General features: G+C 58.0%; 113 protein-coding genes and 3 tRNA genes (2 of these 116 running past the window's edge). 53 read left to right on the forward strand and 63 right to left on the reverse strand.

The genetic code is table 11. The annotated features are described in order from the left end of the window. From der to trmJ, 19 genes are all read right to left on the reverse strand, one after another. A protein-coding gene (gene der / locus BLT89_RS11775; RefSeq protein WP_090195475.1) for a ribosome biogenesis GTPase Der crosses the window boundary here: on the reverse strand, positions 1-658 show its beginning. The gene continues 821 nt to the left of window position 1, outside the view; only the first 658 of its 1479 coding nucleotides appear in the window; its start codon is at positions 656-658; its stop codon lies beyond the left edge, outside the window. A 94-nt stretch (positions 659-752) separates the two neighbouring features. Continuing rightward, positions 753-1904, reverse strand: coding sequence for an outer membrane protein assembly factor BamB (bamB, locus tag BLT89_RS11780; RefSeq protein ID WP_090195477.1), 1152 nt, complete (start codon positions 1902-1904; stop codon positions 753-755). After that, positions 1897-2541, reverse strand: a complete 645-nt coding sequence (locus tag BLT89_RS11785; RefSeq protein ID WP_090195480.1) for a YfgM family protein — start codon at positions 2539-2541, stop codon at positions 1897-1899. The genes bamB and BLT89_RS11785 overlap by 8 nt, the downstream gene beginning before the upstream one ends. Positions 2542-2629: 88 nt before the next feature. Continuing rightward, entirely contained in the window at positions 2630-3919 is a 1290-nt protein-coding gene (gene hisS, locus BLT89_RS11790; RefSeq protein WP_090195483.1) for a histidine--tRNA ligase, read from the reverse strand. A gap of 21 nt (positions 3920-3940) precedes the next feature. Further along, positions 3941-5053: a flavodoxin-dependent (E)-4-hydroxy-3-methylbut-2-enyl-diphosphate synthase gene (gene ispG, locus BLT89_RS11795; protein WP_090195486.1), complete on the reverse strand. Its 1113-nt coding sequence runs from the start codon at positions 5051-5053 to the stop codon at positions 3941-3943. An 81-nt stretch (positions 5054-5134) separates the two neighbouring features. Then, positions 5135-6142: a RodZ domain-containing protein gene (locus BLT89_RS11800; protein ID WP_090195489.1), complete on the reverse strand. Its 1008-nt coding sequence runs from the start codon at positions 6140-6142 to the stop codon at positions 5135-5137. Next, positions 6139-6900, reverse strand: a complete 762-nt coding sequence (pilW, locus tag BLT89_RS11805; RefSeq protein ID WP_090195492.1) for a type IV pilus biogenesis/stability protein PilW — start codon at positions 6898-6900, stop codon at positions 6139-6141. The genes BLT89_RS11800 and pilW overlap by 4 nt, the downstream gene beginning before the upstream one ends. Positions 6901-6911: 11 nt before the next feature. After that, a complete protein-coding gene (rlmN, locus tag BLT89_RS11810; RefSeq protein ID WP_090195495.1) occupies positions 6912-8057 on the reverse strand; it encodes a 23S rRNA (adenine(2503)-C(2))-methyltransferase RlmN in 1146 nt (381 codons plus the stop codon). 23 nt (positions 8058-8080) lie between these two features. Further along, a complete protein-coding gene (ndk, locus tag BLT89_RS11815) occupies positions 8081-8512 on the reverse strand; it encodes a nucleoside-diphosphate kinase (protein ID WP_090195499.1) in 432 nt (143 codons plus the stop codon). Positions 8513-8605: 93 nt separating this feature from the next. Beyond that, positions 8606-8806, reverse strand: coding sequence for a Fe-S cluster assembly protein IscX (gene iscX / locus BLT89_RS11820; protein ID WP_090195502.1), 201 nt, complete (start codon positions 8804-8806; stop codon positions 8606-8608). Positions 8807-8830: 24 nt separating this feature from the next. Next, positions 8831-9169 carry an ISC system 2Fe-2S type ferredoxin gene (fdx, locus tag BLT89_RS11825; protein ID WP_090195505.1) on the reverse strand — a complete coding sequence of 113 codons (339 nt, stop codon included), beginning with the start codon at positions 9167-9169 and terminating at the stop codon, positions 8831-8833. Positions 9170-9173: 4 nt separating this feature from the next. Beyond that, entirely contained in the window at positions 9174-11036 is a 1863-nt protein-coding gene (gene hscA / locus BLT89_RS11830; RefSeq protein WP_090195508.1) for a Fe-S protein assembly chaperone HscA, read from the reverse strand. Positions 11037-11078: 42 nt separating this feature from the next. Next, a complete protein-coding gene (gene hscB / locus BLT89_RS11835) occupies positions 11079-11600 on the reverse strand; it encodes a co-chaperone HscB (RefSeq protein WP_090198973.1) in 522 nt (173 codons plus the stop codon). A gap of 8 nt (positions 11601-11608) precedes the next feature. Next, on the reverse strand, positions 11609-11932 hold the full coding sequence (gene iscA / locus BLT89_RS11840; protein WP_090195511.1) for an iron-sulfur cluster assembly protein IscA: 324 nt from the start codon (positions 11930-11932) through the stop codon (positions 11609-11611). A gap of 9 nt (positions 11933-11941) precedes the next feature. Next, positions 11942-12328, reverse strand: coding sequence for a Fe-S cluster assembly scaffold IscU (gene iscU / locus BLT89_RS11845; protein ID WP_090195514.1), 387 nt, complete (start codon positions 12326-12328; stop codon positions 11942-11944). 49 nt (positions 12329-12377) lie between these two features. Further along, positions 12378-13592 carry an IscS subfamily cysteine desulfurase gene (locus BLT89_RS11850; RefSeq protein ID WP_090195517.1) on the reverse strand — a complete coding sequence of 405 codons (1215 nt, stop codon included), beginning with the start codon at positions 13590-13592 and terminating at the stop codon, positions 12378-12380. A gap of 30 nt (positions 13593-13622) precedes the next feature. Further along, positions 13623-14117 (reverse strand): Fe-S cluster assembly transcriptional regulator IscR, encoded by a 495-nt coding sequence (gene iscR / locus BLT89_RS11855; RefSeq protein WP_090195520.1) that lies wholly within the window; start codon positions 14115-14117, stop codon positions 13623-13625. A 136-nt stretch (positions 14118-14253) separates the two neighbouring features. Then, positions 14254-15030 carry a serine O-acetyltransferase gene (gene cysE / locus BLT89_RS11860; protein ID WP_090195523.1) on the reverse strand — a complete coding sequence of 259 codons (777 nt, stop codon included), beginning with the start codon at positions 15028-15030 and terminating at the stop codon, positions 14254-14256. Beyond that, positions 15030-15803: a tRNA (cytosine(32)/uridine(32)-2'-O)-methyltransferase TrmJ gene (gene trmJ, locus BLT89_RS11865; protein ID WP_090195528.1), complete on the reverse strand. Its 774-nt coding sequence runs from the start codon at positions 15801-15803 to the stop codon at positions 15030-15032. The genes cysE and trmJ overlap by 1 nt, the downstream gene beginning before the upstream one ends. A gap of 146 nt (positions 15804-15949) precedes the next feature. On the opposite strand from trmJ, the gene suhB reads away from it, so the two are divergent. Next, positions 15950-16765, forward strand: a complete 816-nt coding sequence (suhB, locus tag BLT89_RS11870) for a type III secretion system regulator SuhB (protein ID WP_090195530.1) — start codon at positions 15950-15952, stop codon at positions 16763-16765. 77 nt (positions 16766-16842) lie between these two features. Here suhB and BLT89_RS11875 read toward each other — a convergent pair whose 3' ends face one another. The 6 genes from BLT89_RS11875 to queA form a co-directional block, all read right to left on the reverse strand. Further along, positions 16843-17394 carry a glycine zipper 2TM domain-containing protein gene (locus BLT89_RS11875; RefSeq protein ID WP_090195533.1) on the reverse strand — a complete coding sequence of 184 codons (552 nt, stop codon included), beginning with the start codon at positions 17392-17394 and terminating at the stop codon, positions 16843-16845. Between the two features lie 122 nt (positions 17395-17516). Beyond that, positions 17517-18428: a protein translocase subunit SecF gene (secF, locus tag BLT89_RS11880; protein ID WP_090198980.1), complete on the reverse strand. Its 912-nt coding sequence runs from the start codon at positions 18426-18428 to the stop codon at positions 17517-17519. A 14-nt stretch (positions 18429-18442) separates the two neighbouring features. Beyond that, complete coding sequence (gene secD, locus BLT89_RS11885; RefSeq protein WP_090195535.1) at positions 18443-20305, reverse strand: protein translocase subunit SecD; 1863 nt, start codon at positions 20303-20305, stop codon at positions 18443-18445. A 61-nt stretch (positions 20306-20366) separates the two neighbouring features. After that, positions 20367-20702, reverse strand: coding sequence for a preprotein translocase subunit YajC (yajC, locus tag BLT89_RS11890; protein ID WP_090195538.1), 336 nt, complete (start codon positions 20700-20702; stop codon positions 20367-20369). A gap of 41 nt (positions 20703-20743) precedes the next feature. Continuing rightward, positions 20744-21859: a tRNA guanosine(34) transglycosylase Tgt gene (gene tgt, locus BLT89_RS11895; RefSeq protein WP_090198983.1), complete on the reverse strand. Its 1116-nt coding sequence runs from the start codon at positions 21857-21859 to the stop codon at positions 20744-20746. Positions 21860-21870: 11 nt separating this feature from the next. Next, positions 21871-22914, reverse strand: coding sequence for a tRNA preQ1(34) S-adenosylmethionine ribosyltransferase-isomerase QueA (queA, locus tag BLT89_RS11900; RefSeq protein WP_090195542.1), 1044 nt, complete (start codon positions 22912-22914; stop codon positions 21871-21873). Positions 22915-23022: 108 nt separating this feature from the next. Here queA and BLT89_RS11905 point away from each other — a divergent pair. From BLT89_RS11905 to BLT89_RS11960, 12 genes are all read left to right on the forward strand, one after another. Beyond that, positions 23023-23107: transfer RNA gene (locus BLT89_RS11905), tRNA-Leu, on the forward strand. A gap of 163 nt (positions 23108-23270) precedes the next feature. After that, complete coding sequence (locus BLT89_RS11910; RefSeq protein WP_090195544.1) at positions 23271-24548, forward strand: tyrosine-type recombinase/integrase; 1278 nt, start codon at positions 23271-23273, stop codon at positions 24546-24548. Positions 24549-24612: 64 nt separating this feature from the next. Continuing rightward, positions 24613-25434 carry a hypothetical protein gene (locus BLT89_RS11915; protein ID WP_090195547.1) on the forward strand — a complete coding sequence of 274 codons (822 nt, stop codon included), beginning with the start codon at positions 24613-24615 and terminating at the stop codon, positions 25432-25434. Between the two features lie 102 nt (positions 25435-25536). Further along, a complete protein-coding gene (locus BLT89_RS11920) occupies positions 25537-25770 on the forward strand; it encodes a helix-turn-helix transcriptional regulator (protein ID WP_231975015.1) in 234 nt (77 codons plus the stop codon). Between the two features lies 1 nt (position 25771). Continuing rightward, a complete protein-coding gene (locus tag BLT89_RS11925) occupies positions 25772-26434 on the forward strand; it encodes a Rha family transcriptional regulator (RefSeq protein WP_090195550.1) in 663 nt (220 codons plus the stop codon). Further along, positions 26434-26925, forward strand: a complete 492-nt coding sequence (locus tag BLT89_RS11930; protein ID WP_090195554.1) for a hypothetical protein — start codon at positions 26434-26436, stop codon at positions 26923-26925. Before BLT89_RS11925 ends, BLT89_RS11930 begins: the two co-directional genes overlap by 1 nt. A gap of 233 nt (positions 26926-27158) precedes the next feature. After that, positions 27159-27779, forward strand: coding sequence for a hypothetical protein (locus tag BLT89_RS11935; protein ID WP_197673505.1), 621 nt, complete (start codon positions 27159-27161; stop codon positions 27777-27779). Between the two features lie 112 nt (positions 27780-27891). Beyond that, the gene (locus BLT89_RS11940) at positions 27892-29511 is read left to right on the forward strand and encodes a type I restriction-modification system subunit M (protein WP_090195557.1); all 1620 of its coding nucleotides are present in this window, start codon (positions 27892-27894) and stop codon (positions 29509-29511) included. 2 nt (positions 29512-29513) lie between these two features. Then, complete coding sequence (locus tag BLT89_RS17685; RefSeq protein ID WP_157718858.1) at positions 29514-30749, forward strand: restriction endonuclease subunit S; 1236 nt, start codon at positions 29514-29516, stop codon at positions 30747-30749. Further along, entirely contained in the window at positions 30746-32836 is a 2091-nt protein-coding gene (locus tag BLT89_RS11950; RefSeq protein WP_090195559.1) for a DUF262 and DUF1524 domain-containing protein, read from the forward strand. The genes BLT89_RS17685 and BLT89_RS11950 overlap by 4 nt, the downstream gene beginning before the upstream one ends. Before the next feature lie 213 nt (positions 32837-33049). Beyond that, entirely contained in the window at positions 33050-34345 is a 1296-nt protein-coding gene (locus tag BLT89_RS11955; RefSeq protein ID WP_197673507.1) for a Fic family protein, read from the forward strand. Further along, a complete protein-coding gene (locus tag BLT89_RS11960) occupies positions 34342-37539 on the forward strand; it encodes a type I restriction endonuclease subunit R (RefSeq protein ID WP_090195565.1) in 3198 nt (1065 codons plus the stop codon). Before BLT89_RS11955 ends, BLT89_RS11960 begins: the two co-directional genes overlap by 4 nt. A 144-nt stretch (positions 37540-37683) precedes the next feature. On the opposite strand, the gene BLT89_RS11965 is transcribed toward BLT89_RS11960, so the two are convergent. Beyond that, the gene (locus BLT89_RS11965) at positions 37684-38169 is read right to left on the reverse strand and encodes a hypothetical protein (protein WP_090195568.1); all 486 of its coding nucleotides are present in this window, start codon (positions 38167-38169) and stop codon (positions 37684-37686) included. Between the two features lie 569 nt (positions 38170-38738). On the opposite strand from BLT89_RS11965, the gene BLT89_RS11970 reads away from it, so the two are divergent. From BLT89_RS11970 to BLT89_RS17695, 6 genes are all read left to right on the forward strand, one after another. Then, positions 38739-38930: a hypothetical protein gene (locus BLT89_RS11970; protein WP_090195571.1), complete on the forward strand. Its 192-nt coding sequence runs from the start codon at positions 38739-38741 to the stop codon at positions 38928-38930. Then, positions 38923-39201 carry a hypothetical protein gene (locus tag BLT89_RS11975; protein ID WP_090195574.1) on the forward strand — a complete coding sequence of 93 codons (279 nt, stop codon included), beginning with the start codon at positions 38923-38925 and terminating at the stop codon, positions 39199-39201. Before BLT89_RS11970 ends, BLT89_RS11975 begins: the two co-directional genes overlap by 8 nt. Before the next feature lie 107 nt (positions 39202-39308). Next, positions 39309-39926 carry a hypothetical protein gene (locus BLT89_RS11980; protein ID WP_157718859.1) on the forward strand — a complete coding sequence of 206 codons (618 nt, stop codon included), beginning with the start codon at positions 39309-39311 and terminating at the stop codon, positions 39924-39926. Between the two features lie 32 nt (positions 39927-39958). Beyond that, positions 39959-40378 (forward strand): nuclear transport factor 2-like protein, encoded by a 420-nt coding sequence (locus BLT89_RS11985; protein ID WP_090195579.1) that lies wholly within the window; start codon positions 39959-39961, stop codon positions 40376-40378. An 80-nt stretch (positions 40379-40458) separates the two neighbouring features. Next, positions 40459-40617 carry a hypothetical protein gene (locus BLT89_RS17690; protein WP_157718860.1) on the forward strand — a complete coding sequence of 53 codons (159 nt, stop codon included), beginning with the start codon at positions 40459-40461 and terminating at the stop codon, positions 40615-40617. Further along, positions 40614-40919 (forward strand): hypothetical protein, encoded by a 306-nt coding sequence (locus BLT89_RS17695; protein WP_157718861.1) that lies wholly within the window; start codon positions 40614-40616, stop codon positions 40917-40919. The genes BLT89_RS17690 and BLT89_RS17695 overlap by 4 nt, the downstream gene beginning before the upstream one ends. An 876-nt stretch (positions 40920-41795) precedes the next feature. Here the strand turns inward: BLT89_RS17695 and BLT89_RS11995 are convergent. Together BLT89_RS11995 and BLT89_RS12000 are read right to left on the reverse strand one after the other, a co-directional pair. Beyond that, positions 41796-42503 carry a TSCPD domain-containing protein gene (locus tag BLT89_RS11995; RefSeq protein ID WP_090195585.1) on the reverse strand — a complete coding sequence of 236 codons (708 nt, stop codon included), beginning with the start codon at positions 42501-42503 and terminating at the stop codon, positions 41796-41798. 62 nt (positions 42504-42565) lie between these two features. After that, complete coding sequence (locus tag BLT89_RS12000; protein ID WP_090195588.1) at positions 42566-44719, reverse strand: adenosylcobalamin-dependent ribonucleoside-diphosphate reductase; 2154 nt, start codon at positions 44717-44719, stop codon at positions 42566-42568. Between the two features lie 540 nt (positions 44720-45259). Here BLT89_RS12000 and BLT89_RS12005 point away from each other — a divergent pair. The 6 genes from BLT89_RS12005 (at position 45260) to BLT89_RS12030 (ending at position 51410) form a co-directional block, all read left to right on the forward strand. Continuing rightward, positions 45260-45655: an SDR family NAD(P)-dependent oxidoreductase gene (locus tag BLT89_RS12005; protein WP_157718862.1), complete on the forward strand. Its 396-nt coding sequence runs from the start codon at positions 45260-45262 to the stop codon at positions 45653-45655. A gap of 350 nt (positions 45656-46005) precedes the next feature. Continuing rightward, complete coding sequence (locus BLT89_RS12010) at positions 46006-46650, forward strand: histidine phosphatase family protein (RefSeq protein WP_090195595.1); 645 nt, start codon at positions 46006-46008, stop codon at positions 46648-46650. A 460-nt stretch (positions 46651-47110) separates the two neighbouring features. Further along, entirely contained in the window at positions 47111-48820 is a 1710-nt protein-coding gene (locus tag BLT89_RS12015) for a SulP family inorganic anion transporter (protein ID WP_197673508.1), read from the forward strand. A 413-nt stretch (positions 48821-49233) separates the two neighbouring features. Beyond that, positions 49234-49446, forward strand: coding sequence for a cold-shock protein (locus tag BLT89_RS12020; RefSeq protein ID WP_090195601.1), 213 nt, complete (start codon positions 49234-49236; stop codon positions 49444-49446). A gap of 105 nt (positions 49447-49551) precedes the next feature. Further along, positions 49552-50037, forward strand: coding sequence for an RDD family protein (locus BLT89_RS12025; protein ID WP_090195604.1), 486 nt, complete (start codon positions 49552-49554; stop codon positions 50035-50037). A 62-nt stretch (positions 50038-50099) separates the two neighbouring features. Next, entirely contained in the window at positions 50100-51410 is a 1311-nt protein-coding gene (locus tag BLT89_RS12030; protein WP_090195607.1) for a ClC family H(+)/Cl(-) exchange transporter, read from the forward strand. 9 nt (positions 51411-51419) lie between these two features. Here BLT89_RS12030 and lptG read toward each other — a convergent pair whose 3' ends face one another. Both lptG and lptF read right to left on the reverse strand, forming a co-directional pair. Next, positions 51420-52481, reverse strand: coding sequence for an LPS export ABC transporter permease LptG (lptG, locus tag BLT89_RS12035; protein ID WP_090195610.1), 1062 nt, complete (start codon positions 52479-52481; stop codon positions 51420-51422). Beyond that, positions 52474-53595: an LPS export ABC transporter permease LptF gene (gene lptF / locus BLT89_RS12040; RefSeq protein WP_090195613.1), complete on the reverse strand. Its 1122-nt coding sequence runs from the start codon at positions 53593-53595 to the stop codon at positions 52474-52476. Before lptF ends, lptG begins: the two co-directional genes overlap by 8 nt. Positions 53596-53735: 140 nt before the next feature. Here lptF and BLT89_RS12045 point away from each other — a divergent pair, with 140 nt between their 5' ends. From BLT89_RS12045 to BLT89_RS12075, 7 genes are all read left to right on the forward strand, one after another. Further along, on the forward strand, positions 53736-55217 hold the full coding sequence (locus tag BLT89_RS12045; protein WP_090195616.1) for a leucyl aminopeptidase: 1482 nt from the start codon (positions 53736-53738) through the stop codon (positions 55215-55217). A gap of 46 nt (positions 55218-55263) precedes the next feature. Then, positions 55264-55683, forward strand: a complete 420-nt coding sequence (locus tag BLT89_RS12050) for a DNA polymerase III subunit chi (protein WP_090195618.1) — start codon at positions 55264-55266, stop codon at positions 55681-55683. Between the two features lie 9 nt (positions 55684-55692). Next, positions 55693-56088: a hypothetical protein gene (locus tag BLT89_RS12055; protein WP_090195621.1), complete on the forward strand. Its 396-nt coding sequence runs from the start codon at positions 55693-55695 to the stop codon at positions 56086-56088. After that, positions 56085-56864, forward strand: a complete 780-nt coding sequence (locus BLT89_RS12060) for an MBL fold metallo-hydrolase (protein ID WP_090195624.1) — start codon at positions 56085-56087, stop codon at positions 56862-56864. The genes BLT89_RS12055 and BLT89_RS12060 overlap by 4 nt, the downstream gene beginning before the upstream one ends. A 103-nt stretch (positions 56865-56967) precedes the next feature. After that, the gene (locus BLT89_RS12065; protein ID WP_090195627.1) at positions 56968-59826 is read left to right on the forward strand and encodes a valine--tRNA ligase; all 2859 of its coding nucleotides are present in this window, start codon (positions 56968-56970) and stop codon (positions 59824-59826) included. Positions 59827-59987: 161 nt separating this feature from the next. Beyond that, a complete protein-coding gene (gene nhaD, locus BLT89_RS12070) occupies positions 59988-61343 on the forward strand; it encodes a sodium:proton antiporter NhaD (RefSeq protein ID WP_090195633.1) in 1356 nt (451 codons plus the stop codon). Between the two features lie 56 nt (positions 61344-61399). Then, positions 61400-61714 carry a winged helix-turn-helix domain-containing protein gene (locus BLT89_RS12075; RefSeq protein ID WP_090195636.1) on the forward strand — a complete coding sequence of 105 codons (315 nt, stop codon included), beginning with the start codon at positions 61400-61402 and terminating at the stop codon, positions 61712-61714. A gap of 29 nt (positions 61715-61743) precedes the next feature. Here BLT89_RS12075 and BLT89_RS12080 read toward each other — a convergent pair whose 3' ends face one another. From BLT89_RS12080 to BLT89_RS12090, 3 genes are read right to left on the reverse strand one after another with little or no spacing between them, the layout of a single operon-like run. Further along, a complete protein-coding gene (locus tag BLT89_RS12080) occupies positions 61744-64911 on the reverse strand; it encodes an efflux RND transporter permease subunit (RefSeq protein ID WP_090195638.1) in 3168 nt (1055 codons plus the stop codon). 1 nt (position 64912) lies between these two features. Beyond that, complete coding sequence (locus BLT89_RS12085; protein WP_090195641.1) at positions 64913-65995, reverse strand: efflux RND transporter periplasmic adaptor subunit; 1083 nt, start codon at positions 65993-65995, stop codon at positions 64913-64915. Between the two features lie 2 nt (positions 65996-65997). Beyond that, a complete protein-coding gene (locus BLT89_RS12090) occupies positions 65998-66657 on the reverse strand; it encodes a TetR/AcrR family transcriptional regulator (protein ID WP_090198990.1) in 660 nt (219 codons plus the stop codon). A gap of 195 nt (positions 66658-66852) precedes the next feature. Between BLT89_RS12090 and rlmF the strand changes: the two genes are divergently transcribed. After that, positions 66853-67863, forward strand: a complete 1011-nt coding sequence (rlmF, locus tag BLT89_RS12095) for a 23S rRNA (adenine(1618)-N(6))-methyltransferase RlmF (RefSeq protein WP_090195644.1) — start codon at positions 66853-66855, stop codon at positions 67861-67863. A gap of 7 nt (positions 67864-67870) precedes the next feature. On the opposite strand, the gene dinB is transcribed toward rlmF, so the two are convergent. After that, positions 67871-68920 (reverse strand): DNA polymerase IV, encoded by a 1050-nt coding sequence (gene dinB / locus BLT89_RS12100; protein WP_090195647.1) that lies wholly within the window; start codon positions 68918-68920, stop codon positions 67871-67873. A gap of 136 nt (positions 68921-69056) precedes the next feature. Here dinB and BLT89_RS12105 point away from each other — a divergent pair. The 3 genes from BLT89_RS12105 to BLT89_RS12115 all read left to right on the forward strand — a co-directional run bounded on the left by BLT89_RS12105 (position 69057) and on the right by BLT89_RS12115 (position 70113). After that, positions 69057-69133 (forward strand) — tRNA-Met (locus BLT89_RS12105). Between the two features lie 116 nt (positions 69134-69249). Then, positions 69250-69326: transfer RNA gene (locus BLT89_RS12110), tRNA-Met, on the forward strand. A gap of 238 nt (positions 69327-69564) precedes the next feature. After that, positions 69565-70113, forward strand: coding sequence for a cytochrome b (locus BLT89_RS12115; RefSeq protein WP_090195650.1), 549 nt, complete (start codon positions 69565-69567; stop codon positions 70111-70113). Positions 70114-70575: 462 nt separating this feature from the next. Here the strand turns inward: BLT89_RS12115 and BLT89_RS12120 are convergent, their stop codons facing one another. Together BLT89_RS12120 and BLT89_RS17700 are read right to left on the reverse strand one after the other, a co-directional pair. Beyond that, positions 70576-71019 carry a DUF6641 family protein gene (locus BLT89_RS12120; protein WP_090195652.1) on the reverse strand — a complete coding sequence of 148 codons (444 nt, stop codon included), beginning with the start codon at positions 71017-71019 and terminating at the stop codon, positions 70576-70578. A gap of 127 nt (positions 71020-71146) precedes the next feature. Beyond that, positions 71147-71632: a hypothetical protein gene (locus tag BLT89_RS17700; protein WP_157718863.1), complete on the reverse strand. Its 486-nt coding sequence runs from the start codon at positions 71630-71632 to the stop codon at positions 71147-71149. Between the two features lie 316 nt (positions 71633-71948). On the opposite strand from BLT89_RS17700, the gene BLT89_RS12125 reads away from it, so the two are divergent. Then, positions 71949-72191, forward strand: a complete 243-nt coding sequence (locus BLT89_RS12125; RefSeq protein ID WP_090195655.1) for a hypothetical protein — start codon at positions 71949-71951, stop codon at positions 72189-72191. 1097 nt (positions 72192-73288) lie between these two features. Here BLT89_RS12125 and BLT89_RS12135 read toward each other — a convergent pair. Both BLT89_RS12135 and BLT89_RS12140 read right to left on the reverse strand, forming a co-directional pair. After that, positions 73289-73858 (reverse strand): tyrosine-type recombinase/integrase, encoded by a 570-nt coding sequence (locus BLT89_RS12135; RefSeq protein WP_090195661.1) that lies wholly within the window; start codon positions 73856-73858, stop codon positions 73289-73291. 322 nt (positions 73859-74180) lie between these two features. Continuing rightward, positions 74181-74723, reverse strand: a complete 543-nt coding sequence (locus BLT89_RS12140) for a hypothetical protein (RefSeq protein WP_090195664.1) — start codon at positions 74721-74723, stop codon at positions 74181-74183. Positions 74724-74780: 57 nt separating this feature from the next. Here BLT89_RS12140 and BLT89_RS18090 point away from each other — a divergent pair, with 57 nt between their 5' ends. Further along, positions 74781-75083, forward strand: a complete 303-nt coding sequence (locus BLT89_RS18090) for a DUF6626 family protein (protein WP_090195667.1) — start codon at positions 74781-74783, stop codon at positions 75081-75083. Between the two features lie 464 nt (positions 75084-75547). Here the strand turns inward: BLT89_RS18090 and BLT89_RS17705 are convergent, their stop codons facing one another. After that, positions 75548-75934 (reverse strand): hypothetical protein, encoded by a 387-nt coding sequence (locus tag BLT89_RS17705; protein ID WP_157718864.1) that lies wholly within the window; start codon positions 75932-75934, stop codon positions 75548-75550. Between the two features lie 74 nt (positions 75935-76008). Further along, positions 76009-76821, reverse strand: coding sequence for a hypothetical protein (locus BLT89_RS17710; protein WP_157718865.1), 813 nt, complete (start codon positions 76819-76821; stop codon positions 76009-76011). Between the two features lie 115 nt (positions 76822-76936). Here BLT89_RS17710 and BLT89_RS12150 point away from each other — a divergent pair, with 115 nt between their 5' ends. Next, positions 76937-77731, forward strand: a complete 795-nt coding sequence (locus tag BLT89_RS12150) for a hypothetical protein (RefSeq protein ID WP_090195670.1) — start codon at positions 76937-76939, stop codon at positions 77729-77731. A 6-nt stretch (positions 77732-77737) separates the two neighbouring features. Here BLT89_RS12150 and BLT89_RS12155 read toward each other — a convergent pair whose 3' ends face one another. Then, the gene (locus BLT89_RS12155) at positions 77738-79723 is read right to left on the reverse strand and encodes a recombinase family protein (protein WP_090195673.1); all 1986 of its coding nucleotides are present in this window, start codon (positions 79721-79723) and stop codon (positions 77738-77740) included. A 252-nt stretch (positions 79724-79975) separates the two neighbouring features. Between BLT89_RS12155 and rimO the strand changes: the two genes are divergently transcribed. The 5 genes from rimO (at position 79976) to BLT89_RS12180 (ending at position 85722) form a co-directional block, all read left to right on the forward strand. Next, positions 79976-81307: a 30S ribosomal protein S12 methylthiotransferase RimO gene (gene rimO / locus BLT89_RS12160; protein WP_090195676.1), complete on the forward strand. Its 1332-nt coding sequence runs from the start codon at positions 79976-79978 to the stop codon at positions 81305-81307. Positions 81308-81422: 115 nt separating this feature from the next. After that, on the forward strand, positions 81423-83333 hold the full coding sequence (locus BLT89_RS12165; protein ID WP_090195680.1) for a DUF3604 domain-containing protein: 1911 nt from the start codon (positions 81423-81425) through the stop codon (positions 83331-83333). Between the two features lie 167 nt (positions 83334-83500). Next, positions 83501-83998 carry a hypothetical protein gene (locus BLT89_RS12170; protein WP_090195682.1) on the forward strand — a complete coding sequence of 166 codons (498 nt, stop codon included), beginning with the start codon at positions 83501-83503 and terminating at the stop codon, positions 83996-83998. Continuing rightward, positions 83991-84683, forward strand: a complete 693-nt coding sequence (gene tsaA / locus BLT89_RS12175; RefSeq protein ID WP_090195684.1) for a tRNA (N6-threonylcarbamoyladenosine(37)-N6)-methyltransferase TrmO — start codon at positions 83991-83993, stop codon at positions 84681-84683. Before BLT89_RS12170 ends, tsaA begins: the two co-directional genes overlap by 8 nt. Before the next feature lie 115 nt (positions 84684-84798). Next, positions 84799-85722 (forward strand): class I SAM-dependent methyltransferase, encoded by a 924-nt coding sequence (locus BLT89_RS12180; protein ID WP_090195685.1) that lies wholly within the window; start codon positions 84799-84801, stop codon positions 85720-85722. A gap of 94 nt (positions 85723-85816) precedes the next feature. Here BLT89_RS12180 and BLT89_RS12185 read toward each other — a convergent pair whose 3' ends face one another. Then, positions 85817-86188 carry a hypothetical protein gene (locus BLT89_RS12185; RefSeq protein ID WP_090195687.1) on the reverse strand — a complete coding sequence of 124 codons (372 nt, stop codon included), beginning with the start codon at positions 86186-86188 and terminating at the stop codon, positions 85817-85819. A 308-nt stretch (positions 86189-86496) separates the two neighbouring features. Continuing rightward, complete coding sequence (fpr, locus tag BLT89_RS12190; protein ID WP_090195697.1) at positions 86497-87276, reverse strand: ferredoxin-NADP reductase; 780 nt, start codon at positions 87274-87276, stop codon at positions 86497-86499. A 103-nt stretch (positions 87277-87379) separates the two neighbouring features. Between fpr and BLT89_RS12195 the strand changes: the two genes are divergently transcribed. Continuing rightward, on the forward strand, positions 87380-88306 hold the full coding sequence (locus tag BLT89_RS12195) for a LysR family transcriptional regulator (RefSeq protein ID WP_090195704.1): 927 nt from the start codon (positions 87380-87382) through the stop codon (positions 88304-88306). Positions 88307-88355: 49 nt separating this feature from the next. Here BLT89_RS12195 and BLT89_RS12200 read toward each other — a convergent pair whose 3' ends face one another. Together BLT89_RS12200 and erdR are read right to left on the reverse strand one after the other, a co-directional pair. After that, complete coding sequence (locus BLT89_RS12200; RefSeq protein ID WP_090195705.1) at positions 88356-88721, reverse strand: diacylglycerol kinase; 366 nt, start codon at positions 88719-88721, stop codon at positions 88356-88358. Between the two features lie 66 nt (positions 88722-88787). Next, the gene (erdR, locus tag BLT89_RS12205; RefSeq protein ID WP_090195706.1) at positions 88788-89438 is read right to left on the reverse strand and encodes a response regulator transcription factor ErdR; all 651 of its coding nucleotides are present in this window, start codon (positions 89436-89438) and stop codon (positions 88788-88790) included. A 118-nt stretch (positions 89439-89556) separates the two neighbouring features. Here erdR and BLT89_RS12210 point away from each other — a divergent pair, with 118 nt between their 5' ends. Further along, a complete protein-coding gene (locus BLT89_RS12210; protein ID WP_090195709.1) occupies positions 89557-90444 on the forward strand; it encodes a DMT family transporter in 888 nt (295 codons plus the stop codon). Between the two features lie 2 nt (positions 90445-90446). On the opposite strand, the gene BLT89_RS12215 is transcribed toward BLT89_RS12210, so the two are convergent. Next, positions 90447-91163: a tRNA-uridine aminocarboxypropyltransferase gene (locus BLT89_RS12215; RefSeq protein ID WP_090195712.1), complete on the reverse strand. Its 717-nt coding sequence runs from the start codon at positions 91161-91163 to the stop codon at positions 90447-90449. Positions 91164-91341: 178 nt separating this feature from the next. Between BLT89_RS12215 and BLT89_RS12220 the strand changes: the two genes are divergently transcribed. From BLT89_RS12220 to BLT89_RS12230, 3 genes are all read left to right on the forward strand, one after another. Continuing rightward, entirely contained in the window at positions 91342-92478 is a 1137-nt protein-coding gene (locus BLT89_RS12220) for an aminotransferase class V-fold PLP-dependent enzyme (protein WP_090195714.1), read from the forward strand. A 117-nt stretch (positions 92479-92595) separates the two neighbouring features. After that, on the forward strand, positions 92596-93999 hold the full coding sequence (locus BLT89_RS12225; protein ID WP_090195717.1) for an MBL fold metallo-hydrolase RNA specificity domain-containing protein: 1404 nt from the start codon (positions 92596-92598) through the stop codon (positions 93997-93999). Between the two features lie 115 nt (positions 94000-94114). Continuing rightward, positions 94115-95194 carry an LOG family protein gene (locus tag BLT89_RS12230; protein WP_090195726.1) on the forward strand — a complete coding sequence of 360 codons (1080 nt, stop codon included), beginning with the start codon at positions 94115-94117 and terminating at the stop codon, positions 95192-95194. 25 nt (positions 95195-95219) lie between these two features. Here the strand turns inward: BLT89_RS12230 and recX are convergent, their stop codons facing one another. Next, positions 95220-95684 carry a recombination regulator RecX gene (gene recX / locus BLT89_RS12235; RefSeq protein ID WP_090195728.1) on the reverse strand — a complete coding sequence of 155 codons (465 nt, stop codon included), beginning with the start codon at positions 95682-95684 and terminating at the stop codon, positions 95220-95222. An 8-nt stretch (positions 95685-95692) separates the two neighbouring features. Continuing rightward, on the reverse strand, positions 95693-96736 hold the full coding sequence (gene recA, locus BLT89_RS12240; protein WP_090195729.1) for a recombinase RecA: 1044 nt from the start codon (positions 96734-96736) through the stop codon (positions 95693-95695). Positions 96737-96964: 228 nt separating this feature from the next. On the opposite strand from recA, the gene BLT89_RS12245 reads away from it, so the two are divergent. Then, positions 96965-98017, forward strand: coding sequence for an alpha/beta hydrolase (locus tag BLT89_RS12245; RefSeq protein WP_090195732.1), 1053 nt, complete (start codon positions 96965-96967; stop codon positions 98015-98017). Here the strand turns inward: BLT89_RS12245 and BLT89_RS12250 are convergent. Then, positions 98014-98514, reverse strand: coding sequence for a CinA family protein (locus BLT89_RS12250; protein ID WP_090195736.1), 501 nt, complete (start codon positions 98512-98514; stop codon positions 98014-98016). The two genes, BLT89_RS12245 and BLT89_RS12250, sit on opposite strands and share 4 nt — an antisense overlap. Before the next feature lie 80 nt (positions 98515-98594). Here BLT89_RS12250 and mutS point away from each other — a divergent pair, with 80 nt between their 5' ends. Both mutS and fdxA read left to right on the forward strand, forming a co-directional pair. After that, positions 98595-101162 carry a DNA mismatch repair protein MutS gene (gene mutS / locus BLT89_RS12255; RefSeq protein WP_090195739.1) on the forward strand — a complete coding sequence of 856 codons (2568 nt, stop codon included), beginning with the start codon at positions 98595-98597 and terminating at the stop codon, positions 101160-101162. A gap of 137 nt (positions 101163-101299) precedes the next feature. Further along, the gene (gene fdxA / locus BLT89_RS12260) at positions 101300-101623 is read left to right on the forward strand and encodes a ferredoxin FdxA (RefSeq protein WP_090195742.1); all 324 of its coding nucleotides are present in this window, start codon (positions 101300-101302) and stop codon (positions 101621-101623) included. A 486-nt stretch (positions 101624-102109) separates the two neighbouring features. On the opposite strand, the gene rpoS is transcribed toward fdxA, so the two are convergent. From rpoS to BLT89_RS12305, 9 genes are all read right to left on the reverse strand, one after another. Further along, the gene (gene rpoS, locus BLT89_RS12265; protein ID WP_090195747.1) at positions 102110-103117 is read right to left on the reverse strand and encodes an RNA polymerase sigma factor RpoS; all 1008 of its coding nucleotides are present in this window, start codon (positions 103115-103117) and stop codon (positions 102110-102112) included. 103 nt (positions 103118-103220) lie between these two features. Continuing rightward, a complete protein-coding gene (locus BLT89_RS12270) occupies positions 103221-104051 on the reverse strand; it encodes a peptidoglycan DD-metalloendopeptidase family protein (RefSeq protein ID WP_231975108.1) in 831 nt (276 codons plus the stop codon). 113 nt (positions 104052-104164) lie between these two features. Beyond that, entirely contained in the window at positions 104165-105106 is a 942-nt protein-coding gene (locus BLT89_RS12275; protein ID WP_090195752.1) for a DUF368 domain-containing protein, read from the reverse strand. A 22-nt stretch (positions 105107-105128) separates the two neighbouring features. After that, positions 105129-105764 carry a protein-L-isoaspartate(D-aspartate) O-methyltransferase gene (locus BLT89_RS12280; RefSeq protein ID WP_090198993.1) on the reverse strand — a complete coding sequence of 212 codons (636 nt, stop codon included), beginning with the start codon at positions 105762-105764 and terminating at the stop codon, positions 105129-105131. A 38-nt stretch (positions 105765-105802) separates the two neighbouring features. Beyond that, positions 105803-106552: a 5'/3'-nucleotidase SurE gene (gene surE / locus BLT89_RS12285; RefSeq protein ID WP_090195760.1), complete on the reverse strand. Its 750-nt coding sequence runs from the start codon at positions 106550-106552 to the stop codon at positions 105803-105805. Then, positions 106540-107598 carry a tRNA pseudouridine(13) synthase TruD gene (truD, locus tag BLT89_RS12290; RefSeq protein WP_090195763.1) on the reverse strand — a complete coding sequence of 353 codons (1059 nt, stop codon included), beginning with the start codon at positions 107596-107598 and terminating at the stop codon, positions 106540-106542. Before truD ends, surE begins: the two co-directional genes overlap by 13 nt. After that, entirely contained in the window at positions 107595-108068 is a 474-nt protein-coding gene (gene ispF, locus BLT89_RS12295; protein ID WP_090195766.1) for a 2-C-methyl-D-erythritol 2,4-cyclodiphosphate synthase, read from the reverse strand. Before ispF ends, truD begins: the two co-directional genes overlap by 4 nt. Before the next feature lie 93 nt (positions 108069-108161). Beyond that, positions 108162-109007 (reverse strand): S-formylglutathione hydrolase, encoded by an 846-nt coding sequence (fghA, locus tag BLT89_RS12300; RefSeq protein ID WP_090195769.1) that lies wholly within the window; start codon positions 109005-109007, stop codon positions 108162-108164. Positions 109008-109098: 91 nt separating this feature from the next. Then, complete coding sequence (locus BLT89_RS12305) at positions 109099-110211, reverse strand: S-(hydroxymethyl)glutathione dehydrogenase/class III alcohol dehydrogenase (RefSeq protein ID WP_090195773.1); 1113 nt, start codon at positions 110209-110211, stop codon at positions 109099-109101. 157 nt (positions 110212-110368) lie between these two features. Between BLT89_RS12305 and BLT89_RS12310 the strand changes: the two genes are divergently transcribed. Further along, positions 110369-111265, forward strand: a complete 897-nt coding sequence (locus BLT89_RS12310; protein WP_090195775.1) for a LysR substrate-binding domain-containing protein — start codon at positions 110369-110371, stop codon at positions 111263-111265. Between the two features lie 11 nt (positions 111266-111276). On the opposite strand, the gene ispD is transcribed toward BLT89_RS12310, so the two are convergent. The 5 genes from ispD to BLT89_RS12335 all read right to left on the reverse strand — a co-directional run. Next, positions 111277-111990: a 2-C-methyl-D-erythritol 4-phosphate cytidylyltransferase gene (ispD, locus tag BLT89_RS12315; protein WP_090195778.1), complete on the reverse strand. Its 714-nt coding sequence runs from the start codon at positions 111988-111990 to the stop codon at positions 111277-111279. Beyond that, complete coding sequence (gene ftsB, locus BLT89_RS12320; protein WP_090195781.1) at positions 111987-112268, reverse strand: cell division protein FtsB; 282 nt, start codon at positions 112266-112268, stop codon at positions 111987-111989. The genes ispD and ftsB overlap by 4 nt, the downstream gene beginning before the upstream one ends. 93 nt (positions 112269-112361) lie before the next feature. After that, entirely contained in the window at positions 112362-113651 is a 1290-nt protein-coding gene (gene eno / locus BLT89_RS12325; RefSeq protein ID WP_090195784.1) for a phosphopyruvate hydratase, read from the reverse strand. Positions 113652-113696: 45 nt separating this feature from the next. Beyond that, positions 113697-114542: a 3-deoxy-8-phosphooctulonate synthase gene (kdsA, locus tag BLT89_RS12330; RefSeq protein WP_090195787.1), complete on the reverse strand. Its 846-nt coding sequence runs from the start codon at positions 114540-114542 to the stop codon at positions 113697-113699. Beyond that, on the reverse strand, positions 114539-115343 hold the 3' end of the coding sequence (locus BLT89_RS12335) for a CTP synthase (RefSeq protein ID WP_090195790.1). 827 nt of this gene lie beyond the right edge of the window; the window shows 805 of its 1632 coding nt (coding positions 828-1632); its start codon lies off the right edge, out of view; the stop codon is at positions 114539-114541. The genes kdsA and BLT89_RS12335 overlap by 4 nt, the downstream gene beginning before the upstream one ends.

Below are 115343 nucleotides of genomic sequence, written 5' to 3' on the forward strand. Positions count from 1 at the left end.
CACCCAGCATGCGATTGACCAGCGTCGACTTGCCGACATTCGGGCGGCCGATGATGGCGATCTTGATCCCGTCCTTTTCACTGGGCCCGGGGATGCGTCTGGCCTCTTCGCCTTCGGCAACGTCCTCCGCTTCCTCGCCTTCGACGAACGCCTCTTCGACCTCATCCTTGGGAAAGATACCCAGCGCCACTTCCAGCATGCTGCTGATGCCGCGACCATGGGCCGCCGCGATCGGAATGGCATCGCCCAGGCCGAGCGGGCTGAATTCGGCGCGGGCAATGTCCGGATCCACCGTATCGACCTTGTTGGCCACCACGAAGCAGCGCTTGTTGCGCTTGCGCAGGTGCTCGCCAATCATCTGGTCGGCGGCGGTCATGCCGGCCCGTGAATCGACCATGAACAGCACCGCATCGGCTTCTTCGATAGCCTGCAGGGACTGCTCGGCCATCTTCGCGTCGATACCTTCCTCGTCGCCGGAGATGCCCCCGGTATCAATGACGATATAGCTGCGCCCTTCCCACTGCGCCTCGCCATACTGACGATCGCGGGTCAGTCCGGCGAACTCGGCAACGATGGCGTCACGGGTTCGGGTCAGACGATTGAATAGCGTCGACTTGCCGACGTTGGGGCGGCCCACCAGGGCAATTACCGGAACCATGGGTTCCTCCAGCTGTAAATCAGAAAACGCAACGGCCGCTACCAGGGTAGCGGCCGGAACACAAAGGCAACCTGCAGACCACGAAGGTCAACAATTACTTGATGGTATAGGCAACCAGATCGCCACCGTTGGCGAACACATAAATCCAGTTATCCACCACCAGCGGGCGCACGCGCAGGCCATCACTATCGACCTTTTCGCGCCCGACATACTGGCCATCTGCCTGACTGAGCAGATGCACATAGCCTTCAAAATCACCGACCGCAACATAATTGGAAATAACCGCCGGCGCTGTCAGCTGCCTGCGCAACAATTGATCATTGCTCCATAAGGCCGACGAACTGTTCTTGTCGATACCTTCCACGACACCCGAGGCGAGACTCACATAAAGATTGCTGAAGTCCTCACCCAGCCCCACGTAGCTGGAAGAATCGCGCTCCCAGACTAACTGGCCACTATCCACATCCAGCCCGGCCATGCGTCCCTGGTAGGTCACTACATAGAGGATGCCGCCATCCAGCAGCAAGCCACCGTCGATATCGACAATCCGCTCCAGCTCGGAACGCCCCTTGGGCACGGTCACTTTTTGCTGCCAGACCGGCGAACCGTTCTGTACGTCCAGCGCTATCACCTTGCCCGTCGACAGGGCCGCAATGGCCAGAGTACCGGTTACCAAGGGTGCACTGGTACCACGCAAAGTCAGTACCGCCGGGGTGTTATCGGAAATCCACAAACGCTTGCCGGTATCGGCATCCAGACCGATAACCCGATCATCCTGGGTCTGCACCACCACCACATTGCCATTGCTGACTGGCGGGGCGAGGACTTCACTCGGCACCTTGGCGCTCCAGACCAGTTCGCCGGTATTCGCATCCAGCGCAACGACCTTACCTTTGAGGGTGCCGACGAACAGCAGATTGCCATTCACACTGATGGCGCCTGTAACCTGATGGTGCAGGTCCTTTTCCCAGATCTTGTCGCCAGTCAGGCGATCAATCGCCATCACTTCGCCATTCAGGTCGGAAGCGAAAATGCGGTTGCCATCGATCGCCGGGATCAGCTTGTTGTAGAACTCGCCCTGACCATCACCAACCGAGCGACTCCACTCCTGCTGCAGGCTGGCCTTTTCGGTGAAATCCGGCAGCGGGGCCGGTTCCAGTTCCTGTTCTTTGCTGCTGCTGCAGCCCACCACCACGGATGCGAGTGTCAGCACCGCTAATGTTTTCCAGCGCATGGCTTTACTCATCCTTTTGGGCCAGGTCATCAAGCTTCAATTGCACACTACCTGCAGCGGCATCTGCAGGCAGTGCCTGCTGGGCTTTTTCATAGGCAGCACGCGCTTCGTCGGTACGTCCCAACTGCACCAGCAAATCACCCTTGAGCTCTTCACGGCCTGCCTGAAATGCCGGCTCAGCCGGGCCATCAAGCAGCTTCAATGCCTCTTCCGCATTACCCTGCGAGGCCTGTACCCGCGCCAGACGCTGACGGGCCAGCTCTGCCAGGGTAGCGTCTGCCGGCTTCTCGAGTACGCCTTGCAACTGGATCACGGCATCTTCCGGCTTGCCGGCTTCGACAGCCACCTTGGCCACCAACAGACTGCCGTACTGGGCGTACTGGCTACCGGCAAAATCTTTCTGCAGATTGCCGGCAAGGGCGGCCACCTGTTGCAGATCGGCCTGGCCATTGTCGGTGATTACACTGTCCAGCAGTTGCTGATAGAGCATCGAAGCGGTCTGGGCCTGATTGGCCTGATAGTTCTGCCAGCCCTTCCAGCCAAAAATCAGCACCAGCGCCAGAACACAGCCGGTCAGCAGTGGCTTGCCGTTACGCTGCCACCAGTCGCGGATCATCGCCAGTTCTTCTTCTTCAGTACGCGAGGTCACCCCATTACTCCTATAAATTTCAGCCGGCCGGCTTATTCCGGAACGGATAATAACTCGCCAGCCATGCAAACGGCTGACCCGAATACATTCAATGCTGTTTTAAACAGCCGGCCAGATACCCCGGCAAGTCCTGCCAGCTGACTGTTTGCTGCTGACCTTCGTCACGCAATGGCTTGACCCCCACCACCTGCCGGGCCAGTTCATCTTCCCCCAGCACCAGCGCATAACTGGCGCCGCTTTTATCGGCTTTCTTCAGCTGGCTCTTGAAACTGCCGGCCCCGGCATTGACCGCCAGGCGCAGACCGGCAACCTCATCGCGGAGCGTTTCAGCCAGCGTCAGTGCAGCCAGCTCGGCCGCTTCGCCGAAAGCGGCCAGATACACGTCCACTTGCCGCGCCAACTCGGCCGGTACCTTGTCGAGCGTCTCGAGCAGCAGAACCAGGCGTTCGATGCCCATCGCAAAGCCAACACCGGTGGTCGGCTTGCCACCCATTTGCTCGACCAGGCCATCGTAACGACCGCCAGCACACACTGTGCCCTGCGCACCCAGCTGGTCGGTTACCCATTCGAATACCGTTTTGCCGTAGTAATCGAGGCCGCGCACCAGTTTCGGATTGATCACGTAGGGAATACCCGCCGCATCCAGCCGTGCCCGCAGGCCGGCAAAATGCTCGCGGGAATCGTCATCGAGAAAATCCTCAAGTCGTGGCGCATCGACCAGCAAGGCCTGGGTTTGCGGAACCTTGCTGTCCAGTACCCGGAGCGGATTGCTCAGCAGGCGCCGACGGCTGTCTTCATCCAGCTGCTCACGGCGCGCTTCCAGATAAGTCACCAGGGCATCGCGGTAGACGGCCCGCGCAGCAGAGCTGCCCAGGCTATTGAGTTCCAGCGTCACCGCGTCGCGCAAACCCAGCAGACCCCAGAGGCGCCAGGTCAGGACAATCAACTCGGCATCGATATCCGGGCCGGGCAGATTGAACACCTCTACGCCGATCTGGTGGAACTGCCGGTAACGCCCCTTCTGCGGCCGCTCATGACGAAACATCGGGCCTATATACCAGAGCTTCTGCACCTGCCCACCGCCGCTGAGACCATGCTCCAGCACGGCCCGCACGCAGCTGGCAGTGCCCTCGGGGCGCAAGGTCAGGGAGTCGCCATTGCGGTCTTCGAAGGTGTACATCTCCTTCTCGACAATATCCGTCACTTCGCCGATAGAGCGCTTGAACAACTCGGTAAACTCGACGATCGGCATGCGAATCTGGCGATAGCCATAACTATCCAGCAGACCGGCAACCGTAGCCTCGAAATAGCGCCACAACGGCGTCTGCTCGGGCAGAATGTCATTCATGCCACGAATGGCTTGCAGAGACTTGCTCACAACTCTTCCTTAAATATTTGTTCAGCTGCGAACAATCAACGCAGCATCGGCAGCAAGTTTCTCCGCGGCCTTTTGACGAATCAGTTTTTCCAGCTCGGCTGCCAGATTCTCGTTACCGAGCTTGAGTGCCGGCTTGCCATCCAGATAGATCAGGTTGCTTGGCGTACCGCCGGTCAGGCCGATATGGGCTTCCTTGGCTTCGCCAGGGCCATTGACCACACAACCGATAACAGCCACGTCGAGTGGCACCAGCAAGTCTTCCAGACGCCCTTCCAGCTCATTCATGGTCTTCACCACATCGAAGTTCTGCCGCGAACAGCTGGGGCAGGCGATGAAGTTGATGCCGCGCGAACGCAAGCGCAGGGACTTGAGAATGTCGTAACCGACCTTGATCTCTTCCACCGGGTCAGCGGCCAGCGAAATGCGGATGGTATCGCCGATGCCCTCGGCCAGCAGCATGCCCAGGCCTACGGCTGACTTCACCGTGCCCGAACGCAAGCCGCCAGCTTCGGTAATGCCCAGGTGCAGCGGCTGTTCAATCTGTGTGGCCAGCAGACGATAGGCAGCGACAGCCATAAATACGTCGGAGGCCTTCACACTGACCTTGAAGTCGGGAAAGTTCAGACGATCCAGATGCTCGACATGCCGCAGGGCCGACTCGACCAGTGCTTCCGGGGTCGGCTCGCCGTATTTTTTCTGCAGGTCCTTTTCCAGCGAACCGGCATTCACCCCGATACGAATGGGTATGCCACGGTCGCGCGCAGCTTCAACCACCGCCTTGACCCGATCTTCCCGACCGATATTGCCGGGATTGATACGCAAGCAGTCAACGCCCAGTTCAGCCACGCGCAAGGCTATCTGATAGTCGAAATGGATATCGGCAACCAGCGGCACCCGCACCTGCTGCTTGATCTTGCCGAAGGCCTCTGCAGCATCCATGTCCGGTACCGAAACCCTGACGATATCCGCACCGGCATCTTCCAGCCGGCGAATCTGTCCGACGGTTGCCGCCACATCACAGGTGTCGGTATTGGTCATGCTCTGCACCGCGATCGGTGCATCACCGCCCACAGGAACAGAACCAACCATGATCTGACGGGAAACACGGCGTTTTATCGGGGACTCGCAATGCATGGTTAGTCAGACTCGATGAAGGTTTTTACGTGATTGGCCAGCAGCAATCCGCATGCCAGCCCGATTGCCGGCAGGCGGCAGCTACTGACCCAGTTTCAGCCGGGCGGTTTCACCGGTGCTGAAGGGCCGGGTATCGACCGGCTTGCCGTTGAAACTTACCTCGGCGCCGGAAGCAAAGCCCAGACGCAGCTCCACAGGCAGCTTGGCTACCAACCGGACATCCTCACCCGCGCGCTTGAGCGAGCTGAGCAACACCTTGCCACTGGCATCGGTAACCTGGGTCCAGCAGTTGGCGGTAAAACGAATGGACAGCAGCCCCTCGCCGGGACCAACCGCAACCTCGCTTTGCGTTCCCGCAGGCACTTCAGGCGTCGCCGCGGCGACTTCCGGCGCAGCTGCGGGCGGCGCCTCGGCCGCTGGCGGTGGTGGCGCAGCAGGCGCAACGGCGGCAGTTGCAGTCACTTCCGGCGCGGCAGGAGCCTCGGCTAGCGCAGCCGGCACACTGTCAGTGCCGGTTGCAACCGCGGCCTGTTCGGGAGCCGGTGTCGCAATTTCTTCCTGGGCCACCTCGACAGCCTGATCCTCCGGCTCGAGTGGATGAATCTGTGTAGTTCCATCCGCGCTTTCGACTTCGACCTGCTGAATCCCGCGGACCGCTACCAGTTCGTCGTTATCTGCAGCGCGATCCTGCCACCACAGGAAACCGGCCAGAATCAGCAGTGTCAGCACAGCAAGGCTCAGCATGCGCAAGAGGCCATGGGAAACCCTTGCAGGCTCCTCGACCCGGCCAAGACTGTGCACGCTGCTGCCCAGGGCGTCGCTGCCGGTAGCCTGATCATATTCACGCACCAGCAATTCCTGGTCCATGCCCAGCAGCTTGGCGTAGGCACGAATATAGCCACGCGCAAAGGTATGCCCGGGCAGGCGATCAAATGCGCCCGACTCCAGGTTCTGCAAGACGCTGTTCGGCAGATGCAGCGCAGTAGCTACATCGCCAAGAGACATGTTGCGCAGCTCGCGAGCTTTACGCAGGGTTTCGCCTGGCTGGCCGTGTATCGCCTGCCCGGCTTCAGATTGCTCGGCTGTCATTTTTTCTCCAACAGATACTGCTGATACTCCGGTGATGCCGGGTATAGACGTTTTAGCTGCAGGGCATCGCTCGCGGCAACATCGCGCTGCTCGAAAATCACGGCCAGACGAATGCCCAGCAACAGGCTGCGTGCATTCGAATCACCTACTTTGGTGAAACGGGTGTAGAAATCACGCGCCGGGACGTACTCTTTGGCCTCATAGGCCAGAATGCCTGACTCAAGCAGGGAGGTCGGCTGGGTAGGATCCAGCCGCAGTGCCTTCTGGAAGTAATGCCTGGCTTTGTCGGGCTGATTCATTTTCAGCGCCGTCAGTCCGAGGTTTTCAAAAACCCGGGAGCGGCCCGGGTACATGGTGTCTTCCCCGGCCTTCTGAAAATACTCACTGGCTTCTTCATAGCGTTTCTGGTCGTACAGAAAACTGCCGTAGTTGTTCAGAATCCGCGTTGAGCCATCACTTTCCGATAATGCGCGCCGGTAATATTTTTCCGCCAGCTCGGGTTCCATTTCAATCTGGAACACCATTGCCAGAGCGGCATTGGCATCGGCATTGGAAGGGTCCAGATCAAGGGCGTTTTTCAGGGGTGTCTTGGCACGCTCGGTGGCGCCTTGCTGCAGATAGCCGACACCCAGCTGCACATAAGCATCAACGGCCTTGGCCCGCCCGTCCTTGGTGTCCAGTGGATTGGTGTCGCCGGTGGTCACACAACCCGACAGGAAACCGGCAAAGATCAGAAAAATTGCAGCACGCAAGCTCATTCATGCACTCCCTAGCTTCGGTTGGCGGCAAGTGGCTCTTCTGCATCATCGGACAATTGCCGAACAGCAATATAGCGCTCACTTCGGCGGGTACGATCAGCCACCTGCCCGACCAGCTGGCCGCAGGCTGCGTCTATATCCTCACCACGCGTAGTCCGTACCGTAACATTGTGGCCGGCCTTGTAGAGTAAATCCTGAAAACGCCGGATGGCGTTATTGCTCGGGCGCTCATAACCGGAAAAAGGAAACGGGTTGAACGGGATCAGGTTGATCTTGCACGGAAAATCCTTGAGCAAGGCAATCATCTCGAGGGCATGCTCCGGCTGATCATTGACATCCTTGAGCAGGGTGTATTCAACCGTAAGGTGGCGCTTCTCACCCAGCCCAGCGATATAACGCCGGCAGGCTTCCAGTACGACGGACAGCGGGTACTTCTTGTTGATCGGCACCAGCTGGCTGCGCAATGCATCATTCGGCGCATGCAGGGACAGCGCCAGCGACACATCGGTCACCTCGCCCAGGCGGTCGATCATCGGCGCCACGCCGGAAGTGGACAAGGTGACCTTGCGCTTGGAAATCCCATAGCCCAGGTCATCCATCATCAGATTCATGGCGGCAACCACATTGTCGAAATTCAGCAGCGGCTCACCCATGCCCATCATCACCACATTGGTGATGGCACGGTCGACTTTCGCCGGTACGCTGCCAAACGACTTGTTGGCGATCCACACCTGGCCAATGATTTCGGCACTGGTCAGATCGCTGTTGAAACCTTGCTTGCCGGTGGAGCAGAAACTGCAGTCCAGGGCACAGCCGGCTTGCGACGACACACACAAGGTGCCGCGCCCGCCTTGCGGAATGTACACGGTCTCGACGCAACTGCCAGACGCCACGCGCACCACCCACTTGCGGGTGCCGTCAGTGGAAATATCCTGACTGACAATCTCCGGACCGCGAATCTCGGCAGTGGCCTTGAGCTTTTCGCGCAGGGCCTTGCCGAGATTGCTCATGGCGTCGAAATCATCGACGCCAAAGTGGTGAATCCACTTCATTATCTGACCGGCACGAAAGCGCTTCTCGCCCAGGGACTCGAAGAAAGCTTCCATTTCTGTCTGGGTCAGACCCAGCAGATTGATCTTGCCGGCAGATGTACTCATGGACTCAACCGCGCTTATCCGTATTAGCGGATGCGCGCACAGACCTCGGTAGCAGCAAAGAAGTAGGCGATTTCACGGGCTGCAGAGGTTTCGGAGTCCGAACCGTGCACAGCGTTCTCGTCGATGGAAACAGCAAAGTCAGCACGAATGGTGCCGGCAGCAGCTTCTTTCGGATTGGTAGCGCCCATCAGTTCACGGTTTTTCAGAACCGCATCTTCGCCTTCCAGAACCTGAACAATGACCGGACCGGAAGTCATGAATGCCACCAGATCCTTGAAGAAACCACGCTCGCTGTGCTCTGCGTAGAAGCCGGCGGCCTCGCGCTCGGACAGTTGCAGCATTTTCGAAGCGACCACACGCAGGCCGGCCTTCTCGAAGCGGCTGGTGATCTCGCCAATCACATTTTTGGCAACTGCGTCAGGTTTGATGATGGAAAAAGTACGTTGAACGGCCATTTGAAACTCCAGAAACAAGAATTAAAGCGAAAGATTTAACCTGCGAATTGTACGTGAATAAGTCCGGGAAGCGTAGAGCCGGTGATCTGCAGATCAATCCAGCTCTTCGATCCAGGCCGCCTGAATGGCCTCGAGAACCTTTTCACCACCGCGCTGCGGATCGTCGGAAAATTCCGGCAACTCGAGCACCCAGCGATGCAAGTCGACAAAATTGACAAAGCGCGGATCAACCTGCGGATGACGCTCCACCAGTTCGATGGCTATATCCAGAACATCTGCCCACATGAGAGCCATGACAATTACTCCTCAAGCCGAAAGTCAGTGCCCTTCGGAAACCTGGTTGATGGTATAGCGTGGAATTTCCACGACCAGATCGGTATCTGCCACCGCGGCCTGACAGGACAGGCGCGAGTTGGGCTCCAGCCCCCAGGCCTTGTCCAGCATGTCATCCTCAAGCTCATCGGAAGCTTGCAGGGAAGCAAAGCCCTCGCGAATCACCACATGACAGGTGGTGCAGGCACAGGACTTCTCGCAGGCATGCTCGATATGGATGCCATTGCGCAGCGCGGCATCCAGAACCGTTTCACCCGGCTCGGCTTCAAACACCGCGCCCTCCGGACAATGCTCGGCATTGGGCAGAAAGATAATCTGCGGCATCAGTTTACTCCTCGATTTCGTTCAGCCGGCGACCCGACAAGGCCGCTTTGACAGTGGCATCCATACGCCGGGCGGCAAAAGCATCGGTGATCTGCGAAAGTCGCTTGATCTGCGCTTCAATCGCGGCAGTATCCGGACCCGTTGCCAGTTGCCGCAGATCATCCATTGCCGCAGCGATGGCGATACGCTCATCCTCGCCCAGCAGGTCTTCACCATCTGCATCCAGGGCCGACTGCACGGCCTCAAGCAAACGCTGCGCGTCCACCTGTTGCTCGCGCAGGGCGCGGGCCTGCATATCCCCACCGGCATGCTGGAAAGAGTCACGCAGCATGCGTGCAACCTCGCCATCGGTCAGACCATAGGAAGGCTTGACCTGAATACTGGCTTCCACGCCGGAAACCAGCTCCCGCGCAGCCACGCTGAGCAAGCCATCGGCATCCACCTGAAAAGTCACCCGCACCTTGGCCGACCCTGCCACCAGCGGCGGAATGCCACGCAACTCGAAGTGTGCCAGCGAGCGGCAATCGCTGATCAGCTCGCGCTCGCCCTGCAGCACATGAATTTTCATGGCGGTCTGGCCATCTTTATAGGTGGTGAATTCCTGCGCCCGGGCCACCGGAATGGTGGTGTTGCGCGGAATGATCTTCTCCATCAGGCCGCCCATGGTTTCCAGCCCCAGCGACAGCGGAATGACGTCCAGCAGCAACAGCTCTTCGCCGCCGCGCTGGTTGCCGGCCAGGGTATCGGCCTGAATCGCGGCACCGATGGCGACCACCTGGTCGGGGTCGATATCGGTCAAGGGTTCACGGCCGAACAGTTCGGCAACCGCAGCCCGCACCCGCGGCACCCGCGTGGAGCCACCAACCATCACCACTGCCTCGACCTCTTCCAGCTCGATCCCGGCATCGCGTACCGCCCTGCGGCAGGCCTTGAGGCTGCGGGCCAGCAATGGCTCTATCAGCGCCTCGAACGCAGCACGGGTCAGCACGCCGCTCCAGTCATTGTGTGAAACCGCTGCCTGTTCGGCCAGCGTCAGCGCTTCCTTGGCCATACAAGCAGTGTGCAACAGGCTGCGCTGGGTAGCCGGATCAAGGTCGGTCGACAGACCGGCCTGGGCAATGATCCAGCCGGCAATCGCATGGTCAAAATCATCGCCGCCCAGTGCGCTGTCACCGCCAGTGGCCATGACCTCAAACACGCCGCGACTCAGGCGCAGGATCGATACATCGAAGGTACCGCCACCCAGATCATAGATAGCCACCACGCCCTCGGCCTGCTGGTCCAGGCCATAGGCAACGGCCGCGGCCGTGGGCTCGTTAAGCAGACGCAGCACGTTCAAACCGGCGAGCCGTGCGGCATCCTTGGTGGCCTGACGCTGGGCATCATCAAAATAAGCCGGCACGGTAATCACCGCGCCCACCAGCTCGCCACCCAGAGCCTGCTCGGCGCGCAGGCGCAGGGTCTTGAGAATTTCCGCAGAGATTTCCACCGGACTCTTGGTGCCCTGTACCGTCTGGATAAACGGCATATGCGATTCGCCGGCAGCGAAGTGATACGGCAGCTGCTCGCCCAGTTGCTTGACGTCTTCCAGGCCGCGACCCATCAAGCGCTTGACGGAAAGCACGGTATTGAACGGATCAGCGGCGGCTGCGGCCTTGGCCGTGGCGCCCACTTCAACGCTGTCGCTGTGATAGCGCACCGCTGACGGCAGGATAACCTGCCCGGCGGCATCCGGCAGAGGCTCGGCAATCCCGCTGCGCACCGCCGCAACCAGTGAGTTGGTGGTGCCCAGATCGATACCTACCGCAAGGCGACGCTGATGGGGCTGGGGGCTGTGTCCGGGTTCGGCAATCTGTAATAGGGCCATGAAGTTCAACAGGTCAGGTGCACGGCAGCAGCCATGCGGAGGTTAATCGTCGAGGCGCTCTTCGAGACGGCGCACTTCCTGGGATAGCTTGTCGAGAAACTGCATGCGCCGGACCTGGCGCTCGCTTTCCTCTGCCAGCGCCGGATCGTTCCAGCTGGCAGCAAAGGCCTCTTCAAGGTCCTGCTGGGCTGCTTTCAATCGACGCTTGAACACTTCGACACCCGCCGAATCGGCATTGCACTGCAGGTCCTCCAGCTCCTCGCGCAGACTCATCTGCTGCAAGAGAAATTGTGGATCCTGTACCGTGGTTTCCAGCGACAGTTCGTGCCCGCGCAGCGCCAGCAGATATCGTGCTCGCAGCGGTGCACTGCGCAATACCTGATAGGCCTCGTTGAGCCGGGCCGAATGCTCCAGGGCAAGGCGCTGATCCTGTGCCGATGCGTCGGCAAAGCGATCGGGATGCGTGACTCTGGCCAGCTCGCGATAACGCGCCGACAGCAACTGCTGATCAATGCGGAAATCGGGCTGCAGATCAAACAGGGCGAAATGACAGGGTGTACCCACGGGCAGCCTCAAACGTTGAAGCTCTCGCCACAGCCACATTCGCCGCGCACGTTGGGATTATTGAACTTGAAACCTTCGTTCAGGCCTTCGCGTACAAAATCCAGCTCGGTGCCGTCGAGATAGACCAGACTTTTCGGGTCGATAATCAGCTTCACACCGTGGTTATCGAAGACCTGATCCTCTTCCGCCAGCTCATCGACAAACTCCAGTACGTAGGCAAGCCCCGAACAGCCCGTGGTGCGCACACCCAGACGAATGCCCGCGCCCTTGCCACGTCCTTCTATCGAGCGCTGCACGTGCTGTGCAGCTGCCTCGGTCATGGTTATAGCCATATCAGCTCCTTAAAGCAGACCTTTCTTCTGCTTGTAGTCGCGAACTGCTGCCTTGATGGCATCTTCCGCCAACACCGAGCAGTGAATCTTCACCGGCGGCAAGGCCAGCTCTTCAGCCAGCTGGGTATTCTTGATGGTTGCCGCCTCATCCAGCGTCTTGCCCTTCATCCACTCGGTGGCCAGGGAGCTGGAAGCGATCGCCGAACCGCAGCCGTAGGTCTTGAATTTGGCATCTTCGATGACGCCATCACCATTGACCTTGATCTGCAGGCGCATGACATCGCCACAGGCCGGAGCACCTACCATGCCGGTACCGACATCCGGATCTTCCGCGTCCATCTTGCCGACGTTGCGCGGATTCTCGTAGTGATCAATTACCTTTTCGCTGTAAGCCATGATGCAATTCCTCTCGATTCAGTTACTGACGGTGCGGCCTGACAGACACTCAGTGCGCAGCCCATTCGACCTTGGACAGATCGACACCTTCCTTGAACATGTCCCACAGTGGCGACAGCTCGCGTAGTTTTTCCACAGCTTCGCGACTCTTGGCCGCGGCGTAATCGACTTCCTCGTCGGTGGTGAAACGACCGAAAGTGAAGCGGATCGAACTGTGCGCCAGTTCATCATTGCGCCCCAGCGCGCGCAGCACATAGGACGGCTCCAGGGAGGCCGAAGTACAGGCCGACCCGGAAGATACGGCGAGGTCCTTGAGCGCCATGATCAGCGACTCGCCCTCTACATAGTTAAAGCTGACATTCAGGTTGTGCGGCACGCGCGCCGTGGCGCTGCCGTTGAGATACAGCTCTTCCATATCTTTCAGGCGATCCCAGAAACGCTCATGCAGTGCCTGGATACGTACGCGCTCGCTGGCCATTTCCTCGCGGGCGATACGGAAAGCCTCGCCCATACCGACGATCTGGTGGGTTGCCAGGGTGCCGGAGCGCATGCCGCGCTCATGCCCGCCACCGTGCATCTGTGCTTCCAGACGCACGCGCGGCTTGCGCCGCACGTAAAGCGCACCGATGCCTTTCGGGCCGTAGGTCTTGTGTGCCGAGAAGGACATCAGGTCGACCTTCATGGCTTCCAGATCAATTTCGACCTTGCCGGTCGACTGGGCAGCATCGACGTGAAACAGAATGCCTTTGCTGCGGGTCAGCTCACCGATTGCAGCAATATCGTTGATCGTGCCGATTTCATTGTTGACATGCATCACCGACACCAGAATGGTGTCTTCGCGCAGGGCCGCCTCAACCATGGCCGGCGTAATGATGCCGTCTTCACCCGGTTCTATATAAGTAACCTCGAAACCTTCACGCTCAAGCTGGCGGCAGGTATCCAGCACGGCTTTGTGCTCGATTTTGCTGGTGACCAGATGGCGGCCTTTCGACGCATAAAACTTGGCTACACCCTTGATGGCCAGGTTGTCCGACTCGGTGGCACCGGAAGTCCAGACGATTTCACGCGGATCCGCGTTGACCAGATCAGCCACCTGCCGGCGGGCGTTTTCCACAGCCTCTTCCGCTCTCCAGCCAAACACATGGGAGCGCGATGCCGGGTTGCCGAAGTTTCCATCGGCAAGCAGGCATTCGGACATCTTCTGCGCGACACGCGGATCGGCAGGCGTGGTCGCGGAATAATCCAGATAAATCGGCAACTTCATGAAACAACTCCTGTCAGGCTGGCGGCCTGTCTAATCAATGGCAGACGCTTGAATAATCGACCCAATGCCGGCAGAGGCTGATTTGCACAACCGCTGATCCTGGCGCATGGCAACTTCCTGGACGTCATTGCGAACAACCAGATCGAGCAGACTGATCCCGCTGAGAAACTCATGGATCTGCTTGCTGAGATCGAACCACAGATGGTGTGTCAGGCAGATATCGCCCGAATGACAATCACCCTGTCCGCCACAGCGAGTGGCGTCTACCGACTCATTGACGGCATCAATTACCTGGGCAACGTGTATGTCCTTGAGTTCCCGGGCGAGCTTGTAGCCACCACCGGGGCCGCGCACGCTGGAAACCAGATTGCTACGGCGCAACTTGGCAAACAGCTGCTCCAGATAGGACAACGAGATGGCTTGCCGTTCGGAAATATCCGCCAGAGAAACCGGACCCTGCTGTCCATGCAATGCCAGATCAAGCATCGCAGTAACGGCGTAACGGCCTTTGGTTGTGAGTCGCATGGGAAGTACCAGGGAATCGTCTAGGTACTGGTAGTATGCAATTCCCGACTATTCAAGTCAACTATAAGACCAAGCAAAATAGTAGGACTTATGGCGCTGCAGGGGCCGCTATCATAGCAGAGGCCCCACCCATGCGTCAGGAGGGGGTATTACCCTCTTCACATTTGACCTCTTCGAAGTCTTCAGTACGCAATTCAGGCAAAGCCTTGGCGCAATAGTCACTGCCCAGCGCGGTAAGGGCTTTGCACATGCCCTCCAGACGGACATCCACCGCCTGCAGATGATCAAGCAACTGGCCGATAGCCCGGGCGACCGGGTCCGGCATATCCTGACCCAGACCATAGGCATCAAAACCGTATTTTTCAGCGATTGCCTGACGCGCAGCTTCCTGATCAGCATCCGTACGCGCGATGACACGCCCGGGTATGCCCACCGCAGTCGCGCCAGCTGGCACTGCCTTGGTGACCACGGCGTTGGAGCCGATCTTGGCCCCCGCGCCCACGGTAAACGGGCCGAGCACCTTAGCACCGGCCCCCACCACCACGCCGTCTTCCAGCGTCGGATGGCGCTTGCCCTTGTTCCAGCTGGTACCACCGAGAGTTACGCCCTGATACAGCGTCACATCATCACCAATTTCGGCAGTCTCGCCGATGACAATACCCATGCCATGATCGATGAAGAAGCGCCGGCCGATGACGGCGCCCGGATGAATCTCAATACCGGTCAGCCAGCGGCCCAGGTTGGACAGCATACGGCCCAGCCATTTCCAGCCGGAAGACCATAATGCATGCGCCAGACGGTGAATCCAGATGGCGTGCAGGCCCGGATAGCAGGTCAGCACCTCCAGCGCATTGCGCGCTGCCGGATCACGATGGAAAACGCTCTGGATATCTTCTCGGACACGCTCGAACATCAAGGCTCTCTCCGCTTGTGCGGCTCGCCACGAGCCGTTTTCTGGGTTTCGGTAAGAATCCCGCGCAGGATATTCATTTCCAGTTTACTTATGCCGCTGCGCCCGTAAAGGCGCCGCAGGCGGGTCATCAGGTGTCGCGGTTTCAATGGGTCGAGAAAGCCGATGTCCACCAGCGTGGCTTCCAGCTGACCGTAGAACTTTTCCAGCTCGTCCATGGTGACCGGCTGCGTATTGAGCATGGAAGTTGTTTCCAGCTTGGCCATTTTGGTCGGCAAGCCCTCGGCAGCAAGCCAGGCCATGCGCACTTCGTAAGTCAGCACCTGCACGGCGGTAGCCAGATTGAGTGAGGAAAAATCCGGGTCTGCCGGGATGTGCACATGGAAATGGCAGCGCTGCAATTCCTCGTTGGTCAGACCGGCATACTCGCGACCAAACACCAGCGCCACCTCTGCACCGAGCTGGACCTGTTCAATACAGGCCTTGGCGGATTCGCGGGGATCCAGCAGCGGCCAGGGAATCCGGCGATCCCGCGCACTGGTGCCAAACACCTGACTGCAGCCAACCAGCGCCTCCTCCAGCGTTGCAACAATCTGCGCCGAATCCAGAATATCGCTGGCACCCGAGGCCCTGGCAACCGCCTCCGGACTCGGAAAATCCTGCGGCTCGACCAGCACCAGCCGCGACAAGCCCATGTTTTTCATGGCGCGTGCGGCCCCGCCGATATTGCCGGGATGGCTGGTATTGACCAGCACCACACGAATATTCTGCAGCAAAGCAAACTCCGGGAGCCAAGCGCGAGGGGGTGGGAATCTTACCGGACAGGCAAGGCAAACACCATGCAAGCTGCTAACGCCGCCTGTATTTGCAGATGCATTCTGCTAGAATCGCGCGCTCTCTTTAAAAGCCCCAGGTAATTTCCATGCAGCCCATGCTGAATATCGCGCTGCGCGCGGCCCGCAGTGCCGGCGAACTGATTTTTCGTGCGACCGAGCGTCTGGACATCATTTCCGTCAACGAGAAAGATGCAAAAGACTACGTAACTGAAGTCGACGTAGCCGCCGAGCAGAGCATCATTGCCGCCTTGCGCAAAGCCTATCCGAACCACGGCATTCTGGCCGAAGAAAGCGGCTTGAGTGAAGGCAGCGGCGACGGCGCGGATTACCTGTGGATTATCGATCCGCTCGACGGCACCACCAACTTCGTGCGCGGCATCCCCCATTACGCGGTAAGCATTGCCTGCAAATACCGTGGCCGCCTTGAACACGCGGTAGTGCTCGATCCGGTTCGTCAGGAAGAATTCACTGCCAGTCGCGGCCGCGGCGCCGCACTGAATGGCCGGCGCCTGCGGGTCAGCTCGCGAAAGAGCCTGGAAGGCGCCCTGCTCGGCACCGGCTTTCCATTCCGCGATAACCAGATCGACAGCCTCGACAACTACCTGGGCATGTTCCGCAGCCTGGTTGGCCAGACCGCCGGCATCCGCCGTGCAGGCGCAGCCAGCCTGGACCTGGCCTATGTGGCCGCCGGGCGCTTTGATGCCTATTGGGAGTTCGGCCTGTCCGAGTGGGACATGGCAGCCGGCGCACTGCTGGTACAGGAAGCCGGCGGGCTGATCAGTGACTTTACCGGCAATCACGAATTCCTTGAGAAAGGCCATGTCGTGGCGGGCAATACCAAGTGCTTCAAGGCCGTGCTGACGGCGATCCAGCCCCATGTGAGCGCGGACATGAAACGCTAGGCCTTCCGGTTGGCAAAACCTTTCAGCAAAAAAAACGCCCGAATCCGGGCGTTTTTTATTTCAACGTCGAGTCACCACTACTGCGCGATCCGGGTCTGCTCGGTAAGAACCAGACGACCCTGCTCATCCAGCGGAATCTTACTGCCGGGATCGTAATCCATACGCACCTGACTGACCTTGCCATCCAGCTTGTACTTCACGTCATAACCGACCAGTTTCTCGCTGGTATCGGTGACCGTATTGCAACGCGTTTCGGTAGTCTGGTAGGTATCGCTGTCCTGCATATTGCCCTGCACCTGATTGCCTGCATAACCACCAGCTGCAGCACCGGCAACGGTAGCGACTTTCTTGCCGGTACCACCACCAATCTGGTTGCCCAGCAAACCGCCGGCCAAGGCGCCGATTACCGTACCGGCTATCTTGTGTTCATCCTTCACCGGCGCTTTCTTGGTGACCACTACATCCTTGCAGACCTGCCGCGGTGTCTTGACGGTTTCATTGACCGGCTGTACCGCCACCACCTCAGCATACTTCTCGCCAGCACCCATCAGGGTGTAAGTTGCAACTGCACCACCGGCAGTAACGCCAACGGCTCCCAACACCGTTCCAATCAGCATCGATTTGTTCACGCTAACCTCCAGACACTACAAAGCTTGGCGCAAGGCCACGTTAATAGCTTAGACGACGGCGCCAAGTACTAGTTCAAACATCTCTACAACGATTGAAGCAAACGAGACCGGCATCACGAAGCTCAAGGCCGGTCATCAACGGCATCCGCTTCAACCGGCGGTATCAGGTCGTCTCGCGTCAGATCAAGCCAGACCAGGATAACGCTGGCGATGTACACCGAAGAGTAGGTACCCGCCGTGACACCGATAAACAGCGCCAGGGAAAATCCCCACAGGTTCTCGCCGCCAAAAAACATCAGCGCAGCAACCGCCAGCAAGGTTGATATTGAAGTGGCCAGGGTTCTGAGCAGGGTTTGCGTGGTCGAGATGTTGATGTTCTCGATCAGATCCGCCTTGCGCAGCAGGCGAAAGTTTTCGCGGATCCGGTCAAACACCACAATGGTGTCGTTCAGCGAATAACCGATGATCGCCAATACGGCAGCCAACACCGACAGATCAAAGGGAATCTGGAAGAAACTGAATACGCCCAGCGTGATGAACACGTCGTGGAACAGCGCCACGATAGCGCCCGCGCCAAACTTCCACTGGAAACGGAACGCCACATAGAGCATGACCCCGGCCATCGCCAGCAGCATGCCCAGACCGCCCTGATCACGCAGTTCCTCGCCAACCGCCGGGCCGACAAACTCGACGCGATTGATCGTCAGCTGATTGTCTCCGCCCTGCGACTCAAGAGCCTGGGCGATCTTGTTGCCGAGCATCGGATCATCCCCGGCCAGTCGCACAAGAATATCCGTGGTAGCACCAAAGCTTTGTACCTGGGCATCCCCGTAGCCGGTAGCGCGCAATTTCTCGCGGACTTCTGCCGGATCGATAGGCTTGGCGTAATTCAACTCGATCAGGGTGCCGCCGGTGAAGTCGAGGCCGAAATTGAGCCCCTTGAACACCAGACTACCCAGCGAAATAACCGTCAGCAGCAACGTGACCGCAAATGCGATGTTGCGGATACCCATGAAATTGATTGCAGGCTTCATCGCCATATGCCCCTTTAAATCCACAGCTTCTTGAGCTGACGGTTGCCGAAGATCAGATTAACCATCGCCCGCGTGACGAACACCGCAGTAAACATCGAGGTGATAATCCCCAGCGACAGGGTCACCGCAAAGCCCTTGATCGGCCCGGTACCCATGACGAACAGGATGCCACCGACCAGCAGCGTGGTCAGGTTGCCATCGATGATGGCGCTGAAAGCACGATCAAAACCCTCGTGAATGGCACGCTGCACCGACATGCCATTGCTGATTTCCTCGCGGATACGCGAGAAGATCAGCACGTTGGCGTCCACCGCCATACCCATGGTCAGTACGATACCGGCGATACCGGGCAGGGTCAGGGTTGCCCCCAGCATCGACATCAGTGCCAGTAGCAGCACCATATTGAAGCCCAGCGCCACAGTCGCCAGCGCGCCAAAGAACTTGTAGATAAACATGATGAACACGGCGACGAAGGCAAAGCCCCACAGCGAAGCCTTGATGCCCAGCGCGATGTTCTCGGCACCCAGACTCGGGCCTATGGTGCGTTCCTCGGCAAAATGCATGGGCGCCGCCAGACCACCGGCACGCAACAGCAACGCCAGTTCGGAGGACTCACCCGGACCATCGAGACCGGTAATGCGGAAACTGTTGCCCAGCGCCGACTGGATAGTCGCCAGGCTGATGATGCCGCTATCTTCCTTGAAGGCCGTAATCGGCACTTCCTTGACCACACCATCGACGGTCTGCTTGACGTAGCGAGTCACCGGCTTCTGCTCGATGAAAATCACCGCCATGCTGCGCCCGACGTTGTTGCGGGTGGCACGGTTCATCAGATCGCCACCATGACCATCCAGACGAATGTTGACCTGCGGACGACCGTTCTCGTCAAAGCTGGCCTGGGCGTCGGTCACCTTGTCACCGGTGATGATCAGCCCGCGCTCCAGTGCAACCGGGGCGCGGCCCTGGTCACGGAAGCCGAACGTTTCGGTCGAGGCCTTGGGCGCATCGCGATCCGCTTCCAGGCGAAACTCCAGGTTGGCCGTCTTGCCGAGAATACCCTTGGCGGTCGCCGTATCCTGCACACCCGGCAGCTCGACAACGATGCGATTGGCACCCTGACGCTGTACCAGCGGTTCGGAAACACCCAGCTCGTTGACCCGGTTGCGCACCGTGGTCAGGTTCTGCTTGATCGAGTACTCGCGGATTTCCGTCAGCTTGGCCGGTGTCAGCGCCAGGTTCAGTACCGGCTTGCCGTCCCGCTCTACTTCGGTCACCGCAAAATCGGTGAAATTCTTCAGAATCAGGTCACGGGCCTTTTCCGCCTGGGCCGGATCGGCGAAACCCAGCTGGATGACATTGCCTTGCTGGGGCAGCGAGCGATAACGCAAACGCTCCTTGCGCAGCTGGCTCTTGACTTCGCCCTCGTACACCTTGACGCGCGCCGATACGGCCTTGTCCATGTCCACTTCCAGCAGGAAGTGCACGCCACCGGAAAGGTCCAGACCCAGCTTCATCGGCCCCGCACCCAGGCTGCGCAGCCAGTCCGGGGTGGTTGGTGCCAGATTCAGCGCCACCACATAGTCATCGCCCAGCGCTCGGGCAACCAGATCACGTGCCGGCAGCTGATCAGCCTTGTCGGCCAGGCGCAGCATGCCGCCCTGGGAGCTGACTTCAACTGCTTTCACGGCAATTCCGCCAGCTTTCAGCGCATTTTCCGCACGCTGCACATCCGCGTCGGTGATCTTCAGCGCAACACTCTGGCCGCGGATCTGGATCGCCGGATCATCCGGATAGAGGTTGGGAGCGGAATAGATAAAACCTACCAGCAGGATCGAAGCGATCAGCAGGTACTTCCAGAGGGGAAATCTGTTGAGCATGATGGCGCCCGTTATGACGCGGGGCGCATTAAGCGCCCCGAGTGATGAAAGAAGACAGCTTTTAGATGGCTTTCAGCGTGCCCTTGGGCAGCGCTGCGATAACTGCAGCTTTCTGGATCTTCAGCTCAACGGTATCGGAGACATCCAGCACGATGAAATCATCGCTGACCTTGGCAATCTTGCCGGCGATCCCGCCTACGGTCACCACCTCATCACCCTTCTGCAGACTGCCGAGCAGGTTTTTCTTCTCTTTTGCCTGCTTGGCCTGTGGGCGCCAGATCATCAGATAGAAAATAACCAGAAAGCCGACCAGAAAGATCCACTCAAAGCCGGTACCGGCAGGACCGGCAGCGGCCGGGGCAGCGTCTGCATAGGCAGCAGAGATGAAAAAACTCATTGCATTACTCCAGTCAAATAGTAATTAAAAACAAGCAGTTGTCATTGAATCGGCGGTGTCGGCAAACCACGCTTGGCGTAGAAGGCATCAACGAAGCTGGCCAATGTACCCTGTTGAATTGCCTCACGCAAACCAGCCATCAGGCGCTGATAGTGGCGCAAGTTGTGGATGGTATTGAGCATGCTGCCGAGCATTTCGCCGCACTTGTCCAGATGGTGCAGATAGGCGCGGGAGAAGTTCTGGCAGGTATAACAGTCACAGCCGGAATCCAGCGGCGACTCATCCTTCTTGTGGGCGGCATTGCGGATTTTCAAGACCCCGCTTTCGACAAACAGGTGCCCGTTACGCGCGTTGCGGGTCGGCATCACGCAATCGAACATGTCGATGCCGCGCCGCACGCCTTCCACCAGGTCTTCCGGCTTGCCTACGCCCATCAGGTAACGCGGTTTGTCGGCCGGCAAGTGACCGGGCAGATAGTCGAGCACCTTGATCATCTCTTCCTTCGGCTCGCCAACCGACAGCCCGCCAATCGCCAGACCGTCGAAGCCGATCTCGTTCAATCCTTCCAGCGAGCGCAGGCGCAACTCTTCATGCATACCGCCCTGCACAATGCCGAACAGCGCCGACGGGTTGTCACCATGGGCAATCTTCGAGCGCCTGGCCCAGCGCAGCGACAGCTCCATCGAACGGCGCGCCGTTTCCAGATCCGCCGGATAGGGTGTGCACTCGTCAAAAATCATCACGATGTCCGAGCCCAGCGCACGCTGCACCGCCATCGACTCTTCCGGGCCCATGAACACCTTGGCACCGTCCACCGGCGAGGCAAAGGTCACGCCCGCCTCCTTGATCTTGCGCATGGCGCCGAGGCTGAACACCTGGAAGCCGCCGGAGTCGGTCAGGATCGGCCCCTTCCACTGCATGAAATCATGCAGATCGCCGTGCTGGCGAATCACCTCGGTGCCCGGGCGCAGCCACAGGTGAAAGGTATTGCCGAGAATGATCTGCGCGCCAATCGCCTCGATATCCCGCGGCAACATGCCCTTGACCGTGCCGTAAGTCCCCACGGGCATGAAAGCCGGGGTTTCCACCACGCCGCGCGGAAAACTCAGGCGGCCGCGCCGGGCCTTGCCATCGGTAGCCAGCAATTCGAAGTTCATGAAACTCATAATCAGTCCTGCGGCCCCGTGGCCTGTGGGTTACGGGTGAGAAACATCGCATCACCATAACTGAAGAAGCGGTATTGCTGTTCAACAGCCGCCGCATAAGCCGCCATGATCTGCGGATAGCCCGAAAATGCCGAGACCAGCATCAACAGGGTGGATTCCGGCAGATGGAAGTTGGTCACCAGAGCATCGACTACGCGGAAGCGGTAGCCGGGGAAAATAAAGATGTCGGTATCGCCGCAATACGCCTGCAACTCACCCGAGCGTGCCGCCGTCTCCAGCGAGCGCACGCTGGTGGTACCCACAGCTACCACGCGACCACCGCGCGCCTTGCAGGCCGCCACCGCATCCACCACCGCCTGACTGACTTCCAGCCACTCGGAATGCATGTGGTGATCCTCGATCCGCTCGACCCGCACCGGCTGGAAAGTGCCGGCGCCGACATGCAGGGTCACAAAGGCCGTCTCAACGCCCTTGGCGCGGAGGCTGTCGAGCATCGGCTGATCAAAATGCAGGCCTGCCGTCGGCGCCGCCACGGCGCCGGACTTCTCGGCATAGACCGTCTGGTAACGCTCGCGATCTGCCGCTTCATCAGGCCGGTCTATATAAGGGGGCAGAGGCATATGGCCGACGCGCTCCAGCAGCGGCAGCACCTCTTCGGCAAAGCGCAGTTCGAACAGCGCATCCTGCCGCGCCAGCATCTGCGCCTCTCCGCCACCCTCTATATGTATCAAAGTGCCCGGTTTGGGCGACTTGCTGGAGCGCACATGGGCCAGAACCCGGTGCTGATCCAGCACCCGCTCGACCAGAATTTCCAGCTTGCCGCCGGAAGCCTTGTGGCCGAACAGCCGCGCAGGAATCACCCGGGTATTGTTGAATACCAGCAAATCGCCCGGGTTCAGATAATCGGGCAGGTCGGCAAACGCCTTGTGCCTGGCTGCAGACGCCGGGTCATCCAGCACCAGCAAACGGCTGCCACGCCGTTCAGCCAGCGGATGGCTGGCTATCAACGATTCAGGTAAATCAAAATGGAAGTCGGAAACACGCATTTCGGAGGGTCGTCTTGCAGGGCCGGCGATATTACCGGAAATGCCGCCCGGAGGCCACGCGGCCCGTTGACCGAGGCACAAGCTCTCCCTATACTTCGCGCCCATTGTGCCCCGGTGGCGGAATCGGTAGACGCGGCGGATTCAAAATCCGTTTTCGAAAGGAGTGGGAGTTCGAGTCTCCCCCGGGGCACCATTTACAATCCAGCGCATGCTTCAACATGCAGCGGAAACCCAGACAAACCGGCCCATGTGGCCGGTTTTTTGTTTCTGGATGCCCAGCTATATTCCTGCATATACCTTGTATCCCTGTATCCCCGCTTGTATCCTTCGACTAATCGCTGATTTAGGGATACAAAATGAAGCGTGCCGATATTAAACGTCGCCCGATGACTGACACCACGCTGGCTGCGCTTGAGCCAGATTCCGTGGAGTATCGCGAGCGCGATGATGGCCAAGGGCTGTATTTCAGGGTCAAGCCAGACGGTAACAAGTCATGGCAGCTTCGATACAAGAACCGTGAAGGTAAATGGCTGTGGCACGGCCTGGGTGGTTACCCAGAGGTCAGCGGCACCATGGCCCGCGAGAAAGCCGCAGCTTGTCGCACGGAAATCAGCAAGGGCATCTCCCCTGCCGACAAGAAAGCCGCCACAAAGACAGCAACAGTAGCAGCCGAAACGAAAACCTTCCGGATCGTGGCAGAACAGTGGTTCGAATTCAAACAAAGCAAAGGCTTGGCGGAGAGCAGCCTGCACAAGATTCGGTCCTATCTGGACAAAGACATACTTCCTGCGCTCGGCGACAAGCAACTCGACCACATTACCCGCGAGGATTGCCGAGAGCTTCAGCAAAGCCTCGAAGCTCGATCCGCACACAATGTGGCTGAAAAGTGCAGGTCCTGGCTCAATCAGATATTTGGCTGGGCCATTGGATGCGGACTTACTGAAAACGATCCTGCCAGCCGGCTGACTGATATTGCCGCAGCGGCACCGCCTACGAAGCAATTCCCTCACCTGCTGGAGCATGAGTTACCTGACTTTCTTCGTGCGCTCCGGGTCAGCACCAGCAGGACGCCAACAAAAACTGCCGTATGGCTAATACTGTGGACAGCATCGAGACCAGGAAACATTCGCGAGGCTGAGTGGGCCGAGTTCGATCTAGAGGCGGGCCTGTGGACTATCCCCGGCCCAAAAATGAAAGTGAAGGGCCGCAGTGCGCATGTCGTGCCACTTCCCAGGCAAGCCGTTGACGCATTACAAAACCTGCACCGGATGACTGGGCGTGGACGCTATCTGTTCCCAGGGAATGGCTCAGTCAATCCGTTTATGAGCGATGGCGCGATAAACAAGGCGATAGCTCTTGTTGGCTTTAAAGGACGCCTGGTCGGGCATGGGTCACGCCATACAGCCCGGACGCTGTTAGCCGAACACGAATGGAAGGTGGACTTCCGCAAGGAGCAAACGGCACACGCCAAGCAGGGCATGGAAGGTGTATACGACAAAGCGCAATACCTGCCTCAGCGCCGAGCCATGATGCAGTGGTATGCCGACTACTTGGACTGCCTCGCCGATGGCATGACGCAAGCCCAGCGTGCTGAGTTTGACAGCAGGGTAAACGTGGTAGGTCCATCGAAATGAAGATCAACCACCCACTTGGTCACTCGAACTATTCAGGATAATTTCGCCCCTGGAGGGCGTTGTAATGGAAAAAATTTACCCGTTTCTAGATTGGCTGACCACCCGTGAAGCCTTGAACTGGCTTAAAAACCTGACCAATACACAAGTTACCGAGAGTCAACTTTTATCGTCTTGCATGGCAAAGCAATGCGACGTCTATATGTATGTAAGTGGCGTCCGAGGCTGGACGGAAGCTATCGGCGATGAACAAGAAGTTGTCGGGGATGGCTTCAATAAGGTTCTCAACGCTGATCAGGTTATCGACCACGACTTCCCTGAAGATCTGGATTTCTGTTTTGAAGGCCAAGTATATGTGGCTGACAGTTATGGCAATGGCCCATTTAATGTGGTCTGGAGAGGACTAGTGCCAGGAAGCTCAGTCCAGGGAAGATTTAAGCCTTCCGACATTCAAGCCCTTGCCGCGAAAATGAATGAAGCGCACAACCCGCTAAGCACCGCCGTTCTCAGCAAACCTGAAGAATTCAAAGCAGGGAAAAAATTTTCTGAAGCAGAGGTAGCAAGACTGTCGCAAGCACTGGATGACGAATGCTACTCAAGAGACATTGTTGAAGGCGGCGCAGCAAAAGAGGAACAAAAGCAGCAACCCGAAGCCTCTACCTGCGGCCTGACCTTCCCCTATGCCACAAGAGAGCTAGCAGTCATGCTCGCTGCGGCAAGAAAGTACTGGGCCGACTACACATCAGATAAGCGACAACCAACACAGAAGGAAATTGGTTTAGATATTGGTGAGAGTCTAGGACTACCCAGGCAATCAAGTGGCGACCCAGCCCGCAAAGCAATAATTCTTGCCGCTGCCATCAAGCCTGACACTATTCCTGACTCCTGACAGTTCTAGGTGACAGCTTCAGCGGTCACCATGTCACCCCTAGCGGTCACCCATATCAACCGGCTTAGCCTTGCTCCAACTTAACCGGGAGCATCAAACGCCATGAAAACTGAAACAGCCGCAACACTCGCCAATCCACTTGAACTAATCACCATCAGTGAGACATGCAGGGGACTGCGCCTGTCTCGCTCTGGCTTGGATAAGCTACGCGTAAAAGACCTCACCTTTCCAAAACCCTGGAAGGACGGAACTGACCGACAAGCCCGCGTGTACTTCGTGCGTGCCGAGGTTGAGGCATGGCTACTCGCCAAGCTCGACGCGAGAGCGGTGGTCTGACATGAAAAAACTAACCCCATCTGACAACCCACTTGTAGTGTCCACCAACGACGACCTGTTTGTTGATACCACCACAATCTCTCAACTCTTCGAGCGCCCGCACAAAAACGTACTGCGCTCGCTGGCCAATCTTGTCGAGGCTGGAGCAATCTCGCGGCTCACTATTGAGCCGCGAGATTACATTGACTCGCGAGGCAAGACGCAGCCCTGCTATCGGCTTTCAGAGCGTGATGCGCTGCTACTGATGCCATTCATTGGCGGTAACCGCTCAATAGAGGGCCAAGCCAAACTGGTCGATGCCTTTATGGAGCAACAGAAAGAACTTCTCCGTCTCGCCCGGCACAAGGCAGACCCCCTCCGACTACTGGAGCATCAGGACAAGTGCGCCGCCTCCCGGCTGATGTGTGAAGCATTACAGCAGGCACGAGCTGCTGCCGGGAAGTCAACCGAAGCACACCACTACCGCACGGAAGGATTGCTCTGTAATTGGCTGCTGACAGGAAGTTTCTCTCCAGTTGACGATAACGAACTAAGCACCATCGAACTGCGCAAGCTCAAGAAAATACGCCGCCAAAATACGACACTGATCATCGGCGGTTATACCTACCCACAACGCAAAGGTTTACTACGCCAGACCTTCCCGCCTGAGCGAGCGATAGACTAATGGCCGCGACCTATGTGAAGTCCAAAGGCCGTAAAGCGGCCGGTACCTTCTCGAGGTTTCTGCACGTTGTCGAAGATCACCCTGACTTTCTCAGCTTGTCCGGTAGCGCACTCAAGGTGATTCACTGGCTAGTACGGCAGTACAACGGCAAAAACAACGGCAACCTGTCCGCAACGATAACGCAGCTAAAACATCGCGGCATTGCATCGACTGCGACACTTACAAAAGCGCTTGATGAACTGCAAGCCAAGAACCTGATAGTCCGCACTCGCGAAGGGCGCTTCCTCAACCCTGGGGGGCGCTGCGCTCTTTATGCTGTCACTTGGTTCGCTATTGATGAGTGTCGCGGGGCTGACTTGGAGGTCAACGCTACTCGCGCGCCACTTCGCAGTTTCGCCGCTAAAAGAACAGAGCGCCCGCTTCAACTTGTGAAGTCGGTCGATTCACTTAATGAAGCAAGCGAGGCCGGAAATGATCTTAAATCGGCCTGAAACACCCCCGAAGCCCGCCCGCCTTGCTTCAACTATTGAACCGATACAGGGGGTACACCCGCTTCAGAAAGTGAAGTCCTTTATATATATACCAATGCTTGCCGCTGTTCCTGATGCACCAAGCAACTGGTCAGTCAGCCATAACTAGGCTCAAAAAATGACTTCGCAGCCACTTTGGTCGCAGCCGGCCCTTTCAAATTACCAAATGATTTCGATAAAACCTGGGGGCGCACATGGGCGGCTGGGGTAGCGGACGAAGAAGCAGCAACTACACCACTGAAGACATGCGTTCGTTGGATGTTCGCCGGCTTCAGCGCGATGGTTTATTGAAGCAGGGGCTGTCCTGCACATTGATCTGGTCGCGACATGGCCAAAAAACCGGCGCTATCCAGATACGCACGAATGGCAACAGCCTCTCGCTTACTTACCAAACCCAGCGTAGCGGCGGCGAAGCACGACAGATGGACTACCCCGTCGCGCTAGAGTGGACGCAATGCACCTATGGTGGCGAGCGCGTATGGTTTCGTTGTCCAGCTCAAGGGTGCGGACGACGTGTAGCCATTCTCTACGGCGGATCAGTCTTTGCCTGCAGGCATTGCCACCGGCTAGCCTACTCCAGCCAACGAGACCGCTTTCCTGACAGGCATGCGCTGCGAGCTGACAGAGTCCGTAAGAAGCTCGGCTGGGAGCTGGGGAAGTTCACTATCAGTCACGACAAACCCAAGGGTATGCACTGGAAAACCTTCAATCGCCTGACGGCAGAGCATCATCGGCATTCGGTTGCATCCCTGCTAGCCATGGAGGAGTTCTGTGAAATATTCGAGCAGAAACTGGCCAAAATCGAAGGTCGATGAAGCAATTTGGCAGCATTGAAAACCAGACTTACCAAGATGCTGCGCTTTAACCGACAATAAGGTCCTGCGCCGCCCAATTCATCGGGCATCACATGTTTGAGGAAGACTGACCATGCAATGGATCGCCCCCTCCGAGAAAGATACCGCCAACTCTGGCTTGGAAAAACGCCTGTGGGATGCTGCCGATCAGCTGCGTGCCAACTCCGGGTTGAAGGCCCAGGAGTATTCCGGCCCGATCCTTGGTCTGATCTTCCTGCGCTTTGCCGAGGTGCGTTTTGCCCTGCGCCGTGCCGAGCTGGAAAGCCTGCTGGTCTCGGCGCGCCGTGGCAGCCGGGTGGACGAGCCGGACGCCTACCACGCCGCCGGCACGCTGTACCTCAGCCCTGAAGCGCGCTTCGACTACCTGCTCAACCTGCCCGAGGCGGAGAACATCGGCGGCGAAGTCAACGCCGCCATGCGCCTGATCGAACAGCACAACCCAAAACTCGCAGGCGTGCTGCCAAAGACTTACAACCTGTTCACCAGCACCCTGCTCAAGGAGCTGCTGAAAAAGATTTCCGAGATACCCGCCACACTGGAGTACGACGCTTTCGGCCGCATCTACGAATACTTCCTTGGTGAGTTCGCCATGAGCGAAGGCCAGGGCGGCGGCGAGTTCTACACCCCGAGCAGCATCGTGCGCCTGCTGACGGAAGTGATTGAACCCTTCCATGGCCGCATTCTCGACCCGGCCTGTGGCTCCGGCGGCATGTTCGTGCAGTCGGCGCGATTTGTTGCCGAACACCAGCAGAACCCGGCTGCCGAACTGGCCATTTGCGGTGTGGAAAAGACCGATGAAACCGGCCGCTTGTGCCGTCTCAACCTAGCGGTACACGGCCTTGAAGGCCAGATAAGCCACGGCGGCAACGTCAACAGCTACTACGACGACCCGCACAACGCCGTCGGCCAGTTCGACTTTGTACTGGCCAATCCACCGTTCAACGTCAATGCGGTGGACAAGGGACGCTTGGGCGATATGGTTGGCCCCGGCCGCCGCTTCCCCTTCGGCATGCCGCGTACTGACAACGGCAACTACCTGTGGATTCAGCTGTTCTATTCGTCACTGAACAAACAAGGCCGTGCCGGCTTCGTTATGGCCAACTCGGCCTCCGATGCCCGCTCTTCCGAGCAGGAGCTGCGCCAGCAGCTGATTCAAGCGCGGGCAGTGGACGTGATGGTCGCCGTCGGTACCAATATGTTCTATACCGTCACCCTGCCCGTGACCCTGTGGTTCCTCGACAAGGGAAAGGCCAACACCCCGCGTGCCGATACCGTACTGTTTATCGACGCCCGCCATATCTACCGGCAGATCGACCGCGCCCACCGCGACTGGACGCCGGCGCAGATCGGCTTTATCGCAAATGTCGTGCGCCTGTATCGCGGCGAAGCTCTTGATCTTACCCATGGCGGTGCGGAGGCAGAAACCCAGCTCAAGGCCGTATTTGGTGAACAGCTCGCATATGCCGACGTGCTGGGCCTGTGCAAGACCGCCACGCTTGCCGAGATCGAAGCCCAGGGCTGGTCACTCAATCCCGGCCGATATGTCGGCGTAGCGCCCGGCGAGGATGTCAGCGACGAGGACTTCAAGGAACAGCTGGAAACCCTGAATGAGGAACTGGAAGTGCTGAATGCACAGGCGCGGGAACTGGAACAGACCATTGCTGCGAATGTGGCCGGGATTCTGGGGGCGTGAGGATGGAAACGTGGCCGTTAATGCGCATGGATTCACTATGCGAGATCACCTCAAGTAAGCGCATCTTCGCGGCAGACTATGTTTCCGAAGGTGTACCTTTTTTTCGTGGACGTGAAATCACTGAAAAGTACAAAGGCAACCTCGAAGTCTCAACGGAGCTTTTCATCACCGAAAATAAATTCCAAGAGATTGAGCGCAAGTTTGGCGCACCGAAGCAAGGAGACTTGTTACTGACATCTGTCGGAACCCTTGGCTCCGTTTATGTCGTAAAAGCAGGTGACCGTTTTTACTTCAAAGATGGAAATCTGACTTGGTTTCGCAACTTCAAGGGTCTCAATAGCCAATTTTTGTATTACTGGATAGGCTCGCCTCAAGGCAAAGCAGAGCTTCAGAAATGCACAATTGGGTCTTCACAATCAGCATTCACAATAGTGCTGTTGAAGGGCATGGAGATCGAACTCCCCCCACTCCCCATCCAGCAAAGCATCGCAGACATTCTGTCAGCCTACGACGAACTGATCGAAAACAGCCAGCGGCGCATCAAAATTCTGGAGTCGATGGCCCGAGCCCTCTACCGCGAATGGTTCGTCCACTTCCGCTTCCCCGGCCACGAGCTGCACCCCCGAGTTACTTCCTCCCTCGGCGAGATTCCGAAGGGATGGGAGGTGCGCGCGGTGAAGGACGTGTCTACCGTGACCTATGGTTTTCCGTTTCAGTCGAAGAAATTCACGACCGATCGAATTGGTACTCCCGTCATCCGCATACGTGACATCTTGGAAGGCTCCATTAACACGTTCACCGACGAAGATGCCGCACCGAAGTACCACATCAAGAACGGGAACATTCTCGTTGGTATGGATGGCGACTTTCACATGTGCATCTGGTCGAGCGGCCATGCTTTCCAAAACCAACGGGTGGCAAAGTTCGAATCAAATGGCGAAATTTCTAACTACCACCTCTTCCTCGCCTTGGAGTTGCCGATTCAGACTTGGAACAAATCAATCGTCGGAACGACAGTCGCGCATCTTGGCGACATGCACATCAAAACGATTCAGATTGTCTGGCCTCCTGAGAATATTTTGCTAAAAGCGCGAGAAATTCTTGAGCCTATGTCTGAGCAAGTAATCGTTTTGAAGCGGCAAATCCAAAACCTCCGCCACACCCGCGACCTGCTGCTGCCGCGCCTGCTTTCAGGCCAAATCGACGTTTCCAATCTGCCGGAACCGGATGCCTCATGAATGCTCAAGACCTGCCGCTTACTCAATTACTCGACGGTGCAAAGCAGTTCATTGTGCCGATCTTCCAGCGTGACTACTCCTGGGGTACCAAGCACTGCCAGCAGCTCTGGAAAGACATCCTGCGGGCTGGCGACGACCCCAATCTTCGGGCGCACTTCCTAGGCTCCGTCGTCTACATTGCGGCTGAAGACAACCAGGCTGCCATCCCCCGCTGGCTGGTAATAGACGGGCAGCAACGACTGACGACTGTCACGCTGTTGCTTACTGCCCTGCGTGACCACTTGAAAGCCGCGCCTGCTGACGACGAAGCCTTGCCGTCGCCGGAAGAAGTCGAGGACCGCTTTCTGCGCAATCGCCACGGCAAGGGTGAGCGCAAGAACAAACTCATGCTACGGCGTGCCGACAACGACGCTCTGACCACCCTTATGTCTGGACAGACGCTTGCCGGTGACGCCGCCGAGGCGGTACGAGAAAACTACGCATTCTTCCGTGAGCGCTTGACTGATACTGATGTGGGCCAGGTATACGCCGGCATTGCGAAGCTCGTCATCGTGGATGTCAGCCTCACGCGCGGACACGATGACCCTCAGATGATCTTCGAGAGCCTCAACTCGACGGGGCTGGACCTGACAGAAGCCGACCTGATCCGCAACTTCGTCCTGATGCGCCTGGACGACGAGCTGCAAACCCGGCTGTATGAAGAATACTGGCGCCCAATCGAGGTCTCATTCGGTAACAGGTATCGCAGCGAGTTCGACAAGTTCTGCCGCGACTTTCTGGTCATCAAGCTCAAACCGAGCAACCAGTTGCGGGCCGATGCGATCTACCACCACTTTCGCGATTACTTCCATGCTGAAACAGCCAGTCGATCGGTCGAAGACGTGCTGATCGAGTTGCGACGCTTCGCCAGTTACTACGTGCGGTTCAGCCTTAGCCATGAAACCGATCCCGTCTTCGTTCATGCCGCACACCGCCTGCGCACCCTGGTCGAGGTCGCTTCACCCCTGATGCTGCGCCTGTACGACTGCCACGACCGGACGGGGCAGTTCGACAGCAGCGCCTTCCGGGAAGCTATCGAACTGCTCGAAAGCTATGTGTTTCGTCGCTCTGCGTGTGACATGCAGACTCGTAGCCTTTACCAAATATTCGCCAGCATTGCCTACAAGGTCAAAGACAGTGAACCACTTCAGAGCCTGAAGGTAGCGCTGTACCGGAGCGGCAAGAAGCGCCGGTTCCCTTCCGATATCGAGTTTCGAGACGCATTGGAGACCCGCGACGCCTATGCGATGCGCTCCTGCGCCTACCTGCTTGATCGGCTCGAAAATGACAGCAAGGAAAAGATCGACACCGGCTCGTTCACGATCGAGCATGTACTGCCACAGAACGAACACCTTTCGTCCTCTTGGCGAGAGATGCTTGGTGACGATTGGAAACTTACTCAGGAAACCTGGCTGCACCGTTTAGGTAACCTCACGCTGACGGGGTATAACTCCGAATACAGTGATCGGCCCTTCCCCGAGAAGAAGACGATGCCGAAGGGCTTCAATGACAGCCCCTTGCGTCTCAACCGGTTCATCCGCGAGCAAGACCAATGGACCTCCGCTGAAATTGAAGCCCGAGGCAAGACGCTGGCAAAGCAGGCCGTTAGCGTCTGGCCAGGGTTGGTGGTCGATATGAATGCCGTGCGTCAGACCGAGATGGAAGAGCGTCGCGCTGCGGCGGCTCCATACAGCATCGATACGGTTGGCTTCGACCCGGAGAGCCGCGTACTGTTCGAAGACATCCGCCCGCGCATCCTCGCGCTGGGCGAAGACGTGATCGAGCTTTGTGGTGCCAAGAGCGTCGTTTATCGCGTCTACGACCACTTCTTGGAAGTGTTGCCCCGTGCGAAGTACATCCTGCTGCTGGCGAACATCAACTTTGACGAAACGGACGACCCATCTGGCCTCGCACGCGATGCCTCCGACTTCGCGTTCATTACCAATGCCAGCGAATCTGGTGACGTAACCTTCTCTCTCAAGGATGCCTCGCAGGTTCAGGTAGCGATGCACATCATCCAGCAAGCCTATGAGAGGGTGACGGAATAGCCATGTCCCTCCCTTCGGGACTGAGCAGGAAAGATGCAGGACTGAGCTAGTTTTCCGAGCATGTACTAATTTCTACTAATCTTGTTATTCTTTAGTAGAGTTTTGACTTGCCCGGCAGCTCCTGCCCTAGCCCAACATGCAGGTATTTGAACCAGAATGCGCCTCCCGGAATCCCCTCCTGATGTGTCTAATATCCTGCCTAGAGGAGGGCCGGTGCGGTTCTTGGAGTTGCTGAAAAACGCCAACCCACTACCGAACGGTCGCTACTTGCATTGGGATGAGTTGCGTCGTCGCCCAGCGCCAGCAGGGATGACCCACGAGGAGTGGTGGCTTACCGTGAGCATACCGCGCTCCAGCCTTCGACAAACACTGCCGCTGCTGGACAAGACCGGCCAGCCATTTGTATTTGCCTTACCCGCTCCGCTGCTGATCGACCTGCATCATATCGACCGCGATGCCGCCGGACGAATCCGCTCATCCAGCGCTACCCCGCCCACTGAGGACTCACAGCGCTACCTGATCGGTTCGCTGATCGAAGAAGCCATCACCTCCAGCCAGCTTGAGGGGGCCGCAACCACCCGCAAGGTCGCTGCCGCCATGCTGCGCAGCGGACGCAAGCCGCATGATCAGCATGAACAGATGATCTTCAACAACTTCCGCGCCATGGAGCATCTGCGTTCCATGCGCGATGTGCGGTTGACGCCGGAGCATGTGCTGGAACTGCACCGCATACTGACCGAGGACACCCTGGATGATCCACTGGACGCCGGGCGGCTTAGGCTCAGCGACGAAGTGCAAGTGATCGATACGCGCGACAATACTGTGCTGCATGACCCGCCCAGCCACACTGAACTGGCGGAGCGCCTGCAACGTCTGTGTGACTTCGCCAATGCCGATGAGGACTCCGAACCATTCGTTCACCCGGTACTGCGCGCCATCCTGCTGCACTTCATGATCGGCTACGACCACCCCTTCGCCGATGGCAACGGCCGCACCGCACGCGCGCTGTTCTACTGGTCGATGGCCCGCAGTGGCTATTGGTTGATGGAGTACACCTCGATCAGCCACATCCTGCGTAAAGCACCGGCGCGCTATATGAAGGCGTACCTGTACACAGAGACCGACAGCAACGACACCACCTACTTTCTGCTGCATCAGCTCAAGACCATGCGTAAGGCGATTGCTGCGCTGCATGAGTATGTCGAGCGTAAATCGCAGGAGCAAAAGGACACCGAACGCTTGCTGGCAGCCTCTTCAAGCCTGCGCGGGCGCTTCAATCACCGCCAGGTGGCGCTGCTGACACATGCCTTGCGCAATACCGGCGAAGCCTACCGGGTGGACGCCCATCAGCGCTCGCACAACGTGGTCTACCAAACCGCGCGCAATGACCTGCTCGATCTGGAAGGGCTGGGGCTGCTGGAAAAAACCAAGCAGGGCAATGCCTTCCTGTTCTTTGCGCCGGCTAACCTGCGTGAACGGCTACTCAATCTGTCCAGGACGACCCCATGAGTCCATCTGCCTACACGGAAGATCAACTGGTAGAACAACCCGCCATCGGGCTGTTTGATGATCTCGGCTGGCAGACGATGTCGGCAATGGAAGAAAGCTTCGGTGCGAGCGGCACTCTGGGACGCGAAACCAGGGGCGAAGTGGTTCTGTCGGTTCGCCTGCGCAACGCACTGTGCAAGCTCAACCCCAGCCTGCCAGCAGAAGCCATCACATCGGCCATTGATGAACTGATCCGCGACCGGTCGGCCATGCTTCTGGAAGCGGCCAACCGCGAGATTTATCAGCTGCTCAAGGAAGGCATCACTGTTTCCGTGCCTGACCGTGAACACGACGGGCAGAAGATTGAGCGTTTGCGTGTAGTGGACTGGGAGCAGCCGCTGAACAACGACTTCCTGTTGGTAAGTCAGTTCAGCGTCACCGGCGCGCTCTATACCTGCCGGCCCGACTTGGTGGGCTTCGTCAACGGCCTGCCGTGGCTGGTCATCGAACTGAAGAAGCCCGGCGTACCGGCACGCGCCGCCTTCGACGAAAACCTGACCCACTACAAACAGCAGATTCCGGCGCTGTTCTGCTACAACGGGCTGATGATCGCCTCCAATGGCACAGACAGCCTGGTCGGCTCACTGACTGCGGATTGGGAGCGTTGGGTCAGGTGGAAGCGCATCGAGCGCGAAGACGAGCCGCGCCGGGTATCGCTGGAAGTGATGCTGCGCGGCACCTGTGAACCGACCCGCCTGCTCGATCTGGTGGAAAACTTCACCCTGTTCTCCGAACACAAGGCCGGACTGATCAAGATCATCGGCCAGAACCACCAGTTCCTCGGCGTGAACAACGCCATTGCCTCGATGCTCGAAGCCCGCAAGCTGGGCCACGGTCGCGGCGGCGTGTTCTGGCAGACCCAGGGCAGCGGCAAGAGCTTCTCGATGGTGTTCTTCGCGCAGAAGATACTGCGCAAGCTGGTCGGCAACTGGACGTTCGTGGTCGTGACTGACCGGGTGGAGCTGGACGAACAGATTGCCAAGACCTTCAAGACCACCGGCGCCGTCAGCGAGGCAGAAGGCGATGAATGTCATGCGGCCAGCGGCGCACACCTGCGTGAGCTGTTACGTGGCAACCACCGCTATGTGTTTACCCTGGTACACAAGTTCCAGACGCCAGAGCTGCTCTGCGACCGCTCTGATGTGATCGTGCTGACCGACGAAGCGCATCGCAGCCAGTACGACACATTGGCGCTGAATATGCGTGCAGCGCTGCCCAAGGCGATGTTCCTGGCCTTTACCGGCACCCCCCTGATTGCCGGAGAAGAGCGCACCAAGGAAGTGTTCGGCGATTACGTCTCGATCTACGACTTCCAGCAGTCCATCGAAGACGGCGCCACCGTGCCGCTGTTCTACGAGAACCGCACGCCAGAATTGCAGCTGACCAACCCCGATCTCAACGAAGACATCTATCGCCTGATCGAGGATGCAGAACTCGACCCGGAGCAGGAAGCCAAACTGGAACGCGATCTGGCCCGCCAGTACCACTTGCTGACCCGCGATGACCGGCTGGAGACAGTAGCGCAGGACATCGTGCGGCATTTCCTCGGGCGGGGCTTCGTCGGCAAGGCCATGGTGGTGTCCATCGACAAAGCCACCGCGCTGCGTATGTACGACAAGGTAAAACACTACTGGGCGGCTGAAACCCTGCAAGTGCAAAAGGAGCTTGGCGACCTGGCCATACTGCCGTTCGGCAGCGAGCGCTCAGCCGAGCAGGCACAACGGGATGTACGCAAGGCCGAGCTGAAGCAACGCCTGGACGTGCTGACCAGCACCGACATGGCAGTCATCGTTTCGCCTGGGCAGAACGAAATACAGCAGATGAAAACGCTGGGGCTGGACATCGAAGCGCACCGCAAGCGCATGAATGAATCAAACCCCGGACTCGATGAGCGGTTCAAGGACACAGAAGACCCGCTTCGCCTGGTCTTCGTCTGCGCCATGTGGCTGACCGGCTTTGATGCGCCGAGCTGCTCGACGGTGTATCTCGACAAGCCGATGCGTAACCACACGCTGATGCAGGCCATAGCCCGCGCCAACCGTGTGTTCCCCGGCAAGCACAGCGGTGTGATTGTCGATTACGCCAATGTCTTCGCCTCACTGGAAAAGGCACTGGCCATCTATCGCCGCGGCAAGGGTGACAACAACCCAGTCAAAGACAAGCAGCAACTGGCCACAGACCTGCGCCAGACAGTGGCTGATGCAACAGCCTTCTGCGCTGCCCATGGCGTGATGTTGGAAGAGATAGAAGCTACCCCCGCAGGTGGATTGCAGCGTTTGCAGTGTATTGAAGATGGAATGAATGCATTGATATCGCCTGACCAACTACGTCGAGACTTTTTTGCCCATGACCGGCTCGTCAGCACTCTCTACCGCGCAGTGAAGCCTGACCCCTCTGCTCTGGAGTTCGCCAGTCGCGTTGCCTGTATCGCGACGCTGGCCGAGTGCATCCGTACCCGATTAAATCCGAATCCACCCGACATCTCGCAAGTGATGAATAGCATCAACGGAATACTGGATGACTCCATCACCGGCCATGGGATTAGTGAGAAAGGGCCACCTGCGATGGATCTATCAAAGATCAACTTCGAGGCAATGGCGCAAGGCTTCAAGGTATCTAAACACAAGAACACCGACCTTGAAATACTAAAGGCGGCGATTCGCTCCAAGCTGGAAGACATGATCAAGCTGAACCACACCCGTGCTGACTTCGCCGTGAAATTTGAAACGCTTATTGAGCGCTACAATGCTGGCAGTCGCAGCATTGAAGAGCTTTATCAGGATATGTTGCACATGAGCAACAGCTTGAATGTGGAACAGAAACGGCACGTCCGTGAGAACTTGAGCGAGGAAGAACTGGTCATCTTCGACATCCTCACCCGCCCTGCCCCCGAACTAAGCCCGGCCGAACGCGCCGAAGTAAAGAAAGCCGCCCGCGAACTGCTGAAACGCCTCAAAGAGTTACTAGTGATCGACTGGCGCCAGAAATCCACAGCGCGCTCGCAGCTGAAGATGACTATTGAAGAAACGCTCGACCTGGGTTTGCCACGCGCATATACGCCGGAAACCTACAACGAGAAGTGTTCAGCCGTATTTGAGCATGTGTATGAGAGTTATCCCGAGCGGAATACCGGGGTGTATGCATCGGCGCATTAACCAGAACATGCCTCTTCATGCAGGCGAGCGGCTTACACCTTGGTTCAGCATTCTTTGCTCGCTAATAAACACGCGCAAACCTGATGCCTTCCGTAATACAAGATACGGCGTGCTATAAGGGCTGATGTAAACTTCATCGCCTGGTCATCTTGCATCAGAACCGTGAATACGATCCTCCTGTTGCATTACCCACTCCCTGTCCTCGTCTGAAATAATTGCACGAATATTCCCTACTTCGTCCTCATAAAGAACAGTCGTTACACATAAGGGATCTTGAGGAATGACTTGCCGAATTTGTGTGCAACCCTCCCCAGAGAAACTCGGCATAGGGGGTAGCTCTTGTTCAAGGTTCTGAAAGATACTTTCGAAAAGCCCTGCAGATGGCATGAAAACCGCGTCGAGGGGAGCCAAACCTGACACAGAGCCGACACCTATATGATCTACAACGAATCTATCAGGCAGTTTGTATCGCTTAGCAGTGGCATAGTCAGTTGCAGCTAAGGATTTCAGAATATCGAGCTTCTGACTTTCAGTCCCAGAGGCTTTGTAAACCTTTCCAGCCAACCCATATATGAAACCTGTCGATCCATCAAAGATGGCCCAGAGGTTTACGATTAATTCTTCATTCATTAAGGGTCTCGTTCTTACTTAGTTGGTAACCACAAGCGATGCCTGAGTTGCTCTGGGTTTCCTGAACACTTCCCTGTTCAGATCACAGGTTGATGATGCCTATCGTGCCTGGGCAGTGCAGTCCGAACTGGATCAACACCATCGCCCCATATAACAGGTATCGGAGGTTGCTGACACAGTAGCTTAGCGAGTATTAGCTGGAGACGAGCATGCTGACATGACTTGTCGGTTCAATTGCAGAAGTAGCGAATACTGTGACCATAAACCGACACTGGTACGCAGCCGAGTACGCACCCCTACGCGTGCGCGAAAGCGTGGTTTAGCTCTGACATGCGGGAAGCGGCACAGGGAGGAATCTTTCAGTGATCCTGCTGAAAGATATCCAACACCGTTCATTCAAACACCCCTAAATATTTGGCTGCCAAACAGATGGCGCTGATCGATGTCGCTAAGGCGCAATCGTAAAGCTGATTCATTGCCTTACCTTGATCCACATGGATACGTCTCACCCGATTACAATGTAACTTAATCTGCGTTACATTGTGCGTATGAATTGTTAGTGAGAGACGATGATGAGAACAGCAACGCTGAATTTACGCATTGACCCCGTTCTGAAAGAGGCCGTGCGTATTGCCGCCATGAAAGACCATCGCAGCATCGCCAACCTGGTCGAAATTCTGATCCGCCAGCACTGCGAGAAGGTTGGTATCTCAATACCTGATCAGGCTGAACTCTTTGTAGGAGAAGCAGGCGATGAATGAAAACGCCCTGAAGCTGCTTTTGGAAGCCAGTGCAATCAAAGCTATTCTGGTCATGGCTCAGGGGAGCTTGTTCCACGTCGAAGTAAAGACCGCAGGTGGAAGCAAGGTTCTGGTCACAGGGCGCGGAGATGTAAGACATTGGCGATCGATTGACGCCTGCGCAAAGTGGCTACGCAAAATCGGAATCGGGCATGCCACGATTCATATTGATCAGTGGCACCCCGATCAGAAGGCTCTTGAGCTAAACCGGAACGTCTCAACTGTATATTGAAGCTTTGCTGATCAACAGCATGGCAAAAGTTCGCGGTGCGTTCTGGTTAAAGAAGTCAGAAAATTACCAGCTGAAAGTTACAAGCCTTCACGCCAGGGAAGACCACCATGTCGATGCCAGTTGCTACTTATAAATGTTCCGCTTGTGATTTAAGCCGCTGGAGCTCAGGCACTTGGGGATACAGATACTACCTGCATGGTGAATCCAAGTTGCAAATGCATGTCGTGATGGGCTGGTGTAAAACCTGTAATGACCTGCAGGCGATCGAAGTGCTGCCTGACGCTGAAGGTGAGCTAAAACTCAAAATAAAACTAGAAGCACTGCAAGCAGAGCTGGCAAAAGTGCTAGCCGCTACGCCGCCTGCAAAAAGTTGGTGGCCGTTTCGTGCGAAAAAAATCAGCTCTCAAGCAAATCTTGAGTACGAGATCAGGGCTGCGGAAGAACAAATAATGGAATACCGATTGTGCCGCACGGCACTCTCGACAAGAACCGGTAAACCGCGTTGCCTGCGTTGCGAGTCGGAAGACTGTATTGCACTGCCTGAGCATGCCGTTGACTACTTCGCCGCTGAGGATGTCCCCGTGCCGATTGGCTTTATGCATCCTGGATGTGGCGGGCAGCTGACAGTGGCTTATGAAGGTACTCGTCTAAGCGTACAACTGACGGAAAAGGCTTATGACCTGGAAGGGCATCTACTTGATGAAGTTAAACCACGATCGTCCTAGTCAATTCATGTGGGGCTTAGCAGGGAAACAACATGAACGACCTATCTGAACTGGATGCGGCAAAAGCATACGCAAAAGCTTGGAATCAACTCGACGCTGAGAGTCTGGTTGATTTAATCAGCGACGAGGCCTGTTATGCCTCGCAGTGGGTACTGGATGAACTGGAAGGCAAGCAGGCTGTGCTGGATCACTTGCGCAGGAAGATGCGTGCAGTCGCAGCAAGCTCAATCACTGACTCTGGCAACAGGCCATTTGCCGAGCTTGTTATTACCCAACTAGGCGAGCCGGGCAGAAATGCTGTTGGTCTGACGGTACCCGGTAGTGACCAGCTTGACTGCATGGTCCTGCTGGGCGTTTCAGAGTCAAAGATCAATCGCATAGATATTTGCATGATTGAGCTATATGCACCGAAACAGTCAGGCAATTATCCAGGCAGATCTTCTGCAGAGTGAACCACATCCTTGAAATCAATCAGCCAAGGTAGGCTTGTTGAAACAAGCCCCATTCAAGATTTTTGAGGCCCTGAACGCAAATGGACATAGAGACACTTTTCCTTGATTACATCGAGAAAAATCTGGATGCGATCAAAGACGCCCGAGATTACGAAACATTGAAGCGGCGTGTGTATGAAGCAAAAGTATGGGCTGAAGAGCAGTACGCAACAATCATCCAGCAGCCGAGCAAGCCATGAAGAAATTCTTTCTGATCTTCCTGATTACCGCACCCGTTAACGCAGAGGAATACCCGCCTCAAGTCGTGACGCCGCCAGCCAGAAGCACCAGCTATTACAGTAGTGACGGATACACATATGGCAGCGACGGCAGTGCTGCTATCCAGTCTGGAAATACAACCTATATTGCGCCGCCAGTATCATCCGGTACCGGAGGGACGACGTACATGCAGTCAGGCAATACAACCTATGGCAGTGACGGAAGCGTGACCGTAAAAGGTGCTGGCATAACGAACTATTACGCGCCATCCGGGAGCGAGTAATCCAGCAGATGGATTAAGCCGGCAGCGCATACGACGAGAGCGGCACTCATGCGCCCCCTGTTGACGAGAGGGTAAAGAATGGCGACCTGCTTTATCTCGACCAAAAAGAAAGCCCCGCATTCAGTGAACGATCCGGGCTGCGATTGCCCGGTGAAGTTCGCCAATTACGAGGCTACAAGAACAGGGTATTAACGGAAGCTGATCTTGTCAATTAACGCAAGTCAGATACAGGCGATACACGGTACAGCGTGAACGCGACTGCTGAACAGCGTGAAACTATGCACAAGCTGGGCATGCTTCCGGCCGAAATTGATCCGCGTTGCCACCTGATTTACAACCTCCACGGCCAGCTTACTGAAGTCGCTGAACAACCGTATATAGAACTAGTCTCGACTTTAGCAAGTACTCAGAGCAGTGTTCGTACGAATCAGTAGTTGGTACGAAATCAGATACGGCCGCCCCTGCGCGCTAAGCAACCTATGCGTACCGGTCAATCGTGATTACCTTCCCGAGCAGTACGCATGAGGCAGGTCAAATTAGCTGAGCATTAATATGACCGTAAAAGTATCAGCGGCGACTGCATCTAACTGAGTATGAGTGTCTCACCGAGACTCATACTCAGCCAGTCTAAAAGCAGTACAGCAAACGCCATCTTGTATCCCAGCGTGTATCCTTTTTAAATAAAATAGCTGTAAGGCCCATTCTAGACACAAGCACGAGTCTCCCCCGGGCACCATATTTACAGTGTTACAAGCACTACCGAAAGCGCTTGAAACACCTGAAAACCGGCCAGTTACGCCGGTTTTTTTGTGCCTGCGCCAAGTTCTGACAAAAAAGCCGACCTCTGAAGATCAGCTTTTCTGTTTCAGGCCTGGCCTAGCCGCACTTGCTTTCGCCGCAGTTGAGGCAGGTCAGGCAGCCGTCCATCTGGATCATTGCCTTGGTGTGACACTTGCCGCATAGCTGGGCACCTTCCGGGTAGGCGCTGCTGCTGTCATCGCACTCGGGATCGACGGTCTTTTGCGGCTGCTTGGCTTGCACGTACTCGGTGCGCTTCTGGTCCAGATAAGCCTGCTGATGCTCGTCCACACCATCCTTGAGCAGGCCAATCTTGCGCATGTGCTCTTCCAGCACATCACCGATCTCGGCCACCAGCGACGGCATCCAGCGACCGCCACGCTTCATGTAGCCGCCCTTGGGATCGAACACGCTGTGCAGCTCTTCGACCAGGAAGGTGCTGTCGCCGCCCTTGCGGAACACCGCCGAGATAATCAGGGTCAGGGCAGAAATCCACTGGTAATGCTCCATGTTCTTCGAGTTGATGAAGATCTCGAAGGGACGGCGAATTTCGTGGTTGCTGCCGGGATTGAGCACGACGTCATTGATGGTGACGTAGAGCGCGTGTTCGGAATGCGGATTCTTGATTTTATAAGTAGCACCTTCCAGGTTTGCCGGACGCTTGAGCTTCTCGTGCATTTCCTCGATGGGCGCGATGGCCGCCTGCAATTCTGGCGGCGCCTGCACATTTGCATCGGCCTTGGCCACTTCGTAGTCGACGATTTTGCTGCTGATCTTGATAGCCATGATTTTTTCCTGATCTCGTGTGACAGGCCTTGGCGGCGCGCTTGAAGCGGCCGCCAAAACCATCAGAACTTGCCGTAGTAGCCTTCTTTCAAGGCATCGTAAAGATTGGCCGCGGTGTGGGATTCGCCGTCGTACTCGATCTCGTCGCCACCTTTGGCCTCGATCACCGAACCGTCTTCCAGCTTGAAGCGATAGGTGGTGTTGGCCAGATCCTGCTCCTTGACCAGCACGCCCTGGAAGGCCTCCGGATTGAAACGGAAGGTCGTGCAACCCTTGAGGCCCTTGCGCCAGGCGTAACGGTAGATGTCCTTGAACTGCTCGTAGGGATAGTCGGTCGGCACGTTGGCGGTCTTGGAGATCGACGAGTCGATCCACTTCTGCGCCGCTGCCTGCACATCCACATGCTGCATCGGGCTGACGTCATCGGCGGCGATAAAGTAGTCCGGCAGGTTGCGCTGACCTGCTTCCATACTCGGAATGGCCTCGGCATTGATCAGGTGGCGATAGGCGAGCAGCTCGAAGCTGAACACATCGACTTTTTCCTTGGACTTCTTGCCTTCGCGAATCACGTTGCGGAAATAGTGATGGGCAAAGCTCGGCTCGATACCGTTCGAGGCGTTGTTGGCCAGTGACAGGGAGATGGTGCCGGTGGGGGCAATCGAGCTGTGGTGGGTGAACCGTGCCCCCTTCTCGGCCAGCGCCGCTGCCAGCTGCGGCTCGACCTCGGCGATCTGCTGCATATAGCGGCTGTAGCGCGCCCAGAGCACCTTGCCCTTGACCTGATCGCCTGGCTTGTAGCCATCGGCACGCATCTCCGGACGGCGCGCCAGCATGGCCTCGGTCACCTCGAAGTCTTCGTCCATGATCGGCGCCGCGCCTTTTTCTTCGGCGAGCTGCAATCCGCTGCGCCAGCCCTGCAGGGCCATTTCACGGGAAACCTGGTCGGTGAACTCCAGCGAAGCGGCATCGCCGTACTGCATGCAGAGCATGGTCATGGCCGAACCCAGACCGAGGAAGCCCATGCCATGGCGGCGCTTGCGGAAGATCTCGGCGCGTTGCTGCTCCAGCGGCAAACCGTTGATCTCGACCACGTTGTCCAGCATGCGGGTGAATATATCCACCACCTTGCGGTATTCATCCCAGTCGAAACGGGCCTTGTCGGTAAACGGCTCACGCACGAACAGAGTCAGGTTGACCGAACCCAGCAGGCAGGCACCATGGGGTGGCAACGGCTGCTCGCCGCAGGGATTGGTCGCGCGGATTTCTTCGCAGAACCAGTTGTTGTTCATCTCGTTGACGCGGTCGATCAGAATGAAACCCGGCTCGGCGAAATCGTAGGTCGAGCTCATGATCATGTCCCAGATCCGCCGTGCCTTGAGGCTGCGCGAGATACGGCAAGCGACCATGCCGTCAGCACGATTGACATAGCGCTCACGGCTCGGCCATTCACGCCAGATCACCTGTCCCGGGTCGTTGATATCAACTCCGTCAGCCATGGCCTCTTCCTGCGTTAGCGGGAAGGCCAGCGGCCACTCGGCATCATTCTCAACCGCTTGCATGAAGCCTTCGGTGATCAGCAGCGACAGGTTGAACTGGCGCAGACGCCCGCCTTCGCGCTTGGCACGGATGAAATCCATGACATCCGGATGGCCGACATCGAACGTGGCCATCTGCGCACCGCGCCGGCCGCCGGCGGAAGACACGGTGAAGCACATCTTGTCGTAGATATCCATGAACGACAGCGGGCCGGAGGTGTAGGCCCCGGCACCGGACACGTAGGCACCACGCGGGCGCAGGGTGGAGAACTCGTAGCCGATGCCACAGCCGGCCTTGAGGGTCAGACCGGCCTCATGCAGTTTGGCGAGGATGTCGTTCATCGAGTCGCCGATGGTTGCCGACACCGTACAGTTGATGGTCGACGTCGCCGGCTTGTGCTCCAGGGCGCCGGCATTCGAGGTGATGCGGCCGGCGGGGATGGCACCATGGCGCAATGCCCAGAGGAACTGTTCGTACCAGTGCTGACGCGCCTGCTGCTCTTCCACTTCGGCCAGGGCCCGCGCAACACGCTGATAGGTAGCGTCCACCGAAGCATCAACCGCCTCGCCGCTCTTGGTCTTCAGGCGGTACTTCTTGTCCCAGATATCCTCGGATGCGGACTGCATGGGAATTTCGCAAACCCCTTCGCGCAAGCGCTGAACCTTGGCTGACTGACTCATCTATTGCTCCTGAACAATACGTTTATTGTAATTTTTCACTTGTGAAAACCCTTGCCACAGCGCTCGAAGAGAGGCCTCGAACAGCAGGAAACCCGCATGTTTCGGCGGCCTGCGGCGGCTGAAACGGATATTCCGAAAATTTAGCGCACGACACTATATGTAGTAGCTTTGGATGAAGTCTATGCCTGCATATTGTGCATTTCAAGGCCAAATACCGGCCGCCTGTCCGGCCGCGGCGGTCCGGCAAGAGCCAAAAAACGCGTGGCGCGCCGGCATACAAGGGCTTGCGAGCGGTTCAGTAAAGTTCCGGCCTGACGCCCATTGCAACTGCTCATCAGCGAACGCTGGAATTGCGGCCGGGTGCCTGGCAGAACGCATTTAGCTGCGCCGCCGGGCCATGGTCGAGCGGCATCCAGTCTGTCCCGAAAAGTTAAACGTATGTCCCTGATGGTCAAACGACAAGCCGCCACGCTTTAGTACTGTCAGAGCATTGGAAATAGTGACCCGATGCTGCGGGTTGCCGCCAGCGAGGAAACCAGGATGAAGTTCAGGAACCGGGTGGTGCTGGTTACCGGTGGCTCACAGGGGCTGGGCAAAGGCATGGCCGCAGCCTTTCTGGCCGAAGGTGCGAAGGTGGTGGTCAACGGCCGCAACGCTGAACGCCTGGCGCAATGCGTCACCGATCTACGCGAGCGGCTGGATCCGCTGGCCGCCGCAGCCGGCGCCGAAGTACTCGGGCTAGTCGGCGACATTGCCGACAGCACAGCGGTCGGCCAGCTGTTCGAGCAGCTGCTGGCGAAGTTCGGCACTCTCGATGTGCTGGTAAACAACGCCGCGATAACCCCCACCGACGAGCGCGCGCGGGCCGAACACATGGCCCTGATGACCACACCCATAGCCAAACATTCGCCCCTACAACAACGTGGTCGACTATGAACTGCTGCCGTATTTCCGCTTCGGCGAAACCAAGTACGAATTCCTCGGGCGCATGTACGAGATGAAGGATTTCATTCCACCATCTGCCTAGACCATGGCACGCCTGCGGGCCATCATCGACGAGGCGTTTGGCCGTTGTTGATGGCAAAACAGCCGGTCGGGGGGTAGTGGTTGTACTAGCCGGCCCTCCGCAATGACGAAAGCGGCAAAGGCACTGTTGAAGAAACTGCCGGGGTGGTCGCCGCTGGTGACAGCCGTCATGATCGTGGGGCGAGTAATATGAAAGCCCTTCGGCACATCACGAGCCTGATCACCGCCAGCAAGGCCTGGCCCTGCCCGAGGTACACCCGATGACAACACTTATTCTTGTTCGCCACGGCGAAGTTCCAGGAATCGAGCCACCGACTTTTCGTGGCCAAACCGATCTCGCCCTTACCGGGCGCGGCCATCTCCAGGCCAGGGCCAGCGGAGATTTTATCCGCGCGCACTGGCACCTCGACGCCATCTACTCCAGCTCCCTGAGCCGATGCATCGACACAGCCCGCGCGCTGGCCGGTGCATCGGGGCCCGAGATCATCCCTCAGCCCGGGCTGCTGGACATCGATTATGGCGACTGGACAACGCTGGCCGTTGCCGATGTGCAGGCGCGCTGGCCGCGCGAGGCCGAGCTGTGGAAGTCGTTGCCGCAGCAATGTCTCATCCCCGGCGGCGAATCACTGCAGGATGTCGCCGCGCGCGTCACCCGGTCATTAGCGCTGCTACTCAATGCACACCCGGACGGGACTGTTGCAGTGGTCACCCACGACAGCGTCCTGCGCGTAATGCTGTGCCACGTAATCGGCATTCCGCTATCCGCGTACTGGTCATTCGAGATGTCGCCTTGCGGAGTCAGCGTGCTGGAATACGACGGCAAACACTTCTTCATCCATGCGCTCAATCAAACCGGCCACTTGCCGGACGCACTGCCAGCTGGTGCGCGTACTCATCGAAAATAAGCCACTCAGGTAAAACCTGAATCCATAGAATTAACGTAACCGGCAGAAAACCCGGGACGAAGCCTCTTTCTGTCTGCTGATCAACCACGACGATGCCGAGCGGGAGTTTGCCTACTCAAAAGGTGGCGAAGCCGCGCTCGAAGCAGCCAGACAGCAAGGCTGGACAATAGTCAGCGTACGCAATGACTGACATTCGGTATTTGCCCCGGTACAACCGTGAGACCAGCCGCGCTGATTGCTTGTGGCTTGTTGCGGTGTCGGGCACACCATCCGGGTGTTACATTTTCGGCAAACCCTCACTTTCGCTGATGCGGTTTTTTCGGTGGTTTGCTTTATTCGAGCTTCGGTACAACTGCACGATGCTGCACGATGCAGCGTCAGACCTGCCCAAACCCTGGCCGGATAGCTGCAAAGTCGCTCGGCGACCCCATCAACCTGCGGATCTGGAGAGCTGTCCGCCGTGACCATCAAACAGATTACTGCTTCCCTGAAAATCAAGCTGTTGAGCGGCATATTGCCGATCAGAAAAGAGCTTGTACCGCAGGACATCTTTGCCGGGCTGACTCTCGCAGCGGCCGGCATACCGCAGGCCATGGGCTACACCAAGATTGCCGGAACCCCGGTGGTGACCGGCTTCTATACCCTGTTACTGCCGCTGGTGGCGTTTGCCCTGCTTGGCGGGTCCAGGCGCCTGGTGGTCGCCTCGGACTCTGCGACAGCGGCGATTCTGGCTGCCTCGCTGATTACCCTGGCGCCTGTCGCCAGCCCTGAATACGTGGGGCTGACCAGCCTGGTGGCCTTCATCGTGGCCTTGATGCTGCTTGCCGCACGTTTTCTGCAACTGGGCTTTCTCGCCGACTTTCTTTCGCGAAGCGCAATTGTCGGCTTCATGACCGGCGTCGGCGTGCAGGTTGCCTGCGGGCAGCTGGCCGGGCTGTTCGGTTTGCATAACATCAGCCATGAGCCCTTTGAGCAGGTGCTCTCGGTGCTGCAGCGGCTGCCCGCTGAAGGGCACTGGCTGACGGCAGGCATTTCACTGGTGGTGATTGTCACCATCCTCAGCTTTCGGCGCTTTGCACCCCGCGTACCTGGTGCGTTGCTGGCGGTTATCGGCATGATTGTTTGCAGCATCCTGTTCAATCTGGAGGGGCAAGGTGTCGAGGTGGTAGGCATGATCCCCAGCGGCCTGCCAAGCCTGTCCCTGCCTGCACTGCAGATGTCACACCTGCATCAGCTGTTGATGACCGCCGCCACCTGCTTTGTGGTGATCATTGCGCAGAGTGCGGCCACTTCCAGGTCTTATGGCATGCGTCACAGTGAACGGGTGGATGAAAACTCGGACCTAGTCGGCTTGTCCGGCGCCAATGCCATGGCAGCCTTGAGCGGCACCTTTGTGGTCAATGGCACTCCGACCCAGACCGAGCTGGTGGATGGCGCCGGTGGCCGCAGCCAACTGGCGCATATCACCACCGCGCTGGTGGTTGCCCTGGTCCTGCTGTTCCTTACCGGGCCACTGGCGCATATGCCAATGGCGGTACTTTCGGCCATCGTCTTTCTGGTTGGCATCAAGTTGATCGACATAGCCGGCCTGCGCGACATCTACCGGCTCGAGCGCGGCGAGTTCGTCATCGCGCTGGCCACCGGCCTGACTGTTCTGCTGTCCGACATCATGGACGGCATCGCCATCGCCATGCTCATGTCGCTGATCGCCCATGTGCGGCACACCTACGTACCGCGAACCAGTGTCATGCAGCCTGACAGGGAAGGCCGGCTGCGGCAGGTGAAGGTTCAGCCGAATGTTTTTGCCGCCAAGGGCATCATCGTTTATCGCTTTGAAGCCAACATGTTCTACGCCAATGCCGGGCGTCTGATGGATGAGGTCATTGCACTGGTTGAAAGCAGTTCGAAGGAATTACGCTACTTGCTGCTCGATGCCAGCCCGGTCAACGACATCGACTACACCGCTGCCAAATCGCTGCTTCAGCTGCACAGCGAGCTGCAGTTGCGCGGTGTAGGACTGGCTTGCGTGGCGCAATCTGCCGGTGTTCTGGATGAAATCAGACGCTATACCCGCGACATCAGGCCGGCCGACGGACGCGAGCTGCTGTTTACCTCGCTGGACGCCGCGCTGAAGTCGTTGGCGAGCCAGGCCGGGGGTGCAACAAAATGAATCGTCAGGCATGCAGCGTGGCCTTGCCGGAGCAACGCGAAGTCAGCCACCCTGAAGCACAGCACAGAGCGGAGCGCCGATGCACCGTTCTGGTACTAGCGGAATGACGATTGCGCCAGCAGTCGCCATGACCGCCATTTAACCCGGGAAAATACTGCTTCAAGCTGAGCTGTGACTCCCAGCCTTCAAGCCCTGCGCGATGATTTACTGGGACTTGGCAAAGGCCAAAAACATAGGCTATTGTTGGACTACTGTGTTTGCATGGGTCGCAGCTTAATCGTGACCTGGTGCAGTAGATCTTCCGGATCCGCTACATCCCGCTCGAGTCTGTAAATCTTTGCAACCAGTTCCAGTCCTCTTTTCGCCCAGAGAACAAGAGGCTGTCCTCAACTCAAGTTTCAAGGATTTAAGACATGTCGACTCGTCAAAACGGTACCGTGAAGTGGTTCAACGATGAAAAAGGTTTTGGTTTCATTACCCCGGAAAGCGGTCCGGATCTGTTTGTGCATTTTCGCGCCATTGAAGGTGACGGCTTCAAGAGCCTGAAAGAAGGCCAGAAAGTCAGCTTCATTGCAGTGCAAGGTCAAAAAGGCATGCAGGCTGACCAGGTTCAAGTCCAGTCCTGATCCGCAGCTGACCACGAAGCCCCTGCTCTCAACCTCAGGGGCTTTTTTGTGCCCGATGATTTATTGCCCGTACAATCTGCCGATTGTTTCCCTATAGAGCCGACCATGCCCAAACACATGCTGCGCCCACAAGGTGAGTTTCCCGTTGCAGGACTGGGACGGCGCCTGGCCGCCATTTTCTATGACGGCCTGCTGTGCCTGGCCATCGCCATGGTGGTAACCCTGGCCTATCAGCAAGGCCTGTTACGTGCCATCTACGGCAATGACCAGCTCAAGGCCCTGGCGGATGCCGGCGCTCTGGATGCCGACCCGCTGCTGGCCAGCCTGGTATTCCTCAGCCTGTTCGCCTTCTTTGCCAAATTCTGGACGCTCAACGGCCAGACCCTGGGCATGCAGGTATGGCGCCTTCGCGTGCAGAACAAGGACGGCAGCGCCATCAGCCTGTGGCAGGCCTTGCTGCGTTTCATTATCGCGCTGGCGTCCTGGCTCTGTCTGGGACTGGGCTTCTGGTGGGTTCTCTGGGACAAGCAGAAAAGCAGCTGGCATGATCACTATTCGGAAAGCGTTATCGTCTGCCTGCCGAAGAAGTAAACGCCTTAAGCCTTCATTCCGACTCGGCGTTGTGCTCACTTAACCGTACAGGACTCCAGCCCATGTTCCGGACGGACAATCAGGATGATCAAGACGATCTCGGCGGCATCTTCCGGCTGGGCCTGCTGGCCACCGCAGCGGCCGTGGCGATCGGTCTGGTCGGCGGGCTGTTTCGTCTGAGTCTGGAGCACAGCATCGTCTGGCTTCAGAGCATCTACCTGAGTCTGCGCGGCATGCAGCCGCTGATCGGCTTCAGCCTCATGTGCCTGCTGGTAACCGCCATGACCTTGTGCGCCATCTATCTGGTACGCCGCTTTGCGCCGAATGCAGCGGGCAGCGGTGTACCCAGGGTTGAAGCGGTCTGGCGCCGGGAAATGCCCAGCGAAAGCAACTGGATGTTCCTGCCGGTCAAGTTCTGCAGTGGCATTCTGGCACTCTCGTCAGGTTACGCCCTTGGCCGCGAGGGGCCGATCGTGCAGATGGGCGCCTATATTGGTGGTGTATTTGGCAAGCTCAGCAAATCGGCTGCGGACCAGCGCACACTGATTGCCGGACTCGCCGGTGCCGGCCTGGCAGTCGCTTTCAGCGCCCCGCTGGGTGGCATGCTGTTTGCTCTCGAAGAACTGACCCGCCGCGCCCACCCCCGGCTGGTAATAGTCAGCATGGTGGCCTGTACGACTGCCGTCCCGGTAGCGCAGCTGCTGGTCGGTACCGGTGAAATTTTTCCTGTACCGCATCTGGAACAGCCCGGCATCGCCGGCCTGTTGTTACTGGCGTGTCTTGGGGTGGCATCCGGCTTCGCCGGCGTGCTGTACAACACCGTCATTTTGCGGGCGCTGGATATCTTTAACCGCCCCGCAGCAGTGCCGCTCTGGTTGCGCGGCACTCTGGCTGCCGTCGGGCTTTCCATCCTGCTTTGGCAGACACCTTTCTTTACTGGCGGTGGCGAAGCACTGGTCAGGGAACTGCTGAGCGGCCAGCAGCTGTTCGCCGGCCTGGCTGCCCTGTGGCTGGCGCGCTTCGCCCTCGGACCGCTGTCCTATTCGCTGGGGATGTCCGGCGGGCTGTTTGCACCCATGCTGGCCGTGGGCGCTATCCAGGGCATCGGGTTTGGCATGCTGGTGGATGCCTACTGGCCGGCCGTCGCCCTGGAAATTCCGCTCTGTGCCGTGGTCGGCATGGCCGCCATGTTCTCGGGCTCGGTACGGGCGCCACTGACCGGTATCGTGTTGATCATTGAAATGACCGGTCTGGGCAATCAGGCCGTCAGCCTGATGGCGGCATGCATCCCCGCTGCGATAATTCCATTCTGGTTGCAGCAGGCAGGCATCTACGACGACCTGCGCGAACGCCTGCTCCGCGCGCAGCACTAGCTAGCCGTCCTAACCGGCGCGGCGCAACATCCAGAAGCCGATCAGCGCGCAAACTCCGGTCGGTATCAGCACCGCGAGCAACGGCGAAAATCCGAAAACCAGGCTGGATGGACCCAGCAGGTCCTGGGCTATCTGAAAGACGAAGCCGACCACTACACCGGTAAATATGCGCAGACCGAGGGTAACCGAACGCAGCGGGCCGAAAATGAACGAGATGGCCAGCAGCACCAGGGCCATGGTGACTACCGGCTTCAGTACCTTGGTCCAGAACGCCAGCCAATAGGGGCCATTATTCAGGCCCTGGGCCGACAGGTAGTGGATGTAGTCCCACAAGCCGGTGATAGACAGGGTCTGCGGATCCAGTACCGCCGTACTCAACAGCTTCTGGCTCAGCTGGATGTTCCAGGGCGCAGTGGCCTGGGTGGTGACCTCGGTTCGATCTTCCTTGAACTCGGTGGTGCGCACACCCTGCAGCTGCCACTTGTCATCGGCAAAGATTGCCCGCTTGGCAAAGCTGGAAAACAGCAAGCGGTGATCAGGGCCGAAACTATAACGGGTTACACCCAGCAGATTGCCGTCCGGCTGCACCGCATTGATATGCAGAAACTCATCACCTTCACGGTGCCAGAGCCCACGCTTGGCGCTCTGTGCATCACCGCCACCCTGCGCCATGGCCCGATTGGATTGCGCCATGGCTTCGGTCACCGGCGCCACATATTCGCTGATCAGCAGACCGGCGACCATCAGCACCAGCATCGGCTTCATCACTGCCCAGACGATCCGGCCAACGGAAACTCCCGCTGCGCGCATGATGGTCAGCTCGCTGTTGCTCGCCAGGGCACCCAGCCCTGCCAGGCAACCGATCAGTGCGGACATTGGCAACATCTCGAAGAGCGATTGCGGCGCAGTCAGCAATACATAGCTGAAGGCGTCCATCAGCCCGTAGTTGGCATCAACATCATTGAGCTCATCTACAAAGTTGAACAACAGCGCCAGGCCAAGAATCACCATCAGTACAGCCAGGATTGCCCAGAACACACTGGCGCCTATGTAGCGGTCGAGCTTAACCATGGGCCACCTCCTGAACGCTACGCCGTGCCTTCCAGCTCAGCTGCAAGGGTTCCCAATACAGCATCAACAGGCCGACCAGCAGGAACAGGACATGCACCGTCCAGAAACCGATTCCGGCTGGCAGCTGGCCCTTGAGCAAGGCACCGCGCACCGCAATCAGTAGCGCCAGATAAGCCATATACAGGAGGATTGCCGGCAGCAATTTGAGAAAGCGCCCCTGCCGGGGATTGACCCGCGACAGGGGCACCGCCAGCAGGGTAATCACGAATACCAGAATCGGCAGCGAGAGCCGCCACTGCAGCTCGATCTTGAGCCGCGGCTTATCGCTGTCAATCAATGCACGGGTCGATAGCGCTTCGCGGTCGGTGACGTCCGCATTGACTTCCGCCTTGGGCATCAGCACGCCGTGTGCATCATATTTGGTCACCCGGTATTCGGCGCCACCCGGAGTTCCGTCGTAACGGTAACCATCTTCCAGAATCAGGTAGCGACTGCCATCCGGATGAATTTCCTGGCGCCCGGAGTTTGCTACCAGCACGGTAATGCCACGCTCTTTGGTGCCGTCCTCGGAACGCCTTTTTTCAGAAATGAACACTCCGCCCAGCTCGGTGCGATCCTTGGTCAGGCTTTCCACGTAGGTAACCCGGTCGGAATTGCGCATCTTCTGGAAGCGTCCGGCCTCGAGCGTATCGAACTCGGTAAGGCTGTCCTGATCGTTGAGAATCCGGTCTGCCTGCTCGGCACCCTTGGGCGTCAGGCCCAGGGACAGCCAGGCCACCAGCAATGCAACCAGCAGCGCCGGCGCAAGACTGTAGAGCATCAGGCGCTGCTGGCTCATGCCGGTGGCTGTCAGCACGGTCATCTCGCTATCCATGTACAAGCGGCCATAGGCCAGCAGGATGCCGAGAAACAGGCCCAGCGGCAGGATCATCTGCAGGAAGCCGGGAATCTTGAAGGCCATGATCCACAACAGGACCGACGGATCAATGATGCCGCGGGTCGCCTGTGCCAGATAACGGATAAAACGACCGCTCATGATGATCACCAGCAGGGTGGCGCTGACGGCGCTCATGGTGATCAGAACTTCGCGGGCAAGGTAACGGAATACGATCAAACCAGACACTCCAGGGTTGTCAGGCTCAGCCAGCAACGCTCACACTAGGGCATTGCTACTGGCCCGCCATTGGCGCGGACCGCTGAAATCAGCCGACATTATCCTGCAATCAACCGTCTTTGTCTTGGGGAGCGCTCAGCATGGAATTTTTCGTCAAAACCAGTCGTCCGGAAAGCATCAAGACAGCCACTCTGGTGCTGCCGGTCGGCGAAGCCGGCAAACTGGGGCCACTGGCACTGGCGGTGGATCAAGCGGCAGCGGGTGCCCTCAGCCAGCTGCTCAAACGCGGCGATATCAGCGGCAAGCCAGGCCAGACCCTGTTGCTCCACGACATTCCCAACCTCAAGGCAACCCGGGTATTGCTGGTCGGCAGCGGCAAAGAGGCACTGTCCGATCGCCAGTTGCGCAAGCTGATAACTGCCGTGCACGGCGTTCTCAAAGGGCTCGGCGGCAGCGATGCCGTGCTGGCATTGGGCGATATCGCAGTCAGGGATCGCGATACCTATGGCACCACACGCCTGCTGGTGGAGACTCTGGCCGATGGCGCGTACCAGTTCGAACAATTCAAGAGCGAGAAATCCAGACCACGCGCCCTGAAGAAAATCACCCTGCTCACCGACAAGGCCGGGCTGGCTGACACCGAGCGTGGCTGCCGGCATGCCCGGGCGATCGCCAGCGGCATGGCTTTCACCCGTGACCTGGGCAATCTGCCGCCCAATCTCTGCCACCCCAGTTACCTGGCAGATCAGGCCAGGAACCTGTGCAAGACCTACAAGAACCTGAAAGCCGACATTCTCGACGAAAAGAAACTCAAGGCCCTCGGTGCCGGTGCTTTCCTTGCAGTAGCCCAGGGTAGCGACCAGCCGCCACGGATGATCGTGCTGGATTATCAGGGCGGCAAAAAGAACGAAAAACCCTACGTGCTGGTCGGCAAGGGCATCACCTTCGACACCGGCGGCATCAGCCTAAAGCCCGGTCTGGGCATGGACGAGATGAAATACGACATGTGCGGTGCCGCCAGCGTATTCGGCACCCTGCGCGCAGTGCTGGAACTGCAACTGCCGATCAATCTGGTGTGTTTGCTGGCTTGCGCCGAGAACATGCCCAGCGGTGGTGCCACCCGCCCCGGCGATATTGTTACCAGCATGAGCGGACAGACCGTGGAAATCCTCAATACCGACGCCGAAGGCCGTCTGGTGCTGTGTGACGCCCTGACCTACGCCGAACGTTTCAAGCCAAAGGCGGTGATCGACATCGCCACTCTGACCGGTGCCTGCATCGTCGCGCTGGGCAGCAATGCCTCGGGGCTGATGGGCAATAACGAAGAGCTGGTGCAACAGTTGCTCAAGGCTGGCAAGGACGCCGATGACCGCGCCTGGGAGCTGCCCCTGTTCGACGAGTATCAGGAGCAACTCGACAGCCCGTTCGCCGATATCGCCAATATCGGCGGCCCGAAGGCCGGCAGCATCACCGCCGGCTGCTTCCTCTCGCGCTTTGCCAAGAACTACCACTGGGCGCATCTGGACATCGCCGGCACGGCCTGGATCAGCGGCGGCAAGGACAAGGGCGCCACCGGCAAGCCGGTCCCCCTGCTCACCCAGTACCTGCTGGATCGGGCCTGACCCGGGCACCGCAATCCACTTGCAACACTCAGACTGACAGACACCCATGCCCCGTATCGAGTTCTATATCCTGCCCGGCGACAAACCAGACGAACGCCTGCTGGCGGCCTGCAAGCTGGCCCTGAAAGGCTGGCGCCACGGACTGCCGGTATTCCTGCGCTGCGCTGATGCGCAGCAATGCCAGGCGCTGGATGAACTACTCTGGAACTTCAGGACCGACACTTTTCTGCCGCACAACCTGCAAAGCGAAGACCCGCTGGCACCCGTGGTAATCGGCATGAACGAAGAACCGGCACAGGCAAACGGGCTTTTGATCAATCTGGCTGGCGACATTTCGGCACATCTGCCACAGTTTCAACGGATTATCGAAATCATCGACCAGCAGCCGGATCGTCTGGCTGGCGGCCGCGAAAATTTTCGCAGTTATCGTCAACGCGGATTTGATCCGCGCCGTGTAGAGCTCTAAGCGCACATCATGGACAGCAATAACCCGAAAGAAAAACCGGCACAACTGCTCAGCGATCTCGAGTCGATTCGCCAGCTGCTCGAGCCTGCCATGGCCGAACCGCCACTGCTGACAGACTCGATTGACCCGCGCAACATTCCGTTGCTGTCCGACATAGTGCCGCCGGCCTTTAGCGAAAGGCCGTTACAGCCGATTCCGCCGCAACCTGCTGCGCCGCCCCGGCACGCGCCTGCGGCACGTCCGCCAAGCCTTGAGCTGAACCGTCTGGAAGGCGAACTGCGCATCGCCGCAGAACTGATACTGCAGGACGTGATCGATGATTTCGTGCCGCAGATCGAAGCCGAATTGCGCCGCCGCCTGGAAGAACACTTACCCGGCATTCTCTCTACGCGAAAACAAACATGACGCTTAAAATCGCTGAGCGCTGGTTTGAAACCCGCACCATCGATTCTGGCATCACCCTGCTGTGGGAACCCCACGTCATCGAGTTGATGCGCTGCAACATCTGGCATATCCGTGGCCGTACCCACGACTTGTTTATCGACACCGGCATGGGCATAGCCAGTTTGCGCGAAGCCACTCGTCATTTGCTCGACAAGCCGGTAGTAGCCTTGGCGACCCATACCCACGGCGATCATATCGGCAGCCATCACGAGTTCGACGATTGCTGGGTGCACCACGCCGAAAGCCACTGCCTGCAATGCGCCCAGCACACCAGCCTGCTGGCTGAAGACTACTTCGGCGAACACGACATGGCCTTATTACGCGCAAGCGGCTATCAGGTCGAGCCGGGGCCCATGCTCAGCGCCCTGCCCCATGCTGACTTCGACCTGACCCGGTTTCATCTACCGGCAGCCAAGGTTACGCGCACCCTGGCGGCAGGCGATGTGGTTGATCTGGGCAATCGCGTATTCGAGGTGCTTCATTTACCCGGCCATTCGCCGGGCAGCATAGGGCTGTGGGAAGCCAGCAGCGGCACGCTGTTTTCCGGTGACGCCCTATACGACGGGCCGCTACTCGACCAGTTCGATGACGCCAATATCGCCGACTACATCAACACCATGCTGCGCCTGCGTGAGCTGCCGGTGAATGTGGTGCATGGTGGCCATGACCGCAGCTTTGGCCGTGAGCGCATGCGCGAACTGATTGACGCCTATTTGCGCAGCAAAGGCGCCCTTTAACGATTAGCGTCTGCCTGATCGCCCGCCCGGTCTATGGCCACACGCCCTTTCCCGCTATACTTCCCGGCTTTTTCGTCTAGCCGTCATAAGGGTCCCGCCGCGCATGGACAAGACCTACCAGCCGCACGCCATTGAAACTTCCTGGTATCAGACCTGGGAGGCCAACAACTACTTCGCCCCGCAGGGCAGTGGTGAGCCCTACACCATCATGATCCCGCCGCCGAACGTCACCGGCAGCCTGCACATGGGCCACGGTTTCAACAACGCGATCATGGATGCGCTGATCCGCTTCCGCCGCATGCAGGGGCGCAACACCCTGTGGCAGCCGGGTACCGACCATGCCGGCATCGCCACGCAGATGCTGGTCGAGCGGCAAATCGGTGCCGACGGCCTGTCGCGCCACGATCTGGGCCGCGAGAAGTTCCTCGAGAAAGTCTGGGAGTGGAAGGCGCAGTCCGGCGGCAATATCAGCCGGCAGATCCGCCGCCTGGGCAGCTCGGTAGACTGGTCGCGCGAGCGCTTTACCATGGACGACGGCTTGTCCGAGTCGGTGAAAGAAGCCTTTGTGCGCCTGCACGAAGACGGCCTGATCTACCGCGGCAAGCGCCTGGTCAACTGGGACACCAAGTTGCACACGGCAATTTCCGATCTGGAAGTGGAAAACCACGACGAGAAAGGCAGCCTGTGGAACCTGCGTTACCCGCTGGCCGATGGCGCCAAAACTGCCGAAGGTCTGGACCATCTGATCGTCGCCACCACCCGCCCGGAAACCATGCTCGGTGACAGCGCCGTGGCCGTTAACCCCAACGATGAGCGCTACCAGGCGCTGATCGGCAAGTTCGTCGAACTGCCACTGGTCGGCCGGCGCATTCCGATCATTGCCGATGACTATTGCGACCCTGAATTCGGCACCGGCTGCGTGAAAATCACCCCGGCCCACGACTTCAATGACTATGAAGTGGGCAAGCGCCACCACCTGCCGCTGATCAATATTCTCGATAAAGACGCCGCGATCCTGGCCCGCGCCCAGGTATTCAAACTCGACGGCAGCGTCGATGAGCAATTCGATGGCAGTTTGCCGGCCGAGTTCGCCGGGCTGGACCGCTTCGAGGCGCGCAAGCAGATCGTTGCCGCCTTCGATGCCCTGGGCCTGCTGGTCAGCATTGACGATCACGCGCTGAAAGTACCCAAAGGCGACCGTTCCGGCACCATCATCGAGCCGTGGCTGACCGACCAGTGGTATGTCAGTACCAAACCACTGGCGGAAAAAGCCATCGCTGCCGTGGAAGACGGCAGCATCCAGTTTGTGCCCAGGCAGTACGAGAACATGTACTTCAGCTGGATGCGTGACATCCAGGACTGGTGCATCAGTCGCCAGCTGTGGTGGGGCCACCGCATTCCGGCCTGGTACGACGAAGCCGGCAACGTCTATGTCGGCCGCGACGAAGCCGAAGTGCGCGCCAAGCACAACCTGGGCGCTGCCGCGCTGCGCCAGGACGACGACGTGCTCGACACCTGGTTCAGCTCCGGTCTGTGGACCTTCTCCACCCTCGGCTGGCCCGAGCAGACCGACTTCCTGAAAACCTTCCACCCCACCGACGTACTGGTCACCGGCTTTGACATCATCTTCTTCTGGGTCGCGCGAATGATCATGATGAGCCTGCACCTCACCGGGCAGGTACCGTTCAAGACCGTGTATGTGCACGGGCTGGTGCGCGACGGTCAGGGGCAGAAGATGTCCAAGTCCAAGGGCAACGTGCTCGATCCGCTGGACATCGTCGACGGTATCGAGCTCGACGCGTTGCTGGAGAAACGTACCGGCGGCCTGATGCAGCCGAAGATGGCCGAGAAGATCGCCAGGCAGACCAGAGCCGAATTCCCCGAAGGCATTGCCAGCTACGGCACCGACGCGCTGCGCTTTACCTTCCTTTCGCTGGCCTCCACCGGCCGCGACATCAAGTTCGACATGGGCCGGGTCGAGGGCTACCGCAACTTCTGCAACAAGTTGTGGAACGCCGCCAACTTCGTGATCGAAAACACCGATGACCAGGACACGGGCGTTAACGGCGAGGCGGTTGAGCTGTCCCCGGTAGATCGCTGGATCATCTCGGCGCTACAGCGCTGCGAGCTGGAAGTTACCCGCCAGCTCGACGCCTTCCGCTTCGATCTGGCGGCACAAGCGCTCTACGAATTCGTCTGGGACGAGTACTGCGCCTGGTATCTGGAACTGGTCAAGCCGGTGTTGTGGGGAGTTGGTTCTGCGGATGACACCACAACCGATCTCTACTCGCTGGAACGCCAGCGTGGCACCCGCCGTACGCTGATCCGCGTTCTGGAAGTGATACTGCGCCTGGCCCATCCGTTCATGCCGTTTATCACCGAAGAAATCTGGCAGCGGATCAAGGCCCAGGCCGGTTCCAGCGGCGAGACCATCATGCTGCAGGCCTGGCCGGTGGCCAATGAAAGCCGCATCGATGCCGCCGCCGAGGCCGATATCGAATGGGTCAAAGCCTTGATGCTCGGCCTGCGGCAGATCCGTGGCGAGATGAAAATCTCCATGGCCAAACGTATCGACATCATCCTGAAAAACGCCAGCACCGAAGACCAGCGCCGCCTGGCCGATAACGCGCCGCTGCTGAACAAGCTGGCCAAGCTGGAGTCGGTGACGGTAATCGCCGCCGATGCCGAGGCGCCGATGTCGGCCACCGCACTGGTCGGCGAGATGCAGGTGCTGGTGCCGATGGCCGGGCTGATCGACAAGGACGCCGAACTGGCGCGTCTGGACAAGGAAATCCAGCGCCTGGCTGGCGAGGTCCAGCGCGTCGGTGGCAAGCTGGCCAACCAGGGCTTTGTCGCCAAAGCGCCGGCCGAAGTACTGGAAAAAGAGCGCGCCAAACTGGCCGAAGCGCAGCAGGCCCTGGACAAGCTGGCCGAGCAGCGCGAGAAGATCGCCAACCTCTAGGCATTAAAGCCCCGCGAAGACAATATCGCGGGGCTTTTCTTGTTTAATGTCAAAGCCATGGGCTGAACTACCCTGTACCGTGGCGCGCAGATTTCAGCGCACGGCGCCAGCCAGGCATACGTCAATCTCAAGATCAGAAACAACCGGCAAGGAACGACATCATGTATGCACTCATGGCAGTGATCTTCATCCTCGGATACCTGTGTATCGCCTTCGAGCACCCGCTGAAAATCGACAAGGCGGCCTCGGCAATCCTGACTGCCGTGATCTGCTGGACAGTGCTGGTCATGGGCGCCGACAGCATCCTGCCAGTCATTACCGGCGAAGGTGAACACGGACCTGCCAGCGAGCTGCGCCACCACCTGGGGGAAATCTCGGAAATCCTGTTTTTCCTGATGGGCGCCATGACCATTGTCGAGCTGATCGATGCCCATGAAGGTTTCAAGGTCATCACCAACCGCATCCATACCAGCAAGCGGGTCAAACTGTTGTGGATGATCGGCTTTATCACCTTCTTCCTCTCGGCGGCGCTGGACAACCTGACCACCACCATCGTCATGGTTTCCCTGCTGCGCAAGCTGATCAAGGAGCGCCACGAGCGCTGGTTCTACGCCGGTATCGTGGTGATAGCGGCCAACGCCGGTGGTGCCTGGTCACCGATTGGTGACGTCACCACCACCATGCTGTGGATCGGCAACCAGATCACCGCCAGTGGCATTGTGATGAATCTGTTCATCCCCAGCCTGGTGTGCCTGCTGGTGCCGCTGATCGCTCTCAGCTTCATCATGAAAGGGGATTTCGAACGCCCTGATAGCCCTGCTCCCGAAGATGAACAAGGCGAGCCCACCAGCGCCTTCGAAAGCGGTCTGGTATTCGCGCTGGGCATCGGCGCCCTGCTGTTTGTACCGGTGTTCAAGACCGTCACCCACCTGCCACCCTATATGGGCATCCTGTTCGGGCTCGGCGTGCTGTGGGTGGTTACGGAAGTCATGCACCGTGGCAAGAATGCCGAGGACAAGCACCCGCTGTCCGTGGTGGGCGTGCTGCGCAAGATCGACACCACCAGTATCCTGTTCTTCCTTGGCATCCTGCTTGCCGTTTCCAGCCTGGCCACTGCCGGCCATCTGACCCAGGTAGCCACCGCGCTGAAGGAAAGCCTGGGCAACGTCTACGCGATCAACGTTGCCATCGGCCTGTTGTCATCGGTGGTCGACAACGTGCCGCTGGTCGCCGGTGCCATGCAGATGTATCCACTGGTGGAGCCCGGCACACTGGCCAGCGCGGCCAATGATGGCTGGCTGGCCAATTTCGTCGTCAATGGCACCTTCTGGGAACTGCTGGCTTACTGCGCCGGGACTGGCGGCAGTTGCCTGATCATCGGTTCGGCTGCCGGTGTTGCCGCCATGGGCATGGAAAAAATCGATTTCATCTGGTACGTCAAACGCATCAGCCTGCTGGCCCTGATGGGCTACCTGGCCGGCGCAGCCACCTATATCGGCCTGGCTCAACTGGCCTGAGCCAGACCCCTTAGAAAGCCCGGGCAGCCGGGCTTTTTCATTTACGGGAGGCATCAATGGAAGTCAGCAAAACGCGCAGCAGCTTTTACCGCAGACTCTACGTAGCCTGGCTGATAGACAGCGGCGCGGCACGCAGCGTGCCCGAGCTCGAAGTGGCTACCGGCATGCCCCGGCGGACGGCCCAGGACACCCTGTCCGCATTGGCCGAGCTGGATATCGACTGTGTTTTTGCCCAACAACCCGGCCAGCGCAACAACAGCGGGCACTACCTGATCCGCGACTGGGGCGCGATCAATCCGCAATGGGTAAAGAACAACCTGCCACGCCTGCGCGCAGCCCTCGGCTACCCTGAACTTCCTGACGGACACTAGGCGCTGCCCAGCGCCCCCTTAACCGCTAGTTAATGCCTAGCTGACCCATTCCCGGCCTGACTTGCCTCCAGCCGCTTCTCCCGCAGCGCCGCATTGAACTCGTCCGGAATATCCAGCAGGTCGGCATCGGCCAGATCCAGCGGTTTCGGCTGCGGTTCGAAGCGCGCACCAAGTACCAGCATGCAGGGCGTAACCAGCAAGGTCAGAACGGTGGCAAAGGTCAGACCGCCGGCAATCGCGCTGGACATCTGCGTCCACCATTGCGTCGAAGGCGCACCCAGCCCCAGGGAAGCATCTATCAGGTTGACGTTGACCCCGAGCACCATGGGCATCAGCCCGAGCACCGTGGTGATCGCGGTGAGCAGCACCGGACGCAGGCGCAGGCAGCCCGACTCCAGTGCCGCCTGGGCCGAATTCAAACCCTGTTGCCGCAGGTGGTTATAGGTGTCGATCAGGATGATGTTGTTATTCACCACGATACCTGCCAGCGCAATAACGCCCATGCCGACCATGACGATGCCGAATGACTGACTGTTAACCAGCAGCCCCAGCAACACCCCGGCCGTGGACAGCACGATGGCCGAGAGCACCAGCAAGGTCTGGTAGATGCTGTTGAACTGGATTACCAGAATCATCGCCATGCCGAAAATTGCCACGCCGAAGGCCGTCATCAGGAAGTTGGCTGCCTGTTGCTGATCTTCCTCCTCGCCGCCAAGCGTCAGAACAATGCCCTCGGGTGGCTGGCCGATGGCCTGTTTCAGTGCTTCCAGGCGTTCGTCCAGACGATGCCCATCGGCAATATCGGCCTGTACGGTGATCGTGCGCTGGCCATCGGTACGGCGCAGCGTACCGACCTTGGGGGCAGGCTCAAGGCTGACGAAATTGGACATTGGCACCTGGCCCTGCGCCGAGCGCAGCGTCAGCCTGCCGAACTGGTCCAGCGAGCGCCAGTTGTCCGGCAGGCGCACACGGATATCCACTTCATCAGTGGCGTCTTCCGGGCGATAGGTCGACAGCTTGAGGCCGTTGGTGACCATCTGCACGGCATTGCCGACACTCAGCACATTGGCACCAAAGCGCGCGGCTGATTCGCGGTCAACCTTCATCCGCCACTCCACGCCAGGCAAGGCGCGGTCATCCTCGATGTCCTTGAAGCCGCCGAGCTCCTCCATGGTGCCGCGCAGGCCCTCGACCCATTGCTCGGCCTGCTTCGGATCGAGGGAACTGACCTTCAGATTGAACGCCTTGCCCTCTCCCGGCCCGGGCTCCTCCTGGCGGAACTCAAGGCGCACGCCTTGCAGACCTTCAGTGCGCTGCAGCAATTCCGGCAGGATCAGCGACCACGGCCGGCGATCCTGCCAATCGACAAAGGTGAACTGCAGAACACCGATGACATCTTCGCCCATACGGCCATCCGGAAAGGCCATTGAACGGGCATAGATTCCGGTGAACTCCGGCATGCCGAGCAGACGTTTTTCCACCGATTGAACCAGCGCGTCCTTTTCGTAGACCGACAGGTCGCCGCGGGCATGCACCAGCACCTTGGCATTCTGCGGCTCGACCTTGGGAAAGAACTCCACCCCGTGATTGAAGCGGTCGTACGCCAGATAAATCACCCCGATCACGCCAAGCATGCCGATCAGCGTCAGGCCCGGACGCACCAGCAGGCGATTCAACAGCCGCCGGAACGCCAGACCACCAGCAGTAGTCTTGCCACTTGGCGCTTGTGTCTTGCCACCCGTAACGGCACCGAGCACCGGCATAAATACCAGCGCCATCGCCAGTGATGCGAGCAGGCAGAGCAGTACCGTCACCGGGATATAGAACATGAACTCGCCGACGATGCCGGGCCAGAACAGCAGCGGCAGGAATACCATCAGCGTGGTCGCCGTCGATGAAACCACCGGCCAGGCCATACGTCTGGCCGCATGCGCCCAGGCATCACGAGGCGTCTTGCCCTGACTCAGATAGCGATCAGCCAGTTCGGAAACCACAATGGCGCCATCGACCAGCATGCCGGACACCAGAATCAGGCTGAACAGCACCACCATATTCATGGTGTAGCCGAGCACCCAGTACAACAGGATGGCGGTGAAGAACGAACCGGGAATACTCAGACCGACCAGCAACGCCGGGCGCAGCCCCATGGTGGCGATAATCAGGATAAATACCAGCACGATGGCGGTGAGGACGTTGTTCATCAGATCGGAAAGCATTTCCTTGATCTGTTTGGAATCGTCCATCACGTAGCTGACCTGCATCCCCTCGGGCAGCAGCGGCTTGGCCTGCTCCAGCAGCGCCTTGATCTTGTCGATGGTTTCGATGATGTTTGCGCCACTGCGCTTGGAAACTTCCAGCACCACCGCCGGCTGACCGTTGAGGCGGGCAAAGCCGACCGGATCCTTGAAGGTGCGGCGAATGGTGGCAACGTCGGCAAAGGTCACCACGCTGTTGCCGACAACCTTGATCGGCAGCGACATCACATCCTCGATGTTCTCGATCACGCCCGGCACCTTGATGCTCATGCGTCCGGCACCGGTATCCAGACTGCCGGCGGCGACCAGCCGGTTATTGCTGCTGACCAGACTGAACAGTTCGGCGTAATCGATGCCGTAGCTGTCGAGCACCTGCGGGTCGACGAGGATCTCCAGCAGGTCCTCGCGGTCGCCGCCAATAGTCACTTCCAGAACTTCGCCAATCCCTTCGATACTGTCTTTCAGGCGTCTGGCGGTATACACCAGTGCCTGTTCGCTGACGGGGCCGGACAGACCGATCGCCAACACCGGGAACAACGCAACATTGATCTCCTGGACTTCCGGCTCTTCGGCTTCTTCCGGCAGTTTGCTGCGCGCGCTATCGACTTTCTCACGCACATCCGCCAGCGCCTGTTTGGCATCAAAGCCGGCATCGAACTCCAGCGTCACCGTAGCGCGACCTTCGCTGGCGGTGGAGGTCATTTCCTTGACCCCGGCCAGACTGCGCAGCTCCTGTTCTACCGGGCGCACCAGCAGGCGCTCGGCATCTTCCGGACTGATGCCCTCCAGTTGCAGGCTGACATTCATGTAAGGAATGTTCACATCCGGATCGGATTCCTTGGGAATCGCCACAAAGGCCGAGACCCCGCCAATCAGCAAAAACAGCAGGAACAGCAAGGTCGCGCTGCTGCGATCCAGAGCTGCGGTGATCAGTGCCTTCATTTCAGCGGGCCTCGCCGGCTTCGACAGCCAGCACCTTCTCGCCCGGCTCGACAAAGCCCTGACCGAGGGTGATCAGTGCCACCTTGTCCGGCAAGCCGCTGACCCAGGCCTGTTCACTGCTCACACTGAGCAACTGCACCGGGGTAAAGACCACCTGCTGTTGGGCATTGACCCACTTCACGCCCATACGTCCGGCCTTGTCCAGACTGATCAGCGCCGGTGACAAGGCGTGACCCATGACTGCGCCGGTATCGATACGCAGCGTGGCGCTGGCGCCAGCCAGGCGCAGTTGCTGCGGATTATCGACGCTGACCTCGACCCGGAAGCTGCGCGAGCCGGGTTCGGCAGCGGCAGCAATGAAGTGCACCTTGCCCTGCAATTGCGCCCCATCGAGCAACTCCACACGCACCGGCTGGCCCAGTTGCAACTTGGCCACTTCCTGCTGCGGCACCTGCGCACTGACTTTCAGCCGCGCGATATCCACCAGCGTCAACAACGGCTGGCCGGGCTGTACATAGTCACCCAGCTCCACCTGGCGCCCGTCGAGAACGCCGGCAAAGGGTGCGCGTATTTGTGTGTTGGCCATGGCCAGCTGCGCAGCGGACAACCTGACACGGGCGTTGGCCAGCTCGGTCTCGACCTTGAGCAGATCGTTGGCGGAAATCAGCTTGTCGGTACGCAAGCGTCGCGCAGCGGTCACTGCCGCTTCGCGCTGGCGCACCTCGGCCTGCTCACGCGCCAGCTGGGCCGGCCGGCTTTCCGGCGACAGGCTCAGCAACACCTGACCAGCAGCCACCGCGGCCCCCTTGTGCTGGTCCAGCCGCTCGACCGTGCCACTCACCTGCGCCCGCAGTTCAACCGTACGCCAGGCTTCCAGCTGCCCCTGCAACACCTGCTTGCTGGGCACCGGACTGGCCTGTTGCCAGCTCACAGTCACCTGCGACAGGGATTTTTCCGCAACCGGCTGTGCGGCATCAACGTCCGTGCGGCTCTCCAGCACGTCACCACCCAGCAACCAGAGCACCAGCAACACACTCAGCAGGATGGCGATCAGCCACGGGCGTTTACTCAACAGACTGAACATGCTCAGGCCTTATCAAAGTTGGGGTTTGAGGAAAACTGCAAGGCCTGGCCCTGCAGGCCGGCGATGATGAAGTCAGCAATCTGGTCGAAGTAATTCTCGACCCGGAACGGCGCCTCGCAGAAGGCAAAGCTACCAGTAGCGATGCGTGCCATGACGCCGAGGAAACTGGCCTCCAGCGCCCAGAGCAAGCTGATCAGGCGTTCTTCATCGAGCACCAGGGGGTGCAGGAAATCTTTCAGCAGGCCGATGAATACCTGCTGATACAACTCATCCAGCTCGACAAACTGCTGCTGCATTTCTGCCGTCAGGCGCTGGCGAAAATCCGGGCGGTCACAGTGCATCCACAACTGGGCCATTACCTGATCGGCCAGCAACACATCGAATGCCCGCCGGATGACCGTGCGCAGTCTTTGCGCCCGCGGTGCATTGGCCGCCTGCTGGATCAGGCTGTCGAGATTCTTCTGCGAAAACTCCACCACCAGCCGGGCATACAGCGCCTCCTTGCTCGGGAAATGCTTGTACAAGGTGCCCTTGCCGATACCGGCGTGCGCCGCAACCTCGGCAATCGTCAGACGATCCCAGGGCTGCTCATGAAACAGCCGCGAGGCGGCATCGAGGATGCTGCGCTCGCGCTGCTGAAAGGTTAGATCCTGAAAACGCATGGGAACTTCAACACAGTCGTGACCGGCGGTCATCATATGACTGATAGTCACGCCGAACAATCGGAATCTGCAGCGCGCGCGGCTCGCAAACCAGCGGCAACAGCCACGTCACTCGAGCGATCGCACAATCTTTCACTGCAACCGGCAGCCTGCTGTGGGAAAATTCAGCGCTACCCTGCGCCCGAAGCCTGAACCATGCCCTCCAAGCCACCGCCAAGCCCCGCACCCGCCCGCGCCGACCAACCTCTTCTGCACCCGCGCAACCGCCATCAGGGCCGCTACGATTTTGCGCAACTGATCGCCGTCTGCCCGCAGCTGGCTGACTTCATGATTAACAACCCCCATGGCAAACCGAGTATCGACTTCGCCAACCCGGGGGCGGTGCGCGTATTCAATCAGGCGCTGCTCAAGAGCCTGTACGGCATTGCCCATTGGCAGATTGCCGACGGCTACCTTTGCCCGCCGATTCCCGGCCGGGCAGATTACCTGCACGGGCTGGCGGATCTGCTGGCCGGCAATAATAACGGCGCCATTCCAAAGGGGCAGAATGTGCGGGTGCTGGATATCGGCGTGGGTGCCAGCTGTATCTATCCGCTGCTGGGGCATGGCGACTATGGCTGGCGCTTCCTCGGTTCGGACATTGACGCTGCCGCACTGAGCTGCGCGCAAGCCAATGTGCACGCCAATCAGCTCGATCACGCCATCGAGCTGCGTTTGCAGGCGCAACGCGGGCAGACCTTCAGCGGCCTGTTACATGCCGATGAGCGGTTCGACCTGACCCTGTGCAATCCGCCCTTCCATGCCTCGGCGGAAGAAGCGGCCAGCGGCAGCCGGCGCAAATGGAAGAACCTCGGCAAGCTTGATCCGCAGCGCAAACTGCCGGAACTGAACTTCGGCGGGCAGAACAACGAACTCTGGTGTACCGGCGGCGAAGTATCCTTTATCAAGCGCATGATCCGTGAGAGCAGGGGCTGTGCCGACCAGGTGCTGTGGTTCAGCACGCTGGTGTCGAAGGCCGGCAATCTGCCGGACATCCACAAACAGCTGAAAAAACTCGCTGCCTGCGAGGTGCGCACGGTCGAAATGGCCCAGGGTAACAAACAAAGCCGCTTTGTCGCCTGGACGTTCCGGGATGCCGCCGCGCGGCAGCAATGGCGTACAGCGCACTGGAGCAACTGCAAGCAGCCAGCGCAACAAGGCCAGTAATCCGCAGTTAAAACAGGCGCAACTGCTCATGGCTGTTGCGCAGATCAATCAGGCGCACACCCACACCCATCAGGCGTACCGGCTTGCTGCCGCGGGCGTGGGCGGCGCCTATCAGGCGACTGTAGCTGTTCAGGTCGCGGCCGGCCCCGGCCTGCTCCAGCGTGGTCTGGGTAAAGTCGTGGAACTTGAGTTTGACGAACGGCTTGTCCGCCCGATAACTGCTGTCCAGCCGGCCAAGCCGCCCTTCAAGCTCTTCAAGCAAAGCCGGCAGGCGCGCCAGACAAGCCTTCAGGTCCGGCAGATCCTCATCATAGGTATGTTCGACGCTGACCGACTGGCGCCGGCTGTGGCTTTGCACCAGGCGCTCGTCCTGACCACGCGCCAGCTGCCAGAGGCGCTCACCGAAGCTGCCGAATTCACGCAGCAGCAGCAAACGATCCCATTGCCGCACATCGTTACAGGTGCGAATGCCCATGCGTGCCAGACGCTCGGCCGTCACCTTGCCCACCCCGTGCAGCTTGCCCACCGGCAAATCAGCCACAAAGGCATCCACCTGATCCGGGGTAATCACAAACAGGCCATTGGGCTTGTTCCAGTCACTGGCAATCTTGGCGAGAAACTTGTTCGGCGCCACCCCGGCAGACACGGTGATTTTCACGTCCTGCCAGACTCGCCGCTGAATCTCGCGGGCAATCCGCGTGGCACTGCCGGCATGCTGCTGACAGTCGCTGACGTCCAGATAGGCTTCATCCAGTGACAGTGGCTCGATCTGTTCGGTGTAATCGCGAAAAATGCCATGGATGTCTCGCGACGCCTGTTTATAGGCGTCCATGCGCGGCTTGAGGATCAGCAGATCCGGGCAGAGCTTGAGCGCCTGCCGTGACGGCATGGCCGAGCGCACACCGAAAGCCCGCGCTTCGTAATTGCAGGTGGCAATCACCCCGCGACGATCAGCTGCCCCGCCCACGGCAACCGGCTGCCTGGCCAGACGCGGGTCATCACGCATCTCGATGGCAGCATAAAAACAGTCACAGTCGACATGGATGATCTTGCGCACGGCTGTCCGGGAAGGCCCCACAGGGCATGATGGCAAGGGCGAATTCTAGCACCGGCCAGTCATCGGTCGTGGCAAAGAGTGGCGGCAATACCGAAGTAAACGTTGACACTTATTCATTCTCCAGTAGAATTTGCGCCGCGGGATGGAGCAGTCTGGTAGCTCGTCGGGCTCATAACCCGAAGGTCGTAGGTTCAAATCCTGCTCCCGCAACCAGATTTGATGAAAAAGGCTACTCGAAAGAGTGGCCTTTTTTGTTGCCTGCAATTAATCCAACCCATTGAATAAAAAAGAAAAATTGACAAATCCCGGTAAGCCAGTAGAATCAACGGCGCGGGATGGAGCAGTCTGGTAGCTCGTCGGGCTCATAACCCGAAGGTCGTAGGTTCAAATCCTGCTCCCGCAACCAGACACCGCAAAAGGCCACTCAATCGAGTGGCCTTTTGCATTCCAGCGCATAGCAAATGTGCGCCGGGGGAAAATATCCGACACCAGCGCAGTACCTTCCTGAAATTTCACTGGCAAAAAGTGCTGGCCTCCCCTCGCGGCAACACCTCATGCCCGCAACTGGCCGCTATCCTGATAAGACTTCCTTAAGTTTCACCGGTTAATATTGGAGTTTCAAAACGCCAACCGGAGTCGCATTTATGTCCTGGAAGAACACCGATAAACGCTTTGGCAGCCTGTCGATCGCCCTGCACTGGCTGATGTTCCTGTTACTGGCGGGGGTTTATGCCTGCATCGAACTCAAGGGCAACTTCCCCAAGGGAAGTGACATGCGCGAACTGCTCAAGCAATGGCACTTCATGCTCGGCCTGTCGGTGTTCTTTCTGGTCTGGATACGCATTGCTGCGCGGCTGATCGCTCCTACTCCGAAAATCCAGCCTGAACCGCCAGCCCTCCAGGAGAAGATTGCCAAGCTGATGTATCTGGCTCTCTATCTGCTGATGATCGGCGCACCGCTGGCCGGCTGGCTGATTCTCAGCGCCGCGGGCAAACCGATCCCGTTCTTTGGTCTGGAGTTACCCGCGCTGATCGGCCCGGATAAAGCCCTCGCCGGCGACATCAAGGAATTGCACGAACTGGCAGGCACTATCGGCTACTGGCTGATTGGCATCCACACCGCTGCCGCGCTGTACCACCACTATGTATTGCGCGATAACGCCCTGCTGATCATGAAGCCGCAACGCGACTGACTCACCCTGACGCAGCAGCCCTGTCGCAATGACAGGGCTGCAAACTGCACACTCCGCTCTGACATCCCGCCACGATCAACAGATTCCATCACCCCGCTCTGGCCAAGGTCTGGAGCGGCCGGTAGAATTGCGCACTTTTTGATCAGCGCAATGAAAGCCATTCGCGCGTCTCCAGCCGAGGTTTGCCATGTCCACCCCCGCCACCCCGAAAGTCGGTTTTGTCAGCCTTGGTTGCCCTAGAGTTAAATAGTACATACAAATTAATTGCACTATTTTTGCACGCCATTCCGCCTAAGCAGCCAGTCCGCCCGCCCTACCTAATGTCTACTTTCTTGCCCCTGCATATCGGGCAAATTGCTGCTCCTCTGCAAGCCTGTCGCATGCAAGACAAAGTGCAGCAGCGCACACATTTTCTGAGCGTGGACAATGCAGCACACTGCGGGCATTTACCTACGCAAGACATTAGCTTGCTGCCTTTTTACTTGGCTTTGTTACAGCCATCAGCATCGCATCTAGCTCGCCAGCATTAACTGCCTGAGCAACAGTTTCGATCACAGTCGGAACGTCTTTCAGCTCGCCTACTTCGATTGCGAACTTACCCTTGGCGAGTTCAAGCGGCTTGTTTCCGTAGCGAACTTCTAGGAAGTGCTTGCTATTGCAAGCAAAGAACCAGCGCTTTAGACGCTTAGGTACGCGCACCTTTGTCTTGGTGCCTGTCTCAGCATTCTGTACCCACTTATCCTTCAAAACTTCATGGGTTTCGCCTGTCAGATCAGCCCAAGCCATCGCTCGCTGCTCTTCCAGATGAAGAAGCAATTTGCTGCGACGATTCAGCACAGGATCAACAGACCCTACGACGGGTTTTACAGTGAGATTCAAGCTGGAAAGCAAGTTAGTAGTTTTCATATGTAGCCCTCTGTGTTTTTTAAAACTTGAGCTAATTATGTAGTCAAATTTCGCAGAGGACGACCAGTAATTTTTGCATTTATAGCTTTATATTATGTATGAAGAAGAAATATAAAAGCTAAACATTTCATCTTTGAATAGTCAGGTCGTACTCTCTGCCGTCATTTCGTATGCATTGACCTAGCCCTGATTTAGATCGAGTGTTAAATGTAAAAACACATCTAATAAAAGCGCCGCCATAGCTTTTAATATTAATTAAGCCATTCCCTTGAGCAGATCTTGTCGATGAAGACATTGTTCCGTAGTTATAGTTGGTTCCGTTTGCATTTACTGTACTAGTACCATCTGAAACAGACGCAGAACCTGTACTTGTTGAGTTTACATTAACCAAAGAATAGCTACCTCCTTGGTCTTGATAAGACCAAATTCCCGTATAGGAGTCGTTTTCAATTAAAGCGTTAGCGTTTCCACTGCTGGCTCTATATGTTGCCCCTGTTGATCCTGTATAAAAATTCCCATCAGATTTGTCTATAAAAGTTAGTGTTGCATTTGACTGGCACGCACTAAGGATTGCTGTGCTTAGTAACACTAAATAGAGTTTAATTTTTTTCATTTCGGTGTCCTTAAGGTCTGTGTGTTCAGCTTGAAGTCATATTCTTCTACATTGTAGGCAGCCACACAAGCTTAGCTGGTTTGCAGGTCTGCGTTGTGTCGTAAGCAAAGGCGAAATTGCCTCGTAGCTGGAGAGCTTTTGCGGAGGCTGGTAGCGGTCGGGGAGATTCGTTATGTGCAAAATACCTGTGCACACGACACGGTCACGCCTAAAAGTAGATGCGAATCTTCATCTAGGGGTAGAGACTGGTCTAGAGTTAAAGATGCTCTTGATAGGTTCAGGAGCCATGGCTGGTCCACAACAAAAGGAGTAGGAAATGCGTAAGTTATGGGAGATTTCACAAGAAATTCAGCTGGTCTGGGGCTCTAACATTAGTAAATTTGCTCGACCGTATATTGATGCTATGTCCGAGCTTGATAGCATAACGGATCAATACAACGAACAAGATGCTCGTTCTGTGGTCAGTGATTTTCTAACTAATGCAGGGGGTTGGCGCGGAGACAGAGCACGAGAAATAAAGTCAGAGCTTAAGCAAATTCTTAAAGGTTCAGACTTGTAATTTCACAGACATTACGAAATCGCAGATACTAAGCCAGATCGCCAGCGATGCCAATATGGGTTCGTCTTGGGTACATACTGACGTTGAAATGGGGCATATAGCTTGAAAAATATATCAATGACTGAGTTTTTCATTCGTCTCGGAGCGCCACTAAAGAATGCGATGTGGTCTTGGGGGAGTGTGCGAAATAGCGATAGCACCATATTCCTGCGCGTGTGGCAAGACCGTACTAAAACAATAAACGGCAAAACTCATTACATGGTGCTTCACACAAGTAAACACGCAGACACTTCCGGCTTGGGATACTCAGAGCGAAAAGAGCATATAGACCTTATTCAAGCTGGAGCGCCATGCTTCTTAGTGATATGTATTCCTGTGGACAGAGACTCATCACCCCGTAAGGTACTTAGATGCAAGATGGATGTTCTTTTCAAGGCGGGAAATTCACCGGTAGTAGGTGATGATGGAAATTTGTATCTGGAAAGATTTGAGGGCGTGCATTTCGACCAAGTAAAATCGTGAATTATGAGAGTCATACGGTAGCTTTTATAACGATGATCTGACCACTTTTGGCACCTCACCTGGGCAGTCAAGACCACAGACAGCTCGCTGCTAGCAGCCAACTGTAGACACTCTGTCAATGAACCCGTACTGTCGCCCGAAGAAAAGCTATCTTCCAGCGGAGGCTGGTTCAATGCTGAGATGTGTAGAAGATGGAGAGCCCTTCCAGGCGTATGCAGAGAAGATCAAGTGCGCCGGTGCGAAACAGGCGTATCGCTACCTCATTGGGTGGGGTGCGGAGTCTGCAACATACACATGTTTTCCAAAAAAGCATGGTTGGATGAAGAGCGTCCGACTCTACCGAGGAAAGGCATGGAATTTTTCTGTTGTTCCATATCAACAGTACCTATCGTTCTACTTTCGAAAGCCATGCCTCAGCTTCGAAAAGTACTCCAGATACGAAATCCTCCGCATCTTTCCTCAAGCTGAAGAGTCCAGCGCAGGTGAATACATTGTGCGCGTTGCATCAGTGGAAGATGCCATCCGGATAGCATCGTACATCGAAAGCTGATCGAACGTCATTTTCAGTGCCACCTTCAAATCAGCTCGACCGCCTTGCGCAGCATGTCATCGTTTACGTCGATGTACCGCTGCGTCGTAGCAATGCTGCGGTGCCCACTCAAAGCAGCAAGCACACGGACTGACACGCCTTTCGAAGCAAGCTCTGTGATAAATGAGCGCCTGCCGCTGTGCGATGTTGCGCCCTGTAGCCCACAGCGCTCGTAAATACGCTGTAGTAGCTGCGTAGCTGTGTTTGACGTGAACTGCTTGCTCTTTTGCGTGCGAAACAAAAAGTCTGCACTGTGACGCGCTACAGCGCTTTGCACATAGCGTTTTAGCTCCTTGCGCATACGCACGGGCACAAACACCACTCGCGCCCGATTGCCCTTTGTTTGCTCTGCAGTGAGCTGTATCTCTGAGCGAATTTCGCCGTTGCAATCAACCACGTCGCCAAGTCGCAAGCTAACCACTTCGCCAATGCGCATGCCTGTCCAGTGCGTAAGCAGCAGCATTGCTCTGTTCCTCTCTGCGTGCCGTTCGCAAGCAGCGTTGTAATCGAGGACGCGCTTGAGCTCGGTTTTGCTGAGTGTTTTTGCTTGTGCCACTTTTAACCACCTAATGTAATGTTTTCACATGTACATTGTGTTTTCTTACATATATTCTGGACAACCGATTTGCTGCTTGCATTATCTCTATTGAAATCAAGTGGTTATGTCGTAATGTAAGATATTACTTATTTTCTTATATTTAATTATCTGCTTCTGCCATGCCTTTCAGTGGCTGTCTGTCTTTGCTTGTAGCTCAGTCTTCTTCACTGCTTTGCTTTTGACAGCACTCAACACTACGTACTCAAACGCATAAAAACTTGTTGCAGCTTTTCCTAACTCCTGTCCGGAAAAGCCATTCACGCTGTTTCTGGCTACAGTCCTAAAATGCAGGGTCGTTCGGCACAAACGTGTTGTCTACGTCCCACGTCCCAAGGCAATCCATAGCTTTGGCAGAGCTGCTTTTTGCCTCTTTAAGCACGTAGTCAAAAACTGTGTGTCCGATGCTCAGCTCCTGAACGTTGATTTTGTCTGCTTGTTTGACTTCGTTTACCCAGCAATGGCGGAAGAAGCGCTCAATGTCTGCTGTAGCAAATTCCTTGCTGATGTTGCCAAGGCAGACGTTGACGTGGACTGTTCCGCTCTGCAGTACGTTGGGGTTCAAGAACTCAATTGTTGAAAGCGTTAATGGGCGGAATTGGTGTTGTTTTTTTCTTGCCCGGCGCTCATGCCCTGGATTCACTAAGTCCGTGAAGTGGTTGAGAGCATGGTGCAAGTCGGCGCTCGTTTGTTGAGCAAAGCGGGCAATTTGAGCAGCCGAGCAGTTGCTGGGTCGAAAGCGCGTATGGGCAACGATGTAATGCGTTGCGAGGGGTCGATGCTGCTCAAAGAAGCTGAGAATGTCGCTGGCGGTATAGGCTCTCATTTAGATAAATACTCCGTAATGTGTGATTACGTGTATTTATCAACGAGGAGTTAAAAGGTGGCTAAAAAGTGTATTTTTGATATATATCAGTATGTTAAGAGCTTAGGAGCAGTCGTTTCGCAGAAGGAGTTTTGCGAGAAGTGGCTCGGAAGAAGCGAGTGCTACTTCAGAACAATTCGACACAAGGGTAAGGAGCCAAGCCTTGCTGCGATGGCAGCATGCGCTAGACGGCTAGATGCTTACATTGAAGAGGTTGAGTCGGCTGGAGCGAGTGATGCAGATGTTCAGTCATTGCGGAGCGTGCAGGATGCTTGCAACAAGCTAATAAATGAACGGATTTATGGCGTGGCGAGGGGCTGAAATGCTTCGTTCGCGTTTCGTCCCCTTAACTCGACTGCGAGACAACGAAATACCTGTGATCAGCCAAAATGGGTAAGCAAGGGCGTTGCAGTTTTTTGCACTATTTCAGCACTCGCTATGAATATGACGCTCATTTTATTTACGGAAGCAGGTACGCCTGAGTAGGCAGTACTCGGTTTGTATCTGGCTTAGGTGGTTGGGGTCCTTCGGGCTTGATTGGCTTTTGTGCTTTTTTTGGCTTCGGTTTTTTCGGTTCCGCAGGCTGCTTCTCTGCTGTCCGTGCGCATCTTGGCTTTGGTGATGCAGGGTTTACTGCAGTTCTAATTTTTGGCTTGGGTATTTTGGTTTCTGGTGTAATTTCGTGCAGTCTCATAGTGATCTCCTAATAACTTTATTTATCAGGATCGGATGCTATGAAGAAATATAAAATTTTCTGTTAAGAGAAATGGTAAATTCGGAAGCGCTCAAGTCAGGTCAATGCCATATTTTTTAATAAGTATTTCTGAAAACTCAACAACGTCACTGCTTACATGTTGACGGAGTAATGTGGCAAAAAGGTATTCGTTGGTGTATCGAACTCCATTGTTCTCAGCGATCATGCGAAATTTTTGTGTGCCTAGCTTTGGGATAGTTGCAGCATTTACAAAATACGTGAAGTACCGATTAGGATTTTTTATTCTATGTAGGTGGAAATTAGTGCTTGAGGCTAGTCTATCAACGTAGCGCGAACCTTTTACACAGGTCGAGCGCAAACGTATCTCTAATGCCACATTGTCTGCGCTGTTATCAATCGGCAAAAAATGCTCTTCAGCCCAACGTTCTTTATCGTCTTCTGAGTAGTGGTTAGGCATACGTCCTCCGCTTTTAGATTACTTTAGCCAAAAAAAAGCCCCTCTGAAAGGGGCTTTGAATGGTGGATATTTACTTATGCTGGAAGAGACTCTAGCTCTTGTGTGATCACAGATGCTGTAGAAGTATTTTTTCTTCCGATGCGACCAAGCTTGCTAGAAACTTCTACACTTGCTTTTTGTCTTTCCAGCTCAAGCTTGTCGTGGAGCTTTTGTTTTCCTTCTTCATATTTCGGACTTCTAACTATGAATTTACCAAACTCTTCATATGTAAGTTTTACTAAATTTTCATCTGTAGATATATACTTGAGGGCAATGTCGCCAGTTTTTTCATCTACAACACACAACAGCAAGCACTCACGGCTACTCATGATTTCAGCTAACTGTTTATTTTTAAACTTAGCTATTTTAGGAATGAATCCTAAATCATGAGCTTTTTTTGCAACTTCAATCAAATGTTCGCGCAAAATATTTTCTTTTATAGCTGTTTCATTTGTTCGAATTACACCATTGACGCCGCCATTTTGTTTTAACCATTGCTGCATAGATACTTCTCCAGCAATGCCTATATCGTTTTCAATGGCTTTTTGAATAGCTTTAGCATAAGCGTAATGCTGCTTGTTCTCTTCGCCAAATACTGATTTTGCAATTAGCGTAGATAGCTTGGTCGTGCTATTCCATTTGAAGTAGCAAAGTGATTTAAATGCAGATTCGTAAGACTCACTTTTACGTAAAAAATAATAAAAATCTAAACATCCATCTAATAGGTTGTACAGACTAGTTTCAGCAGTTTGCAGTTGAGCATTCCAGGTTTTATGTTGCAATTTAAGATCGGTAAGGGTTTTTTGGATCTGATTTTCTACAGCTGTTTCATTGATTTCATTTTTCATTTCAATTACCTTTTAGTTTTGTTTGTCGCCTATCATTAAGCGATGTGTATATAATATGCTTTTGAGACTGTTTTCGATTCCAACAACGAACGCTACCTTTGATGGTTGTTAGCATATGTCGCGATTTTTTATCTCACCCCATCCGACCTTCGGCAGTTATGCAAAGCCAAAAGAATATTTGGTCGAACAATCACCATACTTTTGGTGGTGGTATGCGCTTACTCTGAACGAGCAGTACAGTCGTCTGTGTGAACAGAAAACAGAGCAAATTCTGTTAGCAGAATCTCAAACAGAATCCGAACAGAAAATGCTGAAGGTGTACGAAGATTTTGGTGATGTGCGTTACGAAGGCTCCCCCTACGTAGCTTTTGCTCAGTGGTGGAGCAGGAAAGTAGCTTCGGGGGAGAAACGAGGTGAATACCTGTTCGCAGAGCCTGCCATTCAAGGCATGTCTGTACGTGTAGTGAAGGCTAAAGAGGCTGCAGAAGCATTAGTAGGTAGCGCAGAGACTTTGCTTGTCTCTATCCCCCTCAGTCTCCAACGGCAGCACATAGACAAAGCACTGAATAAAATTCTGAAAAAGCACCTTGTTTCGAAAGCAATGGGACGAGAAGTGCGTAATCCGAAGCATAGTCAGTCGCTATACAGTCTTTCTAAGCCCGCTGTGCCTGCGGTGTTGAAAAAGACATTCGAGTTGATGGATGCGAAGCATGCTGCTGAGTTACGAGGTGTTCCTCTGGGCAACGTCGAGCTAGCTGAGGTTGTTAGGCTTGCGTACAGCGAGCGAGCTAAAAGTGATGAAATATCTACAGAAGCCAACCGTAGACGCAATATCTCAATCACTGTCAGTCGCTACATATCTAATGCGAAGTCCATGATTGAAAACGCTGGTTATGGTTTGTTCCCATAACCGAGACTAGGCTCCCTTCTGCCACACCGGCACTATCTCGCTTCTGAACACAGCGCCTTCGACATAGTAGATTTCAGGCTTGGGCTTTTTCACGACTTTCTTTGGATCGGGGTGCTTTAGCACTTGGTACTGATCCTCAATGATTTTCGGTGCATCTTTTACGCCATCTGCCCACTCAGCCAAGTGCTGCACCCTCAAAATATCCGCTTCTAATTCTTTAAAGGTCGCACCGTTTTCGTATGCTTTTACTATCTCAATCGAAACATCATAGAGTCCTGCGTATCTGTAGCCGTCATAGCCTGAAAACTCACTTGGAGAGATAGCGTATTCTGCAAATTCGTCAAATGCTTCCATTTCATCAACGAACGGCTGTTCATTCTCCACCATTCCAAATACAGCAGTCTCTTGCTCAGATACGGGCACCTTAGCTCCGAAGTAGTCCCCAAGCTTCACCCATGCCCCACCATCAAACGCAAGCGCCTGTGGCGTTCGGTACGCCATTATTGACTTTCCGTTAATGAACGTAATCTGGAAAAAGACATGACGTTGCTTCACTTGGTGGCAGACGATTTTTTCAACAGCATTACTGATTCTGAACCTTAAATTTTCTCGTATTTCATCTTGCGAGAAATCCAAAGCTGTTTCGTCAACGACATCCCATTCAACCGTTTCTTTCGTTTGCATCTGCTTGTTAAGTGCCGCAATCTCTATCTCGCGCTTCAATTTATCTACATCTTGTTCCATTACACCAATGCGTTTAACGATGCTCGCGGGTGCTGCTCCTTCGCTGATTGCATCTACTAGACGCCCGAGCTGCTTCTGCCTGTCCAGCAACTTTTCTCTTAATGCCTTTTCTTCAACATCGAAGTCTGTACCCATATCAATCGGGCGAAACACATGATTTGCAGCAAGTCTTAACAGGCTGTCTTCAATCCACGTAGCGTTAAAAGACCAAGCTCTACACCCGCGATTCGCCTGCCCTGTGCCGCAAATGTAACGTAGGCTTTTTTGCCGGTGTGCAAATGCGTACATGTTACCGCCGCAGTCACCGCACTTGAGAATGTTCAATCCAGACACAAGCGGCTTGAAGACTATTGCTGTTGATTTGGATATTTTGTCTTTCTTGATGTGTGCCATTCTGTAAAAGATGTCTTCATCAATCAGCGCAGGGTAGTAGTCAGGCAGCACGTACGTTTGCCCGTCTACCTCAAGTGTCTTTTCACCAAACAATGCGCGGCGCTTGTGAAAATTTGCGACAAGATTGTAAGACCACACATCTTTTTTATTTTGCGGAGGCACCGGATACCTTTCGTTAAGGTAGCCGACTATCTTGTAGCTCCCCCACCCCTTCAAAATCAGCCCCACAATTTCTTGTGCAATGGGATAGTAAATCGGGTGCGGCTTCACCGTGCCATCACTGCAATCACTCCACCACATGTTATTGCCAACTGATTTGATGGCGTACGCATAGCCTTCCGGCGATCTTTCACCCGCTTCATATTTTCTGATTATTGCCTGCGCATTGCCGTAGGTACGCTTCGATTTTGTTTTCGATTCCTCGTGCGCCCTTGCAAAATAAAGGATCGAAACCATCAATTCTGTTGGGTTGCTGTTGATGCTTTCTCTTGTGTAGATGCGGTTATCCATGCCCGTTACGACTGTTACGCCCAACCCAATCAGCCTCATAAAAAGCTGCTGAGCCGTTATTATGTTCTCACGTGACAACCGATCCAGATTCTCTACAACAAGCCAGCTGTCTGATGGGATTGCCTTGCTCTCGACTGCTTCGATGAACGCACCAAGCGCACCCTCCTTCTGATTTTTCCCCTTGAACGCGCTGATGCCTTTGTCTATCAACTCAACAAGCTCAAGCCCGTTTTCAGCAGCTATCCGTCGCGCAGTATGTAGCTGCCGCTCTAGGGTTGTACCCGAAGATTGTTGCTCGCTCGACCACCGAATGTAGGAGTAACACTTAACTTTTCCGTCAGGCATAAGTCTTCGCTCAAACACTAACAATTGCCCTCAGTCTTACCCACAAAACGGCTAATAACAAACCACCCAGCTGTATTTGAAATGCAAAGTAGCCACTGATCGAGCTGATCATTTTTTGTGCAACTCCCACTGAATAAGTCGGCGCTTTCAGGTATTATTCGCAACCTTTTTGCACGACGTATGGCTTCAGCAACATCCTTGCTGAAGCCGTGTAGCGCGTGATCGACACAACACATTACGGCTGGATCAAAAATGAGCACATCGGAAGCGACGGGTACAAGACGTGTAGGGTTCGTGAGTCTAGGGTGCCCGAAAGCCCTGGTCGACTCCGAACGCATCCTGACCCAGCTGCGCATGGAAGGTTATGAGGTGGTATCCAGCTACGAAAATGCTGACGTGGTAGTGGTCAATACCTGCGGTTTTATCGACAGCGCCAAGGCGGAATCACTGGAGGTGATCGGTGAAGCACTGGCCGAAAATGGCAAGGTGATCGTGACCGGCTGCATGGGCGTGGAGGAGTCGGCGATCCGCAATGTGCATCCCAGCGTGCTGGCTGTCACCGGTCCGCAACAGTACGAGCAGGTGGTGAATGCCGTGCACGATGTGGTGCCGCCTAACAAGGAACACAATCCGCTGATCGATCTGGTGCCACCCCAGGGCGTCAAGCTGACCCCGCGCCACTATGCCTATCTGAAGATTTCCGAAGGCTGCAACCACAGTTGCAGCTTCTGCATCATCCCGTCGATGCGCGGCAAACTGGTCAGCCGACCGGTCGGTGAAGTGCTCAGCGAAGCCGAACGACTGGTCAAGGCCGGCGTCAGGGAAGTGCTGGTGATTTCCCAGGACACCAGCGCCTATGGCGTGGACGTGAAGTACAAGACCGACTTCTGGAACGGCCAGCCGGTGAAAACGCGCATGCTGGAGCTGTGCGAAGCGCTCGGCAGCATGGGCGTGTGGGTGCGCCTGCACTACGTCTACCCGTACCCGAACGTGGATGACGTAATCCCGCTGATGGCCGCCGGCAAGATCCTGCCGTACCTCGACATCCCGTTCCAGCACGCCAGCCCGAAAGTGCTCAAGGCGATGAAGCGCCCGGCCTTCGAAGACAAGACCCTGGCGCGTATCAAGCAGTGGCGCGAAGTCTGTCCGCAGCTGACCATCCGCTCGACCTTTATCGTCGGCTTCCCCGGCGAAACCGAAGAAGACTTCCAGTATCTGCTCGACTGGCTGAGCGAAGCCCAGCTGGATCGCGTTGGCTGCTTCCAGTATTCGCCGGTTGAAGGCGCACCGGCCAACCTGCTCGACCAGCACGTACCGGACGACATCAAGCAGGAACGCTGGGAGCGCTTCATGGCTCACCAGCAGGCCATTTCGGCGGCACGCCTGCAGCAGAAAATCGGTCAGGAGATCGAAGTCCTGATCGACGAAGTGGATGACGAAGGCGCAGTCGGCCGCTCCTGGGCCGATGCCCCGGAAATCGACGGCAGCGTGTTCATCGCCAGCACCGGCGTGAAGCCCGGCGACAAGCTGCGCGTGCGCGTGGTGGACGCCGACGAATACGACCTGTGGGCCGAACCGGTCTGAATCCACCCTTGTCAGGCAAGAGTGCGACTTTGCGTGCACCCTTGAAATAAATTGGACTACACTCCAGAAATTGTGTGCGCGCGACCTGTGCGGACACTTTCCGGAGCCTGTCCAGATGAAATTTTCCCGATTCCAACCCACCCTGCTGGCGGCTCTGATCGCTGCCGGCATGAGCTCGGCCGTGATGGCGACCGAAAGCGCCGAGCCAGCAACCGCCAAGGCGCCCTACTCGCCTTACGCTGATCTAGACTTCCCGACACGGCCGCTGTTTGGCGACACCCATGTGCACACCTCATTCTCCATGGACGCCGGCGCCTTTGGCGCACGTCTGGGCCCGGTAGACGCTTATCGCTTCGGCAAGGGTGAACAAGTCATTTCATCCACCGGACAGCCCGCCAAGCTCTCGCGGCCACTGGACTTCATGGTGGTGGCAGACCACTCCGACGGCTTTGGTTTTTTCCCCACGCTGATGAGCGGTGATCCCGACTTGCTGGCCACTCCGCAGGGCCGCAAATGGTATGACCTGATCAAGGGCGGCAAAGGCGGTGAGGCCGCCATCGACATCATCACCAGCTTTGGTCAGAACAAACTGCCCAAGGGCTTCCCTTTCCCTGGCACTCCGGCCTATTCCTCGGCCTGGGCGCAGGTGATCAAGGCCGCCGAAGACGCCAATGAACCGGGGCGCTTCACCGCCATCATCGGCTATGAATGGACCTCCAACGAAAAGGGCAACAACCTGCACCGCAACATCCTGTTCCGCGAAGGTGGCGACAAGGCCATCAAGGTAGAGCCCTACACCACCCTGCCGCCGACCGGCAGCGGCAACCCGGAAGACCTGTGGAAATGGATGGACATGGCCGAGAAGGAAACCGGTAGCCGGGTGCTGGCCATCGCCCACAACGGCAACCTGAGCAACGGCCGCATGTTCCCGACCACCGAAGCCTTCGGCAAAAAACTCGACAAGGAATACGTGGAAACCCGCGCCAAGCGCGAAAAAATCTACGAGGTCACGCAGATCAAGGGCGACGGCGAGACATATCCGAGCCTTTCTCCCACGGATGAGTTCGCCAACTTCGAACGACTGGACGCCGGCAACCTGGATCTCACAGTGGCTAAAAGCCAGGACATGCTGCAATACGAATATGCCCGCCAGGCTTTGCGCAACGGCCTCAAGCTGGAGCAGGAGCTGGGCACCAACCCCTACAAGTTCGGCATGATCGGCTCGACCGACTCGCACACCGCTCTGGCTACTGCAGAAGAAAACAACTTCTTCGGCAAGGCCAGCAATATGGAGCCCAATCCCAAGCGCGTGAGCAAGGACTTCTTCCGCAACTTCACCACCAAGATTTTCATCAAGGAATGGCAGCTGTCCTCCTCCGGTTATGCCGGGGTTTGGGCCAAGGAAAATACCCGTGCGGCGATCTTTGATGCGCTGGAGCGCCGTGAAACCTATGGCACCACCGGACCGCGCATGACCGTGCGTTTCTTCGGCGGCTGGGACTTCACGCCGGCCGATGCCACTGCCGAGGTACCGGCGCGGGTCGGTTATGCCAAGGGCGTGCCCATGGGCGGCGAGTTGAACAAGGCACCGGCCGGCAAGGCACCAACCTTCCTGGTCGCCGCCATGAAAGACCCGATTGGCGCCAATCTGGACCGCATCCAGATCATCAAGGGCTGGCTGGACGCCAAGGGTGAAACCCACGAGAAAATCTATGACGTGTCCTGGAGCGATGCCCAGACCCGCATACCGGGCAAGGACGGCAAGGTGCCGGCAGTCGGTAACACGGTTGACGTGGCCAACGCCAGCTGGACCAACACCATCGGCGCTTCGGACCTGATCACGCAGTGGAGCGACCCGGAGTTCGACCCCAAGCAAAGCGCGTTCTACTACGCCCGCGTACTGGAAATCCCCACCCCGCGCTGGACTGCCTACGACGCCAAGTACTACAACGAGAAGGTCGAAAAGGATGTGACCATGGTGCTGCAGGAGCGCGCCTATACCTCGCCGATCTGGTACACCCCGTGATTTTCTGAATCACATCGTGAAAGCAGAAGGGAGAAACGGGTGAAACCGTTTCTCCCTTTTTTCTGGCGCATGCATTGCGCCACCCACAAGGCCTGCTGCCGGCATTTGCACAGCGCAACACTGGCAAGGCAGACTGACGCCTTACCCGCACCCACTCCGGAGCCAGCATGTTGCCGCAAACCCTCGAAGAGCTGAACGCCATTCGTGATGAGTGCAAGGCCATGGTTACCCGTCGCGCCGGGCTGTCCGCCGGAGCTGTGGTCATCCCGATCCCGGGCATCGACATCGGTGCCGATGTCAGCCTGTTGATGGAAATGATCCCGGCGATCAATGAAAAGTTCGGCCTGAGCCCGCAGCAGATCGAACAATTGCCGCTGCAGCTGAAGAAAATCACCGTGGTGGCAATCACCAGTGTCGGCAGCGAGATGGTCGGCAAGATGGTCACCAAGCATGTATTGCTGCAGATACTGAAGAAAGTCGGCGTGCGTGTGACCAGCAAGGCCTTTGTCCGCTTCATCCCCATTCTCGGCCAGACGGTTGCCGCCACGGTCAGTTTCGGTGCGATGAAAATGGTCGGCAATGCCCATGTCGAGGATTGCTACAAGGTGGTCAAGGACACCCTGCTCGCCGTTCAGCAACTGCCTGACGGGCTGACCGATGCATAGCGTCAGCCCGGTTGGCTACCTGCGCTCGTGCTTCCGCGAAAAGTTCGCCATTCCGCGCCAGCCACAACTGGCCCCCGCCGCCCGCGGCGTAGTGGAGCTGTTGCCACCGTTCAATAACGGCGAAGCGGTGGATGGTCTGCAGCAGGTCAGCCATGTCTGGCTGCTGTTCCTGTTTCATCAGGCCCTCGAAGAGCAGCCGCGCCTCAAGGTGCGACCGCCGCGCCTGGGCGGCAATCAAAGCATCGGCGTATTCGCCAGTCGCGCCACCCATCGACCCAATGGCATCGGCCAGTCGGTAGTCCGGCTGGACAAGGTCGAGGCCGGGTGCCTGTGGCTGTCCGGTATCGATCTGCTCGACGGCACACCGATTCTCGACATCAAACCCTATGTGCCTTACGCCGACTGCGTAGAGGGTGCGCATAACCACATAGCCGCAACTGCCCCCGCGACCATTCCGGTCGACTGGCAGCCCGAAGCGCTGCAACAGGCGCAGCTGCATGCCCGGCGCCTGAACGAACCGCTGGTGGAGCTGATCGAGCAGTGCCTGGCCCAGGATCCGCGACCGGCCTACCAGCAACCCCTGCCGGAGCGCCGCTATGGTTGCCGGCTGTGGGATCTGGATGTGCGCTGGCATTACCCGCAGCCACAACATATCTGCGTGCTGGAAGTGTTGCCCGCCGCATGAACGTGCTACTTGCTGACGGTTCTGCACCTCTCCGGCCAACCCGCCGCGGACTGAAGTCCCAGCCGGGTGCTACCTGTCACTACCCTGCCAACCTGCCCTGCGCCGAAGCCTGTCCATGACCCCTGCTGCCATCCGCACCCTGCACCAGCATTTGCTCGCCGCGTTGAATCCGCCACCCGCCGAGGCGTGCCGGCTGTTTCACGGGCGCGGCAAATGCTGGCTCGGGCTGGAGCAGGTCAGCGTCGACTGGCTGGAGGGCATTGTGCTGGTAATGCTGTTCCGCCCACCGCAGGACGCCGTGCTGGCTGCGCTGCAGGACATGCTCGGATCCCTGCAACAGCCGGTGCTGCTGCAACTGCGTTACCTGCCGGACTGTCCTGCTCTCTGGCTGACGGGTGACGCGGTTGAACAGTGGCAAATCCACGAAAACGGCCTGGCTTACCGGCTGGACCTGGGCACCCGGCAAAACAGCGGCCTGTTCCTCGATATGCGCCATGGCCGGCAGTGGCTAAGGCAACGGGCCGCCGGCAAATCCGTGCTCAATCTGTTTGCCTATACCTGCGCTTTCTCGGTGGCAGCCATCGCCGGTGGCGCCCGCCAGGTGGTGAATCTGGACATGTCCAGAGCCGCGCTGACCCGCGGCCGCGAGAACCACCGGCTGAACCGGCACGACCTCAGCCACGTGCGCTTTCTCGGCCACGATCTGTTCAAGTCCTGGGGCAAGCTGGCTCGCCTGGGACCCTATGACCTGATCATCATTGACCCGCCGAGCTTTCAGCACGGCAGTTTCATGCTCAGCCGCGACTACCGGAAAATCTTCCAGCGCCTGCCCGTCCTGCTCAGCGCGCAGGGTCAGGTACTGGCCTGCTGCAACGACCCGGACACCAGTCCGGACTTCCTGCTGGCCGAGGCAGCCCTTGCCGCACCCGGCCTGCAGTTTGTGCAACGGCTGGAAAATCCGCCGGAGTTTGCCGAGAGCGATCCGGACGCTGGCCTGAAGGTTCTGCTGTTTACTTACCAGCAGACGCCGCCCCCCTGAACAGGCCAATCCTTTCACCCCCAGGATGCAGGTTGGGCATCAGCCCACCCTGCAGCCAGCCAGGGTCATCCGGAAAGGGTCTGCCCGCGCCTGCTCAGTAGGTATCGAAGCCGCGGCGGTAAACCACCTCGGTGCATTCCGTCCAGCGCGCATTCAGTTTGCTGACCGGTTCCTCACCCTTGACCACGGCGGCGCGCCAGGTATCCCAGGCCTTGCCGAAAGTCTCGGCATTCGGCGTGCGGCCCACCCAGGCATAGCCGTCGGGCATGTCACTGAATACCGGCACCACCACTTCAGCGGTCAGGTTGTAGGGTTTGCCCCATTCATTCATCTGCTGGTTCAGTGCAATAAAATCTTTCAGGGTGCAGGCCGGCTTCAGCTTGAATGCCAGCACATCCAGATAGGCCGCCTGCACCAGGCTTGCGCAGAGACCAAGGCTCAGGCCGAGCAGTAGTTGTTTTTTCATGTGCGTGTCCTCGTTTATGCAAACGGGCGCCGGGCTCAACAACTTGTAACTGAGGAGGGCGTTGCAACCGTCTCTCCGGGGAGTCACACCACTTTGCAGGTGTCGCAAATCTGAGGTTAGTAGCCTGACAGACGGTCCCTAGACCTTTTCCTGATAACCCGGCCTGCGCAAAAATCGATCACTGATAACCAAACCGGCACAGCCGATCAAGCGGATACACCCAGCCGTCTGCCAGCAAAGCAAAAACCCCGCATACCGGCAGCGGGTACACGGGGTTTGCGGGTTGCCTGATCCGGACGCTTGCCGGATCACTTCTCGACGAAAGCGCGCTCGATCAGATAGTCACCCGGCTCGCCCATGCGCGGCGAAATCTTCAGACCGAAACTGTCCAGCACCGCACTGGTTTCATCGAGCATGCTCGGGCTGCCGCAAATCATGGCACGGTCATCCTGCGCGTTCATCGGCGGCAGGCCGATATCGCGGAACAGCTTGCCGCTGCGCATCAGATCGGTCAGGCGTCCCTGATTCTGGTACTCCTCACGGGTCACTGTGGGGTAATAGATCAGCTTCTGCCGCAGCGCTTCACCAAAGTATTCGTTGAGCGGCAGGTGCTCGGTGATGAATTCACGGTAAGCCACTTCGTTGACGTAACGCACACCGTGAATCAGCACCACCTTGTCAAAGCGCTCATAGGTCTGCGGGTCCTGAATCACGCTCATGAACGGTGCCAGCCCGGTACCGGTGCTGAGCAGGTACAGGTGTTTGCCGGGCAACAGGTCATCCAGCACCAGGGTACCGGTGGGCTTGCGGCTGACCATCAGTTCATCACCGACCTGCAGGTGCTGCAGGCGCGAGGTCAGCGGGCCGTCCTGGACCTTGATGCTGAAGAACTCCAGATGTTCTTCATAGTTCGGGCTGGCAATCGAGTAGGCGCGCATCAGTGCCCGGCCACTTTCCTGCTGCAGGCCGATCATGACGAACTGGCCATTTTCGAAGCGCAGCCCCGGATCACGGGTGGTCTTGAAACTGAACAGCGTGTCGTTCCAGTGATGCACGCTCAGCACGCGTTCGACATTCATGTTGCTCATGGGCCATTCCTTAATGCAGCAGACTTGATAGGGCGGCAGTTTAGGAGCAGGCTGCATATCTGTTAAGTGAATTATAAAGATATGCATTATAGGTTATATAGATATGCGGTTTACTCTCAGACAACTCCAAGTATTCGTCGCAGTGGCCAGCCAGGGCAATGTTTCCAGAGCTGCCGAGTCGCTGGCCCTGTCACAATCGGCAGCCAGCACCTCGCTCTCGGAACTGGAACGGCAGTCCAGCTGCCAGCTGTTCGACCGCGCCGGCAAACGCCTGAACCTGAACTCGCTGGGCCAGCAGTTGCTGCCCCAGGCCATAGCCCTGCTGGAACAGGCCAGGGAGATCGAAGCCCTGTTCAACGGCAAGACCGGCACCGGTTCACTGGCTGTCGGCGCCACACTGACGGTGGGCAACTATCTGGCGACCCTGCTGATCGGCAGCTTCATGCAGCGCTATCCGCAGTGTCAGGTCAGCCTGCATGTACAGAACACCGCGAACACCGTGCAGCAGATCGCCCACTACGAACTGGATCTGGGCATGATCGAAGGTGACTGCCAGCACCCGGATATCGAGGTGCAGTCGTGGGTGGATGACGAGCTGGTGGTGTTCTGCGCGCCCGAACACCCGCTGGCCAGACGCGGTGAAGCGTCGATGGCCGAGCTTTGCCATGAAGCCTGGATTCTGCGCGAGAAAGGTTCGGGGACGCGGCTGACCTTTGACCAGGCGATGCGCCATCGCCCGGCACCACTGAATATCCGCCTGGAACTCGAGCACACCGAAGCGATCAAGCGTGCGGTGGAGTCGGGGCTGGGCATCAGCTGTATCTCGCGCCTGGCGCTGCGCGATGCCTTCCGCCGTGGCAGTCTGGTGGCGGTGGAAACCCCGGAGCTGGATCTGATCCGGCAATTTCACTTCATCTGGCACAAACAGAAGTACCAGAATGCCGCGATGTCGGACTTTCTCGAGCTGTGCCGATCACTGACGACCGGGGTCAGCCGCAGTGACCAGATCGTATTGCCCAGCCTCCGCTAGTAGCGGTACGGGCAATCCCGGTCGCCTCCGGCAAACCGGGGTTAGTGCTTCAACCCAGCAGAATCAGGCCCCAGACCACACCGATCAGACACAGCGCAATGAACTGCGCAGCGCTGCCCATGTCCTTGGCATTTTTCGACAGCGGGTGAATATCCAGGGAAATACGGTCGATGGCCGCCTCGATGGCCGAATTGAGCAGCTCGACAATCAGCAGTATCAGGCACACGCCGATCATCAGGGCGCGCTCGACCTGGCTGACATCGAAATAGAATGCCAGCGGAATCAGCAATACGTTGATCAGCACCAGCTGGCGGAACGCTGCCTCGCCGACATAGGCCGCACGCAGGCCGGCCATGGAGAAACCGGTGGCGTTGAGAATACGTTTCAGGCCGGTCTGGCCCTTGTAGGGTGACATTCGATAGTTACCTATAGCCAAGCCACGCAAGGGCAAACCTGCGTGGCACGAATGGAAGAAATACAACTACTGGGGGGAGAAACTCTCCAGTTGCTGCAACAGCATCGCCGCCTGGGTCCTGGTGCGCACCCCCAGTTTACGGAAAATCGCCGTCACATGGGCCTTGATGGTCGCTTCGGAAACCGATAACTCCCAGGCAATCTGCTTGTTCAGCAAGCCATCGCAAACCATCGTCAGCACCCTGAACTGCTGTGGCGTCAGGCTGGCCAGACCGGCACTGGCGGCCTTGGCCTCGGCAGTCAGCTCCGCCGCCTCGGCCGACAGGCTCGGCCACCACAAATCGCCATCGAGCACTGCGCGCACGGCCTGCTGGATCTGGTCCAGCGAGCTTGATTTGGGGATGAAACCGCTGGCACCGAATTCCCGCGAGCGGGAAACCACGGTGGCCTCCTCCTGCGCCGAAATCATCACCACCGGAATCTGCGGGTATTGCCCGCGCAGCAACACCAGCCCGGAAAACCCGTGGGCACCAGGCATGTTCAGATCCAGCAGCACCAGATCCCAGTCACTTTTTTCCGTTAAACGAGCCTCAAGCTCGGCAATACTGGCCGCTTCGGCCAGGTGTAGTTCTGCGCCCAGATCCAGGCTCAGGGCCTGATGCAGGGCGCTGCGAAACAAGGGATGATCATCCGCAATCAGTATTTCGTAAGCAGCCATTGGCTATTCCTGTTGTTATTCTTTTGCAGGCAGCACCGCGCAGCATGCCCAGCCCAAACGGGGTGGTCAAGCGCAGCCTTTTCCGGCACAGTCGCGCCCCCTGCCACCGAGATCAATCATGCGAACCCAAGCCCTGCGTGCCGACCTGTTGATGTTGCTGACCGCGATTATCTGGGGCTCGGCTTTTATTGCCCAACGCCTGGGCATGGACAGCATCGGCCCGTTTCTCTACACCGGTCTGCGCTTCGCCCTGGCAAGTATTGCCCTGCTGCCGCTGATCCTCTGGCTGGAGCGGCGTATCGAGCATCGCAAGCCGGAGCCGATCAACCCCGGACTGCTGCGCGGCGGCCTGATCATGGGACTGGCACTGACGCTGGGGATGAACCTGCAACAGGTCGGCCTGCTCTTCACCAGCGTGACCAACTCCGGCTTTATCACTGGCCTGTACGTGATCGTGGTGCCGCTGCTGGGCCTGTTCCTCGGCCACAAGACCGGGCTGGGCATCTGGCTGGGTGCCGGACTGGCGGTGCTGGGCATGTTCCTGCTCAGTGTCGGTGACAGCTTTCAGGTTGCCTCCGGCGACTGGCTGCAGCTGGCCGGCGCCTTTGTCTGGGGCGTGCATGTGCTGCTGGTCGGCCATTTCGCCAGTCGCCATGACCCGCTGCAACTGGCATTGATCCAGTTTGCCGTGTGCGCGCTGATCAGCCTGCTGCTGGCGGTAGTGTTCGAGCCGATCCAGCTGGCGGCCATCATCAGCGCCCTGCCCGCTATCGCTTATGGCGGCCTGCTCGGGGTCTGCGTGGGCTTTACCCTGCAGGTGGTCGCGCAGAAACATGCGATCGCCTCCCATGCGGCGATCATTCTCTCTCTGGAAGCCGTGTTTGCCGCCATTTTCGGTGCGTTGCTGCTCGGTGAAGCGCTGAGCATCAAGGGATACTTCGGTTGCGCGCTGATGTTCAGCGGCATGCTGCTCGCGCAACTGTGGCCGCGCCCGCGGCAGGCCTGAATTCAGGACGGCAAAAAGCCCTGCGCCAGCTTGTGCGCGGGGCTGCCCAGGTCCAGTGGCTGATTGCGCTTGGCTGCCAGGTAATGCTCGGTAAAAACATCCAGATAGGCATCCAGGGCAGCGGCGCTCGCCTGGTCGCCGGCCAGCTCCAAACACAGCGCCGCCACCTCTGCCGTACACAGGTGTTCGGCATTCTTCGAGCGGCGCAGGCCATAGCGTGACAGTTGCTCCGCTTTCAGGCTGAGCACCGGAAAGCGGTCCAGATAGGCGCTCTTGCGGAACATCTTGCGCGCCTCCATCCAGGTGGCGTCGAGCAGGACGAACAATGGCCGGCGCCCCGGCTGCAACTGCACCTGATCCACTACCCGTTCTGCCGGTGCATATTCACCGGGAAAAACAATGAAGGGCTGCCATTCCGGGTCATTCAGCAGCTGCTCGATGGCCGGATCAGGCTCGGTCCGTGACCAGCCAAAAGCGGCCGTGTCCTTCACCACATCGGCAATCAGCCAGCCGGTATTGCTTGGCTTGAGCGGTTCGGTGTCATACATCAGCAGGCACATGCCAGAATTGCTCGCCACTGCGGGCTTCCAGTTACACAGGCAATAGGCGTGCGCCACCCGGCACTGCGGACAGCGCGAGACCCGCGAGCCGCGGGCATTGAAGGGGCGAACGCTGCGCGCCAGACGCTCGGCGCGCAAGCGGGCCACGGCATGAGTCATCGCGATCCACCAGAGAAAATGCATGGCAGCAACGGCTGCCGGGGGCGCAGTTTAGCAGCCTTTGGCCGGCCGCCCGGCATGCTTGTGCGGCTAGTGCTTTGCCGGCATAAATGCTTAACTTCCCCACGCCTGCCGGCCCTCAAGGTCCGGATTTACCAACCAAGAACCGGAGCTTTGCATGTCCAGCCAATACCCCGCCGTTGATCCGGACGGCCTGCTTGAATACTCGGTAGTCTTCACCGACCGCTCGCTGAACCACATGTCCAGACAGTTCCAGCAGGTCATGCGTGACATCTCTGCCGGCATGAAGCTGACCTATAACGCGGCAGCCGTGGCAGTGGTTCCCGGTGGCGGCACCTACGGCATGGAAGCGGTAGCCCGGCAGTTTGCCGCCGGCAAAAAATGCCTGGTAATCCGCAATGGCTGGTTCAGCTACCGCTGGAGCCAGATATTCGAAGCCGGGCAGATACCTTCTGAAGAAATCATCCTCAAAGCCCGCCCGCTGGCCGAAGGGCACCAGCAACCCTGGGCACCAGCACCCATCGACGAGGTGGTTGCCAGTATCCGCCAGCACAAACCGTCTCTGGTGTTTGCTCCGCACGTGGAAACCGCATCCGGGATCATTCTGCCGGACAGCTATCTGCGTTCGGTAGCCGATGCCGTGCACGAACATGGCGGCCTGTTTGTCCTCGATTGCATTGCCTCCGGCGCGGTATGGGTCGACATGCAGGCGTGTGCCGTTGACATACTGATCAGTGCTCCGCAAAAAGGCTGGAGCGCCTCGCCATGCAGCGCACTGGTGATGCTCGGCGAGCAGGCCGCCGAGCGCATCAAGCTGACCCGCAGCAGCAGCTTTGCCTGCGATCTGCTCAAGTGGCTGCAGATCATGCAGGCCTACGAGAATGGCGGCCACGCCTACCATGCCACCTTGCCCACCGATGCGCTGGCAGCCTTCTGCCGCAGCATGCAGGAGACCATCAACGGCGGTCTGGACACTTTCAAGGCCGCACAGTGGGATCTGGGCACGCGGGTCAGAACCCTGATGGCCGCCAACGGCTTCCCCAGTGTCGCCGCGCCCGGTTTTGCGGCGCCGGGCGTGGTGGTCAGTTATACCGATGACATCGGTATCCACAATGGCAAGAAATTCAGCGCGCAGGGCCTGCAAACGGCAGCCGGCGTCCCCCTGATGTGTGATGAAGCGGCGGACTTCCGTACCTTCCGCATCGGCCTGTTCGGCCTGGATAAATGGCTCAACCCCGAGCAGACCGTCAGCAACCTTGAACTGGCGCTAAAGGCCAGCAACAGCGCCGGCTAAGTAAAAGCCTGCGGCCATACCGGTGCGCTCGCGCTATCTGGCAACTGACCTGCATCAACACACCTTGAACGGGATTGATGCAGGCTCACAGGTACCGTTAGCTATCTGGAGATCGACATGGCACTGCTCAATTTCTATGGTGCAATCCAGCAGGTCACCGGTTCCTGTTACCTGATTGAAAGCCGCGATGGCGCCCGTGTGTTGATGGAATGCGGCATGCGCCAGGGCCGCAGGGATGCCGATGAAGACAACCGGGCACCCTTCCCGTTTGACCCGGGCAGTCTGAATGCCGTGGTTATTTCCCATGCCCACCTGGACCACAGCGGACTGCTGCCCAGGCTGGCGGCCGCAGGTTATCGCGGGCCGATCTACGCCACGGTAGCCACCAGCGAACTGCTGGAACTGATGCTGCTCGACTCGGCCCACATCCAGGAGCATGACGCCGAGTGGGAAAACAAGTGGCGCGCCCGGGTCGGCAAGCCGCAGATCACCCCGATCTATACCACTGCAGACGCCGAACTGGCACTCAAGCTCAGGCACCCGCTGGAATACGAGGAACTACACGAAGTCGCTCCTGGCGTGCGGCTTACCTACCATGACGCCGGTCATATTCTGGGGTCGGCGATCGTTGAACTTGAAGTGGATGACCATCACCTGACGCGGCGCCTGGTGTTCTCCGGCGATCTGGGCAATACCTGCTCGCCACTGATGCACAACCCGAGCATTCTTACCCGCGCTGATGCGGTCATGCTCGAATCGACCTACGGCGACCGCGATCACCGCTGCAGTGAGGACACGCTCGATGAGCTGGCCGGAATTCTGCAACAGGCCTACCGCGACGGTGGCAATGTGCTTATTCCCTCCTTCGCCGTGGGCCGTACCCAGGACCTGATTTATTACCTTGGACGCTTTTACCAGGAGGGTCGACTGAAACAACAGGCCGTCTTTCTCGACAGCCCGATGGCGATTCGCGCCAATGCGATTTACTCGCGCTATCAGGACCAGTTCGACCTTCCCGAACACAACGGCCGCCCGGCCAAAAAGGTCAAGCGCATCGAACAATGGTTGCCGATCCTGCGCTGCACAGCCTCACCGGAAGAGTCGATGGCGATCAACCGCATCAACAGCGGCGCCATCATCATCGCCGGCAGCGGCATGTGCACCGGCGGGCGTATCGTGCACCACTTCAAGCACAATATCTGGCGCAAGGAATGCCACCTGATCTTCCCCGGCTTTCAGGCCAGAGGCACCCTTGGCCGCAATATTGTGGATGGCGCAAGCAACATCAAGGTTTTGCACCAGCGCTTTGCCGTGAAGGCACAGATTCATACGCTGGGCGGCTTCTCGGCCCATGCCGGACAAAGCCAGTTGATCGACTGGGTCAAGAACTTTGACCATCGCCCCGAGCTGTATCTGGTGCATGGTGAGCTGGAAAAAATGCAGATACTGCAGCAGGAACTGAAGCGCCAACTCAACTGGGATGCATGCATCCCCGAGCCCGGCGAACAGGTCGTACTCTGAATCGAGCAACCGGCGGCGCGGCCTGTGACAAGCAGGCCGCAGACCTGCAAACTGCGCGGCATCACCGGTCGCCGGCAAACCGCGACACTCCCTGACCTTGCAGAGGTATCGGCTGATGCCCTACCAGCCTGACGATTATCTTTCCCGGCACTTCCAGACCAGCGCCATCGATATCAATCAGAAAGTCGATGAACTGGCCGGCATCACCGTGCCGCCCGACAGTCCCAATCTGCCGCTGTATCGCGAGATGCTGATGACCGTGATCCGCATGGCCCAGGCCGACCGCAATCGCTGGGACGCCAAGATCATGCTGCAGACCCTTAGCGAAATGGAGCAGGCCTTCAGTCTGCTGGAGAAATTCAAACGGCGGCGCAAGGTCACGGTATTCGGCTCGGCCCGCACGCCTGCCGGCCACCCGCTCTATGAACTGGCGCGTGAACTGGGCAGCGCTCTGGCACGCCTCGACCTGATGGTTATCACCGGGGCCGGGGACGGCATCATGGCCGCCGCACATGCCGGTGCCGGGCTGGACAACAGCCTGGGTTTCAATATTTCACTGCCATTCGAGCAAGGCGCCAACCAGACCATCAAGGGCTCGTCGCACCTGCTTACGTTTCATTTCTTTTTCCTGCGCAAACTGTTCTTCGTCAAAGAGGCGGATGCCATTGTGCTCTGCCCGGGTGGTTTCGGCACACTCGACGAAGCGCTGGAGGTGCTGACGCTGATCCAGACCGGCAAGAGTCCGTTGATCCCGGTGATACTGCTGGACAAGCCGGACGGCACCTACTGGCGTAGTGCCATGGACTTCCTGCAGCAGCAACTGGCGGACAACCACTACATATTGCCCAGCGACGTGCAGCTGATGCGCATTGTCCACACTGCCGAGGATGCTGCACAGCACGTCTCGTGCTTCTACCGTAACTTCCATTCCAGTCGCTGGCTGGATGGACTGTTTGTCATTCGCATGAATCACGCCCTGTCTCAGGACGCCTTGCAGACACTGGACAAGACCTTTGCCGATCTGTGCCTGAATGACGGATTCAAACAGCAGTCTTACTGTGATTCGGAAACCGACGAGCCGGAGTTATGCAACCTGATCCGCCTGGCCTTCGCGTTCAATGGACGCAATCATGGCCGCCTGCGTGAACTGGTGGACTTCATCAACCTGCCGCAGAACTGGGTACAGAACGGCTGAGCGAGCCATTGCGACTCTGCACCAGTCATTCCTGATCTTTATTGCGCAACAAACGGCCGACCATATCCGCCGGATAGCCGCGGTAAGCGAGAAAGCGCCCCTGCTGTGCATACGCCTTGGCGTCTGCCGGCAACTGCCCGGCAAACCGCCGGCGCCATACTTCACGCAACTGTGCCACCCAGTCGACATCCGCTTCAGCCAACGCCCGGGCAATGGCTTCGCGTGGTAGTCCGCGCTGGGCCAACTCTTCACGAATACGCAAGGGGCCGTAGCCGGCGCGGGCACGACTGCCGACATAACAGTACAGATAACGCGACTCATCCAGCAGACCGTCTGCTTCCAGTCGGTCAAGGGCGTTGCCGATCAGTTCGTCACTGGCGCCGCGCAAGCGTAACTTGCGCTCCAGCTCCACCCGCCCATGCTCGCGCCGGGCCAGCAGATCCATGGCGCTGCGCCGTACCGCTACGGCGCTATCCAGCACTGCCCGCATGCCCGGCCTCAGCTATCGACGTCTGCCAGCTCATCCACCGCAGCTGCGGCTTTTTGCGGTACAGGCGCAGCCAGCAGTTTGTCGCGGATCAGCTGTTCGACAGTGCGCGCCACTTCCGGATTGTCTTCCAGATACTTGGCCGAGTTGGCCTTGCCCTGGCCGATCTTGCTGCCCTGATAGCTGTACCAGGCACCGGATTTTTCCAGCAGACCAAGCTGCACACCCAAATCAATTATCTCGCCGTTACGGTAGATGCCCTTGCCATACAGAATCTGGAACTCGGCCTGGCGGAACGGCGGCGCCACCTTGTTCTTCACCACCTTGACGCGGGTTTCACTGCCGACCACTTCGTCACCTTCCTTGACCGCGCCGGTACGGCGAATGTCCAGGCGTACCGAGGCATAGAACTTCAGCGCGTTACCGCCAGTGGTGGTTTCAGGACTGCCGAACATCACGCCGATCTTCATGCGGATCTGGTTGATGAAGATCACCAGACAGTTGGCATTCTTGATGTTGCCGGTAATCTTGCGCAGTGCCTGCGACATCAGGCGCGCCTGCAGGCCGACGTGCATGTCACCCATTTCGCCCTCGATCTCGGCCTTGGGTACCAGCGCCGCCACCGAGTCGATGACGATCACGTCGATCGCATTCGAGCGCACCAGCATGTCGGTGATTTCCAGCGCCTGTTCGCCGGTATCCGGCTGCGACACCAGCAGGTCATCGACATTCACCCCGAGCTTGCCGGCATATTCAGGATCGAGCGCATGCTCGGCATCGACGAAGGCGCAGGTCGCACCGAGTTTTTGCGCTTCGGCAATGACCGACAGCGTCAGCGTGGTCTTGCCGGATGATTCCGGACCGTAGATCTCGACGATCCGGCCTTTCGGCAAGCCGCCAATGCCCAGTGCGATATCAAGGCCCAGCGAGCCGGTGGAAATTGCCGGGATGGCCTGACGCTCATGGTCGCCCATGCGCATGACTGCACCTTTGCCGAACTGCCGCTCGATCTGACCCAGAGCTGCCGCCAGTGCACGCTTTTTATTCTCGTCCATTGCCATCCTCACGTATTCAAGGGAGCCCATCGCTCGCCAACAACTGTATATGTAGACAGTAGTATTCCATATGGCAAGTACGCCGGCTACCCCTGCATGTATTTTTCTCTGAGCAACCGACGAACGTGATCACCCGGACTGATCAAGCTGTATCAGCAGTCTGCCAGTGGATCATCCCTGGGGCACAATGCGGTTTAATTCCTTACTCGCCTGCGCGCCAGGGACACCATGAAAACAGCTCTCCTGATCATCCTCGTACTACTGCTGACTGGCCTGGCCGTGCTGGCACTGCTAATCAACCGCTGGCGCAATTCGCCGCACGGCCGGCTCTCGCTAGCGGCAGCCATCATCGGCAAGCTGGCGGACTGGCAGGCTGCCAGTGGCGATAAGAGTCCACAGGCCATGCGTGCCAGCCGGGACAAGAGCATCGGTTTCTTCATCGCCCGTCCCGCCGGGGTCCACGCGGTTCGCGATCTGGACATTCCCGGCCCCGGCGTGGCACTGCCGGTCCGTATCTACACCCCGCAAGCCAGCCTCGCGGCACTGCCGATCATCATCTACTTCCACGGCGGCGGCTGGGTATTGGGCAATCTGCATTCCCATGACAACCTGTGCCGCACACTGGCCGCCAAGACCAGTGCCATCGTGGTTTCCGTGGATTATCGACTGGCCCCGGAGAATCCCTTTCCCGCGGCACTGGATGACGCAGTTGCCGCTCTGCACTGGGTAGCCGCCCATGCGCCAACCTTCAATGGCGATTCCACGAGGATCGCCTTGGCTGGCGACAGCGCCGGCGGCAACCTGGCGGCAGCCCTGAGCCTGCAGGCGCGCGAACAGCAGGGCCCGGCCATCGCCGCCCAGGCCCTGCTGTATCCGGCAGTCGATCTGAGCAATCTCGACCGGCCTTCAATCCTGCAATTTGCCCAGGGCCTGTTCCTGACCAGGGAGCGCATGGACTGGTTCATTGATCAGTACGTGCCGGACCAAGCCATGCGCAGCAGTCCGCTGGTGTCGCCGCTGCTGGCCGGTAACCACCAGCACCTGCCCCCGGCGCTGATCATCACTGCGGGGCTCGACCCGCTGCGCGACGAGGGTGAGGCGTATGCCGCAGCACTTGAACAGGCCGGCGTGGCAACCCGGCTAACGCGTATCGAGGGCGTGATCCACGGCTTTGCATCCATGGACCGCTGGTTTCCCGAAGCCAGCCAAGCCACTGACCTGATTGCCGGCTTTCTGCGCGAGCAGTTCAGCAAGGTGGCTGCGCAATCCGGAAAAAACTAGACAGCACAGGGTGCTGTACCGCTAGCCAGTTTGATCAACCCGCTCAGCGCCGTCTCCACCGTTTGCCGGCGAACTGCCGCACGATCGCCGGCAAACTGACAGCGCTGGCTGTACAGCTGGCCGCCGTCGGCCCACGCCAGCCAGACGGTGCCCACCGGCTTTTCCGCTGAGCCGCCATCCGGTCCGGCAATACCGCTGACCGCCACCCCGTAGCGCGCGCCACTGTGCCGGCAGGCGCCGCTTGCCATGGCCTCGACCACCTCGCGACTGACCGCACCGACCTGCCCGAACAACCGTTCGGGAACGCCCAGCTGGGCGGTTTTCTGGGCATTCGAATAGGTCACATAACCGGCCTCGAACCACGCCGAGCTGCCGGCAATCCGCGTGATCGCTTCGGCAATGCCACCGCCGGTACAGGACTCCGCCGTGCAGACCTGCGCCTGCTCGGCCAGCAAGTGACGGCCAAGGCTTGCCGCCAGTTCAGTCAGTCCATCCATCAGTGGCCTCCGGGCTTAATACAGACAAGGTGGATACCGTACACTACGCGACTTTGTGATTGCAGCCGGACCCGCGGACGATGAGCGACCTCTCAGCCCACACCCCCATGATGCAACAGTACTGGAAGCTGAAAAATCAGCATCCGGAGCAGCTGATGTTCTACCGCATGGGCGATTTTTACGAACTGTTCTACGAGGACGCCAAGAAAGCCGCCGCGCTGCTCGACATTACCCTGACCGCACGCGGCCAGTCAGCCGGCAAGTCGATTCCGATGTGCGGCCTGCCCTTCCATGCCGCCGAAGGCTATCTGGCCAAACTGGTCAGGCTCGGCGAGTCGGTGGTGATCTGCGAGCAGATCGGCGATCCGGCGACCAGCAAGGGCCCGGTGGAGCGCCAGGTGGTGCGCATCATTACACCGGGCACCGTCAGCGATGAAGCGCTGCTCGACGAACGCCGCGACAATCTGCTGGCTGCCGTGCTGGGTGACGAGCGTCTGTTCGGCCTGGCCACGCTCGACATCACCAGCGGCGTCTTCAGCGTGCTGGAAATTCAGGGCTGGGAGAACCTGCTGGCCGAACTGGATCGCCTCAGCCCGGTCGAGCTGCTGATTCCCGACGACTGGCCGAGCGGCATGCCACTGGACAAGCGGCGTGGCGTGCAGCGCCGCGCCCCTTGGGACTTTGACCGCGACAGTGCCCTGAAAGGACTGTGCCAGCAATTCGCCACCCGTGACCTGAAAGGCTTTGGCTGCGAGAACCTGACCCTGGCGATCGGTGCCGCCGGCTGCCTGCTGACCTACGCCAAGGAAACCCAGCGCACCGCGCTGCCGCACCTGCGCAAGCTGCAGCATGAGCGTCTGGATGACACGGTGATTCTCGATGGCGCCAGCCGGCGCAATCTGGAGCTGGATACCAACCTCTCGGGCGGCCGCGACAACACCCTGCAAGCCGTTGTTGATCACTGCCAGACCAGCATGGGCAGCCGCCTGCTGACGCGCTGGCTGAACCGCCCGCTGCGCGACCTGACGACCCTGCAAGCACGCCAGGACTCGATCAGTTGCCTGCTCGACAGCTACCGCTTCGAGCAACTGCAGCCGCAGCTCAAGGACATCGGCGACATCGAGCGCATCCTCGCCCGTATCGGCCTGCGCAATGCCCGGCCACGTGATCTGGCGCGACTGCGCGATGCCCTGGCAGCGCTGCCGGCTCTGCAGCAGGCCATGAGCGCGCTGGAAGTGGCTCACCTGCAAAGCCTGGCAAACACCATCCAGACCTATCCCGAGCTGGCCGACCTGCTGGCCCGCGCGATCATCGACAACCCGCCTGCGGTGATTCGCGATGGCGGCGTGCTGAAAACCGGCTACGACGCCGAACTCGATGAACTGCAGAGCCTCAGCGAGAACGCCGGCCAGTACCTGATGGACCTGGAGGCCCGCGAGAAAGCCCGTACCGGCCTGGCCAATCTGAAGGTCGGCTACAACCGCGTGCACGGCTATTTCATCGAACTGCCGAGCAAGCAGGCCGAGTCGGCACCGGCCGACTACATCCGCCGACAGACTCTGAAAGGCGCCGAACGCTTCATCACGCCAGAGCTGAAAGCTTATGAAGACAAGGCGCTGTCTGCCCAAAGCCGGGCGCTGGCCCGTGAAAAACAGCTGTATGACGAGCTGCTGGAGCTGCTGATCGGCCAGCTGGCACCGCTACAGGACAGCGCGGCGGCTCTTGCCGAACTGGATGTACTGAGCAATCTGGCCGAGCGCGCATTGAACCTCAACCTGAACCGCCCACAGTTCGTCAGCCAGGCGTGCATGCACATCGAGCAAGGCCGTCATCCGGTGGTCGAACAGGTACTTGAGTCGCCCTTCGTCGCCAACGATCTCGATCTCGACAACGACACACGCATGCTGATCATCACCGGGCCGAACATGGGCGGTAAATCCACCTATATGCGCCAGACCGCACTGATCGTGCTGCTGGCGCATATCGGCAGTTTTGTCCCCGCCGCACGTTGCGAGTTGTCGCTGGTCGACCGGATTTTTACCCGTATCGGTTCCAGTGACGACCTGGCCGGTGGACGTTCGACCTTCATGGTCGAGATGAGTGAAACCGCCAATATCCTGCACAACGCCAGCGAACGCAGCCTGGTGCTGATGGATGAGGTCGGGCGTGGCACCAGCACCTTTGATGGCTTGTCGCTGGCCTGGTCAGCGGCCGAGCATCTGGCGCAATTACGCGCCTTTACGCTGTTCGCCACCCATTACTTCGAACTCACCGTGCTGCCGGACAGTCAGCCGCTGGTGGCCAACGTGCACCTCAACGCCACCGAATACAACGAGCGCATCGTGTTTCTGCACCGCGTCCTGCCCGGACCGGCCAGCCAGAGTTACGGGCTGGCAGTGGCGCAACTGGCCGGGGTTCCGGGCAGCGTCATTCAACGTGCCCGCGAACATCTGGCACGTCTCGAAGCCAGCAGCCTGCCGCTGGAAACCTCTGGCGGCGACAGCGCGGCGGGGTCGCAGCCGCTGCAGAGTGATCTGTTCGCCAGCCTGCCACATCCGCTGCTGGAGGAACTGCGCAAGCTGAAAACCGACGACCTGACGCCGCGCCAGGCTCTGGAACTGCTGTATGCCTGGCAAAAGCGAATCTGACAGCGCGCCACCAGCTGAAAGTGATAGAATTGCGCGCCTTTTTCTTGTCGCCAGGTTTACAGGTTGAACTCTGACGACCATTCTGAACCTGCAAGTCGCCCATCTGCGGCGCCAACCGTCGCCCAAGGAGCATCAGCATGACCTTCGTCGTCACCGACAACTGCATCAAGTGCAAATACACCGACTGCGTGGAAGTCTGCCCGGTAGACTGTTTCTATGAAGGCCCGAACTTTCTGGTCATTCATCCCGACGAGTGTATCGACTGCGCCCTGTGCGAACCGGAATGCCCAGCCGAAGCCATCTTCGCCGAGGACGAAGTACCGGAAGATCAGCAGGAGTACATTGAGCTCAACGCCGACCTCGCCGAGATCTGGCCGTGCATCACCGAGAAGAAAGAATCGCTGCCGGATGCCGAAGAGTGGGATGGCGTTAAAGACAAGCTGCAGTATCTGGAGCGCTAATCCAGCCTCCAGGCGCCAACCGCTGCGCAGCCACCGAACGCTGCTGCAAGGTTGATGCACTGCAAATGAAAACGGGCGGCCCAGGCCGCCCGTTTTTTCCCCGCTCCAGTTACTCCCTGTCATCATCCTGATGAAGCGCTACCTGCGCTGTCCTGACTGCCGTCCCTGGCAGCCTGCGCCAGTCCATTGGCACGCGCCCGATAGTACGCAACGGCTTGCACCTGACAAGGCCCTTACAGCCCCTCCGGCGATTACTCGAACGCTCCGAACTATCTTGTAAAGTCTTTATTTTCAATGAGTTAAAAATTACCGCAGCACGAAAATGGTTAAACTGCTGCTAGCGCCACACGCAACGGCCTACAGCAATGTAAGCCTTTGCTTACATTGCAATCAGGTGAGCTTTCGAGTTACCGGCAGAAAAGCAAAGGCCGCTCATCGCGAGCGGCCTTTCATTGGTGGCAAAGCAATCGATGTGTCGGCGAGCACTTACTGGAATAACGAGTCGCCAGAAAGACCGTTGCTTTCCAGGATCTCGCGCAAGCGCTTGAGCGCTTCGACCTGAATCTGGCGTACCCGTTCGCGGGTAAGACCGATTTCACGACCGACCTCTTCCAGCGTGCTGGTTTCATGGCCACGCAAACCAAAGCGGCGCACCACGACTTCGCGCTGCTTTTCGGTCAGGTCGCCGAGCCACTGGTCAATGCTCTGCGACAGGTCATCGTCCTGCAACAGGTCACACGGATCGGTGGTGCGATCATCGCTAAGGGTGTCCAGCAGCGTCTTGTCGGAATCCGGGCCGAGCGAAACATCCACCGAAGATACCCGCTCGTTCAGCCGCAGCATGCGTTTGACATCAGCCACCGGCTTTTCCAGCAAGTCGGCGATTTCTTCCGGAGAGGGCTCATGATCAAGCTTTTGCGTGAGTTCGCGGGCCGCCCGCAGATAGATATTGAGTTCCTTGACCACGTGAATCGGCAGGCGGATGGTCCGGGTCTGATTCATGATGGCCCGTTCAATCGTCTGACGAATCCACCAGGTGGCGTAGGTAGAGAAACGGAAACCGCGCTCGGGATCAAATTTCTCCACCGCGCGAATCAGGCCCAGGTTGCCCTCTTCGATCAGGTCGAGAAGGGAAAGCCCGCGATTGACATAGCGACGGGCAATTTTCACCACCAGGCGCAAGTTGCTTTCAATCATGCGCTTGCGCCCAGCCGGATCGCCACTTTGCGCCAGGCGGGCAAAATGCACCTCTTCCTGGGGCGTCAGCAAGGGTGAGAAACCGATTTCGTTGAGATAGAGCTGGGTAGCATCCAGCGCACGGGTGTAGTCGATGAACTTGTGCTGCTTCAGGCCGGAGGAAGCTTTTGCCCCCTTGTCGGTAGCCGATTGATCCGTCTTACCCTCAGCGGCCTCGTTCATGACGATTTCACGCTCCAGCAACAACAGGTCTTCTTCTACTTCGAACTCTGGCACTTCTTTTTTCTTGAGAGCCATTTCTTATTATCCTTTTACTGAGTCCCGCTTTAAGCCTGCATCGGCCAAAATCCCTGGCCCCAGCAAGCCTAACCCCTATGCAACTGTACGAACCAAACCCCGATCAGCGACTAGGCAAATACTGCAAAGGATCAACCGGTTTCCCCTTGCGGCGAATCTCGAAATGGAGCTTCACCCGGTCGGTTCCCGTCGAACCCATATTGGCAATAACCTGCCCTGCCTTGACCTTTTGCCCTTCCCGCACCAGCAAGTTACGGTTGTGTCCGTAAGCACTTACGTAGACATCGCTGTGCTTGATGATTACCAGTTCGCCATAGCCGCGCAATCCACTGCCGGCGTAAACAACGGTTCCATCCTGCCCAGCCAAAACAGGCTGTCCTAATTCCCCGGCGATATCAATGCCTTTATTCAAACTACCGTTTGAGGAAAATTTGCCAATCACGGTGCCTTGTGCAGGCCACGCCCAGCCTGACGCGGAAAGCTTTACCGGGGTTAAAACCGGGGACGCAGTCTGACTGGGAGCCGGGGTTACCGGGGCAATAGGAGCGGCCGCGGGCGCGGGGGCTGGCGACGATGTAACCGATGTACTGCTGACCATGGGCCCGGATGGCGCGGCAACCGCACTGGTTACCGGAGCTGCATAGACTGGCCGGGTATTATGCACCGGTGGTTTATAGGCCTGCACCGGCGCCGGTGACGCGCTGAAATAGATCACCTGCTTGGGCATTATCACGTAAGGCGCGACTATGTTGTTGCGCGCCGCCAGCGCCTTCCAGTCCCAGCCAAAACGGAACGCGATCGAATAAAGAGTGTCGCCACGCTGGACTATATATTTGCCACCGGAAGGCTGCGCCTTCTTGGCGTAAGCGGAGGTGGAATTACGATCCACTACCTGCACCGGTTTCTGCGAGCTGCTACTGCAACCGACCAGCATGCCGGCGCCAAGCCAGGCCAGAACCAAGGCACGCAGCGCCGGCTTGCAAGACAGGTCGAAGCGCAGTTGCACTGAAGTACCCGAGTTTGACACTAGCCATCCCATCCTGATGATCAACTTCCTTCTGTCTGCGTGCGCCTGGCGAGTAGCGCCGCGAATGCTTCCAGACCAAGTACCAATAGCGCGCCGGCGATTGCCAGGCAAATTGCCAGGGTCAGTTGTGCATCGCTACCGGAAAGCCGGGCAAACTGATCGGGCCACAAATTATCCTGCAGCAAGGGTTGCAGCTTGCCATGACTATTGCTCACCCAGCTCACTGTCTGCTTCCACGGCCACACCTTGTTCAGCGAGCCGAGCATCAGCCCGGCCAGAAACGCCAGGGTGAGGTCACGCCAGCGGTGCAGCAGCCAGTTCAACAGCCTGGAAAAACCCAGCAACCCGGCCAGACAACCGCTGGCAAATATCGCCAGCACCAGCAGGTCCAGTTCTTTCACCGCACCAAGCACAACCGGATAAAGGCCCAGTAATAGCAGAATAAAACTGCCGGAAATACCGGGCAGGATCATCGCGCAGATTGCCACCGCACCGGCAAGAAACAAAGTTAGTGGCGTCCCGTCCAGCTGCACGGGAGCCGCCACGGTGATCCACCAGGCAAAAGCACCACCCAGCAAAGCACTGCACAGACGGGAAACACCCCAGTGCTGCACCGCCCGCACCACGATATGCGTCGACACCAGGATCAGACCAAAGAAAAACGACCACAAGGCTATCGGCTGGGTTTCCAGCAGAGAGGTAATCAGTCTGGCCAGGGAAAGCACACTGGCCAGAATACCGCTGACCAGCACCAGCAGAAAGTTGGCATTGGCGCATTGCCAGGCTTCGACGATACGCCCACGCAACAACAGCAGCCCCGCCTTGGGCAGCTGCGCCAGGGATTGCAGCAACTCGTCATAAATCCCGGTAATGAAAGCGACCGTGCCTCCGGAAACACCCGGCACTACATCTGCCGCCCCCATGGCCATGCCTTTGAGAAACAGCAACAGATAATGCCTCATAGCTTCTTCCCTAATCTGAGACTCAGGCCAACGGCCCGTTGAGCAACGGCACGAAACGCACGGAATCCAGTACGTGCCGGGAGTAGCCGTTTTCTTCACGCACGATCAGCAGCAAGTCCTGCACTTCGCCCGCCCCCACGGGAATCACCAGCCGGCCACCTGGCGCCAACTGGTCGAGCAAGGCTTGCGGGACATCCCTGGCGGCGGCAGTAACCATGATGCCATTGTAGGGTGCCAGTGCGGGCCAGCCTTCCCAGCCATCCCCCCAGCGATATACCACGTTGCGCAGCTTCAGCTCCGCCAGCCGCTCCTTGGCGCGGTCCTGCAAGCTCTGGATGCGCTCGACGGTGAACACCCGCTCCACCAGTTGTGCCAGCACGGCGGTCTGATAGCCGCAGCCGGTACCGATTTCCAGCACCTTGTCCAGCGGCCCGCCGGCCAGCAATAACTCGGTCATGCGCCCGACCATATAGGGTTGCGAGATGGTCTGGTTATGTCCGATCGGCAACGCGGTGTCTTCATAGGCGCGATGGGCCAGTGCCTCATCTACAAACAGGTGGCGCGGGGTGCGGCGAATGACTTCCAGCACCTGCGGGCTGGACAAGCCTTCCTCATACAACCGTTCGATCAGGCGCTCGCGGGTGCGCTGCGAGGTCATGCCACTACCGCGGCGCTGCCGTTCTTCTTCGGTGGGGCTCACAGCAACGACTCCAACCAATTCTCCAGACTGGAAAAACCCTCGGCAAAGGTACGATCCAGTTGCAGGGGAGTAACCGAAATATAGCCCTGCAGTACCGCATGAAAGTCCGTCCCCGGCCCGCCGTCTTCGGCATCACCGGCCACCGATATCCAGTAGCCTTCCTTGCCGCGCGGATTAACCACCTTGACCGGCGAGGCCGCACGGGCGCGGTGCCCCAGGCGGGTCAGCTGCACCCCGCGGATATGATCCAGCGGCAGGTTCGGCACATTGACATTCAACACTGTCCGCGCCGGCAGGTTGAGCCGGGCATGCCCTTCGACCAGTTTGCGGGCAAACCAGGCCGCAGTTTCCAGATTGTCCGGCAAACGCGAGAGCAGGGAAAAGGCAAATGCCGGCTGATCGAGAAAACGGCCCTCAAGGGCGGCCGCAACGGTGCCGGAATAGAGCACATCGTCGCCCAGATTGGCGCCCAGATTGATCCCGGAAACCACCATGTCCTGTGGCTGATCCAGCAGCCCGTTCAGCCCCAGATGCACACAGTCGGCCGGGGTGCCATTCAGGCTGATGAAGCCGTTGGCCAGTCGTTGCGGGTGCAGCGGGCGATCCAGGGTCAGCGAGCTGCTGGCGCCGCTTTTATCCTGATCCGGCGCAATCACCGAACAGTCGGCGTAATCGGCCAGCGCCGAATGCAGCGCAGCCAAACCTGGGGCATTCACCCCGTCATCATTGGAGATCAGAATTCGCATGCAGTATCCGTAGGTCCAGCCGGTAGCAGATCAAGCAGTTCACGCACCACCACGGTGGCAAAGCATCCCGCCGGCAGAACAAAAGCCAGTTGCAACACATCAGGTTCGGGATAATGCCATGTCAGCTGGCCAATGGGGAGGCGCAAGATACGCCTTTCCTGCTTCATGCCGGCCAAAGCCAGCCAATTGGCCAGCGCCGGCTGCCCGGCCGCCAATCCATCCTCCAGCAGTTGCGCTGCACCGGCTGCAGGTGACCCACCTTCACCCCACATGGGGCCCGTCGGATGCAAGTCGAGAATAGCCAGCCGCGGATCACTGCATTCAGCCTCGGCGGCCGGAAAAAAACTGCGGCTATCGGTGAACGCCAGCAAGTCGCCAACCATGGCCTGATTCCAACTGCCGGCAGCCACCCGTTCGGCGAGAACCCGGTTGAACAGGTAACTGCGCGTCGCCGACAACAGACGCGAACGCAGATTGCGCTGCTCGGGAAACTCGCCGGCCCCGGCAAAACGCAAAGCATCCACCAGGTTGCCGCCTTTATGGCCAAAGCGTTGCAAACCAAAATAATTCGGCACGCCTTGCTCGCGGAGCAGCTGCAGGCGCTGCTCGAGCATGTCCTTGTCGGCGTTCAGGTGCTTCAGGCGCAAGGTAAAACCATTGGCTGCGTGGGCACCGCGCTGCAACTTGCGTGAATGGCGCACGGCTTTGAGGATGCTCAGGCTGTGCCCTTCGGCAGCCGCCAGATCCGGATCCGCCTTGCCCGGCAAGTGCAGACTGAACCACTGACGGGTCAACGCCTGGCGATCCTTCAGGCCCGCATAGCTGATCGCCCGCTGCGGCACACCGGCCGCACGCGCCAGCCGCCGCGCCGCCTCCTCGGTATTCAGACCACGCTTTTCCACCCACAGCCAGAGATGCTCGCCGACACCGGAAAGCTCAATTTCCAGTACTTCATCAACCTGGAAGTCCTCGGCCGTAGCCTTCAACAGCGCCTGGCCGCAAGCGGCGCCATGGGCGCGCGGCCCGAGCAATTCAAGCTCGTTCATGGGCTGACCAACAAAGCCACGGCATGCACGGCAATACCTTCTTCACGACCGGTAAAACCCAGTTTTTCAGTGGTGGTCGCCTTGACGTTGACCTGATCGGAGCCGACCTGCAGATCCTCGGCAATCAAAGCGCGCATGGCATCTATATGCGCTGCCATCTTCGGCGCCTGGGCGACGATGGTGGCGTCGACATTGCCCACCCGCCAGCCTTTGCCCTTGAGCAGGCCCAGTACATGACGCAGCAGCGTGCGACTGTCTGCACCCTTGAACGCAGGATCGGTATCCGGAAAGTGCTTGCCGATATCGCCCAGCGCGGCAGCGCCGAGCAACGCATCACACAGCGCATGCAACAGGACATCGCCATCCGAATGCGCCAGCAAGCCGAATTTGTGAGGAATCCGCACGCCACCGAGGGTAACGAAATGCCCTTCGGTGAAGCGGTGGACATCGTAGCCGTGGCCAATACGCATTTGGCTGTTCATGAACAATCGGGCCCTGGAAAAGTCAGGGCCCGATTCTACAGGACTGGCATTGCCATCAAACCGTTACTGTCTCGCAAAACCTCAGTTGCTCAGCGCTTGCGCGTGATGCCGCAGGTGCTCATCGATAAAGCTGGCGATGAAATAGTAGCTGTGGTCATAGCCCGGCTGCAGGCGCAGGGTGAGCGGATGGCCGGCGGAACGGGCAGCCGCTTGCAGCGCTTCGGGCTTCAACTGATTGGTGAGAAAGTCATCCCTGTCTCCCTGATCGACCAGTATCGGCAGCTTTTCCGAAGCCTCGGCAAGCAACGCACAAGCATCCCACTCGCGCCAGCGCGAGCGATCCTCGCCGAGAAAACGGGAAAACGCCTTTTCGCCCCAGGGACAGTTCATCGGATTGTTGATCGGCGCAAAGGCTGACAGCGACTGGTAACGTCCGGGGTTGCGCAACGCACAAACCAGCGCACCGTGACCACCCATGGAGTGGCCGCTGATGCCGCGCTTGTCCGAGGCCGGGAAATTGGCCTCAATCAGGGCAGGCAACTCCTGCACCACATAGTCATGCATCTGATAATGCTGCGCCCATGGCTTCTGGGTAGCGTTCAGATAAAAGCCCGCACCATGCCCGAAATCCCAGGCACCGTCCGGATCGCCAGGCACATCAGCGCCACGCGGACTGGTGTCCGGGGCCACGACGATCAAGCCCAGCTCCGCCGCGAGGCGCTGCACACCGGCCTTCTGCATGAAGTTCTCATCGGTACAGGTCAGCCCTGACAGCCAGTAGAGCACCGGCAGCTTGGCGCCCTGTTCGGCCTGCGGCGGCAGGTAAACGGCGAATTGCATATCGCAATCCAGGGTTCTGGAACGGTGACGATATCGTTTGTGCCAGCCGCCGAAGCTTTTCTGGCAAGACAGGTTTTCCAAGGTCATGGAACCTCCGTAAATACAGCTTTCAGGGCATACACCGGAGCGTACCAGGACCTGAGGCACTGGCCGCTCGCCGCCTGCCGCCCTGCAGGGATCAGAAGTGAATGACCGTACGAATGCTCTTGCCTTCGTGCATCAGATCGAAGGCCTGGTTGATCTCGTCCAGCGGCAGATTGTGGGTAATGAACGTATCCAGAGGAATCTCGCCCTTCTGCGCTTTCGCCACATAACTCGGCAGTTCGGTACGACCCTTGACGCCGCCGAAGGCCGAACCGCGCCAGACGCGACCAGTCACCAGCTGGAACGGCCGGGTGGAGATTTCCTGACCGGCACCGGCCACACCGATAATCACCGACTCGCCCCAGCCCTTGTGGCAGCACTCCAGCGCCGAGCGCATCAACTGCACATTGCCGACGCACTCGAAGCTGTAATCGACGCCGCCATCGGTCATTTCGATGATGACGTCCTGGATCGGCTTGCTGTGCTCCTTCGGATTGACGAAGTCGGTGGCACCCAGCTCCCTGGCGATATCGAACTTGGACGGATTGATATCCACGGCAATGATCCGTGACGCCTTGGCCATTTTCGCGCCGATGATCGCCGCCAGCCCGATGCCGCCGAGGCCGAAGATAGCCACCGTTGCGCCTTCTTCCACCTTGGCGGTGTTGAGTACGGCCCCGATGCCGGTAGTGACGCCACAGCCGAGCAGACAGACCTTGTCCAGCGGTGCATCCACGGGAATTTTCGCCAGGGAAATTTCCGGCAGCACGGTGTACTCGGAGAACGTCGAGCAGCCCATGTAGTGGTAGATCGGCTGCCCCTGGTAAGAAAAGCGCGAGGTACCGTCCGGCATCAGGCCCTTGCCCTGGGTCGCGCGCACCGCCTGGCACAGGTTGGTCTTGCCCGAGGTGCAGAACTTGCAGGTACGGCATTCGGCGGTATACAGCGGGATCACATGATCGCCGACGGCCAGCGAGGTGACACCTTCACCGACGGCCTCGACGATGCCACCGCCTTCATGGCCGAGAATGCAGGGAAATACCCCTTCGGAATCTTCGCCGGACAGGGTGTAGGCATCGGTATGACAAACGCCGGTGGCGACGATGCGCACCAGCACTTCACCCGCTTGTGGCGGCGCTACATCCACCTCAACGATTTGCAGGGGTTGATTGGGCGCAAAGGCTACGGCAGCACGCGACTTGATCATGTTTGCTCTCCGGCAGGTTGTTCAAAGTGGCGCAAAGTATAGGGCAGCCATCAGAAATCAATAATCAGCCATTTATGGAAACATTATTGCCAAACAGGGACAATTAACCGCTTGCTGCCCTTAATCAGTACTTTTACCCCCAGAAAGGAAAGCATCGATGAATCGCTGGGAAGGCCTGGATGAATTTGTCGCAGTCGCCGAATGCGGCCAGTTCACCGCGGCGGCCGAACGCCTGGGGCTATCGTCCTCGCAGGTCAGTCGACAAGTCGCCCGTCTGGAAGAACGCTTGCAGACCCGCCTGTTTTATCGCAGTACCCGCCGGGTGGCACTGACTGAAGCCGGGCAGACGTTCCTGCAGCACTGCCAGCGCTTGCAGGATGCTCGTGAAGAAGCCTTGCGTGCAATCGGCGATCTGGGTGGCGAGCCCAAAGGTCTGCTGCGCATGACCTGCGCCGTGGCCTATGGCGAGCGCTTCATTGTGCCGCTGGTGACGGATTTCATGGCTCGCCATCCGCAACTGAAAGTCGAGATAGAGCTGAGTAACCGTACTCTGGACATGGTGCAGGAGGGCCTGGATCTGGCCATCCGTCTGGGCCGTCTGCAGGATTCACGACTGATAGCCACCCGCCTGGCGCCAAGGCAGATGTATCTGTGCGCGGCGCCGGATTATCTGCAGCGCTATGGTCGTCCGCACAGCTTGTCCGAGCTGAACGGGCACAACTGCCTGATCGGCAGCTCCGACCTCTGGACTTTCCAGCTCAACGATCGCGAGTCCGCCCAGCGGGTCAGCGGCAACTGGCGCTGCAACAGTGGCCAGTCGGTACTCGAGGCGGCGTTGCGTGGGCTGGGTTTGTGTCAGCTGCCGGACTATTACGTGCTTGAACACCTGCGCAGCGGCGCTCTGGTGTCTCTGCTGGCCAACCATCAACCGCCGAATACCGCCGTCTGGGCGCTCTACCCGCAGCAACGGCACCTGTCACCCAAGGTGCGGCAACTGGTGGACTTCCTCAAAAGCGGCATGGCGCAACGCCACGAATACAACACCATGACCTGAAGCCGTGACACTCAGCCCTTACGCCAGAGCAGCGCCAGGCTCTGCAGGTCTTCCGGCCGAGTGATTTTCAGGTTGTCGGCACGCCCTTCGATCAGGCGGGGTGCCTGACCGGCCAGCTCGATGGCTGATGCCTCGTCGGTAACCGCCGCACCTGCCACCAAGGCATCGTGCAACGCCTGCTGCAAGGGGGCAAAGCGAAACATCTGCGGGGTAAACGCCTGCCAGATATGACTGCGATCGAGGGTTTCGAGCACCCGCCCGTCCGGGCGCGCCCGCTTGAGCGTATCCTTCGAAGGAACTGCCAGCAGGCCGCCCACCGGATCGTTGGCCAATTGCGTCAGTAACAAATCGAGATCCTGACGCGACAGATTGGGCCGCGCCGCATCATGCACCAGCACCCAGTCCTGCCCGCCTGCGCCCAGCTTGCCGAGCATCTGCAAACCATTAAGCACGGAATCGGCGCGCTCCACGCCGCCGGGCGCGAGCTGAATACGCATATCCCTGGCGCAAGCCAGTGTCGGCCAGTAAGGGTCGTTCTCCGCCAGACAAACCACCAGCCCCTTGAGCCCGGGATGCTCGAGAAAACAGTCAAGGGTATGTTCGATGATGCTGCGCCCGGCCAGCGGCAGATACTGCTTGGGACGATCGGCCTGCATCCGCGAACCGATGCCTGCGGCCGGGATCACTACCCAGAAGGATGTTGCGTCCGGACTGGACACTTTCATTCAGCCAGCTGATAGAGGGTTTCACCCTCTTTGACCATGCCCAGCTCATGCCGGGCGCGCTCCTCGACGGTTTCCATGCCTTTCTTCAGCTCCAGCACTTCCGCTTCGAGGATACGGTTACGTTCGAGCAGGTGCTGGTTTTCCCCCTGCTGCGAGGCAATCTGCCGCTTCAGTTCGGCTACTTCGGCCAGACTGCCATCACCCACCCACAGGCGATACTGCAGGCCCGCCAACAGCAGGATCAACAGCACAAACAGCCAGTAGGGAGTTTTTTTCATCTAGCCAGGGCATTCCATAAACAAAGGGCAGCTTGCGCTGCCCTTTTACCACTTCTGGACGCAGCAGAGAAAATCAGCTGCGTTCGGGCACTATCAACCGCGGAATTCGGCACGGCCTTTATAGGGAGCCTTGCCACCCAATTGCTCCTCGATACGCAGCAACTGGTTGTACTTGGAAACCCGATCCGAGCGGCACAGCGAACCGGTCTTGATCTGTCCGGCAGCCGTCCCCACCGCCAGATCAGCGATGGTGCTGTCTTCGGTTTCACCACTGCGATGGGAGATAACCGCCGTGTAACCGGCGGCCTTGGCCATCTGGATGGCTTCCAGGGTCTCGGTCAGCGAGCCGATCTGGTTGAACTTGATCAGAATCGAGTTGGCGATCGACTCATCGATGCCGCGCTTGAGAATTCTGGTGTTGGTCACGAACAGGTCATCGCCGACCAGCTGCACCTTGGCGCCGATCTTGTCGGTCAGCACTTTCCAGCCGGCCCAGTCCGACTCGTCCATGCCATCTTCGATGGAGATGATCGGGTAACGCTCGGCCAGACCGGCCAGATAATCGGCAAAACCGGCGCCGTCAAATACCTTGCCTTCACCGGCCAGGTCGTACTTGCCGTCTGCGTAGAACTCACTGGCTGCGCAGTCCAGCGCCAGGGTGACGTCGGTACCCAGCTGGTATCCGGCATTGGCGACTGCTTCGCTGATGGCTGCCAGAGCGTCTTCGTTCGACGCGAGATTCGGCGCAAAACCACCTTCATCACCGACCGAAGTGCTCAGGCCACGGGCTTTCAGCACCGCCTTGAGGTGATGAAAAATTTCCGTACCCATACGCAGACCATCGGAGAAGGTTCTGGCACCTACCGGCTGCACCATGAACTCCTGGATGTCGACGTTGTTATCGGCGTGCTCGCCGCCGTTGATGATATTCATCATCGGCACCGGCATCGAATACACACCCGGCGTACCGTTGAGGTCGGCGATATGCGCGTACAGAGGCACGCCTTTGGCCTTGGCCGCGGCTTTGGCGGCGGCCAGAGATACCGCAAGAATCGCATTGGCGCCCAGACTGGCTTTGTTCTCGGTGCCGTCCAGCTCGATCATGGCGTGATCGAGGACTTTTTGCTCACGGGCATCCTTGCCCAACAGCAGGTCACGGATCGGACCATTGATATTGGCTACCGCCTTGAGTACGCCCTTGCCCAGGTAACGACTCTTGTCGCCATCACGCAGTTCCAGTGCTTCACGCGAACCGGTAGAGGCGCCGGATGGTGCACAGGCACTGCCGACCATACCGTTATCCAGTATCACATCGGCTTCTACGGTGGGATTGCCACGGGAATCGAGTACTTCACGACCCTTGATGTCGACGATTTTTGCCATGTTCGCGGTAACTCCAGAAATTGAAAGGGGAACTGATCGTTGGCGTTACGCAGTTACGATCGGCGCAAAGCTCTTGACCAGATCATCCAGCTGTTTGAGCTGGGTCAGGAAAGGTTCCAGCTTGTCCAGGCGCAAGGCGCAGGGGCCATCACACTTGGCGTTGTCCGGATCGGGGTGCGCCTCGAGAAACAGTCCGGCCAGGCCCTGGCTCATGCCGGCCTTGGCCAGATCGGTGACCTGGGCGCGGCGGCCACCGGCGGAATCCGAACGCCCGCCCGGCATCTGCAGGGCATGGGTCACATCAAAGAACACCGGGTATTCGAACTGCTTCATGATGCCGAAGCCGAGCATGTCGACCACCAGGTTGTTGTAACCGAAGGACGAGCCGCGCTCGCAGAGAATCAGCTGATCGTTGCCTGCCTCTTCACACTTGCTCAGGATATGTTTCATTTCCTGAGGCGCGAGGAACTGGGCCTTCTTGATATTGATCACCGCGCCGGTTCTGGCCATTGCCACCACCAGATCGGTCTGCCGTGAAAGGAACGCCGGCAGCTGGATGATGTCGCACACCGCGGCCACCGGTGCAGCCTGAGCGGGCTCATGCACATCGGTGATCACCGGCACGCCGAAAGTACTCTTCACTTCCTCGAAGATCTTCATGCCCTCTTCCAGGCCGGGGCCGCGGAAGGAGTTGATCGAGGAGCGGTTGGCCTTGTCGAAACTGGCCTTGAATACATAGGGAATGCCGAGCTTCTCGGTCACCCGCACGTATTCTTCACATGCCTGCATGGCCAGATCACGCGATTCCATCACATTGATCCCGCCGAACAGCACGAACGGCTTGTCGTTGGCGATTTCGATATTGCCGACACGGATGATCTTCTGGCTCATGCCTGACGGGCCTTCTGCGCGAGCGCGGCACTGACGAAACCAGTGAACAACGGATGGCCATCACGCGGCGTCGAGGTGAACTCCGGGTGGAACTGGCAGGCGACAAACCAGGGATGGTCCGGCGCTTCCACCACTTCCACCAGCGCACCATCACCGGAGCGGCCGGTGACTTTCAGACCGGCTGCCAACAAGTCCGGCAACAGGTTGTTGTTCACTTCATAGCGGTGACGATGACGTTCGACAATCCGCTCCTTGCCGTAGCAGGCATAGACATTCGAACCTGACAGCAACTGACACTCCTGGGCGCCGAGGCGCATGGTGCCGCCCAGATCGGAGCCGGCATCACGGGTTTCCACTTCGCCGGTGGCATCTGCCCACTCGGTGATCAACCCGACAACCGGATGCCCGGAATGCAGATCAAACTCGGACGAGTTGGCATCGCTCCAGCCCAGTACGTTGCGGGCATACTCGATCACCGCCACCTGCATGCCCAGACAGATACCCAGATAAGGGATGTTGTTTTCACGGGCATGCTGTACCGCACGGATCTTGCCTTCCACACCGCGCAGGCCAAAACCGCCCGGTACCAGAATGGCATCAGCCCCTTCGAGCAGGCCAACGCCCTGATTCTCGATATCTTCCGAGTCGATATAGCGCAGATTGACCTTGGTGCGGGTCTGGATGCCGGCATGACTCAGCGCCTCGATCAGCGACTTGTAGGCATCCAGCAGTTCCATGTACTTGCCGACCATCGCGATGGTCACTTCGTGTTCGGGATGCAGCTTGGCATCCACCACCCGT

This window comes from Pseudomonas pohangensis, assembly GCF_900105995.1.
GTDB classification, from domain to species: domain Bacteria; phylum Pseudomonadota; class Gammaproteobacteria; order Pseudomonadales; family Pseudomonadaceae; genus Aquipseudomonas; species Aquipseudomonas pohangensis.

Bases quoted from the DNA above. Each gene is read 5' to 3' on its own strand.
- pilW (WP_090195492.1), bottom strand. From the start codon at position 6,900: ATGAGCTTGCGTGCTGCAATTTTTCTGATCTTTGCCGGTTTCCTGTCG.
- lptG (WP_090195610.1), bottom strand. From the start codon at position 52,481: ATGGTTAAGCTCGACCGCTACATAGGCGCCAGTGTGTTCTGGGCAATC.
- BLT89_RS11910 (WP_090195544.1), top strand. From the start codon at position 23,271: ATGAAGCGTGCCGATATTAAACGTCGCCCGATGACTGACACCACGCTG.
- ispD (WP_090195778.1), bottom strand. From the start codon at position 111,990: ATGAAAGTGTCCAGTCCGGACGCAACATCCTTCTGGGTAGTGATCCCG.
- secD (WP_090195535.1), bottom strand. From the start codon at position 20,305: ATGCTCAACAGATTTCCCCTCTGGAAGTACCTGCTGATCGCTTCGATC.
- cysE (WP_090195523.1), bottom strand. From the start codon at position 15,030: ATGTTCGAGCGTGTCCGAGAAGATATCCAGAGCGTTTTCCATCGTGAT.
- fdxA (WP_090195742.1), top strand. From the start codon at position 101,300: ATGACCTTCGTCGTCACCGACAACTGCATCAAGTGCAAATACACCGAC.
- BLT89_RS12090 (WP_090198990.1), bottom strand. From the start codon at position 66,657: ATGCGTTTTCAGGATCTAACCTTTCAGCAGCGCGAGCGCAGCATCCTC.
- recX (WP_090195728.1), bottom strand. From the start codon at position 95,684: ATGCGGGCAGTGCTGGATAGCGCCGTAGCGGTACGGCGCAGCGCCATG.
- BLT89_RS12305 (WP_090195773.1), bottom strand. From the start codon at position 110,211: ATGATCAAGTCGCGTGCTGCCGTAGCCTTTGCGCCCAATCAACCCCTG.
- mutS (WP_090195739.1), top strand. From the start codon at position 98,595: ATGAGCGACCTCTCAGCCCACACCCCCATGATGCAACAGTACTGGAAG.
- BLT89_RS12310 (WP_090195775.1), top strand. From the start codon at position 110,369: ATGAATCGCTGGGAAGGCCTGGATGAATTTGTCGCAGTCGCCGAATGC.
- BLT89_RS11995 (WP_090195585.1), bottom strand. From the start codon at position 42,503: ATGGCTATCAAGATCAGCAGCAAAATCGTCGACTACGAAGTGGCCAAG.
- fpr (WP_090195697.1), bottom strand. From the start codon at position 87,276: ATGAGCAACATGAATGTCGAACGCGTGCTGAGCGTGCATCACTGGAAC.
- BLT89_RS17690 (WP_157718860.1), top strand. From the start codon at position 40,459: ATGGACATAGAGACACTTTTCCTTGATTACATCGAGAAAAATCTGGAT.
- BLT89_RS12020 (WP_090195601.1), top strand. From the start codon at position 49,234: ATGTCGACTCGTCAAAACGGTACCGTGAAGTGGTTCAACGATGAAAAA.
- BLT89_RS12210 (WP_090195709.1), top strand. From the start codon at position 89,557: ATGCGAACCCAAGCCCTGCGTGCCGACCTGTTGATGTTGCTGACCGCG.
- BLT89_RS11975 (WP_090195574.1), top strand. From the start codon at position 38,923: ATGAATGAAAACGCCCTGAAGCTGCTTTTGGAAGCCAGTGCAATCAAA.
- BLT89_RS11920 (WP_231975015.1), top strand. From the start codon at position 25,537: ATGAAAACTGAAACAGCCGCAACACTCGCCAATCCACTTGAACTAATC.
- BLT89_RS12075 (WP_090195636.1), top strand. From the start codon at position 61,400: ATGGAAGTCAGCAAAACGCGCAGCAGCTTTTACCGCAGACTCTACGTA.
- BLT89_RS12155 (WP_090195673.1), bottom strand. From the start codon at position 79,723: ATGCCTGACGGAAAAGTTAAGTGTTACTCCTACATTCGGTGGTCGAGC.
- BLT89_RS12055 (WP_090195621.1), top strand. From the start codon at position 55,693: ATGGACAGCAATAACCCGAAAGAAAAACCGGCACAACTGCTCAGCGAT.
- tgt (WP_090198983.1), bottom strand. From the start codon at position 21,859: ATGAACTTCGAATTGCTGGCTACCGATGGCAAGGCCCGGCGCGGCCGC.
- queA (WP_090195542.1), bottom strand. From the start codon at position 22,914: ATGCGTGTTTCCGACTTCCATTTTGATTTACCTGAATCGTTGATAGCC.
- BLT89_RS11940 (WP_090195557.1), top strand. From the start codon at position 27,892: ATGCAATGGATCGCCCCCTCCGAGAAAGATACCGCCAACTCTGGCTTG.
- BLT89_RS11915 (WP_090195547.1), top strand. From the start codon at position 24,613: ATGGAAAAAATTTACCCGTTTCTAGATTGGCTGACCACCCGTGAAGCC.
- BLT89_RS12085 (WP_090195641.1), bottom strand. From the start codon at position 65,995: ATGTTCAGTCTGTTGAGTAAACGCCCGTGGCTGATCGCCATCCTGCTG.
- BLT89_RS17685 (WP_157718858.1), top strand. From the start codon at position 29,514: ATGGAAACGTGGCCGTTAATGCGCATGGATTCACTATGCGAGATCACC.
- BLT89_RS12215 (WP_090195712.1), bottom strand. From the start codon at position 91,163: ATGACTCATGCCGTGGCCCGCTTGCGCGCCGAGCGTCTGGCGCGCAGC.
- BLT89_RS12245 (WP_090195732.1), top strand. From the start codon at position 96,965: ATGAAAACAGCTCTCCTGATCATCCTCGTACTACTGCTGACTGGCCTG.
- ispG (WP_090195486.1), bottom strand. From the start codon at position 5,053: ATGCATTGCGAGTCCCCGATAAAACGCCGTGTTTCCCGTCAGATCATG.
- BLT89_RS12250 (WP_090195736.1), bottom strand. From the start codon at position 98,514: ATGGATGGACTGACTGAACTGGCGGCAAGCCTTGGCCGTCACTTGCTG.
- fghA (WP_090195769.1), bottom strand. From the start codon at position 109,007: ATGACCTTGGAAAACCTGTCTTGCCAGAAAAGCTTCGGCGGCTGGCAC.
- BLT89_RS12080 (WP_090195638.1), bottom strand. From the start codon at position 64,911: ATGAAGGCACTGATCACCGCAGCTCTGGATCGCAGCAGCGCGACCTTG.
- BLT89_RS17695 (WP_157718861.1), top strand. From the start codon at position 40,614: ATGAAGAAATTCTTTCTGATCTTCCTGATTACCGCACCCGTTAACGCA.
- BLT89_RS12065 (WP_090195627.1), top strand. From the start codon at position 56,968: ATGGACAAGACCTACCAGCCGCACGCCATTGAAACTTCCTGGTATCAG.
- BLT89_RS12050 (WP_090195618.1), top strand. From the start codon at position 55,264: ATGCCCCGTATCGAGTTCTATATCCTGCCCGGCGACAAACCAGACGAA.
- BLT89_RS11925 (WP_090195550.1), top strand. From the start codon at position 25,772: ATGAAAAAACTAACCCCATCTGACAACCCACTTGTAGTGTCCACCAAC.
- rlmF (WP_090195644.1), top strand. From the start codon at position 66,853: ATGCCCTCCAAGCCACCGCCAAGCCCCGCACCCGCCCGCGCCGACCAA.
- BLT89_RS12185 (WP_090195687.1), bottom strand. From the start codon at position 86,188: ATGAAAAAACAACTACTGCTCGGCCTGAGCCTTGGTCTCTGCGCAAGC.
- BLT89_RS17700 (WP_157718863.1), bottom strand. From the start codon at position 71,632: ATGAAAAAAATTAAACTCTATTTAGTGTTACTAAGCACAGCAATCCTT.
- BLT89_RS12275 (WP_090195752.1), bottom strand. From the start codon at position 105,106: ATGAGGCATTATCTGTTGCTGTTTCTCAAAGGCATGGCCATGGGGGCG.
- BLT89_RS11930 (WP_090195554.1), top strand. From the start codon at position 26,434: ATGGCCGCGACCTATGTGAAGTCCAAAGGCCGTAAAGCGGCCGGTACC.
- yajC (WP_090195538.1), bottom strand. From the start codon at position 20,702: ATGAGTTTTTTCATCTCTGCTGCCTATGCAGACGCTGCCCCGGCCGCT.
- iscU (WP_090195514.1), bottom strand. From the start codon at position 12,328: ATGGCTTACAGCGAAAAGGTAATTGATCACTACGAGAATCCGCGCAAC.
- BLT89_RS11950 (WP_090195559.1), top strand. From the start codon at position 30,746: ATGAATGCTCAAGACCTGCCGCTTACTCAATTACTCGACGGTGCAAAG.
- recA (WP_090195729.1), bottom strand. From the start codon at position 96,736: ATGGACGAGAATAAAAAGCGTGCACTGGCGGCAGCTCTGGGTCAGATC.
- BLT89_RS12060 (WP_090195624.1), top strand. From the start codon at position 56,085: ATGACGCTTAAAATCGCTGAGCGCTGGTTTGAAACCCGCACCATCGAT.
- BLT89_RS11935 (WP_197673505.1), top strand. From the start codon at position 27,159: ATGGGCGGCTGGGGTAGCGGACGAAGAAGCAGCAACTACACCACTGAA.
- BLT89_RS17705 (WP_157718864.1), bottom strand. From the start codon at position 75,934: ATGCCTAACCACTACTCAGAAGACGATAAAGAACGTTGGGCTGAAGAG.
- ftsB (WP_090195781.1), bottom strand. From the start codon at position 112,268: ATGAAAAAAACTCCCTACTGGCTGTTTGTGCTGTTGATCCTGCTGTTG.
- BLT89_RS11965 (WP_090195568.1), bottom strand. From the start codon at position 38,169: ATGAATGAAGAATTAATCGTAAACCTCTGGGCCATCTTTGATGGATCG.
- truD (WP_090195763.1), bottom strand. From the start codon at position 107,598: ATGAACGAGCTTGAATTGCTCGGGCCGCGCGCCCATGGCGCCGCTTGC.
- suhB (WP_090195530.1), top strand. From the start codon at position 15,950: ATGCAGCCCATGCTGAATATCGCGCTGCGCGCGGCCCGCAGTGCCGGC.
- kdsA (WP_090195787.1), bottom strand. From the start codon at position 114,542: ATGAGCCAGAAGATCATCCGTGTCGGCAATATCGAAATCGCCAACGAC.
- bamB (WP_090195477.1), bottom strand. From the start codon at position 1,904: ATGAGTAAAGCCATGCGCTGGAAAACATTAGCGGTGCTGACACTCGCA.
- surE (WP_090195760.1), bottom strand. From the start codon at position 106,552: ATGCGAATTCTGATCTCCAATGATGACGGGGTGAATGCCCCAGGTTTG.
- BLT89_RS12170 (WP_090195682.1), top strand. From the start codon at position 83,501: ATGTTGCCGCAAACCCTCGAAGAGCTGAACGCCATTCGTGATGAGTGC.
- BLT89_RS12195 (WP_090195704.1), top strand. From the start codon at position 87,380: ATGCGGTTTACTCTCAGACAACTCCAAGTATTCGTCGCAGTGGCCAGC.
- BLT89_RS12010 (WP_090195595.1), top strand. From the start codon at position 46,006: ATGACAACACTTATTCTTGTTCGCCACGGCGAAGTTCCAGGAATCGAG.
- BLT89_RS11985 (WP_090195579.1), top strand. From the start codon at position 39,959: ATGAACGACCTATCTGAACTGGATGCGGCAAAAGCATACGCAAAAGCT.
- BLT89_RS12030 (WP_090195607.1), top strand. From the start codon at position 50,100: ATGTTCCGGACGGACAATCAGGATGATCAAGACGATCTCGGCGGCATC.
- BLT89_RS12045 (WP_090195616.1), top strand. From the start codon at position 53,736: ATGGAATTTTTCGTCAAAACCAGTCGTCCGGAAAGCATCAAGACAGCC.
- BLT89_RS12140 (WP_090195664.1), bottom strand. From the start codon at position 74,723: ATGAGAGCCTATACCGCCAGCGACATTCTCAGCTTCTTTGAGCAGCAT.
- BLT89_RS12165 (WP_090195680.1), top strand. From the start codon at position 81,423: ATGAAATTTTCCCGATTCCAACCCACCCTGCTGGCGGCTCTGATCGCT.
- rpoS (WP_090195747.1), bottom strand. From the start codon at position 103,117: ATGGCTCTCAAGAAAAAAGAAGTGCCAGAGTTCGAAGTAGAAGAAGAC.
- BLT89_RS12270 (WP_231975108.1), bottom strand. From the start codon at position 104,051: ATGCTGGTCGGTTGCAGTAGCAGCTCGCAGAAACCGGTGCAGGTAGTG.
- BLT89_RS12225 (WP_090195717.1), top strand. From the start codon at position 92,596: ATGGCACTGCTCAATTTCTATGGTGCAATCCAGCAGGTCACCGGTTCC.
- BLT89_RS12220 (WP_090195714.1), top strand. From the start codon at position 91,342: ATGTCCAGCCAATACCCCGCCGTTGATCCGGACGGCCTGCTTGAATAC.
- BLT89_RS12025 (WP_090195604.1), top strand. From the start codon at position 49,552: ATGCCCAAACACATGCTGCGCCCACAAGGTGAGTTTCCCGTTGCAGGA.
- BLT89_RS11960 (WP_090195565.1), top strand. From the start codon at position 34,342: ATGAGTCCATCTGCCTACACGGAAGATCAACTGGTAGAACAACCCGCC.
- rimO (WP_090195676.1), top strand. From the start codon at position 79,976: ATGAGCACATCGGAAGCGACGGGTACAAGACGTGTAGGGTTCGTGAGT.
- tsaA (WP_090195684.1), top strand. From the start codon at position 83,991: ATGCATAGCGTCAGCCCGGTTGGCTACCTGCGCTCGTGCTTCCGCGAA.
- hscA (WP_090195508.1), bottom strand. From the start codon at position 11,036: ATGGCCCTATTACAGATTGCCGAACCCGGACACAGCCCCCAGCCCCAT.
- BLT89_RS17710 (WP_157718865.1), bottom strand. From the start codon at position 76,821: ATGAAAAATGAAATCAATGAAACAGCTGTAGAAAATCAGATCCAAAAA.
- BLT89_RS12125 (WP_090195655.1), top strand. From the start codon at position 71,949: ATGCGTAAGTTATGGGAGATTTCACAAGAAATTCAGCTGGTCTGGGGC.
- nhaD (WP_090195633.1), top strand. From the start codon at position 59,988: ATGTATGCACTCATGGCAGTGATCTTCATCCTCGGATACCTGTGTATC.
- ndk (WP_090195499.1), bottom strand. From the start codon at position 8,512: ATGGCCGTTCAACGTACTTTTTCCATCATCAAACCTGACGCAGTTGCC.
- BLT89_RS12120 (WP_090195652.1), bottom strand. From the start codon at position 71,019: ATGAAAACTACTAACTTGCTTTCCAGCTTGAATCTCACTGTAAAACCC.
- BLT89_RS12180 (WP_090195685.1), top strand. From the start codon at position 84,799: ATGACCCCTGCTGCCATCCGCACCCTGCACCAGCATTTGCTCGCCGCG.
- BLT89_RS11970 (WP_090195571.1), top strand. From the start codon at position 38,739: ATGATGAGAACAGCAACGCTGAATTTACGCATTGACCCCGTTCTGAAA.
- iscR (WP_090195520.1), bottom strand. From the start codon at position 14,117: ATGCGACTCACAACCAAAGGCCGTTACGCCGTTACTGCGATGCTTGAT.
- BLT89_RS12230 (WP_090195726.1), top strand. From the start codon at position 94,115: ATGCCCTACCAGCCTGACGATTATCTTTCCCGGCACTTCCAGACCAGC.
- fdx (WP_090195505.1), bottom strand. From the start codon at position 9,169: ATGCCGCAGATTATCTTTCTGCCCAATGCCGAGCATTGTCCGGAGGGC.
- BLT89_RS11800 (WP_090195489.1), bottom strand. From the start codon at position 6,142: ATGACAGCCGAGCAATCTGAAGCCGGGCAGGCGATACACGGCCAGCCA.
- iscA (WP_090195511.1), bottom strand. From the start codon at position 11,932: ATGGCTATAACCATGACCGAGGCAGCTGCACAGCACGTGCAGCGCTCG.
- BLT89_RS12005 (WP_157718862.1), top strand. From the start codon at position 45,260: ATGAAGTTCAGGAACCGGGTGGTGCTGGTTACCGGTGGCTCACAGGGG.
- rlmN (WP_090195495.1), bottom strand. From the start codon at position 8,057: ATGAGTACATCTGCCGGCAAGATCAATCTGCTGGGTCTGACCCAGACA.
- BLT89_RS12280 (WP_090198993.1), bottom strand. From the start codon at position 105,764: ATGACCTCGCAGCGCACCCGCGAGCGCCTGATCGAACGGTTGTATGAG.
- BLT89_RS12000 (WP_090195588.1), bottom strand. From the start codon at position 44,719: ATGAGTCAGTCAGCCAAGGTTCAGCGCTTGCGCGAAGGGGTTTGCGAA.
- iscX (WP_090195502.1), bottom strand. From the start codon at position 8,806: ATGGCTCTCATGTGGGCAGATGTTCTGGATATAGCCATCGAACTGGTG.
- BLT89_RS12200 (WP_090195705.1), bottom strand. From the start codon at position 88,721: ATGTCACCCTACAAGGGCCAGACCGGCCTGAAACGTATTCTCAACGCC.
- secF (WP_090198980.1), bottom strand. From the start codon at position 18,428: ATGAAGCCTGCAATCAATTTCATGGGTATCCGCAACATCGCATTTGCG.
- BLT89_RS11980 (WP_157718859.1), top strand. From the start codon at position 39,309: ATGTCGATGCCAGTTGCTACTTATAAATGTTCCGCTTGTGATTTAAGC.
- BLT89_RS12150 (WP_090195670.1), top strand. From the start codon at position 76,937: ATGTCGCGATTTTTTATCTCACCCCATCCGACCTTCGGCAGTTATGCA.
- BLT89_RS11850 (WP_090195517.1), bottom strand. From the start codon at position 13,592: ATGAAGTTGCCGATTTATCTGGATTATTCCGCGACCACGCCTGCCGAT.
- BLT89_RS12115 (WP_090195650.1), top strand. From the start codon at position 69,565: ATGTCCTGGAAGAACACCGATAAACGCTTTGGCAGCCTGTCGATCGCC.
- erdR (WP_090195706.1), bottom strand. From the start codon at position 89,438: ATGGCTGCTTACGAAATACTGATTGCGGATGATCATCCCTTGTTTCGC.
- eno (WP_090195784.1), bottom strand. From the start codon at position 113,651: ATGGCAAAAATCGTCGACATCAAGGGTCGTGAAGTACTCGATTCCCGT.
- ispF (WP_090195766.1), bottom strand. From the start codon at position 108,068: ATGCGTATTGGCCACGGCTACGATGTCCACCGCTTCACCGAAGGGCAT.